88 protein-coding genes and 1 tRNA gene (1 of these 89 only partly in view) are annotated in these 115343 nt (G+C 31.5%); 66 read left to right on the forward strand and 23 right to left on the reverse strand.

All coding sequences use genetic code 11. The annotated features are described in order from the left end of the window. Window positions 1-31: 31 nt before the first annotated feature. The 8 genes from FHG05_RS10330 (at window position 32) to FHG05_RS10365 (ending at window position 9327) form a co-directional block, all read left to right on the forward strand. Window positions 32-214 carry a class I lanthipeptide gene (locus tag FHG05_RS10330; protein ID WP_140997948.1) on the forward strand — a complete coding sequence of 61 codons (183 nt, stop codon included), beginning with the start codon at window positions 32-34 and terminating at the stop codon, window positions 212-214. Window positions 215-261: 47 nt separating this feature from the next. Next, the gene (locus FHG05_RS10335) at window positions 262-447 is read left to right on the forward strand and encodes a class I lanthipeptide (RefSeq protein ID WP_140997949.1); all 186 of its coding nucleotides are present in this window, start codon (window positions 262-264) and stop codon (window positions 445-447) included. A gap of 83 nt (window positions 448-530) precedes the next feature. Beyond that, window positions 531-722 carry a class I lanthipeptide gene (locus FHG05_RS10340; RefSeq protein ID WP_140997950.1) on the forward strand — a complete coding sequence of 64 codons (192 nt, stop codon included), beginning with the start codon at window positions 531-533 and terminating at the stop codon, window positions 720-722. An 86-nt stretch (window positions 723-808) separates the two neighbouring features. After that, complete coding sequence (locus FHG05_RS10345; protein ID WP_140997951.1) at window positions 809-1942, forward strand: lanthionine synthetase LanC family protein; 1134 nt, start codon at window positions 809-811, stop codon at window positions 1940-1942. Continuing rightward, window positions 1939-2883, forward strand: coding sequence for an LLM class flavin-dependent oxidoreductase (locus tag FHG05_RS10350; RefSeq protein ID WP_140997952.1), 945 nt, complete (start codon window positions 1939-1941; stop codon window positions 2881-2883). The genes FHG05_RS10345 and FHG05_RS10350 overlap by 4 nt, the downstream gene beginning before the upstream one ends. Before the next feature lies 1 nt (window position 2884). Continuing rightward, window positions 2885-5959 carry a lantibiotic dehydratase gene (locus tag FHG05_RS10355; protein WP_140997953.1) on the forward strand — a complete coding sequence of 1025 codons (3075 nt, stop codon included), beginning with the start codon at window positions 2885-2887 and terminating at the stop codon, window positions 5957-5959. Next, window positions 5946-8144, forward strand: a complete 2199-nt coding sequence (locus tag FHG05_RS10360; RefSeq protein ID WP_140997954.1) for a peptidase domain-containing ABC transporter — start codon at window positions 5946-5948, stop codon at window positions 8142-8144. Before FHG05_RS10355 ends, FHG05_RS10360 begins: the two co-directional genes overlap by 14 nt. Window position 8145: 1 nt before the next feature. Further along, window positions 8146-9327 carry a lanthionine synthetase LanC family protein gene (locus FHG05_RS10365; RefSeq protein ID WP_140997955.1) on the forward strand — a complete coding sequence of 394 codons (1182 nt, stop codon included), beginning with the start codon at window positions 8146-8148 and terminating at the stop codon, window positions 9325-9327. Window positions 9328-9373: 46 nt separating this feature from the next. On the opposite strand, the gene FHG05_RS10370 is transcribed toward FHG05_RS10365, so the two are convergent. Continuing rightward, the gene (locus FHG05_RS10370) at window positions 9374-10819 is read right to left on the reverse strand and encodes a hypothetical protein (RefSeq protein WP_140997956.1); all 1446 of its coding nucleotides are present in this window, start codon (window positions 10817-10819) and stop codon (window positions 9374-9376) included. Window positions 10820-10821: 2 nt separating this feature from the next. Further along, window positions 10822-12885, reverse strand: a complete 2064-nt coding sequence (metG, locus tag FHG05_RS10375; RefSeq protein WP_140997957.1) for a methionine--tRNA ligase — start codon at window positions 12883-12885, stop codon at window positions 10822-10824. A gap of 187 nt (window positions 12886-13072) precedes the next feature. On the opposite strand from metG, the gene FHG05_RS10380 reads away from it, so the two are divergent. The 22 genes from FHG05_RS10380 to FHG05_RS10485 all read left to right on the forward strand — a co-directional run bounded on the left by FHG05_RS10380 (window position 13073) and on the right by FHG05_RS10485 (window position 36486). Next, window positions 13073-13969 (forward strand): S66 peptidase family protein, encoded by an 897-nt coding sequence (locus FHG05_RS10380; RefSeq protein ID WP_232338080.1) that lies wholly within the window; start codon window positions 13073-13075, stop codon window positions 13967-13969. A gap of 41 nt (window positions 13970-14010) precedes the next feature. Then, complete coding sequence (locus FHG05_RS10385; RefSeq protein WP_140997959.1) at window positions 14011-14370, forward strand: YraN family protein; 360 nt, start codon at window positions 14011-14013, stop codon at window positions 14368-14370. 57 nt (window positions 14371-14427) lie between these two features. Then, complete coding sequence (locus FHG05_RS10390; RefSeq protein ID WP_140997960.1) at window positions 14428-15093, forward strand: aspartate kinase; 666 nt, start codon at window positions 14428-14430, stop codon at window positions 15091-15093. Between the two features lie 108 nt (window positions 15094-15201). Then, on the forward strand, window positions 15202-17802 hold the full coding sequence (gene porW / locus FHG05_RS10395) for a type IX secretion system periplasmic lipoprotein PorW/SprE (protein WP_140997961.1): 2601 nt from the start codon (window positions 15202-15204) through the stop codon (window positions 17800-17802). A gap of 37 nt (window positions 17803-17839) precedes the next feature. After that, on the forward strand, window positions 17840-18235 hold the full coding sequence (locus FHG05_RS10400) for a bactofilin family protein (protein ID WP_140997962.1): 396 nt from the start codon (window positions 17840-17842) through the stop codon (window positions 18233-18235). 310 nt (window positions 18236-18545) lie between these two features. Continuing rightward, entirely contained in the window at window positions 18546-21398 is a 2853-nt protein-coding gene (locus tag FHG05_RS10405; protein ID WP_181369168.1) for a TonB-dependent receptor, read from the forward strand. A gap of 68 nt (window positions 21399-21466) precedes the next feature. Beyond that, entirely contained in the window at window positions 21467-21676 is a 210-nt protein-coding gene (locus tag FHG05_RS10410; RefSeq protein WP_140997964.1) for an AtpZ/AtpI family protein, read from the forward strand. Between the two features lie 29 nt (window positions 21677-21705). Next, entirely contained in the window at window positions 21706-22101 is a 396-nt protein-coding gene (locus FHG05_RS10415) for a hypothetical protein (protein ID WP_140997965.1), read from the forward strand. A 114-nt stretch (window positions 22102-22215) separates the two neighbouring features. Next, a complete protein-coding gene (gene atpB / locus FHG05_RS10420) occupies window positions 22216-23400 on the forward strand; it encodes a F0F1 ATP synthase subunit A (RefSeq protein WP_140998060.1) in 1185 nt (394 codons plus the stop codon). Window positions 23401-23439: 39 nt separating this feature from the next. Then, window positions 23440-23631 (forward strand): ATP synthase F0 subunit C, encoded by a 192-nt coding sequence (atpE, locus tag FHG05_RS10425; RefSeq protein WP_140997966.1) that lies wholly within the window; start codon window positions 23440-23442, stop codon window positions 23629-23631. 87 nt (window positions 23632-23718) lie between these two features. Beyond that, window positions 23719-24219 (forward strand): F0F1 ATP synthase subunit B, encoded by a 501-nt coding sequence (locus FHG05_RS10430; protein ID WP_140997967.1) that lies wholly within the window; start codon window positions 23719-23721, stop codon window positions 24217-24219. A 2-nt stretch (window positions 24220-24221) separates the two neighbouring features. Beyond that, window positions 24222-24755: an ATP synthase F1 subunit delta gene (gene atpH / locus FHG05_RS10435; protein ID WP_140997968.1), complete on the forward strand. Its 534-nt coding sequence runs from the start codon at window positions 24222-24224 to the stop codon at window positions 24753-24755. A gap of 44 nt (window positions 24756-24799) precedes the next feature. Continuing rightward, complete coding sequence (gene atpA / locus FHG05_RS10440; RefSeq protein WP_140997969.1) at window positions 24800-26374, forward strand: F0F1 ATP synthase subunit alpha; 1575 nt, start codon at window positions 24800-24802, stop codon at window positions 26372-26374. Window positions 26375-26448: 74 nt separating this feature from the next. Then, window positions 26449-27306: an ATP synthase F1 subunit gamma gene (gene atpG / locus FHG05_RS10445; protein ID WP_140997970.1), complete on the forward strand. Its 858-nt coding sequence runs from the start codon at window positions 26449-26451 to the stop codon at window positions 27304-27306. Window positions 27307-27377: 71 nt separating this feature from the next. After that, the gene (locus FHG05_RS10450) at window positions 27378-28487 is read left to right on the forward strand and encodes a tetratricopeptide repeat protein (protein WP_140997971.1); all 1110 of its coding nucleotides are present in this window, start codon (window positions 27378-27380) and stop codon (window positions 28485-28487) included. Window positions 28488-28612: 125 nt separating this feature from the next. Beyond that, window positions 28613-29299, forward strand: a complete 687-nt coding sequence (locus tag FHG05_RS10455; RefSeq protein WP_140997972.1) for an OmpH family outer membrane protein — start codon at window positions 28613-28615, stop codon at window positions 29297-29299. A gap of 5 nt (window positions 29300-29304) precedes the next feature. After that, complete coding sequence (locus tag FHG05_RS10460; protein WP_140997973.1) at window positions 29305-30426, forward strand: hypothetical protein; 1122 nt, start codon at window positions 29305-29307, stop codon at window positions 30424-30426. Window positions 30427-30453: 27 nt separating this feature from the next. Beyond that, window positions 30454-32268: an OmpA family protein gene (locus tag FHG05_RS10465; protein WP_140997974.1), complete on the forward strand. Its 1815-nt coding sequence runs from the start codon at window positions 30454-30456 to the stop codon at window positions 32266-32268. 52 nt (window positions 32269-32320) lie between these two features. Further along, a complete protein-coding gene (locus FHG05_RS10470; protein ID WP_130733159.1) occupies window positions 32321-33091 on the forward strand; it encodes an ABC transporter permease in 771 nt (256 codons plus the stop codon). A 4-nt stretch (window positions 33092-33095) separates the two neighbouring features. Then, window positions 33096-33926: an ATP-binding cassette domain-containing protein gene (locus FHG05_RS10475; RefSeq protein ID WP_140997975.1), complete on the forward strand. Its 831-nt coding sequence runs from the start codon at window positions 33096-33098 to the stop codon at window positions 33924-33926. 4 nt (window positions 33927-33930) lie between these two features. After that, complete coding sequence (locus FHG05_RS10480; RefSeq protein ID WP_140997976.1) at window positions 33931-35337, forward strand: AAA family ATPase; 1407 nt, start codon at window positions 33931-33933, stop codon at window positions 35335-35337. 75 nt (window positions 35338-35412) lie between these two features. Then, entirely contained in the window at window positions 35413-36486 is a 1074-nt protein-coding gene (locus tag FHG05_RS10485) for a porin (protein ID WP_140997977.1), read from the forward strand. A gap of 43 nt (window positions 36487-36529) precedes the next feature. Here FHG05_RS10485 and FHG05_RS10490 read toward each other — a convergent pair whose 3' ends face one another. Beyond that, window positions 36530-38617: a prolyl oligopeptidase family serine peptidase gene (locus FHG05_RS10490; RefSeq protein ID WP_140997978.1), complete on the reverse strand. Its 2088-nt coding sequence runs from the start codon at window positions 38615-38617 to the stop codon at window positions 36530-36532. A 104-nt stretch (window positions 38618-38721) separates the two neighbouring features. Here FHG05_RS10490 and FHG05_RS10495 point away from each other — a divergent pair, with 104 nt between their 5' ends. Beyond that, a complete protein-coding gene (locus tag FHG05_RS10495) occupies window positions 38722-41067 on the forward strand; it encodes a S9 family peptidase (RefSeq protein ID WP_140997979.1) in 2346 nt (781 codons plus the stop codon). Between the two features lie 70 nt (window positions 41068-41137). Here FHG05_RS10495 and FHG05_RS10500 read toward each other — a convergent pair whose 3' ends face one another. Beyond that, complete coding sequence (locus FHG05_RS10500; protein ID WP_140997980.1) at window positions 41138-41815, reverse strand: hypothetical protein; 678 nt, start codon at window positions 41813-41815, stop codon at window positions 41138-41140. A 233-nt stretch (window positions 41816-42048) separates the two neighbouring features. Between FHG05_RS10500 and FHG05_RS10505 the strand changes: the two genes are divergently transcribed. Then, window positions 42049-42555: a hypothetical protein gene (locus tag FHG05_RS10505; protein ID WP_140997981.1), complete on the forward strand. Its 507-nt coding sequence runs from the start codon at window positions 42049-42051 to the stop codon at window positions 42553-42555. A 44-nt stretch (window positions 42556-42599) separates the two neighbouring features. Further along, complete coding sequence (locus FHG05_RS10510; RefSeq protein ID WP_140997982.1) at window positions 42600-44069, forward strand: lipopolysaccharide biosynthesis protein; 1470 nt, start codon at window positions 42600-42602, stop codon at window positions 44067-44069. A 38-nt stretch (window positions 44070-44107) separates the two neighbouring features. On the opposite strand, the gene FHG05_RS10515 is transcribed toward FHG05_RS10510, so the two are convergent. From FHG05_RS10515 to FHG05_RS10535, 5 genes are all read right to left on the reverse strand, one after another. After that, entirely contained in the window at window positions 44108-48916 is a 4809-nt protein-coding gene (locus FHG05_RS10515; protein ID WP_140997983.1) for a DNA repair ATPase, read from the reverse strand. A gap of 128 nt (window positions 48917-49044) precedes the next feature. Then, window positions 49045-51057: a flotillin family protein gene (locus tag FHG05_RS10520; RefSeq protein WP_140997984.1), complete on the reverse strand. Its 2013-nt coding sequence runs from the start codon at window positions 51055-51057 to the stop codon at window positions 49045-49047. A 37-nt stretch (window positions 51058-51094) separates the two neighbouring features. After that, on the reverse strand, window positions 51095-51763 hold the full coding sequence (locus tag FHG05_RS10525) for a hypothetical protein (RefSeq protein ID WP_140997985.1): 669 nt from the start codon (window positions 51761-51763) through the stop codon (window positions 51095-51097). Then, window positions 51760-52467 (reverse strand): PspA/IM30 family protein, encoded by a 708-nt coding sequence (locus tag FHG05_RS10530; RefSeq protein WP_140997986.1) that lies wholly within the window; start codon window positions 52465-52467, stop codon window positions 51760-51762. The genes FHG05_RS10525 and FHG05_RS10530 overlap by 4 nt, the downstream gene beginning before the upstream one ends. 138 nt (window positions 52468-52605) lie before the next feature. Next, window positions 52606-53004, reverse strand: coding sequence for a type III secretion system chaperone family protein (locus FHG05_RS10535; protein WP_140997987.1), 399 nt, complete (start codon window positions 53002-53004; stop codon window positions 52606-52608). A 115-nt stretch (window positions 53005-53119) separates the two neighbouring features. Here FHG05_RS10535 and FHG05_RS10540 point away from each other — a divergent pair, with 115 nt between their 5' ends. The 7 genes from FHG05_RS10540 (at window position 53120) to FHG05_RS10570 (ending at window position 59631) form a co-directional block, all read left to right on the forward strand. Continuing rightward, window positions 53120-53731 carry a helix-turn-helix domain-containing protein gene (locus FHG05_RS10540; RefSeq protein WP_140997988.1) on the forward strand — a complete coding sequence of 204 codons (612 nt, stop codon included), beginning with the start codon at window positions 53120-53122 and terminating at the stop codon, window positions 53729-53731. Window positions 53732-53833: 102 nt separating this feature from the next. Next, a complete protein-coding gene (gene dut, locus FHG05_RS10545) occupies window positions 53834-54268 on the forward strand; it encodes a dUTP diphosphatase (protein ID WP_140997989.1) in 435 nt (144 codons plus the stop codon). An 18-nt stretch (window positions 54269-54286) separates the two neighbouring features. After that, window positions 54287-55225 (forward strand): tetratricopeptide repeat protein, encoded by a 939-nt coding sequence (locus tag FHG05_RS10550; protein WP_140997990.1) that lies wholly within the window; start codon window positions 54287-54289, stop codon window positions 55223-55225. Next, entirely contained in the window at window positions 55222-56232 is a 1011-nt protein-coding gene (locus FHG05_RS10555) for a sugar phosphate nucleotidyltransferase (protein ID WP_140997991.1), read from the forward strand. The genes FHG05_RS10550 and FHG05_RS10555 overlap by 4 nt, the downstream gene beginning before the upstream one ends. A gap of 29 nt (window positions 56233-56261) precedes the next feature. Continuing rightward, the gene (locus tag FHG05_RS10560; protein WP_140997992.1) at window positions 56262-57590 is read left to right on the forward strand and encodes a tetratricopeptide repeat protein; all 1329 of its coding nucleotides are present in this window, start codon (window positions 56262-56264) and stop codon (window positions 57588-57590) included. Window positions 57591-57592: 2 nt separating this feature from the next. Next, on the forward strand, window positions 57593-58357 hold the full coding sequence (locus tag FHG05_RS10565; RefSeq protein ID WP_140997993.1) for a DUF4292 domain-containing protein: 765 nt from the start codon (window positions 57593-57595) through the stop codon (window positions 58355-58357). A 47-nt stretch (window positions 58358-58404) separates the two neighbouring features. Beyond that, window positions 58405-59631, forward strand: coding sequence for a murein hydrolase activator EnvC family protein (locus FHG05_RS10570; RefSeq protein ID WP_140997994.1), 1227 nt, complete (start codon window positions 58405-58407; stop codon window positions 59629-59631). A 1168-nt stretch (window positions 59632-60799) separates the two neighbouring features. Here the strand turns inward: FHG05_RS10570 and mfd are convergent. Further along, window positions 60800-64111: a transcription-repair coupling factor gene (gene mfd / locus FHG05_RS10575; RefSeq protein ID WP_394344900.1), complete on the reverse strand. Its 3312-nt coding sequence runs from the start codon at window positions 64109-64111 to the stop codon at window positions 60800-60802. A gap of 75 nt (window positions 64112-64186) precedes the next feature. Then, window positions 64187-64810: a hypothetical protein gene (locus FHG05_RS10580; protein WP_140997996.1), complete on the reverse strand. Its 624-nt coding sequence runs from the start codon at window positions 64808-64810 to the stop codon at window positions 64187-64189. A gap of 153 nt (window positions 64811-64963) precedes the next feature. Between FHG05_RS10580 and FHG05_RS10585 the strand changes: the two genes are divergently transcribed. Continuing rightward, on the forward strand, window positions 64964-65914 hold the full coding sequence (locus FHG05_RS10585; protein ID WP_140997997.1) for an L-threonine 3-dehydrogenase: 951 nt from the start codon (window positions 64964-64966) through the stop codon (window positions 65912-65914). A 92-nt stretch (window positions 65915-66006) separates the two neighbouring features. Beyond that, entirely contained in the window at window positions 66007-67422 is a 1416-nt protein-coding gene (locus FHG05_RS10590; RefSeq protein ID WP_232338081.1) for a glycosyl hydrolase family 8, read from the forward strand. Window positions 67423-67490: 68 nt separating this feature from the next. On the opposite strand, the gene FHG05_RS10595 is transcribed toward FHG05_RS10590, so the two are convergent. From FHG05_RS10595 to FHG05_RS10605, 3 genes are all read right to left on the reverse strand, one after another. Then, entirely contained in the window at window positions 67491-67982 is a 492-nt protein-coding gene (locus tag FHG05_RS10595; RefSeq protein WP_140997998.1) for a nuclear transport factor 2 family protein, read from the reverse strand. 181 nt (window positions 67983-68163) lie between these two features. Further along, window positions 68164-69501, reverse strand: a complete 1338-nt coding sequence (locus FHG05_RS10600) for an ammonium transporter (RefSeq protein ID WP_140997999.1) — start codon at window positions 69499-69501, stop codon at window positions 68164-68166. A 459-nt stretch (window positions 69502-69960) separates the two neighbouring features. Further along, the gene (locus FHG05_RS10605; RefSeq protein WP_140998000.1) at window positions 69961-71193 is read right to left on the reverse strand and encodes a glycosyl hydrolase family 18 protein; all 1233 of its coding nucleotides are present in this window, start codon (window positions 71191-71193) and stop codon (window positions 69961-69963) included. A gap of 518 nt (window positions 71194-71711) precedes the next feature. Here FHG05_RS10605 and FHG05_RS10610 point away from each other — a divergent pair. The 3 genes from FHG05_RS10610 to FHG05_RS10620 all read left to right on the forward strand — a co-directional run bounded on the left by FHG05_RS10610 (window position 71712) and on the right by FHG05_RS10620 (window position 74015). Beyond that, entirely contained in the window at window positions 71712-72059 is a 348-nt protein-coding gene (locus FHG05_RS10610; protein ID WP_140998001.1) for a hypothetical protein, read from the forward strand. A gap of 139 nt (window positions 72060-72198) precedes the next feature. Beyond that, window positions 72199-73191, forward strand: coding sequence for an HNH endonuclease (locus tag FHG05_RS10615; protein WP_140998002.1), 993 nt, complete (start codon window positions 72199-72201; stop codon window positions 73189-73191). Next, a complete protein-coding gene (locus FHG05_RS10620; protein WP_140998003.1) occupies window positions 73188-74015 on the forward strand; it encodes a DUF6602 domain-containing protein in 828 nt (275 codons plus the stop codon). The genes FHG05_RS10615 and FHG05_RS10620 overlap by 4 nt, the downstream gene beginning before the upstream one ends. A gap of 4 nt (window positions 74016-74019) precedes the next feature. Here FHG05_RS10620 and FHG05_RS10625 read toward each other — a convergent pair whose 3' ends face one another. The 3 genes from FHG05_RS10625 to FHG05_RS10635 are packed head-to-tail and all read right to left on the reverse strand — an operon-like array spanning window position 74020 to window position 79697. Continuing rightward, complete coding sequence (locus FHG05_RS10625; RefSeq protein ID WP_140998004.1) at window positions 74020-75747, reverse strand: response regulator receiver domain; 1728 nt, start codon at window positions 75745-75747, stop codon at window positions 74020-74022. After that, window positions 75740-78643, reverse strand: a complete 2904-nt coding sequence (locus tag FHG05_RS10630) for an ATP-binding protein (protein WP_140998005.1) — start codon at window positions 78641-78643, stop codon at window positions 75740-75742. The genes FHG05_RS10625 and FHG05_RS10630 overlap by 8 nt, the downstream gene beginning before the upstream one ends. Next, window positions 78633-79697 (reverse strand): DNA cytosine methyltransferase, encoded by a 1065-nt coding sequence (locus tag FHG05_RS10635; RefSeq protein ID WP_140998006.1) that lies wholly within the window; start codon window positions 79695-79697, stop codon window positions 78633-78635. Before FHG05_RS10635 ends, FHG05_RS10630 begins: the two co-directional genes overlap by 11 nt. 309 nt (window positions 79698-80006) lie before the next feature. On the opposite strand from FHG05_RS10635, the gene FHG05_RS10640 reads away from it, so the two are divergent. The 17 genes from FHG05_RS10640 (at window position 80007) to FHG05_RS10715 (ending at window position 103764) form a co-directional block, all read left to right on the forward strand. Next, window positions 80007-80534, forward strand: a complete 528-nt coding sequence (locus FHG05_RS10640; protein WP_140998007.1) for a hypothetical protein — start codon at window positions 80007-80009, stop codon at window positions 80532-80534. 218 nt (window positions 80535-80752) lie between these two features. Next, window positions 80753-81412, forward strand: coding sequence for a Pvc16 family protein (locus FHG05_RS10645; protein ID WP_140998008.1), 660 nt, complete (start codon window positions 80753-80755; stop codon window positions 81410-81412). 34 nt (window positions 81413-81446) lie between these two features. Continuing rightward, window positions 81447-83363 (forward strand): phage tail sheath C-terminal domain-containing protein, encoded by a 1917-nt coding sequence (locus FHG05_RS10650; protein WP_198172267.1) that lies wholly within the window; start codon window positions 81447-81449, stop codon window positions 83361-83363. A gap of 31 nt (window positions 83364-83394) precedes the next feature. Next, complete coding sequence (locus FHG05_RS10655; protein WP_140998009.1) at window positions 83395-83835, forward strand: phage tail protein; 441 nt, start codon at window positions 83395-83397, stop codon at window positions 83833-83835. A 5-nt stretch (window positions 83836-83840) separates the two neighbouring features. Then, window positions 83841-84299, forward strand: a complete 459-nt coding sequence (locus FHG05_RS10660; RefSeq protein ID WP_140998010.1) for a phage tail protein — start codon at window positions 83841-83843, stop codon at window positions 84297-84299. Between the two features lie 10 nt (window positions 84300-84309). Continuing rightward, window positions 84310-84486: a DUF5908 family protein gene (locus FHG05_RS18415; RefSeq protein ID WP_157504235.1), complete on the forward strand. Its 177-nt coding sequence runs from the start codon at window positions 84310-84312 to the stop codon at window positions 84484-84486. Further along, window positions 84483-85253, forward strand: coding sequence for a CIS tube protein (locus tag FHG05_RS10665; protein ID WP_140998011.1), 771 nt, complete (start codon window positions 84483-84485; stop codon window positions 85251-85253). Before FHG05_RS18415 ends, FHG05_RS10665 begins: the two co-directional genes overlap by 4 nt. Before the next feature lie 9 nt (window positions 85254-85262). Then, on the forward strand, window positions 85263-86939 hold the full coding sequence (locus FHG05_RS10670) for a phage baseplate assembly protein V (RefSeq protein WP_140998012.1): 1677 nt from the start codon (window positions 85263-85265) through the stop codon (window positions 86937-86939). A 2-nt stretch (window positions 86940-86941) separates the two neighbouring features. Next, on the forward strand, window positions 86942-87232 hold the full coding sequence (locus FHG05_RS10675) for a PAAR domain-containing protein (protein ID WP_140998013.1): 291 nt from the start codon (window positions 86942-86944) through the stop codon (window positions 87230-87232). A gap of 45 nt (window positions 87233-87277) precedes the next feature. Further along, window positions 87278-87691 carry a GPW/gp25 family protein gene (locus FHG05_RS10680; RefSeq protein ID WP_140998014.1) on the forward strand — a complete coding sequence of 138 codons (414 nt, stop codon included), beginning with the start codon at window positions 87278-87280 and terminating at the stop codon, window positions 87689-87691. 63 nt (window positions 87692-87754) lie between these two features. Beyond that, on the forward strand, window positions 87755-90931 hold the full coding sequence (locus tag FHG05_RS10685) for a baseplate J/gp47 family protein (protein ID WP_140998015.1): 3177 nt from the start codon (window positions 87755-87757) through the stop codon (window positions 90929-90931). A 6-nt stretch (window positions 90932-90937) separates the two neighbouring features. Further along, window positions 90938-93964 carry a hypothetical protein gene (locus FHG05_RS10690; RefSeq protein ID WP_140998016.1) on the forward strand — a complete coding sequence of 1009 codons (3027 nt, stop codon included), beginning with the start codon at window positions 90938-90940 and terminating at the stop codon, window positions 93962-93964. Window positions 93965-93974: 10 nt separating this feature from the next. Continuing rightward, window positions 93975-96488: a hypothetical protein gene (locus FHG05_RS10695; RefSeq protein WP_140998017.1), complete on the forward strand. Its 2514-nt coding sequence runs from the start codon at window positions 93975-93977 to the stop codon at window positions 96486-96488. Window positions 96489-96511: 23 nt separating this feature from the next. Beyond that, a complete protein-coding gene (locus FHG05_RS10700; protein WP_140998018.1) occupies window positions 96512-97201 on the forward strand; it encodes a hypothetical protein in 690 nt (229 codons plus the stop codon). Window positions 97202-97207: 6 nt separating this feature from the next. After that, complete coding sequence (locus FHG05_RS10705; protein WP_140998019.1) at window positions 97208-98701, forward strand: contractile injection system tape measure protein; 1494 nt, start codon at window positions 97208-97210, stop codon at window positions 98699-98701. Between the two features lie 21 nt (window positions 98702-98722). Beyond that, window positions 98723-102475 (forward strand): hypothetical protein, encoded by a 3753-nt coding sequence (locus FHG05_RS10710; protein ID WP_140998020.1) that lies wholly within the window; start codon window positions 98723-98725, stop codon window positions 102473-102475. Between the two features lie 5 nt (window positions 102476-102480). Beyond that, entirely contained in the window at window positions 102481-103764 is a 1284-nt protein-coding gene (locus FHG05_RS10715; RefSeq protein ID WP_140998021.1) for an ATP-binding protein, read from the forward strand. Window positions 103765-103861: 97 nt separating this feature from the next. Here the strand turns inward: FHG05_RS10715 and FHG05_RS10720 are convergent, their stop codons facing one another. The 6 genes from FHG05_RS10720 to FHG05_RS10745 all read right to left on the reverse strand — a co-directional run bounded on the left by FHG05_RS10720 (window position 103862) and on the right by FHG05_RS10745 (window position 109508). Further along, entirely contained in the window at window positions 103862-104149 is a 288-nt protein-coding gene (locus FHG05_RS10720) for a GIY-YIG nuclease family protein (protein WP_140998022.1), read from the reverse strand. A 52-nt stretch (window positions 104150-104201) separates the two neighbouring features. After that, a tRNA-Asn gene (locus tag FHG05_RS10725) sits at window positions 104202-104275 on the reverse strand. Between the two features lie 74 nt (window positions 104276-104349). Continuing rightward, a complete protein-coding gene (locus FHG05_RS10730) occupies window positions 104350-105936 on the reverse strand; it encodes a M50 family metallopeptidase (protein ID WP_140998023.1) in 1587 nt (528 codons plus the stop codon). 77 nt (window positions 105937-106013) lie between these two features. Further along, a complete protein-coding gene (locus tag FHG05_RS10735; RefSeq protein WP_140998024.1) occupies window positions 106014-107927 on the reverse strand; it encodes a M1 family aminopeptidase in 1914 nt (637 codons plus the stop codon). Window positions 107928-107983: 56 nt separating this feature from the next. Next, complete coding sequence (locus tag FHG05_RS10740) at window positions 107984-108547, reverse strand: 5-formyltetrahydrofolate cyclo-ligase (protein WP_140998025.1); 564 nt, start codon at window positions 108545-108547, stop codon at window positions 107984-107986. Further along, window positions 108540-109508: a succinylglutamate desuccinylase/aspartoacylase family protein gene (locus FHG05_RS10745; RefSeq protein ID WP_140998026.1), complete on the reverse strand. Its 969-nt coding sequence runs from the start codon at window positions 109506-109508 to the stop codon at window positions 108540-108542. Before FHG05_RS10745 ends, FHG05_RS10740 begins: the two co-directional genes overlap by 8 nt. Before the next feature lie 134 nt (window positions 109509-109642). Between FHG05_RS10745 and uvrC the strand changes: the two genes are divergently transcribed. The 4 genes from uvrC to FHG05_RS10765 all read left to right on the forward strand — a co-directional run. Continuing rightward, window positions 109643-111442, forward strand: coding sequence for an excinuclease ABC subunit UvrC (uvrC, locus tag FHG05_RS10750; protein WP_157504237.1), 1800 nt, complete (start codon window positions 109643-109645; stop codon window positions 111440-111442). A 46-nt stretch (window positions 111443-111488) separates the two neighbouring features. Further along, the gene (locus tag FHG05_RS10755; protein WP_235889683.1) at window positions 111489-113720 is read left to right on the forward strand and encodes a patatin-like phospholipase family protein; all 2232 of its coding nucleotides are present in this window, start codon (window positions 111489-111491) and stop codon (window positions 113718-113720) included. A gap of 172 nt (window positions 113721-113892) precedes the next feature. Continuing rightward, window positions 113893-115050: a homogentisate 1,2-dioxygenase gene (locus tag FHG05_RS10760; RefSeq protein ID WP_140998028.1), complete on the forward strand. Its 1158-nt coding sequence runs from the start codon at window positions 113893-113895 to the stop codon at window positions 115048-115050. 3 nt (window positions 115051-115053) lie between these two features. After that, on the forward strand, window positions 115054-115343 hold the 5' portion of the coding sequence (locus tag FHG05_RS10765) for a CCC motif membrane protein (RefSeq protein ID WP_140998029.1). 151 nt of this gene lie beyond the right edge of the window; only the first 290 of its 441 coding nucleotides appear in the window; it begins with the start codon at window positions 115054-115056; its stop codon lies beyond the right edge, outside the window.

A 115343-nucleotide genomic window follows, 5' to 3' on the forward strand; every position in this document is an offset into this window, starting at 1 on the left:
AACAAATATTAATTTTTAAAATAAAACAAAAATGAAAAAAATTCAATTAAACAAAGGATTAAGCTTAAACAAAGAAGCAATTACAAAATTACAAGAAGATCAATTATCTAATGTAAAAGGAGGAGTTAAAGGATTTACTTGTGCGAATGCTTCCTGTGCAGCATCATGTAACCAAAATTCATGTAACGCTCAAGCAGATCAAATTGCACAATAATTTTTAAAGTAATTAAAACAAATATTAATTTTTAAAATAAAACAAAAATGAAAAAAATTCAATTAAACAAAGGATTAAGCTTAAACAAAGAAGCAATTACAAAATTACAAGAAGATCAATTATCTAACGTAAAAGGTGGTGTTAGAGGTGTTACTTGTGCTAATGCATCATGTGCTAACTCTTGTAACCAAAACTCTTGTAATGCTCAAGCAGATCAAGTTTTAGAGCGTTAATCATTCAACAAAACATAAAGGGATTTTTGTTTCCTAATCTAAAAATCCCTTATGTTTTTTAACCAATTTCAAAAACAAAAGAAATGAAAAAAATTCAATTAAACAAAGGATTAAGTTTGAATAAAGAAGCCATCACTAGACTTCAAGACGTTCAAATGTCAAATTTAAGAGGTGGAGTAAAAAGTATTTCATGTTTACAATTAACATGTAATTCTTCTTGTAACAATGGAACTTGTAATGGTTCTGCAGATCAACAAGTAAATTTTACCCGCTAAGTTTTGCAACAAATCACAACTATCCTTCTCTCTTAAAAAGATAAAGGATTTACTATTCCTGGGTTCTCTTATTAAAATCAAAAATCATGAAAATAGCGTATCAATTAATTGAAAAAATAGATTCTTTAAATACTGAAGAATTAATAAACGATGGTTTATTATCAGGTAAATTGGGACTTGTATACTATTATTTATCACTTTATAAACACTTTAAAGAAGATAAATATTTGCAAAAAATCCAGGCTACTCTTGAAACTATTTTTTCAAATATTGAAAACGAACAATCTCACTTAGTGTTGTCTTCTTCATTAGAAGATGGATTGAGTGGTTTAGGATACATATTAAGCTTGCTCATCGAAGAACACATCTTAGATCAGCAAGATTATACAGAAGAAATAGAGCAAATCAATACGATGGCTTTTCAGGAAGCCATGCAATTATTAGAGGCTCAAAATTATGATTTTATAAGAGGACCATTTGGAATATTATATTATTTAAATCACGTAAAAGCAACCGTTTATGTAGATGAAATTCTACAAAAGATACAAGAAAAATGTGATGAAGATGCCTCTTTTTTATTCTATAATAATGACACCTACATAGAAGGAATTCATATTGGATATGCTCATGGTTTATGTGCTATCGTAAAAGTTTTAAATGATATTGAGAATGAAAAGGCTACTAGTATTACCACAAAAATATTAAATAAATTAGTTGATTATATCAATGAAAATGAGGTTTTTATAAACCAAAAAAGATATTTCTTACCGAGAAGCATTCATAATTCAACTGAATTTCCAAATGGGTTAAATTTTAGAGCCGTATTAGCCTGGTCGAACAGCGATGTGAATTTTTCAACACTTATTTATTCGCTTAAAAAGGAATTGGTTAACCCAAAATTACTAAAAATGGCAGATGAAATTGCCCTAACAAGCCTAGACAGAATCGATGCCAGTTCAACTCGAGTATGGGATCATCGATTTTATTATGGCAGCTCTGGAGTATTAAAAAGCTATAACTACTTATATACAAAAACAGGAAACCCAAAATTTAAAGAAGCTTCCGAATTTTGGTATCAGCAAACGCTACATTATTTAGAAAACAATACCATAACAGAACATCCTTTAGATTTTATAAATAATCTTCCAGCTACTACGCTAACGCTTTTGGAGTTTGAAGAACAAAAAAATACGAACTGGTCAAATATTGTATTATTATGAGAAATGAAGAAATTAAAATTGGACTTTTAGAGTTTGGGATAAGCGATCAAAAAAACTCTATTCATGGATTAGAAGACATCTTTTCCTATGCAAGTACAGCTGATGAAATTGGATATTCAAGATTTTGGATTTCTGAACACCATCGATCGAATCCACTCCACCCTTACAATAATCCTGAAATTTTAATTTCTTTAATTGCAGGAATGACAAATACAATACGAGTGGGATCAGCAGGGTCATTAATAGGATATTATTCTCCTTATTCTTTGGTCCAAAACTATAAATTATTAAATAATATTTATAACGATAGAATCGACTTTGGTTTGTCTAAAGGAAGACCGGAACATTCTCATTTGCATAATTATTTCAATTTGGATAATCCAACTTTCGAAAACAGAAATTACATGAGTAATCTGGAAAGTATTTGTGATTTACTTCAAAATGAAGAAGAAAATTTTGAAAAGAAAAATATTGTAATTCCACCTTTTAAAGGAGTATCACCTTCTCTTTGGTATTTATCTAACAGTTATAGAATGCGAGATATGGCGGTTCAAAAGAAACTAAACATCTGTAGGTCTTTACTACATGGATTAGACGTTTTTGATTTTGATCCTGATATCGAAGGACTTACAAAATATAGAGAAGATTTTTACGCAACACATCATGAATATCCTGAAGTAGCACTAGCGATTGCTGTTTCTTTTACAGATTCTCCTGAAAAACTACTGGAAAAAGAAAAAGAAATAACCAACATCAAAGAAGGAATAAAAGTACTTTCAGTTACAGAGGATAATTTCCTGGAAACCCTAGAAAACCTTCAGCAAAAATACCAAGTAGATGAATTTATTATTTATGATACAGAGTATAATTTGGAGAAAAAGATAAAGCACCTAAAAATCATGAAAGAAGCGGTTTCTTCTAAACTTTTAAAAATCTATTAAAATGAAAAACATTAGCATATTTCCCAATAAAATAGTTCGAATACCTTTCTTTTCATTAAATGAATATAAAGCGATTCCAACAGAAGTAAAGGAGTTAAATGCCTTTATCGATGCCCTGTTTTATCATGAAAAATTTTCAGAAGCGGTGTATTTGGCATCACCTGTTTTACATGAAGAGTGGGAAAAAATAGTTGAATCAGACAAAGAAAGAGGTAAAATCAATGAATCCATTCTAAAATATTACTTAAGAGCAATTTCGAATACGGTTCCTTTTGGATTGTTTACTTCTTATTCAATATTGGAAGACGAACCTAAAGAATCAAATATAAAAGAATATGAAAGGTTTTCTAATCTTGATATGGAATACTTATTGAAATTGTTACATTTTCTGAATCAAGATTCGATCATAAAAAACGCTGTCACTTACAGAAAGAATAATTCTATTTACAAAGTAGGTGAAAAATATAGATACATTGAACCCAAATACGCCAACGATAAAATCAGCTATACTTTAGCTTCTATTGATAGTGATGAATTAATGGATTATTTATTGCAAGACGATAGAGAAGAAATTTCACTAGCAGCACTTAAAGATGAAATTTTAAATCTTGTGGAAGGTGTAACTGAAGATGAGGTGACAGCTTACTTAGATGAATTAATTCAATCTGGAATTTATCTTTCTTCTCTAGAAGTATGTTTAAACCAACCTCAATTTATTCAGCAAATAGTTGGTTTTTACGAAAAAAATAAAGCTCAAATTGACACGAAAGATTCGTTAAAAAATATTTTTGAAGCCTTACGAAATGTAGATACAGCTTTAAATCAATTAGATAATAATGTTTTTAATTCTAAAGCCATTTATGATACTGTTTTTTCTGAATTGAATAAGATTGGTATTCCTTACGAACAAAAATATGTAATTAATTCCAACCTAAAACGCAATAATGTTGTGCCAAATGAAAAGGATATTAATCAAAGATTGCAACAATTTTTAAGCAAATTATCTAAAATTTCTCATAGTAAAATTAAGCGTTTGAATAATTTGGAAATTTTCAAACAAAATTTTTACAATCGATATGAAGATCAAGAGGTAAAACTTATGGATGCTTTAGATAATGAGTTAGGAATAGGATACTTATCGCAATATAATGAAGACGTTTTATTCTCTGATCTTTTAGACGATATTACTATTGCTCCACAGAAAAAAGGAGTTACTGATAGAAAAATTGAACCTCAAATTAATAATTTTTGGTTGAATTTAATCATGGAAAATGCTGATAAAAGAGCAATTGATTTGGATAAAGTATCTCTAGATGTATATCAAAATGAAAAACCAATAAAAAATGGTGCTTTTTCAATCGCGTATACTTATGCAAATGATAAAATCTATTTAAAATATGCTTCAGGTGCAACCGCAACCAACCTAATTGGTCGTTTTGGAAATAATGACTCACAAATGCAAAAAGTAATTGATGAAATTACCACTTTTGAGCAAACCGTAAATAAAGATAGAATCACCGCAGAAATCATCCATTTGCCTTCGAATCGAACAGGAAATGTATTAATTAGAAATGTAGATAGAGAAGCAGAAATTAGTTTAATTTCTAAACCCTCTGGAAAGCGAAAAGTAATAGATATTAATGATTTATACCTTAGCATAAAAAACAATAGAATTGTCTTACGTTCTGGAAAATATAAAAAAGAAGTAATTCCCTATTTAAGTTCGGCTCAAAATTTTCATTTCAACTCATTACCAGCCTATCATTTATTATGTGATTTACAAATTCAAGATCGATACATCGATTACTCCATTAATTTTGGAGGTTTTAATATTGATGATTTAGATTATTGTCCGCGATTGGTTTTTGGAGATAAATTGGTAGTTAGAAATGCACAATGGCGTTTGAAAAAAGAAAACTACAAGTCGATAGAAGGTTTGCAAAATCATTTAGAAACGTTACAAGTACCTCAATTTGTTTATATCGTTGAAAGTACGGAAGAAAAAATGATTATCGACACAAAAAACCCAGTAACTCTTGCTGTTTTATGGAATGAAATAAAAAAGAACGGTTTTGTACAAATTTCAGAATGTGTGTATGATTTAAATAAAGAGAATGAAGTGGCTAATGAAAACATTGCTTTTGTAAAATCACAAAGAAGTGCCAATGTTTTAGATACAATTTGGAATTTTTCTGATAAAGAGAATCAAAATGTAGAAAGAGCTTTTATCTATGGCGATGAATGGATGTACTTTAAACTCTATACGGGTCGCGTAATTTCAGATGTTATTTTAACGGAAAACATACAGAAAATTGTGACGACTTTGACCGAACAAAAAATCATAGACAAATGGTTTTTTATCCGATACACTGACCCTGATTTTCACCTAAGAGTGCGGTTGCATTTAACGGACAGTAAAAACTATGATATGGTAACCAAAGTAATCCATCAAGAGTTAAAAACATTAGTAAATGAAGGAAAAGTTTGGAAGTTAGATGTTTCCACCTATAAAAGGGAAATTGAAAGATATCATTGGAAAAATATCGACAATTCGGAAAATATTTTTTCAATTGATTCCGATTTTACACTGAAATTAATGCGATACCTCAAAGAAGCAAATGAAAACCGTACGTGGTTGTTTATTTTGAAATCGATAGACGATTTTTTCAATGCATTCCAAATTTCTCTTGAAGAAAGACATCAAATCATAGAAAAAATGTATCACAGCTTTTGGGTAGAACATGGTGAAGTAAAATCGGTAAGAAAAGACATTAATGCAAAATTTAGAAAACATACAGAAGAACTTACTCATTTATTCCATGAAACACCTGCCGATTTGCAAGAACTGTATCAAGAGCGATTGTCACAATTAACTAAAATTCAGTTTGTAGATGAGGTAACTACTAATATGACAGATTTACTATGGAGTTATATTCATATGCATGTCAATCGATTTATTCCTGCGCATCCAAGATCACATGAGTTAATTATGTATGGAATTTTAGAGCGTTTTTACAGCAAAGAAATTGGAATGAAAAAGTATAACCAAAAACTAGTTACAGATGAAGCTTATTAGACAATATGATAAAATGGATTGTGGACCTTCTTGTTTAGGAATGGTTGCCAATTCTTACGGAAAAGAAATTTCATTAAATTATTTAAGAGAAAAATGTCATATTACCAAAGAAGGAGTCTCTTTGCTAGGAATTGATGAAGCAGCTACCGAACTTGGTTTTGAAACCTTCTCTGCAAGCTTAGATATAGAGGAATTAAAAAAAGTAGAAGACTATAATTTTCCTTGTATTCTTCATTGGAACAACAACCATTTTGTAGTCCTCAAAGGATATGGAAGGAAAGGCTTTTTTAGCAGACAAAAGAAATGGCAAATTGCCGATCCAGGACACGGATTTATCGATTTAAACGACCAAAAATTTAAAAAATCATGGTTAGGTGAAAATGAAACCGGAATTGCCTTTTTTCTAAAACCAAAAGAGAAATTCTTTAAAACCGAATTCAAGCAACCTGAAAAAATATCATTAAACTTCTTTTTGAAATACTTTGTTTCGCATAAAAAGAAGCTGGGACTTGTTTTTATTTTGATGTTATTAGGAAGTTTAATCAACATGATTTTTCCTTTCCTTACGCAGTTTTTAATTGATAAAGGAATATCGAACAAAGATATCAATTACATTCAATTGATTCTTTTTTCACAATTGAGTTTGTATCTAGGAGCCATAATTATAGAAATTTTCCGAAACTGGTCGCTTCTAATTGTGGGTACCAAAATCAGTATCAAAATTATATCGGAGTTTTTAACCAAAATTTTGGAGTTGCCGTTACGTTTTTTTGATTCCAAATTAATTGGTGATTTTCAGCAAAGAATACAAGATAATGATAGAATTGAATATTTTTTAACCTCTCAATCTATTGCTACGTTCTTTTCAACCATTACCTTTTCGGTGTTTTTTATTGTATTAGCATACTATAATCCTAAAGTACTTTTAATCTATGTTTCATTAACGGTTTTATCTCTTTTGTGGTCCAACTATTTTTTGAAGAAAAGAAAGATACTAGATTATCATCGTTTTGTAGAAAACAGCAACAATCAAGAAACGATTTATGAAATTTTAAATGGCGTTTCTGAAATGAAACTGAATAATTTCGAAGAACACAAATGCAATCAATGGAAAGAAGTACAAAATAGATTGTTTAAAATTAATCTTAAAATCCTGAAATTAGACCAAATTCAAAGTTCTGGATTCAATTTTATCAATCACATTAAAAATATCTGTGTTTCTTTTTATACAGCTGTTTTAGTTGTGCAAGGAGATATGTCACTAGGTGTTTTATTGAGTGTTTCTTATATTATTGGAATGATGAATTCACCAGTAGATCAATTGGTTTCTTTCTTAAAATCTTTGCAGGATGCTAAATTGAGTTTAGCACGATTGAATGAAGTTCAAACCGAACAAGCAGAAGAAAAGGAAAACTATGCCAATTTAGAATTAAAAAGTGCACTTCATTCAGGAGTTAAATTAAGTAATGTTTCTTTTCAATATGAAGGACCAAGATCACCTTTTGTATTAAAAAATATCGACATGTATATTCCAGATGGGAAAATTACTGCGATAGTAGGTGCTTCCGGTAGCGGAAAAACCACTTTAATGAAAATGTTACTGCGCTTTTATGATTCCATAACAGGACATATTAGTTTTAATGGTCAGAATATTTTAAATCTATCACCAAAAGATTTACGAAAAAATTGTGGGGTTGTAATGCAAGACGGTTTCATTTTTTCAGATTCCATTAAAAGGAATATTGCTACAGCAGATGAAGAAATAGATTATGACAGGTTAAAAAAAGCCGCTCAAATTGCCAATATTGAAGAGTATATCGAATCGTTACCATTGAAATATGACACCAAAATTGGTGCTTCGGGCAGTGGTCTTTCTGGAGGTCAAAAGCAAAGAATCTTAATCGCAAGAGCCGTTTACAAAAATCCACATTATGTTTTCTTTGACGAAGCTACTTCAGCTTTAGATGCAGAAAATGAGAAGATAATTCACGACAATTTATTCGATTTTTTCAAAGGAAAAACAGTGGTAATCATTGCCCACAGATTAAGTACCGTAAAACATGCCGATCAAATTGTAGTTCTGAAAAAAGGAGAAATTAGCGAAGTGGGAAGTCATGCACAATTAGTAGAAAGAAAAGGAGATTATTTTAGTTTAGTAAAAAACCAATTAGAATTAGGAAGTTAACATGAAAACAAATAACATTATCACAGAAAGTAGTATCGTAAGAGAAATAGAAGAAGCTATTCAAGACAACCATCATATTTTTACGTCCATGGGTGTCGTAAATGGTTTAGCAGGGGTTTCTTTATTTTATTATTATTTAGGAGATACCGATTTAAGTATCTCTTTTCTAGAAAAAGCCATTGAGGGCTTAAACGACTCTTATGAAGGGCCTAATATTGTGGAAGACATTATTAGTATTGGTAAACTATTAACTTTTTATGTAGACAATGGATTGCTGCAGCAAGAAGACATAGAAATGTATTTTGAAAGTTATGATCCTATATTAGAAGAATTATTTGTTGATAGTTTAAAAGAAGACAATTTGAGTCCGGTAACAGGAATCTTAAAGTATGTCAATTATTTTGTACAACGCACGAAGTATGGCAAGAAAGATTATACTTTGTTTTTCTCAGACGTGGTCGACAAAATAGAGAAATTAGCGCAGACTGACGCTGAAACTGGTGGTATTTATTGGATTTCAAATGTGGATCGTCAAGGTAAGAAGCTAATCGAATTAGGAGTAAAACATGGCGTGATGGGAATCGTTGATAGTTTGATTAATTTGCACCAAATTAATTTTCAAAAAGAAAGAGTACAAAAACTTATAGAAAAAGCCTTGCTTTACACCACAGCACATCAGTTTGAAAATAAAAAAGTCATTTTCCCTTTTTGTACCGATGATGTTTCAGAAGCAAAATCCTTCTCTTTTGGGTTAATGTATGGTGATTTAGGAATAGCCTATGTATTGCATCGAGCAGCTGATGTTTTTGGTTGGAAAGAGTATGCAGCATTGGCTTTAAAAACTTTAACAAGAGCTAGCGAAATTAGAGATGATAAAAAGGAAATTATTAAAGATGCTAATTTATTTTATGGAAGTTTAGGAGTGGCCTCTTTTTTCAAATTGATGAAAGAAAAAACCCAAAGTAATTTTTTAGAAGAAGCTATTCAATATTGGTATACCAAAACAGAAGATTATAAAATACAGGAAAGTCAATGGGCTGGTTTTGATACTACTTTCAATAAATTTGATGTAAATGCACAGTTGTCTTTTTCCCACGGAATTGTTGGAATTGGAACTGCATTATTACATTTTGAGAAAAATTTAGATTTTGGCTTTCTATCATTTATAGATTATGAAAAGTAATTTTTAAATACAAGAAAGGAATACAATTTTGTATTCCTTTCTTATTTTACTTTATTAAATCATCGAATTTTTTAAGACAATATTGATTTTGTTTGTCTTGGTAAAACCCTAAATAATAGACGTCTTTAACTTTAAAGAGCGTTTTAAGTTTCAAATTTTTATTGCCATCTAAGTAACTTCTTACTTGATCAAAAGCAAAGAGAGGTACATCTCCCTCTAAGTGGTTTAAACTTTTATCAAAAAGACAATTTGTATAAACGACTTTTTGATTTGCATAAGAATTAAAACTATCTAAAGCAGGACTTAAAGCAGCTCCAATTAGGGCACCAGTTGCACCAAACATTGAACCTCCAACAAAAACACCAGTTGTCATTTTGCCAGTTGTAGATAGACCTCCGATTGTTATAAGATAGTTATTATTAAAATTATGTACAGTTAAGCCACAATTTAGACTGTTTATTTTTCTAATAAATTTAGAACTTTTATCAAATTCTCTTTTACCACCAAAATCTCCATTTTCTTGAAAAACTGGAGAATTTTTAAAATAAAGAGAATCCGATTTTTTTAGATGATGTGTTTTTAGCAAATTATCATCCCTATCTTTTAAAGTTAAATAAAATTCTTCTTCCGTTGTTTTGATTTGAAAAATCTGATTATTAAAAATATAAGAATTGGAATTGAAAAATAAATCATCTCCTTGAACACTCGGCTTTTTAAAGTATTTAAGCGTATAGTCAAAAGAGTTAAGATTTATAAAAATACATTGGGTTACATCTAAATGATTGTCAAAAGTAAAAATCATTTCATTATCGCTTACATATAGTTTCCTTTTAGCACTAGTAGATTTTAATGAAACTAAATTATTTTTTGTGATAACTTGAATTTCTGAATAAATGTTTTCTGGATAAACAATTTCAGTAAAAAGATCATAAATATGAGTTCTTCTTTTTGAAGAGTTATAAAAAGTTTCCTCCTTTAAATTTATTTTTTTTATGTCTAATTTACCATCTTTAATAATATAAAGGTTAATCGTTAAATCAATTTTATTACAAGTCATCAAATAAAAACAATCATTAATTGAGACAGAAGGTAATATAGTTTGTTTTTTCAATTCCAAAGAAAATTTTTTTTGAACAATCTTTTTATCTGAAAAATCAAAACCCTGTTCTATAATTTCAGTTTTATTTGATTTTGCCCAAATAAGCCCAATTTGATTTCCGTTTCTATTATAACCTAGAATCTCTTCATATTTCGATTCTGGTCTATCAGCTGATAAGGTATCAATAATTTGAAACTCATGATTTAAACGAATCGCAGTTACTTTTTCTTTATCACTAAAAAACATAGTAACAGTATTGGTAATAGAATCAACTACTTGGAAAACATCTCTATTGCCTTTTAACTTTAAATCAAACGCATGATTAAATTCTTGACCATAAACAAACATGTTGAAGAGAAACAACAGGTTTACAATAACTAATTTATTTCTCATTGTTAACTAATTAATGCTCCATTTAGAACACCTTCAGTATCAGGATTTACAAAAACTAATTTTCCTTCTGCTGTATTAGTCATTAAAATCATTCCAGCACTTTCAACTCCACGTAACGCTCTTGGTGCTAAATTCGCTAAAACAGTCACTCTTTTACCCACAACTTCTTCTGGAGAAAAGTGTTCTGCAATTCCAGACACAATCGTTCTAACATCAATACCTGTATCTACTTTTAAAACTAATAGTTTATTTGCTTTAGGCATTTTTTCAGCTTCTAAAATAGTACCCACACGTAAGTCTAATTTGGTAAAATCATCAAATGTAGCCACTTCTTTTTGAGGTTCTGCTTTAGCATTCGCTATTTGGTTCGCTTTTTTAGAAGCTTCTAGTTTGTCCAATTGTTTTTGTATTTCGGCATCTTCAATTTGTGCAAATAAGATTTGTGCTTCTCCTATTTTGTGTCCAGCAGGAAGCAAATCTGTTTTTTTACTAATGCTATTCCAATTTACATCTAACACACTTGTATTTAGAATTGTTTTTAATTTTTCGGATGTAAAAGGTAAGAAAGGCTCGCATAAAGTTTGTAAAGCAGCAGCAATTTGCAACGCTACATACATTTGTGTTTTTACTCTTTCAGGATTTTCTTTTACCATTTTCCAAGGTTCTTCATCGGCCAAATACTTGTTTCCTAAACGCGCTACATTCATCACTTCACTTAAGGCTTCTCTAAAACGATAACGTTCAACAGAACTTGAGATTACAGAAGGATACGCTTTTAATTCGGTTAAAGTTTGTTCGTCTACTTCAGTAAATTCATTTGGAGTTGGTATAATTCCATCATAATATTTATTGGTTAACACGACCACACGATTAATGAAGTTACCAAAAATAGCCGCTAATTCATTATTGTTTCTCGCTTGAAAATCTTTCCAAGTAAAATCATTGTCTTTTGTTTCAGGAGCATTAGCTGTTAACGCATAACGTAACACATCTTGTTTATCTGGAAAATCTTGTAAATATTCATGCAACCAAACCGCCCAGTTTTTTGAAGTTGACAATTTGTTTCCTTCTAAATTCAAAAATTCATTAGCCGGAACATTATCGGGTAAAATATAGCTACCTTCCGCTTTTAACATTACCGGGAAAATAATACAATGGAAAACGATGTTGTCTTTTCCTATAAAGTGTACCAATTTGGTTTCCTCATTTTTCCAATACGGTTCCCAATCTTTACCTTCTCTTGCAGCCCATTCTTTGGTTGCAGAAATATAACCAATAGGCGCATCAAACCAAACATATAATTTTTTTCCTTCAGCTCCTTCTACTGGAACATCGATTCCCCAATCTAAATCTCGAGTTACGGCTCTAGGCTCTAAACCACCATCAACCCATGATTTTACTTGACCGTATACATTTGGTTTCCAATCGTTTTTATGACCTTCTAAAACCCATTCTCTTAAAAAAGCATCGTATTCATTTAATGGTAAAAACCAATGTTTTGTAGATTTTAAAACGGGAGTTTCACCTGTAATAGTTGATTTAGGATTAATTAAATCAGTAGCATTTAGTGAAGAACCACAACGTTCGCATTGGTCTCCATACGCTTCTGGGTTTTCACATTTCGGACAAGTCCCTGTTACGAAACGATCGGCTAAAAACTGATCCGCTTTAGCATCATATAATTGTTCGGTAGTTTGTTCAATAAACTTCCCTTCTTGATATAATTTTTTAAAGAAATCCTGTGCTGTATGATGATGAATTGGTGCGGAAGTTCTGGAATAATTGTCAAAAGTAATTCCGAAATCGATAAACGACTGACGAATAATACCATCATATTTATCAATTACTTCTTGTGGTGTGATTCCTTCTTTCTTTGCTTTCATTGAAATGGCCACACCATGTTCATCACTTCCACAAACAAAAACAACATCTTTACCTTGTAAACGTAAATATCTAGCATAAATATCACTGGGTACATACACACCAGCTAAGTGACCAATATGTATTGGGCCATTAGTATAAGGTAATGCAGCAGTTATCGTATATCTTTTTGGATTTTCTAACATAAATAGATTGAATTTTAAATTCTGAAAAACACTCAGAAAAACATGCAAAAATAATTCTTTAGGAATGAATTGACGAATTTTTGTCTTTTATTTTATGTATTTTTGAAGTAAACTTTTACAATTTATGAAGTTTGTTTATTTTGGAATACTATTTTATTTATCATTATACGCACATTCTCAACAAAAAATGAAACTACCACCTTATTTAAAAAAAGGCGACACCGTTGCCATTGTATGTACTGCTAGAAAATTTATGCCAGAAGAGGCGAAACCAGCAATTGAACTTTTAGAATCTTGGGGTTTAAAAGCAAAATTAGGAAGAACGATTGGTTTAGATAGCTGTCAGTTAGGCGGGACAGATGTGGAGCGTGCTGCCGATTTGCAACAAATGATGGACGATGACAACGTAAAAGCAATCTGGTGTGCAAGAGGAGGTTATGGTACGGTTCGAATTATCGATTTGTTAGATTTTACTAAATTTTCCAAAAAACCAAAATGGGTTATGGGTTTTAGCGATGTTACCGTCTTGCATAGTCATTTAAATACATTAGGAATTGCCACCTTACATTCTATTATGCCTTTTACCGTTCCAAATGCTCCTGAAAAAGTAAAACAAACTTTGAAAGATGCTTTATTTGGGACTAAATTAAATTATACACTCCCTTCTAAATCGTATGATGTAAAAGGGAAAGCAGAAGGAGAATTAGTCGGAGGGAATATTTCCATCTTGTATAGTTTATTAGGCTCATCTTCTTCAATTTCTACTCAGGGCAAAATTCTTTTCATTGAAGATTTGGATGAATATTTATATCATGTGGATCGAATGATGTACAATTTGAAACGTAATGGTTATTTTGAAAATGCTAAAGGAATCATTGTGGGTAGTATGAGAGACATGCACGATAACGAAATTCCTTTTGGACAAAATGAAGTGCAAATTATTACAGCGATTGCGAAAGAATATAATATTCCAATTGCTTTTGAATTTTGTGCAGGTCATCAAAAAGACAATCGTACTTTAGTTTTTGGAAGTCATGTTTCGTTTGAAGTGAACGATAAAGAGATTCAACTACAATTTAAATAGAGAACTTGTGTATTTAAAATTTTTGATGAAAACATTTAGAAATGGCGGAACACAATGAATTAGGAAGAATTGGTGAAGAAAAAGCAGTATTATATTTAGAAGCTAATGGGTATGAACTATTGGAAACTAATTGGAGATATGATAAAGCCGAAATTGATATCATTGCAAAAAAAGAGAACATTTTAGCTGTAATTGAAGTAAAAACGAGATCTAGTTTGGATTTTGGTTTACCTCAAGACTTTGTAAAACCAAAAAAGATTCAATTATTAGTAAAAGCTATAAATGAATATGTAATTTCTCATGATATGGATGTTAGTATTCGTTTTGATATTATTGCTATTCACAAAGAAAATTCAGATTTTGTTATAGAACATATAGAAGAAGCTTTTTATTATTTTTAAGTTATAAATATAACATTTTGTGTTTTTTAATTATATTTGTAAAAAAATCAAATACTTATGAAAACAATATCTTCTGTTGTAGAACAATATATTAAGTCAAAACCCTTTTTGTTGAATTCACTATCTCAAGGCATAATTAACTTAACCTCTTTGTCCAGAGTAATGATGCCTTATTTAGAAAAAGAATTAGGAAAAGATGTGAAACAAGGTGCAATTGTTATGTCTTTAAAAAGATTATCAGAAGAATTGGATTTTAAAATCAATCATAAAATTTCTAGAGTTTTAAAGAATACAGGTGAAATTACGGTTCGTTCTTCTTTAACAGATTATGCATTTACAATTTCGGAAACTTTATTAGACAATCAAGCAAAGTTATTATCAGAAATTAATAAAGAATCAGATGTTTTTTATACTTCTTCAAGAGGTGTAAATGAGTCCAATATAATTATCAGTACTTCAGCTGCTTATTTAGTAGCAGATTTATTAAAAACAGAGAAGATCACCCATAAAATAGAAAATCTATCTTCAATTACTGTAAAATTACCTCAAGAAAATGTTTCAGTCCCTGGTGTTTATTACTATATTTTTCAACGTTTGGCTTGGGAAGGAATTATTATTCATGAAGTAATTTCAACGACGAATGAGTTTACAATAATTGTAAGTGACAATCAAATTGATATTGCATTCAAAGCAATTAAAGATTTAAAAAGCATTCAAGACTAAAAGAGAAAAATATACTTGTTTTTTTTTACATCAAAAAAAGAAGTGTATTTTTACCATTCTTTATACTAAAAAGAGAAAATTGTAGTTAAAGAATTAAAGCGTTTCATCTTGAAAAACAATATACTTAAATATTCATTTATTATTGGTTTTCTTTTCTTTTTAATTGCTTGTTCAGTTAAAAAAGATAAGTTTATCAATAGAAATTTTCATGCTATAACTACAGAATATAATATTCTGTACAATGGTAATTTGGCATTAGAAGCTGGGAAAGCTGAATTAGTACTGACTTACAAAGATAATTTTTGGGAAATATTACCTGTTGAACGAATGGGTATAAAAGAAGAGGATTTAATGCCTGGTGATAAAAAAAATCCAAATTTTGAAAGAGCAGAAGAAAAAGCGGTAAAAGCGATTCAAAAACATTCTATGAATATAAAAGGTAAGGAAAAAAATCCGCAAATGGATGAAGCTTATCTTTTGCTTGGAAAAGCAAGATATTATGACAATCGCTATTTACCTTCTTTGGAAGCACTCAACTACATTTTATATAAATACCCTACAAGTGATAAGATTTATCATGCAAAAGTATGGAGAGAAAAGGTTAATATTCGTTTAGATAATGACGAAACTGCCATTGAAAATCTTAAAAAGCTTTTAGAAGATGATAAAATAGAAGGGCAAGACTTAGCAGATGCGAATGCCATGTTAACAGAAGCCTATATGAAAACAGGCTCAAATGATAGTGCAGTTGCGACCTTAAAAATAGCAAAAGAAAATACGAAGAATAAAGAACAAAAAGCTAGATATGCATTTATTTTAGGTCAGTTATATGAGTCTTTAACTTACAAGGATAGTGCTTTTGCAAGTTTTCAGGAAGTAATTGATATGAATAGAAAGTCTCCAAGGAGATATGTCATACAAGCACATGCAAGACAAGCAGCTCAGTTTGATTACAAAAATGGTGACACATTACTTTTTACTGAAAAATTTAACAAACTTATAGAAGATAGAGAAAACAGACCTTATTTAGATGTTTTATACCATCAAATGGGTCTTTTTTATGACCAATTAGAAATCGATTCTACCGCTCAAAAATGGTACAATAAGTCTTTGCGAACAGTCTCTCAAGACCGTTATTTAAATGCTTCTAATTATAGAAATATTGGAGAAATGTACTTCAAAGAAGCGCAATATAAATTAGCGGGACAATATTATGATAGTACTCTAATTCATTTGGATAATAGAACAAAAGAATATCGAAAGTTTAAAAAGAAAAGAGATAATTTAGAAGACGTTATCAAATACGAAACCATAGCACACGATAACGATAGTATTTTAGCTATAGTTGCCATGGGAGAATTAGAAAGAAAAAATTATTTTGAAGCTCATATTCAAAAAATAAAAATTGCAGATTCTCTTCAAGCTAAAATTGAAGCAGAAAAAGCTGAGAAAGAAGCTATAAAACAAGAAAACCAAGCCTTGGCAAATACGGCTGCTCTTAAACCAAATGGGAATATGCCTCCAGGGAATTTTCCTCCTATGGGAATAGAAGATCAAAGTACATTCTATTTTTATAACCCAGTGACAGTTGCCTATGGGAAAAAAGACTTCCAGAATAAATGGGGAAAGAAAAAATGGAAAGAAAATTGGAAATTAGAGGACAATAAAACCAATGCTTCTTTAAATGATGTTGAAAATGGAGCTGGTGAAAATGAAGTAACAACTAAAGATTCTTCATTAGTAATTGCAATTACTAAACCAGAATATGAAGTAACCTACTATTTAAATAAGTTGCCTAAAAGACAAACACTCATAGATAGTTTGGCAAAAGACAGAAATTTTGCCTATTTTCAGCTAGGTACGATATACAAAGAAAAATTTAAAGAATATCAATTGGCTGCTAATCGATTAGAACAATTACTTAAAAATAATCCAGAAGAGCGATTAATTTTACCTGCAAAATATAATTTGTTCAAAATATATGAAATTATAAACCCAGCAAAAGCGGCTACCTATAAAGAACAAATTATTGCAGAATATCCTGATACACGCTATGCTCAAATTTTAAAAGACCCTTCTTTATCTATTGAAGATGATACCCGACCCGAAATAGTTTTCAATAAATTGTATAAAAAATATACTGAAAACCAACTTAGAGAGGTTTATGAAGAAGTACAACAAAGAATTGAACAATATATTGGTGAAGAATCGTTACCTAAATTTGAAATGTTGAAGGCCAATGTTGTTGGAAGATTGAAAGGAGTTGAGGAATATAAAAAAGCCCTAAATGATGTAGCGCTAACTTATCCTAATACTGATGAAGGCAAAGAAGCAGAGGATTTATTACGAAATCATATTCCTAAGTTAGAAGCTTTGCAATTTGATACTTCACCAACCAGTACATGGAAATTAGTTTTTCCTAAAAATACTAACGGTGAGGAAGAAAGTACAAATAAGTTGATTGAAAAAATAGATAAATATTTAGCAGCCAGAAGAAATGATGATCTAAAACGCTCAGTAGATATTTATACCTTAGAAGAAAATTTTGTTGTAATACATGGTTTAATTACAGAAGAAGTAGCTCGTGCTACTTTAAGTGTATTGCAGGAATATAAAGATTACAAAATTAAAGATCAAGTTTATGTAATTTCTTCAGACGATTATAAAATTATTCAAGTAAAGAAGAAGCTTCAAGAATGGATTAAATAAAAAACAACATAAATAAACCCCCAAAACGCAACAAGCTATGTTTGATAAAAATAAAGCACCAGAAAGTAACCCATTAGGAAAAACAAACAGAATAGTCCAAGGAACAGTCATTAGAGGAGATATTGAAACCAAAGAAGACTTTAGACTAGATGGAACATTAATTGGAAACTATACTTCCGGAGGAAAATTAGTTATCGGAACATCAGGAGAAGTTCAAGGTGATATTAAATGTAAAAACGTAGATGTAGAAGGTAAGTATACTGGTAAATTAGAGGTAGACGAACTTTTAACAGTTAAATCTACTGCACATATAAAAGGTGATGTAGTAGTTAGTAGACTTTCAGTGGAATCTGGAGCTGTTTTTGAAGCAACTTGCTCTATGAAATCGACACAAAAGCCATTAGTTGATACTCCAAAAGGAGATAAAAAATAGAAAAATTAACACTTTTTAACAACAAAAAGCCTTCAAATTGAAGGCTTTTTGTTGTTTTTAGACTATTTTAAAAAAAATTAAGCCCTATTTCTACTTTTGTATTCTTATTAAAAAAATGGCATAAAAAATTGATATTTCATTTTTTGATAAAATGATTTCTTTTGTAAGAATAAAAAATTAACACAAAAAAAGCATTTTAATTGTCAATAAATAAAAAAATCACAAGACAATGTTATTTTGTTAAATAATCCAATTTTTTTTTAAATTTTTTTTAAGACAAACTTTGCACTCGTTTTAAAAAATGAGTTTTATGAAAAAAATTATTGGCTATTTACTATTATTACTATTAGTTTCCTTTCAAGGGTTCTCTCAAACAAAATTTAAAGGAGTGGTGAAAGATGACAAAGAAAAACTTTCTTTGTTTGGCGCATTAGTAACTATTAGTGCAGATGGAACTACTGCTGTTGATCAAGCTACGGTAGATTTTGACGGTACATTTTCTTTGACTACTACTAAAACCTATGGTACAGTAGAAGTTTCTATGAATGGATTTATTTCTAAATCTTTTCCATTTTATGGTAAAGGAGATGAGTCTACAATTGATTTAGGAATTATTTACTTGGAAGAAAATACAGTTACCGAAAGAGACATTATCGTAACAACCTCAAGTATCGACGTTATCAAAGATAGAAAAACACCTATCTCTTCCTCTACGATGAGAAATTACGAAATGCGTGAAAAAGTTTCTAATAAAGACTTTATTGAATTAACGAGCCATATGCCTGGAGTATATACTTCAAGAGTTGGAGGCGGTTACGGCGATACTAGAATGAATGTTAGAGGTTTTGAACAAAATAATATTTCTCCAATGATCGATGGTATCCCTGTTTATGACTTAGAAGCAGGTATTGTGGATTGGGCTAATATTGCTTCTATGAATGATGTGGCTTCTTCGATTCAGTTGCAAAGAGGTTTAGGAGCTTCTAAATTAGTAAACTCTTCTGTTGCAGGTACTTTTAATATGATTTTGAGAGATGCTAATTATGATAAAGGAGGATTTTTATACAACGCTACTGGAAATAATGGGTATAGAAAATTTGTAGGATCGTATGCAACAGGATTATTAAAAAGTGGATTTTCTGCAAATGTTTTACTAAGTGCTACTTCTGGAGATGGATATGTAGCGGCTACCAACTTTGAAGCGTATTCCTACTATTTAGCTTTAGGATATAAAAAAGGGAAACACGATTTTCAATTTAAAGTGTTTGGTTCGCCACAATGGCACAATCAAAGAATGTCTGATATTTCATTAGCTACTTACATTGAAAGAGGAAATGGTGTAGACGATCCAAATTATAAATACAATAGTGATTGGGGTTATTTGGATAACGAACAATATGCTACTAAAGTAAATTTTGGACACAAACCATTGGGAATTTTTCAATGGGATATCAACTTTACAGATAAAACGCAGTTATCTGCAAAATTATACGGTTCTAAAGGAACCAGTGGAAGCACCAATTTTTCAGGAAGAATTTTAGGGGCTTCTGGAAATCAATTAACAAATGAAGTGGGTCAAATCGATTTAGATTTTATCAATCAATATAATTCAGGTGAAGTTGCGGAATATTTTGGATCTTATTACCAAAGAGACCCAAACTATGCTGATGTAGATGGCAATTTGTATTATATTAACTCGGTTTGGAGTGGAGCAAATACAACAAATGGTATTTCATTATTGTCAGAAATTACCAACCAAACTTTTTATGGTGGAATTTTAAATTTAAGTACACAATTGACAAAAAATTTAAAATTAAACTATGGTTTAGATGCGCGTAAAACAGTGTACAATAAAACAAGAATTGTAAATGATTTATTTGGAGCAGACGGTTACGATCCAGATTATTTTACGACTCCAAGTTATTCACTATATACTAATAACACAGCATTACCAGAACCTATTTTAGATTTTACTAAGAAAAACTTAGGAGCAACACCAGTTGATTATAAATACGACGCTAAAATTGCTTATTTAGGTTCGTTTGCTCAAATAGAATGGGATATTTGGAGATTTAACTTCTTGGCACAAGGTGGATTTAATAGACAATTTATTCAAAGAGTTGCTTATACTTTAGGAGAATATGAAGAATCTGTTCCTGGATCTGACAACTATGATATTGATAACAACTACAGCGTTGCTACAAGCGAATTACCAATTGATGGTTACAATGCAAAATTTGGCGTGAATTTTAATATAACTTCAAAGCATAACATTTGGGCAAATACAGGTTTTGTATCTAGACCACCTGTATTCGTAACCGTTTATAGTGGGTTAAATAATGATATTAATCCGAATTACAGAAATGAAAAATTCAAATCTATTGAGGTAGGATACGGTTTTAGATCAAGAAGTGTGAGCTTAAATATTAGTGCATATTCATCGGATCATAAAGATTCTGAAACGCCTTATTATACTCCAGAATTAGGAAACTTTGGTACCACTTCTGGTATTAATAGAGTAAATAGAGGAATTGAACTAGATGTTACTGCTGCACCAATTAGAAAATTAATCTTAAACGGAACATTATCTGTTGGTGAATGGAAATATAGCTCAAATGCAATTTTCCAAGATTTAAGACCTGATACAAGTGGTAATTTATTAGAACCTTCAATTCTTTTGATTGATGGACAAAAAATAGGTGGTGCTCCACAATTAATGGCTTCTTTAGGAGCAGAATATGAATTCTTTAAGAATTTCAGATTAGGTTCAAATATTAAGTATTCAGACCGAATGTATTCTTCTCCAGCTTTAGAAAGATATGATCCTGTTTTTTATGGTGATGTATTCGCTTTTAAAGCTCCTGTAAGATTACCAAGTTTTGCGGTTACAGATGCTTTTGCTTCTTACAGATTTAGAGTAAATGTTACCAATTTTATAGACTTACGTTTAAATGTAGATAATATTTTAAATAGAAAATATATTTCTGAATCAAACACAAGTTATCAAGCGGATAGTGTTGATCCAAGTACATATGACCCATCAGCTCCTTCTAATGCTACTTTTAGAGATAATGGTAATTTGTATAATGGTTTAGCTACAAGAAACAATGCGTTCTTTGGTTTAGGAAGAACTTGGAACTTTACCGTTCGTTACGAATTTTAAATAAAAAGATGAATTAGTTTTAAAAGAGGTTGTATTTTGCAACCTCTTTTTTATTTTATATTTGTGAGATGAAAAATAATAAGTACAATAAATGGTTGGCATTACTTACGATTCCTTTTCAAATGGGAGTTGTGATTTTTGGCTTTAATTATTTAGGTGTTTTTTTAGATGAAAAATACCAAACTCATTACATTCAAAAGTTAAGTATTTTATTGGGTGTCTTTGTAGCTTTGTATTTCGTTATTAAGCAAGTCAATCAAATTAATAAAGGAGAGTAATAGTAACAATTCAATCAATAGAATCATAAATGAAATTCAATAAAGCATTATACTTACAATATATCTTATTTCTTATTATTATTTATTTAGCCAATAGATTAGTAATTGCAGTTTTCCAATGGGAGCCTGATTTTGAAAAAACACAGTATAGTCTCCATCAAATTTTTGCTTTTTTAAGCATTAGTAGTGCCATTTTATTATTGGTTCATGATTTTGTCAAAAATAAAAATGAAGCTATCTTAGGCTATGTTTTTTTGGTTACGTTAACGATTAAAGTGATTGCGTGTTATGTTTTTATAGCACCCGTATTGCAAAACGAACCCGTAAATACTTTTGAGAAAGGTTATTTTTTTATTTTGTTTGTCCTTTTTTTATGCATAGATGTCTATTTTACAGCGAGATTGTTAAACAAAAACAACTATTAGATAAAAAAAATGATAAATTCTCAAAAAAAAGTATTTTAGAAACTTGAAATATTAATTAAAATTGTACTTTTGCAAAAATTTTTAACGACCGTAAAAAGAACATTTTATAACGTTATGGTGATTTCAAAAAGACCACTTCATTTATTTGTAGCTTTCGCAGTAGCGATACTACCATTTTTTAGTTCTGCTAATACCATTTCAGATTCTACTCATGTAGCTACTGAAACATCACATGAATCTCATGTTGCACACGCTGAATCACATGAAGAAGCAGAGCCAACTGATAAAAAATCTAAAATAAAAGCTTTCATCGATCATCACTTACAAGATTCTCATGATTTTACTTTTTTCTCTGATGAGGAAACAGGAAAACATTATGGATTTCCTTTACCAGTCATCTTGATTGATAATGGTTTAAAATTGTTTTCTTCTTCGAAATTTCATCATGGTGAAGAAATTGCTGAAGTAGATGGGAATTACTATGCCTTACATCATGGTAAAATTTACAAAACAAATGCGGAAGGACAATTGAATTATGATGAGCACCATCATCCAACAAATGAAAAACCATTGGATTTCTCAATAACTAAAAATGTAGTAGCGATGCTAGTAACTGCAATTTTAATGTTTTTCATATTTGTAGGTTTAGCTAAATCTTACAGAAAAGGACCTCTTCCAGCTGGTTTTGGAAAAGTGCTTGAGCCATTGGTGATTTTTATTCGTGATGAAGTTGCTTTACCAAATATTGGTGAGAAAAAATATAGAAAATTTATGGGTTATTTATTAACTGTATTTTTCTTTATTTTAATTCTAAACTTATTTGGATTAACACCTCTAGGAATTAATGTAACTGGGAATATAGCAATAACTGCTTGTTTGGCTTTGTTTACTTATGTTGTAACACAATTTAGTGCTAACAAAGATTATTGGAAACATATTTTTTGGATGCCAGATGTTCCTGTTTTAATGAAAATTGCATTAATCCCTATTGAAATATTAGGGACGTTAACAAAACCTTTTGCACTTATGATACGTCTTTATGCAAATATTTCTGCAGGACACATAGTAGTAATGAGTTTAATTGGTTTAATTTTTATTTTCAAAAACTGGGTGGCTGGGCCTTCATTTTTTGGATTAACCTTATTTATTTCAATTATCGAAATATTAGTAGCGTTTTTACAAGCGTTTGTATTTACAATGTTATCGGCTTTATTTATCGGTATGGCAGTTCAAGATCATCATCATGATGAACACCATAGTGAAGATATGTTAGGAGAGCATGATAATGCAATTATTTAAAATAGAATTTAGTTTAATTAATATATAAATCAAATAGTTATGACAATTCCAGGAATTATTGGTGCAGGTTTAGTAGTAATCGGTGCTGGATTAGGTTTAGGAAGAATTGGTGGATCAGCAATGGATGCTATTGCACGTCAACCAGAAGCTGCTGGTAAAATTCAAACTGCGATGATTATTATCGCGGCTTTATTAGAAGGGGTTGCTTTCGCAGCACTTTTCGCAGCTTAATTAAAACAAAGAAACAAAGATCTGTAACGGTTGGTTGCAGGTCTTGTTTTTAAAAAGAGATTAAACGAATAAATATAATTTTCAACAATGGATAAGTTAATTAATGATTTTTCATTTGGATTGTTTTTTTGGCAAGCATTAATTTTAGTAATATTATTAATTTTATTAGCTAAATTTGCATGGAAACCAATTATGAACTCAATCACAGAACGTGAAGAAGGAATTAAAAATGCTTTGTTAGCAGCTGAAAACGCTAAAAAAGACATGCAAAATTTAAAAGCTGATAATGAGAAATTATTAGCAGAAGCTCGTGCGGAGAGAGATACCATGATTAAAGAAGCGCGTGAAATTAAAGAAAAAATGATTGCAGACGCTAAAGAAGAAGCACAAGCACAAGGTGAAAAAATGATTGCTCAAGCAAAAGCAACTATTGAAGGTGAGAAAAATGCAGCTATGGCTGAAATTAAATCTCAGGTTTCTACTTTGTCTTTAGAAATTGCAGAAAAAATATTAAAAGGAGAATTAGCTAACAATGACGCTCAAGCTAAATTAGTTGAGAAAATGTTAGATGATGCTAAATTAAGTTAATTATGGCAACCAGTAGAGCAGCTATCCGATATGCTAAGGCTATTCTAGATATTGCACAAGCAAACAATACAACAGCACAAGTAAATAACGATATGTTACAAATTGTTGCTGCTGTAAAAGAAAGCAAAGAATTGAAAGATTTTTTGAAAAGTCCTGTTGTAAAAGGGCCTACTAAGTTTGCTGCTATATCTGAAGTATTTGCTTCAGCACAAGGAGAAACTAAAGAATTATTTCGTTTGCTACAAGAAAATAGCAGATTCGAAATTTTAGCAACAATTGCTTCACAGTACAATACTTTATTTGATGAATTGAATAATATGGAAACTGCAGTGGTTACTACCGCATTTCCAATTACAAAAGATTTAGAAGAAAAAGTATTAGCTAAGATTGCTAGTTTTTCAAATAAAAAAATAACACTTAAGAATATTGTAGATCCATCTATTATTGGTGGGTTTGTATTACGAATAGGTGACAAACAATATAATGCTTCTGTTGTAAATAGTTTACAACAATTAAAAAGAGAGTTTAGTAATTAATAATAGTGATCGCACTTCTTTAAGTGTTAAAATTATAAATTAAAATGGCTGAAATTAAACCTGCTGAGATATCAGCAATATTAAAAAAGCAATTATCAGGTTTTCAATCTGGTACTTCATTAGAAGAAGTTGGAACAGTACTTCAAGTAGGTGACGGTATTGCACGTGTGTATGGATTGTCTAATGCTCAATACGGTGAGTTAGTTCAATTCGATAATGGATTGGAAGGAATTGTATTGAACTTAGAAGAAGACAATGTTGGTGTGGTATTATTAGGACCATCTACTGGTGTAAGAGAAGGTTCAAATGTAAAAAGAACACAACGTATTGCATCTCTTAAAGTAGGTGAAGAAATCGTAGGTCGTGTTGTAGATACTTTAGGTAACCCAATCGATGGTAAAGGTGCAATTGGTGGTGAGTTATATGAGATGCCTTTAGAAAGAAAAGCTCCTGGAGTTATCTTCCGTCAACCCGTAACAGAACCATTACAAACAGGTATCAAAGCAATTGATGCTATGATTCCAGTGGGTAGAGGACAACGTGAGTTAGTTATTGGTGACCGTCAAACAGGTAAAACAACAGTTTGTATTGACACCATCTTAAATCAAAAAGAATTTTATGATGCTGGGAAACCAGTATATTGTATATATGTAGCTGTAGGTCAAAAAGCCTCTACAGTTGCTGCAATTGCAAAAACATTAGAGGAAAAAGGCGCTATGGCTTATACAGTAATTGTTGCTGCTAATGCTTCTGACCCTGCTGCTATGCAAGTTTATGCTCCATTCGCTGGTGCATCAATTGGAGAATATTTCCGTGATACAGGTCGTCCTGCATTAATCATTTATGATGATTTATCAAAACAAGCGGTAGCTTACCGTGAGGTGTCTTTATTATTAAGAAGACCACCAGGACGTGAGGCTTATCCTGGAGACGTATTCTACTTACACTCAAGATTATTAGAGCGTGCTGCTAAAGTCATTGCCGATGATGATATTGCTAAAAACATGAACGATTTACCAGAATCGTTAAAACCAATCGTTAAAGGTGGTGGTTCATTAACAGCTTTACCAATCATTGAAACACAAGCGGGTGACGTTTCTGCATATATCCCAACAAACGTTATCTCTATTACTGACGGACAGATTTTCTTAGATGGAGATTTATTCAACTCTGGGGTTCGTCCTGCAATTAACGTAGGTATTTCTGTATCTCGTGTAGGAGGTAATGCTCAAATTAAATCAATGAAAAAAGTAGCAGGTACTTTAAAATTAGACCAAGCACAATACCGTGAGTTAGAAGCTTTCGCTAAATTTGGTTCTGATTTAGATGCCGTTACTTTAAATGTAATTGAAAAAGGAAAACGTAACGTAGAAATCTTAAAACAAGCAGTAAATGATCCATTTACAGTTGAAGACCAAGTTGCAATTATTTATGCTGGTTCTAAAAACTTATTAAAAGATGTTCCAGTTGAAAAAGTAAAAGAATTTGAAAAAGATTTCTTAGCATATTTAAATGCAAAACACAGAGATACTTTAGATGCATTAAAAGCAGGTAAATTTGATGATAATATTACTGATGTTTTAGCTAAAGTAGCAAAAGAAATTTCTGCAAAATATTAATTAATTTTCAATTAGTCAATGTGTCGATTAATCAATTGACACATTGATAATTGTCAAATTGACAAATTAAAAAAATGGCAAACTTAAAGGAAATTAGAAATAGAATTAGTTCCGTTTCATCTACGATGCAGATTACGTCTGCGATGAAAATGGTTTCTGCTGCTAAGCTTAAAAAAGCACAAGATGCTATTACAGCTATGCGTCCTTATGCAGAAAAATTAACGGAATTATTACAAAACTTAAGTGCTACTCTAGATGGAAACACTGGAGGAGCTTTTGCTGAACAAAGAGAGGTAAATAAAGTTCTTATCGTTGCCGTAACATCTAACAGAGGTTTATGTGGTGCTTTTAACTCAAATGTTATTAAAGAAGTTAAAAGTCGTACTGAATTTTATAAAGGAAAAACAGTTGATGTTTTTGCAATTGGAAAAAAAGGAAATGATGTTTTAAAGAAAACCAATAAAGTTGTTGAGAATCAAAGTGCCATTTTTGATCAATTAACTTTTGAAAATGTAGCTGATGTAGCTCAGGTTTTAATGGACAAATTTGTAGCTGGTGAGTACGATAAAATTGAATTGGTTTACAATCATTTTAAAAATGCTGCCACTCAAGTTGTTAAAACAGAACAATTTTTACCACTTGCACCAATTTCAGGCGGTGAAGAAATTTCATCTGATTATATTTTTGAACCTTCGAAAGAAGAAATTGTATTAACTTTAATTCCAAAATCGTTAAAAACGCAATTATATAAAGCTGTTCGTGATTCTTTTGCATCGGAACACGGAGCTAGGATGACAGCAATGCATAAAGCTACCGATAATGCAACAGCATTAAGAAATCAATTAAAATTAACTTATAATAAAGCGCGTCAAGCGGCTATTACTGGAGAAATTCTTGAAATTGTTGGTGGTGCTGAAGCTTTAAATAGTTAATAAATAACAATTTATAAATACAACTCTTATTGTCTTAAATTAAGATAATAAGAGTTTTTTGATTATATAATATGAATAAAAAACTTACTTTTTTAATTGCATGTTTAACAGCAACTGTATTTGCTCAAAAAGCTCCTAAAGTGGATTTAGATCGTTTTTCAGTTTTTGCTGAATACCAACAATTGCCAATATATAATATCCCTTTAGAAGATAGAGTTTATAATGTTTACACTGAGATAGCGGATAATATTAGTTATAGACCAGATGCACAAAGCATAACTAATGAAATTATCATTCATGGATGGAAATTTTCTGATGACAGACCCACAGTAACTGTAAACATTAGAATGGAAGATTTCATTGAGAAAAACGTTTCCATATCAAATCGATTGGTTGAAGAAAAAAATAAAGAAGGTAAAGTTATAAAAAGCTATAAACTTTATAAAGCAATAAGTAGTTATACTGGAAAATCTAACGTAAATGTTGCTACTACATTTACTGTTACTCAAGAAACAAAACCAGATCAAAAGGGAAATAATAATAGATTTTTGTCTTCTTCTTCAACAAAAACAGCTAATGGTGAAGCTTCATTTAGTGTTTCTCAAAGCGTTAGCATAGAAAGTAAAGAATTTACTACTTCTTACGAGGCTGAGAAAGATTATAAATTAAATAGATATAATAATTATAAGTTGCAGCTCAATTCTTATATAAATTATTTGAAAAGCAATGTAAATAAGCACTTAAATGCTAAATTTGGTTTTCAACCTCAAGAAGAACGCTTTATTCTTTGGATCTTAGATTCAAAAGAGGAAGAAGGACAAATTCAAAAAGATGCGATTGAAGCCGTAAAAACTATCTTCAGCGAAATGAAAGCGACTACACCTATTTCGGAAACTGAAGAAAAGTTACAACCGCTTATAGCTTATTTTGAATCTTTAAAGAACAAGTATCCAAATGATGATAAAGGCAGTAAAAAAATTAGATATTCTGCCTATTTTAATTTAGGTAAAATTTATTACTTTTTAGATCAGCCTGAAAAAGCAATTAAAGAAGGTCAAGGACTTATTGAAAATGGTTATGACAAGAAGGATGGAGAAGAAATTGTAAAAGATTCTGAAAAATTAATGGAAGAATTTAAAGAAAAAGGGTTCACATCAAGACATAATGCATCATTAAACTAAAATAGAAAGCCAATTTAATTGGCTTTTTTTATTTTTTATTTTTTAATAGTAAATGAATATTTTATTAAAATTGTAACTTTAACAAAGTTTTTGCGTATAATTAAGAACAATATAACAAGTAATCCATGTCAAAAGAAGGTTTTAATTGGAAGAGTTTATTTATAAACGAATCTGAAAATACTACAAAAAAAGAGGAATCATCAAAATCAAATTCATCACAACAAACGACAAATTCTGGTACACAAACGAATAAATTTCCAGAAGCAAAAATAGCACAAGTATCTCAGGATAATTTTGCCAATCCTTTTGTAAATGAAATTCTAGACGTATATGAAAAAGGATTTGAATCATTAAATTTAGATGATTTCGATTTTTTTGAAATGTATAAATCTGTGGTAGCTGTAGGAATTACAAACCCACAAAGTTATCAAATGGCTTTTATGATGGGTAAATCTATAAAACCTGATTTAACGAAAGAATATTTATTAGAAAAATCAAAGTTTTATATTGAAGAAATTAACAAGGTACATACTAAATATGATGCTACTGGCAATGCAAAAAAACAAGATTTAAGCAATTTGGTTCAAAAAGAGAAAGCATCATTAACAGCTTCTATTTCTGATTTGGAAGCCAAAATTCTTCAAATGCAGCAAGAATTACAGGAAAAGAAATCTTTATTAGCAAATATCGATAGTAAAAACGAACAAGAACTTAGAGAACTTCAATTAAAAATAGAAGCCAATAATTTTGCCAAGCAAAAAATTGTCGATTCAATCAATTTAGTCATAAGTGGAATCAATCAATACTTATAAAATCAATGAATAAATACGAACAAGAAAAAAGTACTTTATTAGAATTACCAATTTTAAAGCACTTTGATGAATCTAAAGGTGAAATCGCATTAAAAGCAAATTCATTAAAAAAAGGAGAAAAAGGGCTTTTTTGGGTAATCGCTCTTGGGTTATTAGGAATTGGAGGTTATTTAACCTGGACCTATATTATACCTCCTTTATTTACCATGTTAGGTCAAGTAATTGCATTATCTGCCACTGCTATTTTCTTGATTTTCTTAGTAATTATGTTCCCTGTCATTATGAAAGCGTTACGTTTTACGGCTAAAAATATTCATAAAGCCTTAATTCAAAGTAATCCTTTCAATGAATTAGAGGAACAAAAACAAAAAATGATTAAAAACCGTGAAGTTTTTAAGAATACCAAAGCAAAACTAAAAGGGCTTAAAAATGAAATGGAAATGGAAGCTTCAAAATCTGAAAAGGAAGCCAAAGATTACCAAGAACAATTGTTAAGCTTGCAACGACAATCTGAAAAGTTAAAATCAGCGATGGATGAAATGGTTAGACAACACGGTGCAGGAGCAAAAGATACCGATGAATATGTAGCCTTGCAAAGTGAATTGGCTAAGAAATTAAGTAATTCGCAACGTATTTCAAATCAATATGAACAAAGTAAAAGTTTTATTCAAAAATATGGTGTGCGAGCTAATGTCTTAGGTAAAATGGATCGAAAATTAACTTTAGCCGGAACAGCTATAGATATTAAGATTGCCGATTTTGATGCCACAATTACAATGCTTAGAAAAGAGTATGAATTTGCTAAAAATGCAAAGGCAGCTACAGAAAGTGCTAAAAATGCCATGATGTTTACCAAAGACTGGGAATTAGAGTATGCATTAGAAGTAGTAACTTCAACCATTGCTCAAGATATTGCAAGAACATCTGAAAATTTATTAGATATAGACACTTTAACGTCTCAATATTCAGTGGATAATGATGAATTATACTCTCGTTTAGATTCTTTAGCAGATAAAATTAAAACGGGAGACAATACCATCCCAGATTCAACTAAATATTCGAATCCAAATTACAAAATGTCCAAAGAAGATAAGCAAAATGCTGGTGGCTTTGGCGATATATTTTAACAACCAAAACTAAATCTTTTATATATAATGGGAAAAATTCTTAGAACAAATAAACTAACGACGTTATCAGAATTACTTATTGTTATTCTTGGTATTGGTGGGATATTAGGAGCAATCTATTTTTTATCTCCAGGACTTAGAACTGAAGTTTCAAAGAAATTAGATGGAATTACTTTAGACAAAGTGGAAGTAAACAATGTAGTAAATGCAGATAAAATTGAATTGCCTACAAAAGATATTTCAAACGAAGTAAGCAATAAACCTTTAGTAAGAATTGCGGGTTATGCTTGGAATGCACAATCTGGAATTATTGTTTCTAATGGTGGACCAAAAACAACAAAAGGGTCCTTAATGGAAAAAAATGGTGTAAACTTAGAAATCATTCGTCAAGATTGGTTGTCTGAATTACGCAATATGCAAATGAAATTTATTGAAGAATTTGATCAAGGTGCTAAATTTCCAACATCAGATAAAAGTGCATTTGCTGTAATGATCATGGGTGACGGAGCTCCTTTTTATATCAGTTCGGTGCAAAAATCATTAGACGAAAAATACGGCAAAGACAAATACCATTTACAAGTAATGGGTGCTGTAGGGATGAGTTATGGTGAAGATAAGTTAATCGGACCACCAAGCTGGAAATCAGATCCACAGACTATGAAAGGTGCTGTTATTTCTGCGGTTTTAGGTGATGGTGACTGGGTTACTACAGTTAACTATTGTTTCGCTAACGGTTTAAAAGTAAACCCAGATCCAGCAACTTATGATGCAGATGCAGTTAATATTTATCCTTCAGAAAATGATGATTATATCAAATCAGCTGAAGAATTAATTAAATCACAAACTACAGGTTGGACCGTTTCTTTAAAAGAGGTTTCAAATGGGAAATTAACTGGAAAATCAGTTAATAGAAAGATTGATGGTTGTGCTACTTGGACACCTGGTGATAAATTGGTTTTTGATAAATTATCTGGTTTTGTAGATATTGTTTCGACCAAAGAATTTAACAATCAAATGCCAACCGTTTTAATCGGTTTAAAAGAATGGGCAAGTCAAAATCCTGAGATTGTTTCTAATATTTTAAAATCAGCTTTAACAGCTTCTAATCAAATGAAAAATTATGACGATTGGAGAGTAAGAGCTTCTGAAGCGGTTACGGATACATACCAAATGGAAAGCCCTAAATATTGGTATGATATGTTCAAAGGCCAACAAGGAACTAAAAACGGATTAACCTATAATATGGGTGGTTCTAAAGTATTCAATTACTTGGATGCGATGCAATATTTTGGTTTGTCTGATGGCGTAAATAGATATAAATCGGTTTATAACCAAGTTGGGACTTATTTAACGGAGTTGAATCCATTTGGATTTAATGAAAACGTAGGTAAAGTATCCGCTTATGAAGATGCTGTAAATTTATTTTACCTTAAAAATATTAACGATATCCAATCTACTGCTCCTGAAAAAGCAGATTATACAGAACAAGCAACGGAAGTAATGGCTTCAGGGGAATGGAGAATCAACTTTAATACGGGTAGTGCCCAAATTTCAACAAGTTCTTCTAGCGAATTGGAAAAAATTTACAACCTATTAATTCAGGCTGAAAATACGAAATTAACGATTGTTGGGCATACTGATAATGTGGGTAATCCAGATTCAAACATTAAATTATCAAAAGACAGAGCAGAAGCAGTTGTTGATTATTTAAGAAAGAAAGGTATTCCATTGAATCGTTTCCAAATGATTGATGGTAAAGGAGCTAATGAACCAACTGCAGATAACAGTACTGCTGAAGGAAAAGCTAAAAACAGAAGAGTAGTGATTACTTTATTGAAATAAATAAACTAAAAGTAAGAGCTATCAATATTTTGGTAGCTCTTTTTATTATAACATGATGCAATTAATTACCCCTTTTCAGACGATTTCAAAATCAAAGAAAACGATAATTTTAGTAGCTTGGATTGTCCTTTTACTAGTGTTATGGTTTGTAGGAACATCAGGAGAAAAACATTTGTTTCCTAATCCTCAGCAAGTTTTTAAAGGTTTTTCGGAACTCTATAATGAAGGACTAGTCGTGCATATTTTCAATTCATTGAAATTGTGTTTTCTATCCATATTTTTAGCTACCACTATTGCGCTACTTTTTGCGTATAGTTGGCCCATTCCGCTATTAAAACCAGTTTCAGAATTCGTTACTAAATTTCGTTTTTTACCCTTTACTGGTTTGTCGTTCTATGTAGCTATGGTCATTCACGATGCTAGAAACATGCAAATCTGGATTATGGTCATTTTCTTAACGACTTTCTTAACAACCTCTTTAATTGCGGTTGTAAAAGATATTCCTCAGGAAGAATTTGATCATGCTAAAACGTTAAAATGCAATCGTTTTGAAGTGCTTTGGCAAGTTATTGTATTAGGAAGACTAGATTATGTAATTGATGTGATTCGTCAAAATCTAGCGATTACTTGGATGATGCTTGTAACGGTTGAATCAATAGTAGTAGCTTCGGGCGGACTTGGATTTTTAATTAAAAATTCGGATAAGTTCATGAATCATGGAAGAATCATCGCATTACAAATTATTATTTTATTAATTGGGTTGTCCTTAGATTGGTTTATTAACTTTTTAAGAAGAGCACTTTTTAGATACTCTAAAATATAAACTTATGGATTTCGAATACAAAGAAACGCTTTTATATGTGGAAAATCTTAGTGTTGCTTATGGTGACACCGTTATTATAAAAGATATTAATCTTGTTGAAAAAGATGTGGTTAGGGAAGGACATAACAGTACGTCTCAAGTGATTGCTGTAGTAGGTCGTTCTGGAAGAGGAAAATCTACTTTTTTTAAAGCATTGACAGGTTTGGTGGATCCCAAAACAGGAAAAATTTTAATTAAAGATTTTACCAGCAATGAAGAAGGTGCTGCCAAAGAAATTAAAGAAGGAGATATTGGTTTTGTGGACCAAAAATATACACTGTTTAGACATAAAACAGTACATCAGACGTTAAAATTCGCGTTGCGAAAAACGAGTTTAACGGATGCTGAAAAGGAAGAAAAAATAATCGAATATTTGCACAAATGGGGTTTAGATAATTTTGCGGATAAATATCCTAATGAATTGTCAGGAGGACAAAGACAACGTACAGCAATTATTGAACAGCTTTTTTCTTCAGATCAGTTTATTGTTATGGACGAACCCTTTTCAGGACTCGATGTAGGAAATATTATTGAAGTAAAAAAATCATTCGATTTACTAAATTCTACTTCAGAATACAATACCATTATTTTCTCTACACACGATATTGAATTAGCAGTAGAACTGGCTCAAGTAATCTATGTTATTGGTTACCCAACGGTAAACGGTGAAAAACAAAAATACGGTTCGATAGTGGCAAAATTCGATTTACGAGAATTGGGCTTGGCTTGGAAAGAATTTGGAGAAGAACATTTACACTTAACCAAACAAATTATCAACCAAATGATGCTTTCGTAGTTTTATGACAATAACAATAGATTATATTCACCAACTCAAAAAAGCAACTTCAGAGGCATTAGCAGTTTGTGATGCTATAAATAACGAAACTCAAACCATTTCGGAAATAAATACATTGTTGCCTCAAAAAGGCGATCACAAACTTTTATTAAAAACGGAGAAAGTATTTCTTTCAGATTTGATTTATGTTTTTAGCAAAGTGAAAAATCTTTCTGAAAAAGCGCAATTTGGATTGGCGTATTATTATGATGCTATCCGAAATCAACATTTTGCAGACGAAAAGGAATTGGAAAGCTTAAATAAATTGGTAGCAACCAATGCTTTTAAAAGTCATTTTAACAAAATTCTACAAGAAAATATTTTGTTCGATTTAAACCAAAGCAAAACGTATTTGTTGCAATATCTAAAACAAAAAAAGCATCCCAAATGGAAAGAAATGCATCAAACTTTGGCTACTTTTTTAGCTTTAGTTTGTGACTTTGATATCCATAAAAGCCAAAATGCAACTGCAATTTTAGGAGTCAATTTTAATTTGCATCAAGGGTTTGAAGTGGAAAACGATTCCTTAGAAAAAGTCTTAGAGGAATTGCATGAATTAATCGGTTTGGAAAATGTAAAAAAAGACGTTTCGGAATTGGTTAACCTTTTAAAAGTGCAACAGAAAAGAACGTCTCAAGGATTAAAAAATATTGAAATTACCTTGCATACTGTTTTTCTTGGTCCTCCTGGAACCGGTAAAACAACGGTAGCTCGTTTACTGGGAAGAATTTTCAAACAATTGGATTTTTTATCTCAAGGACAAATGATTGAAACCGATCGGGAAGGTATGGTGGCAGGTTATGTGGGTCAAACAGCTACCAAAGTGGATGCGATAGTCACTGAAGCCAAAGGAGGTGTTTTATTTATTGACGAAGCCTATGCTTTAAGTCAGAATGTAGGGAATGATTACGGTGCGGAAGCCGTTAATACCTTGTTGAAACGAATGGAAGATTTCCGAGATGATTTTGCAGTTGTGGTAGCAGGATATGACCAACCGATGCAAGTATTCATAGATTCCAATCCAGGATTGCGTTCTCGTTTTAATCGGTATTTTCATTTTGATCATTTTTCACCTGATGAATTATTTGCCATTTTTGAAATCTATTGTAAAAAATCGGATTTTATCCTAACAGAAGAAGCCAAAGAAAAACTAAAAGACACGTTTGAACTGTTATTTGAAAAACGAGACGATAGTTTTGGAAATGCCAGAGTTATTCGAAATGTTTTTGAAAAAGTGATTCAAAAACAAGCCAATAGAATTGTGACGGTAAAAAGAATTTCTAAAAAAGCATTGCGTACCATTACAGAAGAAGACATTCCAGAACCTATGGAAACAGTAGCGCAAGTCTTTTATAAAAAACAAGAAGAATAAAATAAAAAAGCCATTTTTTAACCCACTTGAATTGGATAAACCCATCCAATTTTCTATCTAAATTAATTGTATACAATGAATAAGAATTTTTTAAAAGCCCTATTTTTAGTTATTACAACGGGTGTTTTCGCTCAAGAAACAAATCCAGAAGAAAGTAAAGTAAAAATTGATGTTTCTGGATATTTGGAAGCGTTTTATGGCTACGATTTCAATCAACCTACGACACCTACTCGTTTAGGATGGATTTACAATCACAGTAGACATAATGAATTTAATATTAATATGGGAATGTTACGTTCTACAATTAGTTATGAAAATGTGTATGCTAATATTGCCATTCAAGCAGGTACTTATGTAGACGATAATTATACCGCTGAAAGTTTAAAATTATTTCATGAAGCCTATTTAGGGGTTTATTTAGATTCAGATAAAAAACAGGTAGTCGAAGCCGGTATTATGCCTTCTTATATTGGTTTTGAATCCGCATCTACCTTCTCTAATCTTACCTTAACACGTTCGATTATGGCTGAAAGTTCTCCTTTTTATTTCACAGGTGTAAAATATAAGTATACGCCTAATGATTCTTGGAGTTTAGCTTTTATTACTACCAATGGTTGGCAACGTATTGAAAAACCAAATAATAAAGCTTTGCCTACTTTTGGAACCCAAGTAGTGTATACTCCAAACGATAAAACAACGATTAACTGGAGTACTTTTATAGGAGACGAACCAGTTGCAGTAGATGTTTTAAGAACAAGATATTTCAACGATTTGTATGTGGACTATGCTTGGAATGACAAATGGAAAACAATTGCTGGTTTCGATATGGGTTACCAAAGAAACGTAGCAGGAGATGATTTCCAAGATTGGAAAACGATTACTTTAATAACACAATATGCGATTTCTCAAAAATGGAATGTAGCTGCTAGAGCAGAATATTTTGAAGATCAAGAGAACGTGATTGTAGATGTAGGTGCTCCTTTTGAAGTATTTGGCGCTTCTTTTAATATAGATTTTATCCCGAATTCTAAATTAAAATTAAGAACGGAAGCAAAATGGTTTGATTCAGATGAGCCTATTTTTACAAAAGATACAGGCACAACGACAACCAACTTTTTTGTAGCCACTTCCTTGGCTTTTGAGTTTTAAAAGAATAAAATAAAAAAAAGAGCCAATTTATTTTGGCTCTTTTTTATTCATTCAAATGTTCCCAAATAAAGCTATAAAATTCGGCCTCTTTTTCTACATAATTTTTATAATTCGAAACCTTACCATAATGTCCAGCTTTGTCATTTATCTGTAAATAAATCGGATTTTTTTGTGCAGTTCTATTTTGTAGTTTTGCTACAAATTTATACGAATGAATTGGAGGAACTCGATCATCATTTTCAGAAGTGATGATTAAAGAAGTAGGATAATTGACCTCTTCTTTTATGTTATGGTAAGGAGAAAAACTTAATAAAGTCTTATATTCTTCTATATTTTCTGGATTGCCAAATTCGTCTAAATGATATTTTCCAGTGGTATATTTGTAAAATTGAATCATATCAAAAACCCCAACTTTTGGTACAACTACTTTAAATAAATCGGGTCTTTGAGTCATGGCTACTCCCACAACTAAACCTCCATTGGAAGCACCCGAAATGGCTAATTTATTAGGAGATGTGTATTTTTCCCGAATTAGAAACTCTGCAGCATCAATAAAGTCATTAAAAGTATTAGGTTTGTTTAAACCTTTTCCATCTCTATGCCATTTTCTGCCTTTTTCACCACCACCTCTAATTTGTGCAAAAGCATAAACGCCTCCTTTTTCAAGAAAATGCAATAATCCCACATCATATTTAGGATCATTTATAACTCCAAAACCACCATATGCTTCTAATAAAGTAGGGTTATTACCATTCAATTCTATTCCTTTTTTATGAACGATGGTAATTGGAACATCCTTATTATCTCTACTTTTATAGTTAATCGTTTTTGTTTCAAAATAATCAAAAGGGAAAAGGGTCGGTTTGGGTTTTAGGAAAGCATCATAGTATATATTTGTATCTCCAGTTGAAATGTTTAGTTTATAGTTCAAATAGGAAATAGTGTACGAATAAAATGTTACGTATAACTCATTAGTTTTATTATCATGGAAGCGAAAGCTTAAATCCATTTCCATTGGAGCTTCAAATTTTCTAACAAAACTTCCATCATAATTATAAATGGTAATATAATTTCTACCTAAATTTCGATATTTACAAACGATATAATTTTCTAAGAAATAAGAATCAATTAATAAATGGGAATAAATCTGTGGAATTACTGAGACTTTTTCGTTTTTATTATTCAAATCAAAAAACCGAATATCGCCCCAATCATATTTGTTATCAGTAAAATAGACTTTATTATTTTTATACTTTAAAAAAGTAAAATCAGAAGATGCCTTATCAATAAATTTAGTAAGAGTAAACTCTTCATCTTCAAGATTAATATAATAATAACTTTTAGCAGTTTCTTCTTTATTTATTTCTACAATAAATAGTTTATTTTCACTTACAAAAAAATTAAAATTACTTTCTTCCTTTGTAGTGTCAAAAATTAATTTGTCTTTTTCTTGAATGTCTCTTAGATTATGATAATATAATTGGTAAGTAGAATCTTTAGCAAAAAAATTTTGATTCGAATTTTTTTTATAAAAAATACCTTGGTCTCCTTTCCAAGAAACATTAGAAAACTTTATGTCTTTTAATACATCCTCTAAGGGATTTTGAGAGATAATATCTACAAATCGTATTTCATGTCTATCACTACCGTCTGGGCTAATTTTATAAGCTAAATATTTAGAATTTTTAGAAGGATAATAACCATTTAATAATACATTTTCATCTTTATATATTTTATAAGGATTAACCAATTCTAAAGGCATATCATTTAAATTCTTTCGATAATGTAAAACAGAAGGTTTATTCTTATCTAGTCTGTAACTTGTATAAAAGTAGCGTCCTTTTTTAACGGGTAATGAATAGGTTGATAAAGAATGATAATCTTTAATTTTAAACAAGAAATTAGTTGCTTTTACAACATCTTCAAGATGCTTTTTGGAATACGCATTTTGTTCGGTTACCCAATTTGAAACTTCATCTGAAGAAGTGTTTTCTAGCCAAGCATAATCATCAGAAATGGCAATTTCATGTTTGGTAAAAGAAGAAGTGACTTTCTTGGTAGTTGGATTTTTTTGACAATAAATATTCAATAGAATGAAATAACAAACTAAAAAACAGACCTTTTTTTGCATGTGGAAGAAATTAAAAATCAAAAATATTCCTTTTTGAATAAGTTGACAATAAATAAGTATTTTTCTTTCAATTTAATATATTTGTTTACATCAAAAACAATAGCATGAAAAAGTACTTTTTCTCTCTTTTTATTTTCTCCACAGTATTTGTACAAGCACAAACCCTTCTCTTAGAAGAAATTATGAAAGGAGATGCTTTTATTGGTCATCAACCCTATAATCAACGTTGGTCTGCCGATGGAAATACACTTTATTTTGAATGGAATCCCAAAAATGAAATTTCAGGAAGCACGTATTATTGGCAATCTGGAATGCAAGAGCCAAAAGTAGTAGATGAAAATGCGTTTGATTATTCTACTGTAAATATAGAATCTCAAAGAGAATTTGAAGAAGTATTTTATACAAAAAGAGGCAACTTATATTGTTATGATAAAAAGACTAAAAAAATCAAACCTGTTTATCTTTCAAACGAACGCATTTATGCAGTGGAAAGAGCGGTTGATCCAGCGATTGTTTTCTTTCAAATGAACCGAAATGTATATCAATTGAATACCAAAGAATTCTCCTTTAAACAAATAACTAATTTTAGAACGGGTTCCGAAAGTCCCAAAAAAGAAAAGGAGCCTACTTATTTAGAAAAACAACAAGAAGAGTTGTTTCAATATATAAAAGATACTAAATCAAAAAATGATTGGTTTGCCGAAAAATCTAAAAAGAATCCTTCTGATTTACCCAAATCCATCTTTTATGGAAGTGCTTCTTTAGAACAATTAAAACCTTCTCCTGATGGAAAGTTTGTCACCTTTCGATTATCCGATTATCCAAATTCCAAAGAAACGAATGTGGAACATTTTATTACGGAAAATGGCTATACAAAAAGTGAATCGGCTCGTTCAAAAGTTTCAGTCTCTAACCTAAGTTCTCATAGAATGGGAATTTTTGATATCGAAAAAGATACGGTTTATTATGTGTCATTTGCGCATTTATCAGGGATTAAAAAACATCCTGAATACTATCAAGAATATCCAGAATTAAAAGAAAAAGAAGAGTCCGAAAAGCCAATCGTTATGGTTGCACCTATATATAATAAAAAAGGAACGAAAGCAGTTTTTGAAGCTAGAAGTCAAGATAATAAAGACAGGTGGATTATGACTTTAGACTTAGCAACAGGAAAAATTACGGAAGTAGACCACCAGCATGATGAAGCTTGGATAGGTGGACCTGGAATACCCAACTATTCTTTTGGAGGTGGTGTTTTAGGTTTTTTAAAAGATGGGGAAACGGTTTATTTTCAATCGGAAGCTTCAGGTTTCTCTCATTTGTATACCGTCAATTTGAAAACAAAGAAGAAAAACCAACTTACAACTGGGAATTGGGAAGTTAGAGAAGCGTCGCTTTCGCTTGACGGAAAAAGCTTTTATTTAACAACAAATACGAATCATCCTGGAAATAGAGAATTTTACAAATTAGAGGTTGCTTCTAAAAAAATGACTCCTATTTTAAATGCAGATGGAGCACATGAAGCAGTACTTTCTCCAGATGAGAAAAAAATAGCGGTACGTTATTCTTATAAAAATAAACCATGGGAAATATATGTGGCTGATACGAAAGAAAAAGCAAACTTAAAACAAATTACGCATTCCACTACTAAAGCTTTTGAAGCGTATTCTTGGAAAGCTCCTCAAGTGATAACTTTTAAAGCGAAAGACGGAACTTCAGTAAATGCAAGATTGTACCAACCCCAAGAAGAAAATAAGAATAATGCAGCTGTGATTTTTGTTCATGGAGCTGGTTATTTGCAAAATGCACACAATTATTGGAGTTCGTATCACAGAGAATACATGTTTCATAATTTATTATCCGATTTAGGATATACCGTTTTAGATATCGATTATAGAGGAAGTGACGGTTATGGTAGAGCTGTACGAACTGGAATTTACAGGCATATGGGTGGTTTAGATCTATCTGATCAATTAGATGGAAAAGAGTATCTAGTTAATACTTTAGGAATAGACGCCAATAAAGTGGGTATTTACGGAGGATCTTATGGTGGTTTTATTACGCTAATGGCTTTATTAACCCAGCCGAATACATTTAAAGCTGGTGCTGCTTTGCGTTCGGTTACCGATTGGGCGCATTATAATCAAGGATATACCGCAAACATTTTGAATTTTCCAGAAACGGATAGTATCGCTTATAGAAGAAGCTCTCCAATTTATTTTGCTGAAAATTTACAAGATCGATTACTAATGCTGCACGGAATGGTTGATGATAATGTGCAATTCCAAGATGTTGTACGTTTATCGCAACGATTTATAGAATTAAAAAAGAAGAATTGGGATTTAGCTATTTTTCCTGTGGAAGAACACGGTTTTCAAGAAACCTACTCTTGGATAGATGAATACAGCAGAATATTGAAGATATTTAATGAGAATTTATTAGAAAAATAAGTTTAAAATAAGAAAAAGGGTTATTTCCAAATTGAAACAACCCTTTTCTACAAACTAACTAACCTATTTTTTAACCTAAACCCCATTCATCTCTATCAAGATTTTCAATTTTCTTCGCGTTCTTTTTCATTCGTGTGTCAAATTTTGGTTTTCTTAAGGCATAAGCAAACACTGAACCTGCACTTACTTCTAGCGTTAAAGAACCAGTATGACCAGCACTTCCTGCAAGATTTATTGAAAACTTATCATTTAAAACAGAGACATCTGCCGAACCACTTGCAGATATAGAAGCATTTTGAATTAAATTGGATTCTACAATTACAAAAATTTGATCGGCAATTCTTCCGTTTTTAACATCTTTTAATTTGTTAAAACAATTTCTGTCATCATTGGCTAACTTTCTTAATGTTGACTCGCTAGTAATATCAATTTTTATAAGAGATAAATTTCTTAGTTCGTCTTTTGTCCAGTTAACTTTTACACCACCTTTTCCATTTACTTTTGCAGTTGTGAAAGTACCTCCTACGCTAAATGCATTGTTATCTGTTTTTGCATTTTGTAATTTAATCTCAGTAACTGGTTTTACAGGAAATTTTCCTTTTACAGTATCATCATGTATTAAACCATTAGAAACAAAAACATTTTTATCTTTATTTCCATAACTTCCCAAATTCAGCGATTCAGCCGCTTTTCTAAAATATTTTACACCATTGTATATAAAATGGTTCTTTTTAATTGTAACTTCCATAATTAATTTATTTAAAGAATTATATATTTATATCTAAAAAATCAATAAAGGCCTTTGAATTAATTTTTTGTAAAAATAGAATCAACTGGAATTCTAAAAGCAAGGTGTTAACTCCTTTTTAAACAGTAAATTCCCCCTTTTTTTGACAGGAAAATTAAAAATTGAACCATTCCACTAAACTTTGGCTTTCATTTTGTAACTAGTTATTTGTACCTTTAAATAAAATTTGAATTATGTTTTACAAAATAATAGTAGTCCTTTTTAGCTTAACTATAACCTCTTGCAAATGCCAAGAGCAAACTAAGAACACTCCAAACGGAAAAGAAAATAAAATGGTTCAAGAAGAAAACATACAATTTGAAGAAGTCTATTATCAAAAATGGGTTGCGGGTATTAAAGGAGGAGGAAGTGGTATCAATTTTTATATCGTTTTGAAAGCCCCTTTAGAAAAAGGAATAGTTTTAGAAAAAGTACAGTTTGAATCTTACGAAGGTTTGTTCATAAAACAATCTGATACAGTATATGTAGCTAATATTAAGACTAATCTAAATGACTTAGTACTAGATGAAGATCCTAAGAATGAATATGGTAATAAACCTCCAGCAATAAAATTGAAATCCAAAGAAGCTAATTTGTATTATCAAGTCAATGGAAAAGAAGTCATCCACAATTTCAAAAACGTAAAAGAAAAAGAAATGTTGGCCTACCCTTCTATGAAACCACAAAACAATGAGGAATAAGAAAAGAATTAATTACTTTTGCTTCTAAATCAAACCACAATACCTTGAGTATTTATAAAAGTCTATTTAAACAAACTGCAATTTATGGCTTGGCAACTGTTTTGCCTAGAATGTTTAGTTTTATATTAGTACCTTTATATACTGATCCAAAGGTTTTAAATGTTAAAGAATATGGAGAAGTTTCCATTATTTTTTCATGGTTGGTTTTCTTTAATGTTATCCTTTCCTACGGAATGGAAACCAGTTTTTTTAGATTCTTTTCCAAAGAAGATAATAAAAATGTCGTCAGTACTTCTACAATTTCTCTTTTTTGGTCATCAATAGCCTTTTTAATAATTGCCTTATTAGGAAGAAATTATTTAGCAAAAGTCAGTAATATTGATGTTGAGTATATTGTTTACGCCATTTGGATTTTAGTTTTAGATGCTTTAGTAATCATTCCTTTTTCAAAATTAAGAGCAGAAAAAAGACCAATATTTTATGCTCTAATTAAAATAGGAAATGTAGCTCTAAATTTATTCTTAAATTTATTCTTCTTACTTTGGTTACCAAAAATAGTAGCTAATGTACCAACAAGCTTTATCAGTGCGATTTATTTTGAGAATTTTCAAATAGGATATATTTTCGTAGCCAATATTATTGCAAGTTTAGCCACTTTTTTAGTACTTTCTCCAAGTTATTTTAAAATGAATTGGCATTTTGACAAAGTACTATGGAAAAAAATGATGCAATATAGTTTACCAGTTATGGTTGCTGGAATAGCTTTTGCCATCAACGAAACCTTCGATAGAATTTTATTAGATTATATTTTACCAGAAAGTATTGCGAAAACTGAAATTGGGGCGTATTCAGCCTGTTATAAATTAGCTTTATTTATGACACTTTTCGCTACTGCTTTTCGTTTGGGTATTGAACCTTTCTTTTTTAGTCATTCTTCCCATCAAAATGCCACCAAAACATATGCAGATATTACAAAATACTTTGTTGTTTTTGGTTCTATTATTTTATTAGTTGTAGTTGTTTTTGCCGATGTCTTAAAGCTCTTCATTATTCGTGATGCTTCGTATTGGGAAGCCATGAAAGTAGTTCCTTTAATCATTTTAGCAAATTTCTTTTTAGGCATTTACAACAATCTTTCGGTTTGGTATAAACTTACCGATAAAACAAAGATGGGAATGTACATTTCTATTATAGGAGCAATAGTTACTTTAGTCATAAACTTTTTATTAATTCCGATGTGGAGCTATATGGGAAGTGCCATTGCTACCATTTCAGCATACGGGACGATGATGCTTATTTCTTATTATTTAGGGAATAAGTATTATCCCATTCCTTATGACATGAAGAAAATAATGAGTTATTTAATTCTTTCAATTGGACTATCAGGACTATCTTTTTACATTAAAATATTGAGAGAAACTTATGTTTTTGGTATACTAGCAGTTTTATTTTACGCTTATTTTGTTTATAGAAACGAAAAAGAATTGGTAGCCAAATTAATAAAAAGAAAATAAAGACTTCTCTATAACCTATAAGAGAAGTCCTTACTGTTTTATTTTTTTAAGACATCTTTAATTCCATTTAATCCATCCGAAAACTCTGAAAGTAGCGCTACAATTTGAGCCATTCTATCTTCACCGCCCACTCCTTTTATAAGTTTGTTTTTAATAAAAGTAGTTTTAATTTCTTCCCAACGTTTTTGTTCTGCTTCGGTTTGAATTTGCATTATTTCTTTTAATTTTAACAAATTGGACTCTGCACCTGTAGTTAGGGTTTGTGACTCATTTTGGTAATGATTTAATACAATAGCTTCTACTTCTTTTTCGGTTAAAATAGGCTGAATTTTAGCTACTAATTTATTCATGTCTCGGTAAGAACCTTGTAATTTAAAAGTTGGTTCATTTCTATATTCATCAGACATAGCAGCTGATTTTATATAAAGCGCATTGGTTTTTAGAACTGTATTTCTTACTTGAATAATTTTTTGTAATACTTGTTTAAAATCTTCTATTTCTTGTGAAGAAAAATTACCTTCCAAATCAAAGTTGCTATTGTTTTCCTGAATTGCTTCATACAAGTTGTATAAGTTTTGATAGGCAGGTTGTGTCAAACGCATCATATATTCGTTAGACATTAAGGCATTTTCAATTAAACTTAATTCGAACAAATCGCTTTTTGAACCTGAAATATCTCCTAAATTATAGGTGTCTGCTCTATTGGCTAACATATCTGGAATTTGAAATTTATCACCACTTTCAGTATAAGGATTTCCAGCCATAACCAAACAAAATCGTTTTGAACGTAAATCATACGTTTTGGCTTCTCCATTATAAATTCCTTCAATTTTTCTTTGTCCGTCTGCTAGAGAAATAAACTTTTGCAAAAATTCTGGATTACAATGTTGAATATCATCTAAATACAGCATCACATTGTCACCCATTTCAAAGGCTAAATTTAATTTCTCTAATTCTTGACGAGCACCAGCATTTTTAGCTTCACTTGGATCAGTTGAAGTAATGTCGTGACCAATAGAAGGACCATTTATCTTCATGAAAACCAACCCCATTCGATCCGCTAAATATTCCATTAAAGTTGTTTTTCCATAACCAGGAGGAGAAATTAATAACAGCATACCCATTCTATCTGTTCTTTTATTATTTCCAATTGCTCCTAATTGCTTTGTTAAATTGGCTCCAATTAATGGGAAATATACATCATTAATTAATTTATTTCGTACAAAAGAGGTTAAAACCTGACTCGTAAAAGTGTGTAGTTTTATTTCTTTTTTCTTTGTCTCTACCCATTGCTTTTTTAATTGTTGTAAGGCTAAAAACAAAGGCTTTAATTTAGTATGGAAATAATCTAATCTGGAAGAAAATTCATAATAGTCTAAAGTGTAAGAAAGATTGTTTTCTAAGGATTTTAAACCAGTTATCTCAACTGATGAAGTCACGTTGATAATTTGATTTTTATGATAATTTTGAGTGATGATAAAAGCAGCTACTTCTTCAATACATTCTTTTGGGTATACAATATTTTCATTTAAGAAAAATGTTTTTAACGCATTTTCAACGATATCATAACAGGCAGACGGATAAATATATAATTCCTTTACTTGATTGATAAATGCAATGTCTTTTCCTTTTTCTTTTAAACCTTTTAAGAAACTCTCATAAGCATCTGCAGCTGTTTTTGAAATAGCAAAAGCATTTCTATTTTCTTTTTTTAAGTAAATGGCAGCTCTGAAAGAAGATACCAAATCAAAGCCATCGAAAGTACTGTTAAATTCTTCGATTTTTTCGGAAAGACGTTTACTTAAATATTTGAATTGTTCGGTATTTGAAAAAGTTTCTTTCAGTAGACTTACTGCATTAAATTGTTTTTCATAAAATTCTTTGTCTTCTTGATTTAGAAAGAACCAAAATAATTGCGCTAAAGCACGCTCAGATGGAGTGTATTTTAAAACACCTAATTCATTATTTATTTGTTGTAAATGCTGTAATATTTTTAAGGCGTCTACATCATGTACACCCTTTACTAAACCTTCGCCAAAATGAGCCGTTAAGAATTCTTGAGCGCGCTGTGAGTTTGTGGTATCTGGAACAATATTTTCTTCAAGTAAAAATAATTCCCAAGCCATGTATTCAAAACGCTTTACATTTTGATTTTCGGATATAAATTCTTGATTCCAAACTTCTTTATATTCTTCTAGAGTTTCAAAAGCAACTTTCTCATAGAAATTGGTTCCCGTTAAATGATAGAAATAAGAATCATCTTTTAATACTAATGTTAAATCTAATTTTTGTTTGTTTACGGCAAATTTATAATCACCAAAAGCAATTACACTGTCACCATCTTCATAAATTTCATTTTTATCTTTTAACTTTCTAACCGATTCTTGTTGAGCTGTTTTAAGCAATGTAGTAACTTCTTCTGCTTTGTTAGAATCATTTAAATCTCTAAGTTGATTGACAATATCCCGAATTTTTTCAATCATTAAATCGGAAGCAAAGTAACCGTTAATTTCATTCACTGTTTCAAAAGAAGCCGCTTTGTTTTTTACTCCTTTTAAAATACGTTCAGCCGACTGCAATAGCAGGGTTGTTCTTCTATTTCGAGCTTCGGTTAATTGAACACTTTTATTTTGAAAATGATTATAAACTTCTTCTCTTTTATTGTTAATTTCTTGAATGAAGGCATCAAAATCAACAAATTTTGCTTCCATTTCTTCTAATTGAATGGAAAGTTTATTAAGAAAGTCTTCGCATTTTTCAGCTGTATTTGCAAGCTCTAAAAAGTTAATTACGGCTTGATCAAAAAGAGTTATTTGTGCTTTAAAATCTGCAGACAGCTCTTTTCCAGAGATTTCTCTTTTCTTATTGTTAAGCTCAATACGTTGCTGATTGATTTGTGCAAAAATTAACGAAATACTTTCTATAATTTGAGTAGAATGAGAAGCGTCTTCTATTTTTAAATTGTTAACAATATCAACTAATAATTCTAATTGTAAGGCAAGTTCATCAATGCTTTTTTCAAGAGATTTTGCATCAATCGTCTTTTTAAGATTGCTTATTTCTTCATTAATTTCAGCAACTTTGTTTTGATAGGGAAGTAAAGCATCGTCTTGCAAAAGAAAGGAAACACAGGCATTAGATAATTCGTCTGCTCTTTCTTGAAGTTGTTTTTCAAGAGTTTCAATAACTAAGTTGTCTGCGTATTTTAAATCTTTGGCACTAATAAGTTCTCCTCGTAAAACTCTAATTTCGGCTAAAACTGTAATGAATTGATCTAAAGCTTGATAGTCAATAATGCTAGTTTCAGATAGGATATGTTCACATTTTTCTTTCAATACAGCAATTGTTTGCGCTGTTTTATTTTTGATTTCTTGTGCCTTTTCAAACTCATTGATAGCTGCATGTGCAATTTTTCGAATTTCAAGTAAAGGCTGATTTAGTTCATGAATTTCTTTTTCACCTAAAAAGTAGTAACTGTCTAAAATGATGGTTGCTTGTTTAACAATATCATTGTACAAGCCAGAATAGGAATCTTTTTTAGATAATAAAATATTAAGTTCTTGACATTCGGCCATAACACGAACCAAATCTTTGTTCCCTATCTTATATAATAAGTTATTTTTCAGTGATTCATCAATAATAACTTCTTTGGTAAAAGGAGTTTGCCAAATTTGGATAAGATGATGTTTGGTTTCTTCATTCGATTTAAAATAAGCTAATTTTCCACTGTCAAACAAAGTGAAACCATTGCAACTTATTGGTGTTTCAATGGTTTGTTTAATGATGTTGTATGGAATTAGTAGATAATCATGTCCTTCTTCATCATAGAAAACAAACATGTAATTTTCTCCATTTACACCAATAATTCTGCGATTAAAATAAACAGGTTTGTCTTCTGTGGCAATTACTTTTATTTCTCCAGTTTGTAGTGCATAACCATTAGGATAAATAACACCTTGGTTTTCTGGTAAAAGAATGATACAGTATTGTAACGAATCTACACGGGCAACTTTTTTCTCTTTATGATTGTAAATAAAGAACCGTTCCGATTCTTGATATGGTTTGATTTTAAAAATAACGAGGTTATTATAATCAAAGAAATGAATTTCTGCATCATCTAATGTTTGATCTTTATGAATAACATCTTCGCTGTAAATTCCTTTACCTGTGCTTGTGTTGTCTTCAATTTTGATAGTTATATCGCCACCAATAGCTTCTACAAAAACTTTGTCTGCTAAAGAAACATGCGGATGACTTCCTTTGCGCTGCATGTCTCGAGTCGCTTTTGTCCATTTAAACTCTTGTTGGTTTGGATATTTTACTTCTGAAGCACTTCTTGCATCAATAAAAGTTAAGGTGTTGTCTTTAATTAACCATTTAAAAGCTTTAATATCTGAAGGACTATTCGATAATTGAAATACAAAATATAAATAGTTTTGCGTTACATGAAAGCGAACAAAAATAGTGTTTCTATAATATTTGTAAAGATTTTTAAATTCTTCAATAAAAATTTGATCTTCAATAAATTGAATTGATTGTGGTTCAAAACGATTTTCTTTTAACAAATAAGCGGAAAAAACATCATTAAGATTTACTTCTGAGCGAAGGCCAAGATGAGTATTATGTCCCACTAAGCATAATTTTCCTAAAGAAAAAATATCTTTAATTGTACAGTTTTGATCCGTAGAAATACGTTCATTAGCAATGAGTGAGAAGTCTACACCACCAAAGACTTTTTTTCGATCCTCATTTAAAGATTGAATGCGTTGAATTAAATCTTCTTTTTGTTCATTCAGTCGACTTTGAATTATTTCGTATGTCCCAGTATTTAATTTTTCGTTGCTCATTAATTTTTTTAGTAGAAGTTATAAATGCCATCATTTATATTGAAATCAGCATAATAAAGAACACTACAATAAGAAGCAATGCTACTATTTGAATTTGTTTCTTATTATAGGTTCTTTAAAAAGGGCTATTATTTTATCGGTTTATTGTCTATACCTAAATGTTTAGCCATGTTCATTGCTTGTGCTAAGATTCCTTGTTCATTTTCATTGGCTACTTTTTTCAATTGGAAAATTAAAGAAGCGACACTTAAATTTTTGATGTCTTCAGATGAAATTTTATATTTTTCAACCATATTCATCACTTTGCCAATAATGTTTTCATTATCGTCATTATTCAGTAAAGCTTCTTTTACCAGTTGTGCATTTTCACTATGTTGAATGAATTTATCAATTCCTTTTCCTGCTGAAATTTGTCTGACTACATTGTCAAAGAATGAATTGTCACCACCTACAATATCAATATTTGCTGTTTTAAATGCTTCCGCTAATACTTGTGCTTGTGCTTGTGCAATATCTTTTTGAATTGAAATTTGTGCTAATTCTACTTCTTTTTCTTTGGCAAGAGTAAGTCTGAATTCTTCATGTTCTTTACCAGCATCGTTTAATTTCTTCATAGCTTCAGCTTTTTCAGTAATACCTGCTGCTTCAGCATACGCTTTTTCTTTGATTACCTCTGCTTGTGCAAGACCTTCTTGTTTGTTTGCAGTTGCTTTTTTCTCAATAATATTAGCTTCTATAAACCCTTGTTTTTCCATTGCGTCTGCTTTAGCATGCATTACTTGCGCTTCAGACAAACCTACAGTAGCTTCTTCTTTTGCTTTTGCTTCAGCTATTATTTTACGTGCATCTGCTTCTTTTTCAGCAGCATCTCTTTTTGCTTGTGCTTCAATAACATATTTTTGAGCATCTTTTTCAGCAGCTAATTTACGAGCTTCTGCAGCGCGCGTTTGAGCGATTAAGTTTTCTTCTGCTTCTCTTGCGGCAATAATTAATTGGACTTGTTTTTCTCTTTCAGCACCTTTTAACGCTTCTACATCGTAAATGTTTTGTTGTTCTTCAACCACTGTTTTTTCTTTTACCAATCTTTCTCGAATAACATCCTGAATGTTTTTCTTTTCTACTTCCACAGCTTTATCTTTTTCAATATCAGCTAATGCAACCACGCGCTCTCTTTCTGTCGCTTCTAATAAGCGGTCTTTTTGAACTCTTTCAGTTTCCACTAATTCTGCTCTTTCTTTATTTTTAGCAGCGATAACAACTTGTCTTAATTTATTCTCTTCAGCAACTTGTAATTTTTCTTCAGTAGCAATACGAACAGATTCAGACTTTAAACGTTCTTCTTCTGCTACTTTTAAAATTTCAGCATTTTCTCTAGCTTGAATATTTGCAATTTCTCTTCGTTGTTGCTCCTCTTTTTCTGCTAATTGTTTTTCAAGTTCCAAAATAGTTTCTCTAGCTTCAACATCTTGCTTTTTAATCGTTTTTTCTTCTTCTCTTCGAACTAAATTTGCTTTAATGTTTTGAGAAGCTGTTAATTCGGTAATTTTTTTAATTCCTTCAGAATCTAGAATGTTGTCTTTGTTTAAATGCTGTAATGATGTTTGTTCTAAATAATCAATAGCACAATCATCTAAAACATAACCATTTAAATCGGTTCCAATAATGTTTAATATCTCTTGACGAAACTCGCTTCTGGCTTCATATAATTCGATGAAATCAAATTTTTTACCGACTGTTTTTAAGGCTTCAGAGAATTTGGCTTCAAATAACTCTCTTAAGGTTCCAATGTCTGATGCTCTTTGGCAACCAATAGTTTGTCCAACATTTATAATGTCGTCTACCGACTTGTTTACTCTTACGAAAAAAGCAACTTGTATATCAGCACGCATATTGTCTTTACAAATCAACCCATCTTTTCCTTCTCTGGATATTTCTAGTTTTTTTACTGAAATATCCATATATTCTAAACGGTGAATAACAGGAATTACAATACCAGCATTAAAGAATACTTTAGCACCACCATAACCTGTTCTCAAAAGGACAACTCCTTGAACTGTCTTTTTGTACATGGATAAAATCCAAAAAATTAACCCCAAAAAAGCAATAAGAATTACTGCAATTGTAATGTAAAATGTAGTCATAAAGTAAATTTTAATTTATTTTTTAAAGTAGTAAGGTTTATATTTCATATGATTTTTCAACCCAATAAAATTTTTTATCAGGATTTTCGTCTACAATGCAAACATTTTCTCCTTCTTTTAAAAGAGAGCCATCTTTGCTTTTTACCAATAATTTGATTGGATCTTTATTAATAATTATTTCAATCATTCCTATTCTATCCTTATCAATAGTCGATTTTAGTCTTCCTATTCTGCCTAAATAATCATAAGCTTCTTCTCCTTTGTGGTTGATTTCTTTAAATATCGGTTTTAAAGGTAAGCTTATATATTTTGTTAGGAACAAACTGACTATAAAGGCGGGTAAAATAGTTATAAAATACATCCAATAGGGTAAAGGGATTAAGTAACTTATGTTTACATTAATAAGCCAAGTAAAAAGTAATACAAGAGTTAAAAAAAAAGTGATAGGAATAATATCTAAATTTAAAAATTTTAGAAACTGAATAAATGAAGAAGGATCATGAGGAACTTCTACCATGCCATCTGGTGTATCAATGTCTGCATCTACATCAATATCTGCATTAAAATCAGTATCAAAATCAACATCAAAATCTCCTACACCTGAGATTATAGTAAAAACCCAATACAGCACACTTAATATTAATAATATTGAAAGTATGCTGTTAGCTGGATTAAATGAAACTTTTATTAACTCTTCAAAACTCATTGGCTATTATTATTGAATTGTTCTTTTAGTTTTAATAATTCGTTTTCAGCTCTTGACTCAGAAGTATTGACCGCATCGTTAATTTCTTGATCAATACTTTTGGATGCATTTGCAATATGACCATAGGCATCTGCTAATGCCTCTTGTTGAATTACTTTATCTTTCATTTTTTCTAACATTGAAATTGTACTATCAGAATCAATTTGCGTCATTTTTTTATTTATATCTTGAGTAGCTTGACTCACTTGAACGCGTGCTTTGAGTGTTTTTAATTCGCCTTCCCATTTTGAAATAGTAGATTTTAATGAGTTGATGTTAACTTGCATTTTATCCACATCGCTTTCCAGTTTTTGACGTTCATTGTCTGCTATTTGTGCATCTTGTAAAGATTGTTCTTTCTTTTTTAAGGCTTCTTTAGCTAAGCGATCGGCTTCTTCAATTGGCATTTCCTCTTTAATTCCTTTTTGAACCAAAAGCATGGCTTTATTTTGATAATCTTCAGATTGATTTATTAAAGCTTCTTTTTCATTTTTTCTACGAATAGAAAGTGCCTTTACTTGTGCTAAGGCATGTATACTTTGATCTAATTGTTCTTTCATTTCACGAATACCTTGTTCCGTCATTTTTATAGGGTTTTCAAGGCTATCTATAGCCGAATGTGCTTCCGCTTTACCTATTCTAAAAAGTCTTTTAATTATGTTCATGATAGAATCTTAATTATAATGTTAATACTACGGTTTTTTTTTGGAATTATCTAAATAGTAAATAGATTATTTTTGTTAAAAAGCAGGCTATTTTAATAAGTAAACATACCATCTGTTCTTTATTTGTTTGTTATTTTATTATTTGCTAAAAGCAATCATTTCAGTAGAATATTCACTTATTAATAGACTCAATGAATTCAGAGTGGCAATCAATTCATTCTGATCTAAATTCTCGGCTTGAAGAGTGTCTCTAAAAATTACTTTTTCTCCAGTTTCATCTATTACAAAAGCACCATGTACAATATCTCTATTTTTAATTAATAATTGTTTGTAAGCGTTTTGTTGATTGTTTTTGCAACGGAATAAAAATTGTTCAATGATTAAAATCTGTGGTGCAATTACAATCATCATATTTTTTATTCCTTCGCTTTCTTTTTCGATAATAAATGTTTGATGTTCGTCGCTTTCAAAGCTAATGTTGTATTCTAATTCTAGTAACCAACTTTTAATTTTTGAAAATAGTTTCGATTGTTTCATATAAAAAGAATTAGGTTGATTAGTTAAACAAATTTAGACAAAAAAAATCATTTTGCAAATATTTTTAGCAAAAAAATCTATAATTGTTTGTATATTTGCAAAAAAGAATAGCGAAATGACATATTTTGGAACCAATTTAAAAAAAATAAGACAGATAAAAGGGCTGAGCCAACAAGCCTTTGCTGAGCTTATTGATTTGAATAGAGGGGTGATTAGTTCTTATGAAGAAGGAAGAGCGGAACCCAAAATAGAAACCTTGCTAAGAATTGCTAATTATTTTGGAATATCTACAGATGATATTATTTCAAAACCTTTAACCGTTAACCAGTTGGCCAATTTTACCTTAATTGAAGATAGTATACCCCCTTTTGAGAATGATTCAGAAGTTGAAATTCAAGAACTTACCGAAAAAGGAGATGTAAAAAATATAGAGTTGCAAAAAATATTTGCAAATTTTGATTTTGTATTCTTTGTAAATGAAGATGTAGCCTCTAAAAGCAATTATTTAAAAGGCACTGTTTTATTTTTAAAAGAAGCGATTCAACCCGATGAATCGCATAATGGCTTTTTACTATTTCCTAAAGGAAAAGCTGTATTTTCAACTGTATTTATCCCTGCTGAGAAAAACTATGCAATAATAGGTGTTTTGGGAAGTACTTTTTTGACAGAACAAAAATCATTAGTAAGTCGAATTGAATTATTAGAAAAAAAAGTGTTTGGTAATTAAAACGCTACATTCTATTTTTTTAAGTACGTTAACAAAAATCAAAAAAGAGACTTATATCTGTAGATTTTTTTAACTTTGAAAACTTATTCTTAAAGTACCAAAATGAATATTAAAATTATTAACCGCTCTCAACACGATTTGCCTTCTTACGAAACTATCGCATCTGCTGGAATGGACTTAAGAGCTAATTTATCAGAATCAATAGTCTTAAAACCTTTAGAAAGAGTTATTGTTAAAACGGGTTTGTTCATTGAATTGCCCATAGGTTACGAAGCACAAGTGCGTCCTAGAAGTGGTTTAGCTGCTAAAAAAGGAATTACAGTTTTAAATTCTCCTGGAACAGTAGATGCTGATTATAGAGGTGAAATAGGGGTTATACTCGTAAATCTTTCAAATGAAGCGTTTATCATAGAAAATGGAGAAAGAATTGCTCAGTTAGTGATTGCTAAACATGAAAGAGCTGAATGGATAACGGTTGAAACCTTATCTGAAACTTCTAGAGGCGAAGGAGGTTTTGGAAGTACTGGCATAAAATAAAATTATAACAAAATACAGATGAAAATAAATTTAATATTCTTATTGCTACTATCAAATGCTATTTTTTCACAAGACAAAGTAATAAAACAAGAAATATTAGATGAATCTTGTAATTGCATCAGAAAAATAAATATTGATTTATCGGAAGAGGTTAAAAATGATTCTATAAAATCATGTATTGTCAGTAGCATAGTTAAAGATCAAGCAAATGAATTAGTTCAAGAATTAAAAAAATCGTTAGATACACTCTCTTTAACAGCAAAGGATACTGTTATAAATCAAAAATCTAGTTTCAAAATTGAAATAGACAAAGATTATCAAGAGATTCAAAGCGCTTTGATGAAAGAATGTGAGTATTTAAAATTAGTTTTAAATGTTAATAATGAACAGCATAAAAATTCATATTCCGACAATAAAAAAGCAATGGAATATTACAAGGAAGGTGAAAAATATTTCAATAAGCAACAATATGATTTAGCATTAGTTGAGTATAACAAAGCCATAAAAAAAGATGATAAATTTGCGTTTGCATGGGACAATTTGGGAATTTGTTACAGAAAACTTGAAAGATATAAAGAAGCCATAAAATGTTATAAAAAGTCACTTGAACTAGACCCAAAAGGCAAAGTTCCTTTAATGAATATGGCTGTCGCATACAACTTATTAGGTGATACTAAAAATGCAATAAAAACATATGAACGTTTCATTGAAGTTCATCCAAAAGATCCAGAAGGCTATTATGGCATTTCAAGATTACAGAACTTTGCAGGTGAATATGCAGACGCTTTAGAAAATGCTTTAAAAGCTTTTGTGCTTTATGATAATTCATCTTCTCCATATAAAGAAGATGCTTTAAATGTTATAAGAGAAATTGTAGTAAATCTAAAGAAAGAAAATAAGATACAAATATTTAACGACTTTGCTGAGAAGCACGGTATTGAAAAAATAAAAGAATGAAAATAATAGTACCAATGGCAGGTCGTGGTTCACGTCTTCGACCACATACATTAACGGTTCCTAAACCTTTAATTCCAATTGCAGGAAAACCTATTGTACATCGATTAGTAGAGGATATTGCTGGAGTTTTAAATCAAGCAATTGAGGAAGTAGCTTTTATTATTCATAAAAGTTTTGGTTCTCAAGTTGAAAAGGAATTAATCGAAATTGCACACAAATTAGGAGCAAAAGGAACCATATATTATCAAAATGAAGCCTTAGGAACGGGTCATGCGATTATGTGTGCCAAAGATTCGCTAAGTGGACCAGCCGTTATCGCATATGCCGATACCTTAATCAGAGCCGACTTTGATTTAGACACTACAGCGGATAGTGTCATTTGGGTAAAACAAGTAGAAAAACCAGAGGCTTTTGGTGTGGTAAACTTAAATGAAAAAGGAGAAATCATCGAGCTAGTTGAAAAACCGAAAGAATTTGTTTCTGATTTAGCGGTTATCGGAATCTATTACTTTAAAGATATCGGTATTCTGAAAAACGAACTCCAATCGGTGCTTGATAATAACATTATTCATGGTGGAGAATATCAAATTAACGATGGAATTAAACAAATGATGCAAAAAGGCATGAAATTTGTACCAGGAAAAGTGAATGAATGGATGGATTGCGGCAATAAAGAGGTAACGGTTGAAACCAATGGCAGAATGTTGCGTTTTTTACACCAAGATGGCGAAAATTTGGTTTCCCAAAATGTAACATTAGAAAACGCAACAATTATTCCTCCTTGTTATATCGGTGAGGATGTTGTATTAAAAAATGCAACTATTGGTCCGAATGTATCTATTGGTAAAGGGTGTAAAATTACAAATGCTGAAATTTCAAACAGTCTTATTCAAACGCATTCACAAGTTCAAAACGCGAAGCTAGACAATGCTATGATTGGGAATTATGCAAGTTTTGACGGTAATTTTAAAAGTATCAGTATAGGAGATTATTCCGTTTTAGAATAAAGTAAACAATGAGTAAATTAAAAATAAGAATGAGGTATACAATCTGGTTGTTTTTTTGCAGCCAAGTCTTATTATTTGCTCAAGAAAATCCTGAAGACATTGCTCTAGCGGAAGACAAAACTGAAAATAATTTTTATGAAAGTGTAAAACAACGCGCCATTGAAAATTATGATAAAGCTATTGTCGCTATTGAAAAATGTATTCAAATAGATAATGCTAATCCCGTTTTTTTTCATGAATTAGGAAAAAATTATCTAGACTTAAAACAATATCCTCAAGCCGAACAAGCGTTCCAAAAAGCAGTGGATTTAAATCCTAAAGAAAGATGGTATTGGAATGGTTTATATGATGTATACTATCAAACGAAAGACTATAAAAAAGCAATTCCTGTTGTTCAAAAACTAATTGAGTTTGATCCCAATCTTAAAGAAGATTTAATTTCTTTGTATATGTATACCAATCAAAGAGATAAAGCATTGGATTTGTTAAAGCAAATGGAAAAAGAGATGGTTTTAAGTAAAACTATGGAATTCTATAAGCTTAAAATTCAAGAATCAAATGCTTTCGCTAAACCAGAAAAAAATGAACTAGAAAAAGCCATAAAAGAGAATCCCAAAGAAGAACAAAATTATATCGATTTAATACTTCTATACTCGGAAAGTAATCAAGAAGAGAAAGCTTTTGAAGTGGCGAAAAAATTGGCTGAAGCTATACCCAATTCAGAATGGGCAAAAATAAGCTTATTCAAATTCTATCTTTTGGAAAATAATGGTGCCGAAGCATCACAAACCTTATTGACGGTTTTAAAGAATAATAAGGTAGATATGAAAATAAAACAGCGTATGTTGAACGAATTTCTATTGTTTGTGGTTAAAACCAATACCTACGAGCCTGAGCTCTTGCAAGCTGTTGATTATGTTTCTTCCGATACCAATGTGAATTCACCATTAGAAATAGGTAAATTCTATTTCAACAAACAACTCTTTGATAAAGCGAGTGTTTATTTAGAAAAAGGATTAAAAAAAGAGCCAGAAAACTTTAATACGGTTTTATTGCTTATCCAATGTTATGATAAAACTCAAAATTTTGAAGCCATAGTTAGACTTACAGAAGATTATATCGATTTATTCCCTTCTCAAGCTATCTTATATTATTATGCGGGTTATGCTAATAATAAGGTAGGGAATTTCAAAAAAGGGAAAGGATATTTGGAAGACGGATTAGAGTTTTTAGTAGAAGATGTTGCTCTAGAAAAGGAGTTTTACAAACTTCTAGCAGTTGTTTATAAAAACTTAGGGGATCCAAAAAAAGAAAGCAGCTACTTAGAAAAAGCTAAAGAATTAGAAAAAAGAAAATAATAATGAGAAAAATTTTTCCATTAGTACTAATCGTAGTATTGATCTCTTGTAAGAGTAAAAAAGGGATTACAAACGGAATAGCTGTAAAAGAAATTACGACTTCAAAAATTATTCAAGGACATTATAAAAATAAGCAAGATTTTGAAACAGTTGCTATACGTGCCAATGCAAAATATAAGGATGAAGGACAATCCCATTCCGTAAATGCAGATATTCGTATCCAAAAAGACAAAATGATTTGGATCAATGTTAAGATGCTTGGATTTCCTCTTGCAAAAGTTTTAATCACGCCCGAAAAAGTAAGTTATTATGAAAAAATCAACAACACTTATTTTGAAGGTGATTTTAGTGTTTTAAGTAATTGGTTAGGTACCGATTTGGATTTTACCAAAGTGCAAAACTTATTACTAGGAAATGCGGTTGACAATTTGAATGCCGGAAAATATGACAATTCAATTGAAGATAATTTATACAAATTAGTTGAAAAAGGAGTAAATGAAACTCAAAAAGAGTTTTATTTTGAGTCCGCACATTTTTTATTGAAGAAAGAGCTTATAAGCCAGCCCAAAGAAGATAGAAAAGTAGAAGTTCAATATCCTACACACCAAGAACAAAAATCTATTTTTCTACCCAATGAAATTCAAATTAAAGCTATTCATAAGGAAGAAATTAACATCTCTTTATTCTATAAAAGCATCAGTTTTAATGAAGAACTGAATTTCTCTTTTGAGATACCTGATGGGTACGAAAGAGTGGATGTTAATTAAACGTCTTTTTAAATTAAAAACCAAGTATCTTTGTAAAAACAAATATAATGAACCGTTTACGTCAAGTCTTATTTTTTTTCTTTCTCTCTTTAGGAGCTTTTGCGCAATTGTCGGAACAAGAGAAGTTAGAACAACGAAAGGAAGAAATTAATAAAGAAATAGCTGCTTTTAAAGCTTTATTAAAAGTAGAAAACACGAAAGAGAAATCGGTTCTGAATCAAATTGCGGAACAACGCGCTAGAATTCGTCTAAGCGAACAATTAATTAGCACTACTTCAAGACAAATGCGATTGCTTGATGATGATATTTATTTGAAGCAATTGGAAATTAACAAACTGAATCGCGAACTCAAGATTCTGAAAGAAGATTATGCTAAAATGATTGTAAAATCCTATAAAAGCAGAAATGATCAAAGCAGAATCATGTTTGTTTTGTCTTCTCAAAATTTTTTACAAGCCTATAAACGCATTCAATATATGAAACAATATGCTAGTTTTAGAAAAATGCAAGGAGAAGAAATAGTTGAAAAGCAAGAAAAGTTAATTGAGACGAAAAAGAAACAAGAAGCAAGTAAAAAAGAAAAACAAAAAGCATTAGCGGAAAATTTAGCTGAGAAAAAAGAGCTCGAAACACAGAAACAAGAACAAGAAAAATTAGCAAAAGAACTTCAAAAGAATAAAAAGAAGTACACCGCAGAAATTGATAAGAAAGAAAGAGAGCGAAAAGAAATTGACCGAAAAATTAAAAAGTTAATTGCAGATGCCATTGCTGCTGCCAATAAGAAAAATGAAAAGAAAACGGGTGTAAAATCTTCGGGGTCATCTTCTAAATTTGATTTAACTCCAGAAGGAAAAATCGTTTCTGATAATTTTAAATCTAATAAAGGAAAATTACCTTGGCCTGTAGATAAAGGATATGTACAGCTAAAATATGGTAATTATCAAGATCCAATTCATAAAAATGTAACCCATTTAAATAGTGGAATTGAAATTGCAGCTTTACCAGGTACTTCTGCAAGAGCAGTTTTTGATGGAGAAGTGTTACAGGTGCAAAAAATCAATGGAGATAAAAAAGCAGTATTCGTTAGACATGGTGACTTTATCACGGTTTATCTCAATCTTGAAACGGTAAGTGTATCTGTAGGTGATAAAATTTCAGTAAAACAAAATCTAGGCAAAATTATTACTGATTCCTCAGGAAAAGCCATTTTGAAATTTATGGTATACCAAAATGCAAATACGTTAAATCCAGAACAGTGGTTGTCTAATAAATAATAAAACTTTAACAAAAACGGCAAAAAAAATGTATCCAAGTTAACAAATTGTAGCCGTATGTTTGTAATGGTTAATAGCAGTAATTTTTTCTACTCGAGAAAAAGTTTAAACCCGAAGGTTCACTTCGGGTTTTTTTATGCTTATAAGTTAAGTGTTTGATGATTTTGAAACTTTAACAAAAATGGCAAAAAAAATGTATCCAAGTTAACAAATTGTGGTTGTATGTTTGTAATGGTTAATAGCAGTAATTTTTTCTACTCGAGAAAAAGTTTAAACCCGAAGGTTCACTTCGGGTTTTTTTATGTTTAAACGTTATTTGTTTTAAGGCTTTGAAATTTTAACAAAAACGGCAAAAATACTATATCCAAGTTAACAAATTGTGGTTGTATGTTTGTAATGGTTAATAGCAGTAATTTTTTCTACTCGAGAAAAAGTTTAAACCCGAAGGTTTACTTCGGGTTTTTTTATGTTTAAAAGTTATTTATTTTAAGGCTTTGAAATTTTAACAAAAACGGCAAAAATACTATATCCAAGTTAACAAATTGTAGTCGTATGTTTGTAATGGTTAATAGCAGTAATTTTTTCTACTCGAGAAAAGTTTAAACCCGAAGGTTCACTTCGGGTTTTTTTATGTTTAAAAGTTTGTATTTGCTTATTTGTAAATTTTAACAAGAAAGGCAGAAATCTTATATCCAAGTTAACAAAATTCAAGCGTATATTTGAAATAGTTAATAGCAGTAAATTTTTCCAAATTAAGGAAAGGGTAAAAATTTTAAAGGCCGAATTTCTCATTTTTTCGGCCTTTTTTTATGCGCAAGAATGAAGCATAAACTTTAACAAGAAAGGCAAAATTATTGTATCCTACTTAACAAGATTCAAACGTATATTTGGTGTTAGTTAATAGCAGTAAATTTCCAAATTAAGGAAAAAGGGTAAAATTAAAAGGTCGGTTCTATCTCATTCCGACCTTTTTTATGCTAAAAATGTAAATTTTAACAAATTCGGCAAAAAAGTTGTAACCATATTAACAAATCATAGTTGTATATTTGTAATGGTTAATAGCAGTAATTTTTTCTACTCGAGAAAAAGTTTGAAAAGCCGGAGCTCATAGACTTCGGCTTTTTGCATTTTATAAAGTGGCTATTCATATAGAAAGCAACGATACACACTAAGAGATTCCATTCAGTAGTTCTAACGCACGTGTAATGGTTTTTACATTTTCAAAAGTCAATAATAATCGTAAACCACTTTTGGTTTGTTTCTCTTTCATTTTGCAAATATTTCCATTTTGTTGTACATATTGTAGTACTTTCATAAAACGATTACTTTGATAAAAATTACTTTGTTGGTCACCAATAAAATAACCAATCATCTTTCCTTGTTTTATCACTACTTTTTCAATTCCCATAGCAGTAGCTTTCCATTTTAAACGCACACTGTTTAATAAAGCTACAGCCGGTTTCGGTAAAGGACCAAAACGATCTATTAACTTTTGTTCGAACAAAACTAAATTTGCCTCGTCTTTTATGAGGTTTAATTCATTATACAAATTCAAACGTTCTGTAATGTTGTTGATATACTCATCTGGAAAAAGAATCTCAAAATCAGTATCAATTTGAATGTCTTTTACATATTCTTTCGTTTCTACATCATTATCTTCTGGATATAACTCCGCAAATTCATTCTCCTTTAACTCTTCTATGGCTTCGTTCATGATTTTCTGATAGGTGTCAAATCCAATTTCATTGATAAAACCACTTTGCTCACCGCCTAATAAATCACCAGCACCTCTAATTTCCAAATCTTTCATGGCAATATTAAAACCGCTTCCTAACTCACTGAACTGTTCTAAAGCTTGGATTCGTTTTCTAGCATCATCTGTCATGGCAGTATAAGGTGGTGTAATGAAATAACAAAACGCTTTTTTATTACTTCTTCCTACACGACCTCTCATTTGGTGTAAGTCCGATAAACCAAAATTATTGGCATTATTAATGAAAATAGTATTCGCATTGGGAACATCTAAACCGCTTTCAATAATAGTGGTAGCAACTAAAACATCAAATTCACCTTCCATAAAGGAAAGCATTAACTCTTCCAGTTTTTTACCATCCATTTGACCATGACCAATACCTACTTTGGCTCCTGGAACCAAACGTTGAATCATTCCAGCCACTTCTTTGATGTTTTCTATCCGATTATTGATGAAAAACACTTGTCCGCCTCGCTCAATTTCATAAGAAATCCCATCGCGAATTACTTCTTCGTTAAAAGAAATAACCTGTGTTTCAATTGGATATCGATTGGGTGGCGGCGTGGTAATAACTGATAAATCACGAGCAGCCATCAAAGAAAACTGCAAAGTTCTTGGTATAGGCGTTGCTGTTAAGGTTAACGTATCTACTGTTTCTGAAATAGTCTTTAATTTGTCTTTTACGTTTACACCAAATTTTTGTTCTTCATCTATAATGAGTAAGCCTAAATCTTTAAATTTTACATTTTTATTGACCAATTGATGCGTACCAATAAGAATATCTAAAGTACCTTCTTCTAATTCTTTTAAGGTTTCTGCCTTTTGTTTGGCGGTTCTGAAACGGTTAAGATACCCTACTTTTACGGGTAAATCTTTTAAACGTTCTGAAAAAGTACGGTAATGTTGGTACGCTAAAATAGTAGTAGGAACAAGGACAGCAACTTGCTTGCTGTTGTCTACTGCTTTAAAAGCGGCTCTAATGGCCACTTCTGTTTTACCAAAACCTACATCACCACAAACCAAACGATCCATAGGTTTGTCGCTTTCCATGTCCATTTTTACATCATTGGTAGCGGTTACCTGATCGGGTGTATCTTCATATATAAAAGAGCTTTCTAACTCTTTTTGTAAATAACTATCCGGTGCAAAAGCATAGCCTTTTTCTAATTTTCTTTTGGCATATAACTGAATCAAATTAAAGGCAATATGTTTGACTCTTGCTTTTGTTTTTTGTTTTAAAGCTTTCCAAGCATTGCTTCCTAATTTGTAAATTTTAGGTGGTGCACCATCTTTACCATTGTATTTTGAAATTTTATGCAAGGAGTGAATGCTCACATAAACAATATCATTATCAGCATACACTAATTTTATCGCTTCTTGTTTTTTACCTTCTACATCAATTTTTTGTAAGCCACCAAATTTTCCAATTCCATGATCAATATGTGTTACATAATCACCTACTGATAATGAGGTTAATTCTTTAAGTGTAATGGTTTGCTTTTTTGAATAACCATTTTTGATGTTGAACTTATGGTAACGTTCAAAAATTTGATGATCGGTATAACAAGCAATCTGTAACTCTTCATCAATAAATCCTTGGTATAAAGGGAAAACAACTGTTTTATATTGCTTTCGAGTTGCTTCATGATGCTCAGAATCAATGTCTTCAAAAATATCGTGAAAACGATTGGCCTGATTTTCATTGGCACAAAATAAATAGTTGGCAATATGATGCGCGTGATTATCACTTAGATTGTTTAATAATAAATCAAACTGCTTGTTAAATGAGGGTTGGGGTTGTATATAAAACTCGAATGTCTTCGAGGTTTTAAACATGGGTTTTGTATGGAGTTCTACTATAGAGAAGTCCAATGCCTTATGTAAAAACTGTTTTTCATTTAAGAATAATTCTTCAGGAGTAGCGTGTTTAATATCGCTAGATAATTTATGAAAAGCTTCACTCGCTTTGTCAAACATTTTATTCAATTGTTGTCCTAACAGTTCGGTATTTTGTATAAATAAAACGGTTTTTTCATTGATGTATTCTAGAAAACTTTCTCTGCTTTCTTGCAATAGTTTGTTTTCTACATTGGGAATAATACTAATCTTTTTTAGCTTTTCTACAGATAATTGCGTTTCTACATCAAAACTACGAATGCTGTCTACTTCATTGCCAAAAAACTCAATACGATACGGATGATCGTTAGAGAATGAAAAGACATCGACAATTCCTCCGCGAACTGAAAACTCTCCTGGTTCGGTTACAAAATCTACGCGTTTAAAATTATATTCAAAAAGGGTTTCATTGATGAAATCGATAGAAACTTTATCGGAAACACTTAATTTTAAAGTGTTTTTTTCAAGTTCTCTTCGGGTAACTACTTTTTCAAAAATAGCATCTACATAAGAAACAATAAGGGCTGGTTTTTTGCGAGAGTTAATTCGATTGAGAACTTCAGCTCGTAATAGAATGTTGGCGTTATCGGTTTCTTCAATTTGATAAGGCCTTCTATAAGAACCTGGATAGAATAAGACATCTTGGTCGTTAATTAAATGCTCTAAGTCATTTAAATAATACGCAGCTTCTTCTTTATCATTAAATAAGAGTAAAAAGGGCACTTCTGATTTTTGAAACAAGGCGTGAATTACAAAAGAAAAGGAAGAGCCTATAAGTCCGGTAACATGTATCTTATTAGAATGGGTAATCGATTCAGAAATTTGAGAAATCTTAGGTAGTTTCTCATATTTTTGGATTATTTCAGAAGCTTTCAAGATGAATCAGTTTGTTTTTAAATTAAAAGATTATTTCTTTTTTATCGTATCTGTTGCTTTATTTTTGTCGTTTTCAATAATTTCTTCTTGAAATTTCTTATTGGCTAAACGGGTCGTATCCAAAGCACGAATCATGTCGTCTTCTCCTACTTCCTTAGGAATTGCTTTTTTAATAAAGACTTCGTCCCATTGGGTGTAAACTCCTTTTATTTCTTCATTAATTTCACCAATTAAAGCGACTACTTTTTTTTCAGGAATTTCTTCAAGATGTATATAGGTGTCTAATGATTTAATCTTAGTGTTTAAAGTAACCAAACGGCTTTTTACTTGAGGAATATTAAATGTCTCTGGAACTCTCAAACTTAAACTATCGGCTCTTTTGGAAACATTTTTAATCTTCAATTGAAACGCTAATAACGATGTTTTAGGTTTTTCTTGAAGTTCTCTTTTAAACTGTTCCCAATGTTTCCATCCTTCAATGGTTTTGTTTACTTCTGGTCTAGCTTCAGGAAAAACAAATTGCCATTTTTTTGAAATCGTTTCAAAGACAACTTGTTTTTTTTCTGCTAATTTTAAAGATTCTTCGTTTTGTTTTGAAAAATCATCACAGGAAAGTAAACTTAGAGATACTATAAATGCAACTAGGTATTTCATTTTCATTTGTAATTAAAGCAAAAATACTAATGTTTGTTCAAACTTAGATTTATTTAGGTATTTTCTTAACATTTCACAACTAAATAATTTCTCAAAAATGAATACGTCGTCCTTACGAAAACCTTATATTTGTTCTCAAATTTCATTTAAAGCATGGATACAAAAATTTTAATCATTGGTGCTTGTGGACAAATTGGCACAGAACTTACTGCAAAATTAAGAGCTACTTACGGGGTGGACAATGTTGTTGCATCAGATATTCGAAAATTAGAGAATGATGTGGTGAACAATGGTTTGTTTGAAGTAGTAAATGCTTTAGATTACAATCAAATTGAACATTTAATTGAGAAATACAAGATAACCGATGTGTATTTAATGGCAGCATTACTTTCTGCAACTGCCGAGAAGAACCCTGCCTTTGCTTGGGACTTAAATATGAATTCGTTGTTTCATGTGCTCAACTTAGCAAAGGCAGGAAAAATCAAAAAGATATTTTGGCCTTCTAGTATTGCCGTTTTTGGTCCTACAACTCCTGCTAAAAACACACCGCAATACACTATTATGGAACCTACAACAGTGTATGGTATTTCAAAACAAACAGGGGAAAGATGGTGTGAATACTATCATAACCAATATGGTGTAGATGTAAGAAGTATTCGTTATCCAGGTTTAATTAGTTGGAGTACAGAACCGGGTGGAGGAACCACCGATTATGCGGTTGATATTTACCACAAAGCCATTACAGAAGGAAAATTTACCAGTTTCCTTTCCGAAAATACAGGCTTGCCAATGATGTACATGGACGATGCTATTAAGGCAACCATCAGTATTATGCAGGCACCAAGCGAACAAATAAAAATTCGTTCTTCTTACAACTTAGCTGCCATGAGCTTTACTCCTAAAGAAATTGCAGCGGAAATCAAAAAACATTATCCAAATTTCACCATCGATTATGCTCCCGATTTTAGACAGAAAATCGCGGATAGCTGGCCAGAAAGTATTGATGACACTAGAGCTAGAGAAGATTGGGGATGGAAGAATGATTACGACATGGAGAACATGACGGTGGAAATGTTAGAAATGCTTACAAAAAATGTTTATTAGTTAAATTATTGTTTTTTTGGATGTTGTGTATACTAAACGGCTACTTTTATAGTTTAGCTATCAGAAAACAAACAAACAAAAAAACAAACAACATGAAACTACCTTTACTATGGAAGCGCTTCTTTGCGTTTGCAATGCTTCTTTCTATGTATTGGGTTACAGCCCAAACCCAACCTTTTCCTGCTAATCTCACTTTTTCTAATGGTTTAATGCCAACCAATAAAAATGATGCGGATGCAAGCAGTAGTTATACGACTTGGAAAACCAACTTTATCGAGGCTTGTTCCAATGGACGTTACAGGGTGCGATTTGATAATCCGAATGAAACGGTTTCGGAAGGAATAGGCTACGGCATGTTACTAACAGCTTATAAAGCCGATCAAGCTACTTTTGATGGGTTGTGGAAGTATTACAAAGACAATAGGAATTCGAATGGCGTTATGAATTGGAAGATTCAAGGTTGCTCGGTGTCTACTTTAGGGCAAAATGGTGCAACCGATGCGGAATTGGATGCGGCCATGGCACTTATTGTTGCCGATTACCAATGGGGAAGTCTTGGAACAATTAATTATCGAAGCGATGCGGAAACTTTAATTGCAGCCATAAAAGCACATGAAATTGAAGCCAATACCTATGTTTTGAAACCAGGGGACATGTTTGGTGGGAGTTCGCTTACCAATCCTTCTTATTTCGCACCGGCTTATTACAAAGCTTTTGGTGCGTTTACCAATGATACTGCTTTTTGGAATGCAGTGGTAACCAATGCGTATGCCGTTATCAATGCGAATTTAACTCAAAATAATGCAGTTGGAGGTTTGGTTTCCGACTGGTGTGCCGCTTCTGGAGCTTATTCTGCTCAAAGTAATGGCTATCATGCACAAGGGCATACCTATTATTATGATGCTGCAAGAACGCCTTGGCGTATTGCGGTGGATTATTTATGGTATGGTGATACTTCGGGGAAAGTATATGCTAAAAAATGTTCCGATTTTGTACGCGTAACTTTAGGTGGTACGGCTAATATCAAAGACGGTTACAATCAAAATGGAACGGTTACGGGACAATATCACAATGCAACTTTTGTAGGTGCTTTTGCTTGTGCTGCTATGGCTGGAGAAGACCAAGCGCACTTAGATGCTTCGTATACCGATTTGAAGAATTTAAATGAACCCAATGCATATTTCAATCAAACCTTAAAGACCATGTACCAATTCCTGCTAACGGGTAACTTTTATTTGCCTGCTAATGCGACACTTTCAAATACTACTTTTACTACGAACGCGAATGAGGTCGTGATATATCCAAATCCTTCGCATGGAATTTTTACTGTAGTTGCTACAGAAGCGACTCAAGTAACCGTTACCAATATGCAAGGAAAAATTGTTTTAGAAACACCAATCCAAGTAGGCAACAATCTCGTAGATATGAGTCAGCAAGCGCAAGGCGTTTATTGTATGAAAATAACACAGCAAGGACAAGCAATCTTTAAAAAGATGGTCCTGCATTAAAAATACATCCTTATTTACAAAGGACACTCGAGCAGGAAGAGGGACCTGTTATAATCCTCATCTCAAAATTACTTAGTATAACCGTCTATTAAAGCATCCTCTATGGGTGCTTTAATTTTTATAGCAGCATCCACTTGGTCATTTGGAACAGTCATAGACAACACATAATGTTTGATTTTCCACGCTTTACCTTCTTTAACCAAAACACCACTTCCTCTACAAATTTTCATTTGGGTATTTAATAATTCGTCAAACCAAGCCGTTTTACCATCTTTCGAAACAAAAATATGTCTTTCCAATGGTGTAAAACTCCAGGCTTTCCCTTTGTCAAAATAAGGTTTTGCAAAAGCGATAAATTCTTTTTTGTCCCAATTTTCGGTAGCATCGGTTCCAATGAAAATCGATTCATCAGCCATTGCGTTGAAATAGTCATCAAATTGCGCTTTTGCTGCAGCTTGATGCCAAGCATCTAATAAAGCATGTATCGTTGCTTTTTCTTTATCTTTGTTTTGAGCCACTACAAAAGAGGTAAAGCAAAGAAGTAGGAGTATTTTTTTCATGAGTATCTAAGGTTTTGTGCTATAAAAATAGTAAAAAGATTACACTAATTGATTTCCTATTTTACAAGTACCTTTCCTTCTAAAAATCCTTCCCTATGCTGTACTCGACTTTAATATGGCTTTGGTATGGCTTTGATACGGCTTAGTAGCTTTTTATAAACCAATCTTTTTCCGCTGTTCCTTAGAATTTTTCACCATGTTGGGATTGGTCTAAACCAATTTCTTCGGATTCTTCTGTAACTCTTAAAGGAATAATCGCATTGGTAAACTTAAACAACAAATACGCACCTCCAAAAGTAAAAATAGAAACCAAAAGTAAAGCAGTCATATGATGCGCAAAAACACCCCAACCGCCATGTAGTAAACTCGCATCTTCGCCATGCGCAAAAATAGCGGTTAAAATCATTCCCATAATACCACCTACACCATGACAAGCAAATACATCTAGAGTATCGTCAATTTCTTTTAGACGTTTCCAATACACCATTTTATTCGATACAATAGCGCCTATAAAACCAAAGAAAATACTTTCCGGAATGGTCACAAAACCAGCAGCGGGTGTGATGACTACTAAACCTACCACAGCTCCAATACAAGCTCCTAATGCAGATACTTTTCTTCCGTTGATGCGATCAAAAAAGATCCAAGTAATCATGGCTGAGGCTGAAGCAATGGTAGTAGTTGCAAATGCCATGGCAGCTGTACCATTGGCAGCTAAAGCCGAACCCGCGTTAAAACCAAACCAACCAAACCAAAGCAATCCGGTACCTAAAACTACAAAAGGAATGTTGGTAGGAATATGTTCGTTGTTTTTGCGTTTTCCTAAAACAATTACTCCCGCTAAAGCTGCAAAACCAGCACTCATGTGTACCACCGTTCCACCAGCAAAATCTTTAACACCAAAAAAGTTTCCTAATAAACCATTCGGATGCCAAATCATATGACATAGTGGAGCATAGATGATTAAAGTAAACAAACAAATGAATAATAAAAAGGAGATAAAGCGGATGCGTTCTGCTAAAGCACCTGTAATAATTGCAGGTGTAATAACGGCAAACTTCATTTGGAACAAGGCAAATAAAATAAAAGGAATACTCGCTCCTAAACTTGAATGTGGTAGTACTTCCACTTGGTCAAAAAATAAAAAATCCAAGGGATTCCCAATGATACCATAGGTTTGGTCTCCAATTGTAATTCCGATACTATCTCCAAATGACAAACTAAAACCAACAGTTACCCAAAGCAAGCTAATTACGCCTAAACAAATAAAGCTTTTCAACATGGTCGAAATCACATTTTTTCTCCCCACCATACCACCATAAAAAAAAGAAAGTCCCGGTGTCATTAATAGTACCAAACAAGAAGCGGTTAGTAACCAAGCCACGTCGGCAAAATTAATAGCAGTAGTGTCTAAGAATTGATTGGAAACAGCTGCTGGTTGGTGCGACCAAAATAAAGAAGTCAGTGCGATAAGTACAATAATTACAAAAGAGGCAATCCAGCGTTTTTCTAGTGTCATTTTTATGTTATTTGATAGTTAACCCTATTTTTTGAGTAGTAAAAATATAAAAATACTCACTTTAAAGAAACGTTACCCTTTAAAAAAAGACGCCAATTTTAAATAATTATTATTTTAATAAAATAAAGTCTTTATTTTGAGAAATCCTCATTTTGAAAACCTTAATTTCAGTTGAAAAAGTAGTTTTATCAAAATAATTCCCTAAACTTCAATAGGTTATTGTTTTTATTTGTAAGACATTGGTACAAAAAAAACATCCCAAAGCATCGAAGGGATACTAGGGATGTTTTCACAAATTAAAATTTAAAAAATAGGAGTTGTATTGTGGGTTGAAATATTCCTTTTCTCGATACAATTGTATCCCTTAATTTTAGGGATACAATCACTCGAAATGACGGAATTATTTCCGAACTAAAATTGGTACTCTTTTAGGAATGTAAACAACGGTTTCAAAATCCTTTATTGCTTGATTATTTTAACCGTGGTTTGTTGGCCATCAGCTGTAATTTTTGCGAGATACATCCCTTTGGTATAACCTGCTAAATTCAATACCGTCTGACTTTCCTGAGGCACCCGTATTTCTTGTAGTTTTTTGCCTAAAACATCATAGATGGCAACCTGTTCGATTCTTTGAGTAGTTGTCATCGCAATCGTAACATTATCTTGAGTCGGATTTGGATACAACGTATACGCTAAAGACTCAAAAGAAGTGGTTTTTAAAGTCGATACAGTATTCGCAATAGTCGTTAGTAACGAATACTGATTGAACGCATCTTGACCCAGTTCCCAAATCATCATACCGCCCAAGCCTTCGTTATAAGCAAGCGTTACTTTGTCAGCCATCGTAGGACGACCGTTATAATATTCGTTATAGCCATTCGGGTCATTTCCTATTTGATCCACATCGGCATTGGCAGGATTGGCAGCTACAATTTCGCTGTAATTTCTATCCGGTCCTGCCGTAGTGGAATTTATAAAAGAGTGACTGTAAAAAGGCACCCCTAAATTCAGTTTGTCAGCTGTAACATGCGATTTCCAAAAAGTAATCGCACTTTGCGCTTGTGCATACGAACTATGTTGGCCTGGGTTGCTCGGTTGCCACGGGCCCGTATAATCATACGCCATGATGTTGATAAAATCGAAAGCAGCCAAAGCTTGCGGTGTAATTACACTAAATAGCGTGCCACCCGGTAAAGCAGCCGTCATTAATTTGTTTTCAGCATCTAGAGCTGTTTTTAATTCTAATACGAACGGACTGTAATTGTTGTTTGCTGCAAAATCCCATTCCAAATCCACATCGATACCTGCGATATTATTGGTTACCGTATAATTCACCAATTGCGTAATGAAAGCCGCACGCGAACTAGAAGAAGCCAAGACCGCATTCCAGTGGGTCACATTGACCACACCACCACCAATAGACAGTAAGATTTGGATACTAGGATTAGAGGAAGTGATGGCATTTTTTAGAGGTGTAATATCGGTTACCACTAAATTCCCAGAAGCATCTGGATTTCCAAAAGAATAATTCACATGAGTGATTTTCGTAAAATCGATTTGGTTAACCGCATACAAGCGATAATCGGGTACGTAGCCAATCACGCGAGTCGTTTGAGCTGTTAGTAAAGAGCTTCCTAAAAGGAATAGCAAAGCAGTTCTTTTTTTCAAAAAAGTAATTGTAGTTGTCAGCATGTTTGTTTTGTTTGTAAGTAGTAAGCACTACTATGTTTGTTGTTTCAAACATAAACAGAATGTAGGGATTAAAAAAATATTTTAAACGAATGACGTTTTCTGTTAAACGAACAGCAGTTTTTGAAGGGTGAAAGGAAAGATAGGTATTCGTTACTTAATTGAGTTGAAAGTATATTAAGTTTTGTTTTCTACAAATTAAGTTCGGTTTAAACCAAATCAAATTCGGTTTATTATGAATTAAGTTTTGTTTAATGCGAATTAAGTTTGGTTTAATGTGAATCAAGTTTTGTTTAATACAAATTAAGTTTTGTTTAATGTGAATTAAGTTTTGTTTAATACAAATTAAGTTTGGTTTAATGCGAATTAGATTTGGTTTAATATGAATCGAATTGATAATAAGCAAAAAGACAAGTTTTAATTTTAATACATAAATGTTTGTTAAAATGATTTTTTTGGCACAGCAATTGGATTGCGTAAAGTAAGTAAAAAACCAAATGTTGAATTTAAAACTTTAAAAGATGTCACGTAGAAAATTAGCGCGAGTTTTAGACCTTGAGAAGGGAATTACTCGATTATCAGCAGTAAGAAGTATTGATGCTTCTTTAGATTTAGGAAATGGTATTACGGTTCCTAATTATGAAACCGAACTTAATGCGATGTCTAGCAAATTAAGTGCTTACAACACGGCCTTGAGTACCATTGACAATTTGTATAATGATTGTATCGCACAAATTGCAGTATTAAAAGACTGGAACGAACGCATTTTAACAGGAGTAGCCACTAAGTTTGGTAAAAACAGTTCTGAATATGAAATGGCTGGTGGAAAGAGAAAAAGTGAACGCAGAAAACCGACCTCTAAAAAGTAACGCATGAAAAATTGGATTTAAAAACCATCAGGTGTAAGCTTGGTGGTTTTTTGTTTGGGGTTATTTTAAGGTAGAGGAGGTAAAAAGATTTTTTAATTACTTTTCTAAAATTATTAATATCTTCATAAAAAATAAAAATATGGACCATTGGGTTTTAAAATCAGTAGCAGCTGATGATTTATCTTATATAAGTAATGACGGTTATGCAGACGAATTAAAAACTAAATATGTTTATGATAATTTTGTTCCAAATCATTTACAAATTAAAAAAGGAGATATTGCTGTTATTGTAAATAAAGAAAGGGTTCTAGGAATAGTCAAAATATCTAGAATTCTAATTTATAATTCAACAAAAACGAGGAGAAGGTGTCCTGTTTGTAATAATACAAATTATGAAGAAAGAAAAACGAAACTACCTAAATTTCGGTGTAATCAAGGACATGAGTTTGAAGAACCAATTACAGAAACTGTAGCTATAACTCAATATGAAGCTTATTATAGTCAATCCTTTATTGAACCTAAGCAAAAAGTAACTATAAACAAACTTCGACCATATTACAGTAATGGGTATAATCGAAATATGTCGATGCAAAGTTTATCTAAATCTTTTTTTATTGAATATTTTAAGAACGAATACGACCAGTTACTTAAAGAAACTATTTATCCTGAGGCTGAAGATGCAGATAATAATCTTTTAAATGAGATTTTTTCAAATGATTATGTTCCTAACGGAAATGATGAAAGGAGTAAAATTTACCAATCTATTATTCAAAGGAGAGGGCAAAAAAAATTTAGAGAAGCGGTTCGAGATATGTATGGAGATAAATGTGTTATTACTGGGTGTGAAATTTTAGAAATTTTAGAAGCTGCACACATTAATCCGTATAAAGGTGAAAAAGATAACGACCCTTCAAATGGCTTATTAATGAGAGCTGATATTCATACCTTGTTTGATTTGGATTTGATTGGGATTGAACCTAATGAGTTTAAGGTGTATTTGAAAGATACTATTATTATAAGTGAGTATAGAGAACTTGAAGGGAAAAAATTAAATTTAAAAGATAAACAATATCCAAGTAAAGAAGCTTTAAATATTAGGTGGAAAATGTTTTATAAAAAACAAATATTATGAATAACTACTACAGAACGATATTGGATGGTAAAATAAAAAAAGGATTAGCGGATGCAAAATCAGCTATTGAAATGAAGCACCCATATTTAACAGGTAGATTAAGAGAAATTGTTTTACAAGAATTGATACAACCGATGCTTAATAATAATTACTCAATGGGTAATGGTAAAATTATTGACTATAAAGGTGTGTTATCAGGCGAAATCGATATATGTATTTACAGTAAAAATCTGCATCCTCCAATATTTTTTTCTTCAAATGATAAAATAGGATTATTTCCTATCGAATCTGTACTAAATACTATTGAAGTTAAATCGGAATTCAATTTTACCAATGTAAAAGAAGCTTTTAAGAAATTCAATCAATTAGATAAAGAACTTATAATAACAGCTGGATTCCATGATGAAAAAGATGATGTTGTTCCTACCTATTTTATAAAACCTCATTATTCCCTATTTACTTTTGATACTCGCTTAAAAAACTATAGACCCAAAAAAATATTGGAGATTTATAGTAAAATTGATAAAAATTGGGAACATAATCCTCTTATTGCTAATATTTGTATTGCTAATAAAGGATGGTTGTGTAATACATCTAAAGGATGGATACATAAATCATTCGATGAAGTAAATATAATTAATGAAGAAATAATTGGCTTTCTATCTACTTTAGTTAATGACTTGCCTAGAATTGAATTTAGTAGAGGCAATCCAAGAATAGGATATTATTTGTTTGATCCATTAGATTTAGATAAATTGATAAATGGTAAGTTTATTAATAAACCGTGGGGAGATGGTGAATTTATTTTTAAGAATTCATTTTAAGAATTTACATTTTTACAAAATCAACACCGACTCTTGCAGGGTGACCAAAAGCATGATTTGCCATTCTTTGAGTGTAATCATTTCTTAATGTTGTTATATATTCAACATCAAAATAGTTTAAACTTTGTTCAAACTCTTCCTTTGTATATTTATTTGTAATATCCCATATTCTGATTTTATTATCTATTAATTTATTGTTTTGGACGTTATAAACTTTAGGTTTAATGTAAAAAGGGACATATTGTAAACTACCTAATTCAGATTGCTTTGTTGATATTTTATTTATTATTTGAAGTAATGTTTTAATATCGTTTTGTAATTTTTTTATATCGTCCTTAGAATTAGATAATGAAGGTTCTTTAATTCTTTTTAAAATACTTTCATTAAGATTACCCCAATCAATAGCTTTTCCGTTAGGTAAAAAACTAATAAATCCTGTGTCTCCTAATTTTAATGCGAGTTCAATATTCTGAAACTCTTTTCCTTTTACAAAATAAAAATTAAAATCTATTTTTTTGGGTTCATAACAGTCACATAAAGCTGTTATACATAGATAATAATTATTATCATTATCTTTAAATACATCACCAAAATTTAAATTTGGTATACTATCTGGATGTAGACTCTTTACCGATACTGAATTATAAAACACATTTAGTTGAAATAAATCCTCTACAGAAGGTGGATTGTTTTCTAATTCTTTACTTTTAAAATTAAGAAAATCTGTATTTATTAGTTCGAGTTTAGCAGTCCTTAGTTTTAGTGTAGCTTGTTCAATTAAAAGTTTTTTTACAATTGTACCAAAAGTTTTATCATTTTTAATATGATTTCGAAACTGGAAAAGTGCCTCCGTTGATGATTTTAATATAGTCTCGTCAATAAAGCGCTCATTTGAATTGAAAACTGATTGCATTTCTAATCCAAGTAATTGAAAGAAACTTCCTTTATTTTTTATAATTACTTCTGATATACGTTGTAATAGTTTTGTGATGTCTGAATCTTCTGTAAAATCTTTTTTTAATGTTAGTACAAATGTATTATTAATCATAAAAGAATTATCACCAGTATTCAAAACTTCATATTTTCTTATTGTATCATCAGGAAGTATAAACTTGTCAATATTCAGAGATATGTGTATTAAACGAATTAAATAACTTTCCGACTTTGTTTTTAAATGTTCTATCGGAAAATCAGTAAGGTTAATATTTTCTTCTGTAATAAATTTACTAATTGTTTCTTCATCTTTATTTACAATATCATCTAAATCATTAATTTCAAAAAATGAGTATTCATTTTTAATAGATTCAAAATCTTCAGTTTTTAAACCAGAAAAAAAAGCATCTAAGAAAAGTGGAATTTGATTAAAATTAGTTGAACTAGAATAAATACAGCAAAAGTTTATGTAAGGTGCACTTACTGCTTTATTCAATAGTTTTAGTGAATACTCTTGTCCTACGTGTTCTGCTAATTCCCAATCTAATAAAATTAGATCTTTCCCTTTAAATAAATATTCCAAAGTTTTAGGTTCGTCTAAATTTGATTTTTCAAATTTATGAACAGCTAAATTCTTTCCATTTTTTTTAAATGTATCAAATAACTCAAATGATAACTTTTCTTCCGCTATATCAGGATTTATATCTGTTCCAGAATAAAAATCTTTTGCCTTTTCATCAATAAAGATTGCATTATTAATTGATGAATTTAATATATCAAATGCTTTTTGACTATACATTTCTTGCAGTTATTTGATTAATCACGAAGCAAGCTCCGTTTAAGGTGTTATATTTTTTATCATTTGTTGCTTTAATATCTAAATTGGCTTCATTTAAACTTTGTTTTGATAAATAAAGCCCTATTCCTCTACCGTTCGGACGTTGAGAATAGAATAACTCAAAAATTTTATCAAGCCTGTATTCTGGTATTTTTTCTCCAGAATTGGCGATAATAATTTCTTTGGTTTCAGTTATATAATCAAGTTTTATGATGCGTTGTTCTTTATTACGCATCCAATAAATAGCGTTGTTAATAATATTAATAAAAACTGTATGGATTACGGGTTCTTTAATGTTTATAAGATGTTTTCTAAAATCATCTGATACATCAAACACTATATTATATTCACTTATTTGGTTCTCAAAAAATTCGAGTACATAACTATAAATCGTTTGTCCAGAAATGTCTTTAGATAGTGCTCCTGAAATTCTATATAGCGGCGAAAGAAGTGCATATTTATCTTCCAATTGCTTAAAGTTCTTTTCTAAAAATCCAAATTCTTTTATCGAACTAACCGTTTCATTTTTATTCAATTCAATTAATTGTCCGTTAATCTTTGCGTATAATTGATTAAACTCGTGGTCGATTATTTCAACTGCAATTCCTAATTGAGCGGTATCTCTGGTTTGTTCCCATTGATATTTCATTTGGTCATATTGAGCTTTGTAAGCTCCTTGAACTTGTTCTTCGTCAATATCGAAAGACAAACGTTTGATATGGTCAACTAACGGGAACAAAGTATTTCCTGCTTCATCCGAAAGTTTATTATACAATTTTTCAACTTCCTCTGAATATTGACTAATTTGTTCTTTTGTAGAGATGCTGCTAATTAGTTTTTCTTTATTTTCTGACAAAGCATCAACTAATCTTTTTGCTCTTTCTCTATAATTTTTATTAAGGAACGTTGTCTTTTCATCAAGTTGTTGCCTGTATTGATTAAGTGATTTTTCTAAAGAAGAAATGTATGAATTGTACTTTTTGGTAAAATCAATTTTTAAATCACGAATTTCTAATTTGTCTTGTGCTTTTTTGTCTAATGCTTCTTTTCTTGGTGTTACAAGTTCAATATAATTGTTGAGTCTGTTTTCAAATTTATACAACCTTTCCTTTTGTGTTTCAGTTGGTTTATATCGTTTGGGAACTTTGGGGATTAATCCCTTCAGTTCTAAATCCAATTTTTGAAGTTCATCTAAAATACCCTCAACTTCCGAATAAGTTATGTTTATATTCTCAAGCTTTTCATCTAATTCATTTAGAAGTTTTTCATATTTTGTTTGATGTTCTTCTAATTTTTTTGGATAGTCATTTAACGATTTTGTAAAAGCAGTTTTTTCAGCTTTTTCCCTTGCTTTATCTGCTGCTAAAGCTTTATTTTGATCTTGAGTTTCGTTTAGTTTATCTCTAAAAATTGATTGTTTAGGCTCTGTTGCAAAAAAATCTTGTGCTAAAGTAACAAAGAAACTAATAGCATCATTTCTGAAAGCTCTATACTGAGCATTATTAATTAATCCCTCTCTACTTGATTTATCTTTTAAATTAGAATTTCTCTCCCTGGATATATCTAAATAACCAAACATCCTTCTGTAAGAAAAGAAATATGTTCCAGCTCTTTTTGAACGTCTTTCTTCAAAGCCTAAAAAATCATAATCAGATCTACCATAAGGAAGAACCCTAAAATCATCTCTATAAATATAAAAGCCACTATATTCCTCGATTTTAGCCTTTATTTTGTTATAGGCAACTTCATTCAATTTTGATGATTTTTCCTCTCCGTGATTATAGCCTAACCTAATAGGTATTTCACCATAAAAAGATCTGGCATCTTTTTTACGACTACTTACGAAAGTATATGGGACGACTTGATCATAAAACTTAATTAAACCATTAAATTCACCTTTGCCGTCAAAAACACCATCGATAAAAATATCTGCTAAATCAAAATCACTTTCATTAAAAAATTCACCTTTAGACTGTAGTAAATCATAGGGTAAATCTTTGTTGTGAATTATAAAAGAAGTATTAATTTTAATCTTACTTTCTTTAAATGGATTAGTAAAACCAATTAAGTTTGAAATTACAAAATTTCTATCCTCAATATCATCTATATCTTTTTCAGATAAATCAACGATTTGATTTATCGGATTGAAAACTAAAAACATTGTTCCGTGAGCATCATCTGACTCAAAAAACGAAATAATATTGTTTAAAATTGATTCTTCAATTATAGCGTTTTCAGTTTCTGAAATAATATCCGACTTTAATTCAGCTTGCTTTCCTTCCCAAATTGGTTTATTATCTATATCAAATTCTTTTTCAAAATTTGTTAAAAACATTTCCTTCAACTCGAAAAACTCATTACTCAAAGAGTTTACATTTTCAACTGATTTAATTGGAATAGTAATGTCATCTAAAAAAAGATTATAATTTTCCAATAATCGCCAATCAAAAAATACAGTTTGCAAAGGATAACCTATTTTCTTTGTAAGCATCAACATTGGATTACCTAAATAGGCTACAGACAAACGCCCGATACCTTTTTCCCCTGCTTTAATACGAGGTCTTTTCCACAACGTATCTTCGGATTCTTCTTCTAATTCTGCTCTTGATTTTGAGTCTGTACCAAGAACTAGCCATTTATCCAAAACATCAGTTGTAGACATTCCTTTACCGTCATCAGAAATTACAAAATAAGATTTTGAAAGTCCATTATAACCTTGTTTAAATAAATCTGCTTTTAGATTATCGGCATAAGCATCATAACCATTTTTCCACAACTCAGTAATGGCTGTTGGCAAATCGGCAATTTGTCCTTTTCCTAATAAATCAACTGCTCGAGCTTTGGTTCTAAATTGCATTTGTATGGTTCTTAATTATTGCTTTTGCGATTGAGGCAGCATATTTTGGTGGAACAGCATTTCCAATCATTCTAGCTGCATTAGCAATACTGGTTGCTTTAAATTTATAGTTTTTGGGAAAGGTTTGTAAAACCGCTCCTTCACGTATGGATATTGCTCTATTCTCTTCAGGATGCGCAAATCTACCGTTTGAAATACTAAAAAACTTTGTTGTTATAGTAGGGGATGGTCTGTGCCACCACATTCTACCATAAGTATCTTTAAAATTTGTTATATCGTTTTTATGGCAATCAGGTGCTAAATTTTCATCATGTGCATACGACATTCTAGAACCACCGTCTTTTTCAGTAAGGTTTAATCTATCAATGTTTATTTGTTTCAATCCAGCTACTGTATGCATAAAATCGGTTTCGTCTTTATGACCTGCCTCTACTTTTGGAAAACCATTATGTTCCCCTATGGTATCAAAAACTGTTTTAATTTTTCCTTTGTATTTTATAGGTTCGAGTACATTGCTATTAACTCTATTGGCAATTAAAGTTAATCTTCTTCTACTTTGTGGTACACCATATTCCATTACATTATGTATACCATGATGCACTTTGTAACCGTTACTTTCTAACCACAATATGAAATCTTCAAGTCCGCTTTCTTCTTTTTTTCTAATTACACCTGGTACATTTTCAACTACAACATAACCAGGATTAAAATATTCAACAAAACGTCTAAATTCAATTAATAAACTTTTGGATTCGGAAGATTTATTTCTATCCGTGTTTATGATGCTCCAATATTGGCAAGGGCTACAGCCTATAAGAATGAGATTGTCGTCGTTTTTTTGTAAATTTAATTGTTTTTGAAGTTCTTCTTCTTGGTAGTTGAATACATTAGCATGAATGAATTCTGCTCCTTTTATATTGGCTTCGTAAGTATCTTTACAAGTAATATCATAGTCAATACCAGCTAGGATTTTAATACCAGCATTCGCCATACCTGAACTCATACCGCCACCTGAACAGAAAAAATCTACAGCTTTTAATTGTTTGTTTGTCATGTATAATAATGAAGAAAATAATTATGTTCAAAAATAAATAATTTAATTGAATAATAATATTTTCAGCTCTGAATAAGAATATAACTAATTACAAGTTAGTAATTTTATTTATAATTGGTAATAATTTTCAAAAAAAGTATAACTCTCCCACGCAAAACTACCTACACCCACCGTACTAGTACCCCATTTCTTTTTGGGGTAGAGGAGCGTTACTTTTTTTAGAACTGTCCCTTTAGCTTTGTAGTCACATTTAAAAAACTTAGAAGGATACTAAGTGTAAGGAATAATTCAACTAAAACAAATAACATCATGAGTACAACAGATCCAAAAATTATTGAAGAACAATTTGAACAAAGTAAAAAAGACTTTAAAGCCACTTTAGACAGTCAGTTAGCAACCTTAAAAGAAATGGGAATGGCAGTGGCCGAACCTTCACTTGCTTATGACGAAGCGCCTATGATGCGCAGAGCCGCTAGCGGTACTTCCGAACAAATATCGGCTACGGTACATTGGTGGGGCGTGGATATTGTAATGAACAACAAACTGACAGAAGATATCATTTCTGGTATAACAGGAACTGGAGCAGTGGGTGGACTTATTGCGTCTGCTTTAGGTGCAGCGGGTGTAGTTACAGGTGGTATTGCAACGGTAATTGGAGCTGGTATTGCTGCTGTCGTAGCGATAAAAATAGCGCAAATTAAAATAACGAATAATGGAAACGGGGTGCATTGGCCGATTACTTGGGTACAATGGGCAGCTTTATTGGCGGCGGTTCCTGGAGGACCAGCTGCAATTTTAGCGGCAGGTGCTTTGTTTTTACATCCCATACGTAACTAAGCGATGTAATAATTCAATACTAAAAGGAGTGTATCATGCACTCCTTTTGTGTTTCTACTTTTCTACAGGAAAAATCCCCTATTTAAAATAGGAAAAATCCCCTTACAATTCTAGTGTAAGTCCTTGGAAGCGTTTGACTATTTGTTGGTTAATTTGTGTATTCTATTTCAGTACTTGGCGGTTCATAAGAAATAGGATACCAAAAAAACAAAACAAGCATGGACTTAAAAGTTGTAATTGAGCAATTAAGTAAATTAATTGATCCTTCTCAAACCGTTATCGACATTACCAACATTGCCACTTTAAATGATGGTGATGATTTTTTGGAATCGAAGTCTCCCATTGTTTTATCTATCGTGAATATTGAAGAAGATAAAACTCAAAAAAACCAATCGGTTTACCTACGAAATACGGTGGATGAAACTTCCATTTCACGCTATACACAACCTACGCAACATTTGATTATTTCCCTCTTATTCAGTTCCTATAATACAGATTTATCCAAATACTTAGACGGTATTGATAAACTGAAAAATATCATCCATTATTTTCAATTGAATAAATCTTTCTTTTACAAAAACGATCATTCAGAAATGATTGACTATGCGACTTTCTCAGCCAAAACAGACGTGGAAAAGGAAGATTACGAAAAAGTAACCACAGAATTTGTGAGCTTGTCTATGGAACAATTGAACCAAATGTGGTCGTATTTGGGGTCTAAATACATGCCGTCTGCTTTATACAAAATGAGATTGTGTACCATCCAAAATACCCCAACAGTTAGCGAAAAAGTAGTGAAAAAGATTGGTATTGCGCTTTGGGAAAACAATCCGCATAATCCTATAGGACAATTAGAGTCGAACGAATTTGAAAGTTAAAAAAAAGACAATATAAACAATAAATAAAAATGTCATGAATGTAAGTTCTCTTAAAACACCGGGAGTGTATATCAATGAAATTGATGCATTTCCTCCTTCGGTTGCGCAAGTTGCAACTGCTATTCCCGCTTTTGTAGGATATACCGAAAAAGGACCTACGGTTCCTACTCGAATTACTTCCTTTATGGAGTTTGAACAAACTTTTGGTGGAGCTCCTGCTCCTAAAGCCATAACGGTTGAGTTAGACGGTAATTTAATGCCTACTGACAATTGTAGTGTTGAAGAAAGTAAATTTAAATTATACAATAGTTTGCGTTTGTTTTATAGCAATGGTGGAGGCGTTTGCTATATCGTTTCTATTGGCGATTATTCAGCAGCTGTAAACAATGATGCTGATTTTGTAACAGGGTTGAATTTATTGAGAAAGTTTGACGAACCTACGTTATTATTATTTCCAGATGCGATTAACTTAACTGCGGAAAAATTAGGTTTGGTACAACAACAAGCCTTATTACAATGTGCAGATTTAATGGATCGCTTTACCGTGATGGATGTAAAACAAGAAAGTGATTTAGTAACTGATAGTGCCAACTTTAGAGATCGTGTAGGGAACCAAAATCTAAAATATGGTGCTGCGTACTATCCGTATCTAAAAAGCGCTTTCCCGTATACGTATCGTTTTAGTGATATTAATGGTGTTGTAGGAGGTAAAGTGAATTTTAAAGGCATTTTTTCAACCAATACAACTGTTAAAAATAACATTGAAGAGTTTGAAAAAATTGCAACAGATGTGGCTGCCTTACAATCGGCTTGGACACCTACTGAAGTGGCTGTACCAATTGATACCCATGCCAAGTTAAAAACCGCTACAGATGTATGTTGGACGTTATTAAAAACCATTGGTAAACCAATTGCACCTACCTTAACCAGTACAAAATTACCAGCAGTAGCACAAGATTTAGTGACCAATTTCTTAAAGAAATATGCACAAGATTTAGTAGACTTTAAAAAAGCCTATGAAGTATTAAAAAAAGCAGATGGAACTACCGATGTAGATGATTTATCCGCTTTAGATAACGATACGGCTTTTAAAAGCGTTTGGGGAAATATTTCTGCCTATACAGAATCGGCTCCAAACCCGTATACCGATTTAATTAAAGTTGCAGTTCCTGCAGACGGGCCTATTCCTGCTCACGATGAGCCAGATTTTGGAAAAATACAATTGGCTATCCAAAAATTAAACGCGGCTATTATCAATGCAACGAATAATGTGTTGCAAAGTATGGACGATTTCCTACTTTTTGAAGAAAACAATTTGGTTTCTCAAATTCCATTTTATGAGGCTATTGTTGCCAAATTATCACAATCCATGAATACCGTTCCTGCTTCTGGGGCTGTGGTTGGAATTTATGCACAAACCGATAATACAAGAGGTGTTTGGAAATCACCAGCAAATGTGAGTGTTAATGGAATTATTGGTTTAACGGATGATGTAAACGATGCCGAACAACAAGACATGAACATTCATGAAACGGGTAAATCGATTAATGCGATTCGCAAATTCACAGGAAAAGGATTCTTAGTTTGGGGAGGTCGCACTTTGGCTGGTAATTCTAACGATTGGCGTTATGTTAACGTAAGAAGATTGGCAAACATGATTGAAGAATCGGTTAAAAAAGCGTGTATGCAATTTGTTTTTGAACCCAATGTAGCCTTAACCTGGGTAAGTGTTAAAGGGATGATAGATAACTATTTAACCACATTATGGAAAGATGGTGCTTTAGCAGGAGGAAAAGCAGAACATGCCTTTTTTGTAGCTGTTGGGTTAAAGGAAACCATGTCGGCTCAAGATATTTTAGAAGGAAGAATGATTGTAAAAATCGGTTATGCTCCTTCAAGACCAGCAGAATTCATCATACTTGAATTCAAACAAATGCAACAAAAATCATAACGAAATTAGTAACAATTAAAAATATAGCGATATGCCTAATACAGATTTTCCGTTACCAAAGTTTCACTTCAGCGTAGTTTGGGGTGGTAGCAAAATAGCCTTTACAGAAGTTTCAGGCTTGAACAAAGAAATGGATGTTATTGAACACCGAGTGGGATCGAGTCCTAATTTTTTCAAAGAGAAAATGCCAGGTTTACAAAAACTAAGCAACATCACTTTAAAAAGAGGAGTTTTTGTAGGAGACAATGAATTTTATGAGTGGTACAATACGGTGGCTCAAAATACCGTAGAGAAAAGAACGATTACCATTTCTTTATTAGATGAAAATCAGGAACCAAGAGTGGTTTGGACGGTAAAGGATTGCTTTATAGTTTCTTTAAAATGTACCGATTTAAAATCGGATGCCAATGAAGCTGCGATTGATACGGTTGAGGTTGCCAATCATGGATTTACTGTTGAATATAAATCGTAAACAATATGCCAAGTAACGATCCTATAGTAGGTTTTCACTTTTCTGTCATCTTTGAATTAGTACCTCAGTTTTCAATTGATACTAAATTCCAAAGTGTCAATGGATTAAAAGTTACTATGGAAACGGAATCCTATGCGGAAGGAGGTCAAAATAAGTTTAAGCACAACTTTCCCGTTCGTTCAGGATATCAAGATTTGGTATTAAAAAGAGGATTAACGTCTGATTTATCAGGACTATCCATGTGGTGCAATCAAGCCTTAGAAGATTTTATCTTTTACCCAGCCAATTTGGTAGTTTCTCTATTAAACGAGAATGGAAATCCCATTAAAGTTTGGTATGTATCTCATGCAATTCCAGTGAGTTATGAATTTAGCGATTTGAATGCAGAAGAAAATAAAATAGTGATTGAAACGATTACACTGCGCTATAATTTTTATAAAGAATTACCCATCCCTAACTTTTAATTGATACGAAATGGCTATAGAAATCAAAGAGTTACGTATTAAAGTGACCGTTGTAGAAAATGAGGTGCATTCTTTTGCTTCAGAATCCAAGATGAATAGTCAGAAATGGCAAGAAATGAAATCGGCTATTGTGAAAGAATGTACTACTAAAGTATTGGAGAAAATTAAAGAAAGATCAGAAAGATGATACAAGGTATATTAGGGATAATAGATAAAATGCGCATTGAGGTTTATCCGACCAAAGACTATTCGGAACCGGAGAAAACCATTTTTGTGCAGTTGAATCCAGAGAAATATTCCAAACGTCATAAGGTTGATTTTTGTGAAGGACAAGCCATAGGAACTTCTGGAGCGGATTTAAAATTCAATCGAATTGAAGGAGAAGAGGTAAATTTTGAATTCCTTTTTGATAGTTCCGGAATTGTACCACCTGGAAAGATTAAAGATGGCAATGGAGAAGCTTCTCTTTTAGATGCCGTTGGAGACTTTGCCAATGCTTTAAAACCAGCCATAGTAAATCCTTTTGGAGAAGTAGAAACCGTTGAAAAGGAAGTCGAAGGATTTAGAAGCTTACTGATGGATTACAATGGTACAACCCATCAAACGCCTTATTTGAAGTTGCTTTGGGGGAGTTATAGTTTGAATTGTCGAATAAAAAGCATGGACATCGATTATACGCTTTTTAGAAAAGACGGTCGCCCTATTCGTGCCAAAGTAAAATGTGTTTTTAAAGAGACAATTGACTTTAAAAAGATGGTGGAGAAAGAAAAGAAGAGTTCTCCAGACTTAACACATGAACGAATGATGAAGATGAATGATAAACTCACGCTGATGTCTGAAGTTATTTATCAAAATAACACGTATTATATAGATGTAGCTAAGAATAACAAATTGTTGAGTTTCAGACAAGTGCCTGTAGGCCAAAAAATACAATTTCCACCCATTAAGAAATAAATTATAGCAATGCCGAATCCTTTTTTTCCATCAGATACCCTATTAAAGCTTGAATTTTTAATTAATAATAAAGATACAGGTTTGGATAGTCTTATGACTGAAGCTAAGGTACATTTTGAATTGAATAAAATTTCCTTTGCAAAGTTTACATTCATTGGTTCACAAGAAAATTTGGAAGAAAATGAAACGTTGCCTTTAGATGTATTAACTCAAAGCCCAGATAAATCACCTTTAGAAATTGAAGTGAAAGTAAGTTTTGAAAACGAATCTAAAACCTTATTTAAAGGGATTATCAAAGCATTAGATAAGCAGTACGAAAACAATCAAATTGTAGCTAAAATAGAATGTAAAGATATTGCTTTTCGTTTGTCTCAATCCTCTAAAGAGCCAGAAAATAACAATCAAACCTTTGAAGACAAATTAACATTGTTTACCAAAGATTTAACGTTAAGCGATAATTTATTAGGTCAAGGTTGGGGAGAAGAATTCATTACACACAATACGTCAACTACACCTTGGGATTATTTGATTGGGTTTTTAGATTCTATTGGAATGATGATTGCCTTACGCAATGCTACTTTTATGGCCATTGATATTACAAACCCCCCACCTGAGCCTATTTATATGGCTGAAAATGGTATTAATGTATTTGCTTTTACAGGTAGGTTAGATGCTGAAAAGAGAAAGTCGGAAGTGACTATTGAAAGATGGGATGTGGAAAATCAAGAAACGGCTCGTGTAAGCGCTTCTCAAAGTACTTCTGAAAACACACATACCGTTCGTTTAAGTGAGACGGTTTTACAAGAAGGAACCTTACAACGAATTGCAGATACCATTATGGCGAAGAGTAATATTGCTTCCATCATGGGTAAGGTAACGACTTTTGGAAATCTTGTTGCCAAAGCTGGAGATTACATTAGTTTCAATAAGGTAAACCCTGAAATTGATAATAAAGTTTTATTGATTACTCAAGAAGAACATACCATCGAAAATGGGTGTTGGCGAACCGAATATAGTTTTGGGCTAGAAAGTGAAAAAACATTTACACAAAATACCAGTGCTGGAGTAAATAGCACGCATGCAGAAATTGGTCAATCCAATACGATTAATGGTTTACAAATAGGAATCGTTACCAAAATTGTAGAAGATCCAAAAAATCAGTTTCGCATAAAAGTGCGCTTGCCACAAATTTCCGAAAGTGGTGAAGGGGTTTGGGCAAGATTGGCCACCATGAGTGCTTCTGACAACATGGGTAGTTTTTTTATTCCTAGTGTGGATGATGAAGTAATTGTAGGTTGTTTAAACAATAATCCGGATACACCAATTATTCTTGGCAGTTTATACAGTAGTAAGAAACCAATGCCGTTTTCTATTACAGAAGATAATTTTATAAAGGGTTTTGTTACTAAAGAAGAGAATAAAATTGTTTTAGATGATGAAACCCATACAATTGAATTAGTGACTAAAAATGGCAACTCCCTGAAAATTAGTGATGATTTAAAGGGGTTTGTCATTGAAGATGAAAACAAAAATAAAATTACCATGAATGATCAAGGCATTTCAATTGAAAGTTGTAAAGATTTTAATGTAAAAGCTACAGGAAACATCAAAATTGAAGGCGTGAATGTCAATGCAGAAGGAAGTGGTAATATGGTTTTAAAAGGAGCTATGATTAATTTAAATTAACAATGGGAGCAGCAGCAAGAAGTACCGACATGCATACTTGTCCAATGACAACGGGAACCGTACCTCATGTGGGCGGACCTTTATTACCGGGAAGCAATTCTACAGTGCTTATAGGAGGATTACCCGCTTCGGTTGTAGGAGATAGTTGTGTGTGTACAGGGCCACCAGATTCTTTAGTAGCAGGGTCTTCTTCCGTATTTATTGCTGGAAGTCCGGCCGTTAGAATGGGCGATTCAACCGCTCATGGAGGCGTAATTACTGGAGGTTGTCCTCAAGTGATGATTGGTGGATAAAATAATAGTGAAATTACTCAAGGGTAACCTTTAAAAAGAACAACAATGAAAGAAAAATCATTTTTAGGAACAGGATGGAGTTTTCCTCCCACATTTAAAAACCAAACCAGAACTATTGAAATGGTTTCCGATGAGAATGATATTTTTCAAAGTTTACAAATATTACTTTCTACAGAATTGAAAGAACGCATTATGCGCTCCGATTATGGTTGCGATCTGAATGCTTTATTATATGAGAATATTACTGTTACGTTACTCACAAAAATTAAAGGCATTATTGAAAATGCCATTCTAAAGTATGAACCTAGAATCGATTTAATCGAAGTAGATTTTTACACCGAAGATAGTAATAATGGAATCCTAAATATTGCCATTATCTATAGAGTGAGAGCTACCAACTCAAGGAAAAATTTTGTATTCCCGTATTATTTAGAAGAAGGAACATTTGTAAAAAAATAGATGGGTAAACCCAAAAAACAACATAAAAGTTCGCTTTAAACTAACACAAATTAATGGCAAACTATGAAAAATTGTAACTCAATATTATCTATACATGAAGGCATGGGAACGACTCAAAATGACAGAGTCAAACCTGCTTTAGATGTTCATTTTTTTCTTTTAGAAGAAAGAAATGAACAAGATTTTATTTTGTTTGTACAGCGACTTTCTAAATATGTAAAATTTTTTAATGAATTTGATACTCATGAAGGAGATTGGTCTGCTTTTTATCAAAAAGAATCTACAGCCATATTAATTTATTTAGCAAGTTGGAATATCGAAATACTACAGCAAACTTTTGAAATTAAGAAGAATGAAATCTATTTAAATACTGATTTTGCCATCCAAAAAGACATACTGTTAACCTATTTTAATCAAATAGAATCAGAATACAATTCCTTTTTAAAAAGTGCTACACTTTTGGATGATGAGATTATTGAAAAAGAAAATTTAATCGCTTCTTCTTATTTAATTACGAATAAATTAGTAGCCATATACGCTTTAATTGAGGCAACTACTGATATTCCTGCTTTACTCAAAAACTATGTTTTTATTAAAACAACCCAACAACTTTTTGGCTTGTTGTTGTCTTGGAAGAATTTTTCAGAAAAAGCCATTGCCAATCAATTGCAAAATTATTCCAAACACACGCCTCATTTTGCATTGTTTTTAGCTTTTTTGAAATTACTTCAAGTTGTTAAAGATAAAATCAATGAATTTACAAAACAGCAACTCGATTTTTATTATAAAGACGTATTAAAAATTGAAACCAAAGAAGCACAACCCGATTATGTTCACTTAGTAATTGAACCTTTTCAAACAAAACCTTTTTTGATTTCAAAAGACACCCTGTTTTTAGGAGGAAAAAATGCTATCGGTCAAAAAAAATATTATGCAGCGACTCAAGATGTGGTGATCAACCAAATTAAATTAAACTCTTTTTTAAGTTATTCCCGTCAAGCGGATACCTTTTTTAACGCGAATAAATTGTTAGAAGCAAACGGTCAAAATAAAAGCTTTGATGTGTTTACCAACGAGAAATCGGTTTTTAAAGAAGGTTTTATGATTGCCAGTCCGATTTTGTTTTTGCAAAGTGGAGAACGGCATATTTATCTTCGATTCAATGAAACCAATCATACAGCAAGCGATTTTGATTTCTATTTAACAGGCGAAAAAGGAAGCATTGAAGTGACTCAAAAAAGTGATATAAATAACTTTTTTCCCAATAAAAAGTACATTCATTTAGTGATTCCTGCCACTGAAAAAGCCATTTTACCGTTTGACGCAAAACTGCATGAAGGTTTTCAAGTTGCGACCTCATTTCCCGTTTTAAAGATAATTCCTAAAAATAAAAACGTACTCACTTACCTTCAAAGTGTCGCTATTACCATTGCGGTTCGCAATTTTAAATCGTATGTTTTGAATTCCGATTTTGGCAGTATTAATGTTGAAAAAGCCTTTTATCCTTTTGGAGAATTCCCTAAAAATGGGAATGGAATGAACTTGAGTTCGAATGAGTTCTTTATGAAGAAAAATGCCATTGCTTCTTTAAAGGTCGATACTCTTTTAAGTGATAAAAGGGAATTGATAGAAGATTATGTTGAAATATATACGGGTAAAGAGGTAAAAGATTGGATGGAAAATAAAGTCACGCTTTTTCAATTGAACAATGGAAAATGGGAAAAAGAAACCACTTCTAATCTTCAAAAGATAACCAATGAATATCCGCTAGAGGAATACCATTTTGATGCAATTGCAACAGATACGATTGTTTCCAATGGGAAAATTAGAATTCAATTGAATCACTCTGATTTTGATGGAGAAAAGTACATGCAAAGATACATTGCGGCTAGTCAGGATAAAAAAGTATTACCTTATAAGCCTAGAATTGAAGAGTTTGTTTTTAATTATACGGTTTCTGAAAAAATAGATCTTACGATTGATACAAAAACAGCCAATCCTATTGCAATATTTCAAGTGGAACCTTTTGGTTATACACTAAAGAAAAATCAAAAACTTCGTTTTGCTACATTACAGGAAAAACAAGGATATGTGTATTTTGGTTTTGAAAAAGTAGCACCGAATGATGGATTGAATTTTTTAATACAATTAGAAGAAGGAACTGCCAATCCTTTTTTAGAACCGGCTGCACTTTCTTGGCATTATTTATCCAATAATACCTGGCAAGTTTTGGAACAAAATGCAATAGGCGATGAAACCTATTCCTTAACACAATCTGGATTAGTTTCAATTACGGTTCCTCCATTTGAAGCGTCTACCAATACGTCTTTAACACCCGATTTGTTTTGGTTACGCTTGTCCATTTCAAATACACAAGCCATTTGTAAATTTTTAGGTGTTCATGTGCAAGCTTTTAAAGCAGTACTAACCGATTTTGAAAATAGCAATGCGGTTTTCTTAGAGCCTACACCCAAAGAGACCATAACAAAAGCTTATAAAACCCTATCTGGAGTTAAAAAAATAATCCAACCCTATGTTTCCTTTAATGGAGTTGCTGCAGAGCAAGACGAACATCTTTATATGCGTTCCAGCGAGCGTTTGAGACATAAAGATAAAGCGATTACAACATGGGATTATGAAAGAATCATTTTAGAGGCTTTCCCAGAAGTATATCGTATCAAAACCTTAAATCATTATCGCTACGATACTAAAATATCGAATGTAGCGGCTGGTTATGTAACCCTAATTCCTATTGCGAAAACATCGTTATCCGATCAAGTCAATTGGAAGCCCTTGTTGAGTTTGAACAAAATGCAACGTATTAAAGAGTATTTATATACAAAAGCATCTTCACAAGTACGAATCAATGTAAAACCACCACAATTAGAGCGTGTTGAGGTTAGCTTTAAAGTAAAATATCATGTTATAGCGGGCGTTGACACGCGTTTATATACGGCTCAACTTATGGAAACGATAAATGCTTATTTGAGTCCGTGGGCGTATGAAGTTTTCGACGATATTAATTTTGCAGATGAAATTGCTTTTTCATCCTTAATTCAATTGATAGACAACCAAGAGTATGTAGATTATATCACTGATTTTAAGGTGACCCAATATCAATTAGACGAAAATGGGGACATCATAGGAAGTGCTATTCAAAACTTAGCACAAATTGTACCTCAAAGCGATTTTACCTTATTCGCTCCAACAGAAACACATCATATTCAAGAAATTAAATAAAAAGTCATGCTAACAGAATATTATATAGAGAAAGATAGAAAATTACTTCCCTCACAAGACTTTGACTTTTTGTTAAAAGAAGGATTGCGATATATTGAACAGTTTGGATCAAAATTTTGGACCGATTACAACCCGCATGATCCAGGAATCACTATTTTGGATGTTTTATGTTACGCTATTACAGAATTAGGGTATCGCGCTGATTTTGACATTAAAGATTTGCTCACACAAGCCAATGGTAAAATTGAAAATGATACTTTTTTTAGTGCAGCATCTATCTTTACGAATGCGCCAGTTACGGTATTAGACTATAGAAAACTACTTATCGATTGCAACGGAATTTCAAATGCATGGTTATTACCCACTAAAAAGGAAACGGATTCAAACGGGTATTTTATACCTCATGAAAGTGAAACCCTAATGTATGTAAACCCCGTTGAAGACAAATTAAGTCTTAAGAAGGTAGACAAAAACAATACCTTATTAGAAGTCTTAAAAATTAGAGGGTTACACAAAGTAAAAATCGAATTAGATGAAGATCCTGTTTTAGGCGATTTAAATGCTTTAGTTTTAGAATACGCTTTTTGGGAAAATAACCGTTGGGTGAACCTAAAAATTGTACCTCATTTTACAGCGTGGAATGATCCAGAAGCGCAATTGTTTAAAAAAATGAATAAGCCTTCAAAAATTACCATTGATGAAGTGAAGGTTATGAATGACATTGTGTTTCTAAAAGTGAATCGATACACAAAACCAACCGATTCTTTGCGTTTCAGGATTTTTGTAGACGATCCTTCTGAGAAAGAAGAAACGGTTCATTATTTTTCCAAAGAAAAAAATGTGTGTGATGTTATATCGCTATTCGAAAAAAAGAAAGATAAAATTCAAGAAATCTTTTCATCGGTAGCTATAAAACTACATGAAAATAGAAATTTAACAGAAGATTATTTATGTATTGAAACTATTGAGAAAGTTGAAATTGGTATTTGTGCCGATTTTGAATTAGAACTTGGAGCTGATGCTGTAGAAGTAATGACCCAAATTCAATTGGCTATCGATGGCATTATCAATCCAAAAATTAAGTTCTACACCTTATCACAATTAGTACAAGAAGGCATACATTCGGAAGCTATTTTTAACGGACCACGATTAACGCACGGTTTTTTAAAAGAGGAAGAAATTATTCAAGCCTCTTTACCAACTGCCATTTATGCTTCAGATATCATTGCTGCAGTAATGGAAATAAAAGGCGTTAAGTCTGTCAAAAATCTAATGATGACGGCTTATAATGCTTTGGGGAAACCCATCACAGGAGCCACTAATCAAAGTTGGGTATTACCGCTTTCTGGGGAAGTGAAACCCGTATTTACTGCAAATAAGTCCAAATTATTACTTTTTCAAAAAAACATCCCCTTCCTTTTAACGGAAACCCAATCCATGTTAGTGGAACAAAAAGTAATGTTGTATCAATCCCAATTCAATCAAAAGAAATTAGAAAATACAGCCAATGATTTTGAAATAGAGAATGGTACGCATTATGAATTGAATCAGTATTACAGTATACAAGATGATTTTCCGAAAACCTATGGCTTGGGTAAAAATTATGTTTCGGAAAAAGCAACGCCGTTAAGAAAAGCTCAAGCCAAGCAACTCAAAGGGTATTTGTATTTTTATGAGCAAATTTTAGCCGATTTTTTTAGTCAATTGTATCATGCGAAAGACATTTTAAATAGTAAGCCGATTCCACAAACCTATTTTTCAAAATTTTTGAATACAAATGACGCAACTGGCGGAGATTTTTATTCTAAAGAACTGTATACTGCAAGCTTAGAAGCAAAATTAGGTACTGGTGAATCCGACTATGATGTTTCTCTATACGAATCCAAAGCTACTTTTTATGATAGAAGAAACCGCGCTTTAGATCATTTAATGGCCCGTTTTGCTGAGAATTTTAATGAATATGTTTTTATGATGTATGAGTTGTCTCAAAGCACTTCAGGCATGGGGTCACTCACTTTCAATTATGAAAATTTAATAGAAGACAAGCAACGTTTTTTGGCCAACTATCCTAAAATTAGTAGTCGCAGAGGATTAGGTATTGATTATTTACATGCCTCAATAGATACAACCACAAAAGCACTTGACTTTTTACCTTTTTGGAATACCAATCATCGTGGTGGCTATGAAGAACGAGTGGCGCGATTGTTAGGAATTGATGAAATACCGTTGCGCAATATTGTAACAGAAGAAAATCCACAAACACAATGGACTGTGGAAACAGCATCTGGAAATTACGTTTTCAAAATTATCGCACCAGCGGTTAATCTTCAAGAAAAATGGGATTGGGCTCAACTTCATTTTCTAGACCAAAACTTGTATAAAATAAATAAATATGGAGCGTATTTTTATTTGTACTTAGAAGATAATACTCATAAAATAGCCAAAGTAGATAAAAAATTCAATTCTGAAGTGGAAGCTTATGATTATTTGGTAGCCATGATGCATAGTATCAATATCTATTATGAAAACTTCTATTGTTTGGAACATATTTTATTACGCCCTTTTAACACCTCTCATTTTAAAGATGAGGATTTATTAACCGTTTGTTTAAATGACGATTGTAAAGATGAAGCGAACGAAGATCCTTATTCTTTTAAGGCTACCATAGTGTTGCCGGGTTATGTTTCCCGATTTAAAAATATCCTCTTTAGAAAATATGCTGAAAAGATATTTAGACAAGAAGCACCAGCGCATTGTTTGTTAAAAATTTGTTGGGTCAATCCAAGTGATATGTTAGGTTTTCAAAAAACATATAGAAAATGGTTAGAAAATTACAGGCAATTTAGATTGCATTTTTGTGAAAATACACTTACCGAATCAGAAAAAACAAAATATCAAAAAACAGCACAAGAATTAATAGCAGCTTTAAAAGAACTGAATACACTTTACCCAGAAGGCAATTTGTACGATTGTCAATTAAGTGAATCAAATAACCCTATCGTTTTAGGTAATACATCATTAGGAACATTATAAAAAAAATAACATGGAAGCATATAACAACTCAATTTATCCTGTTTTTGAGGCCGATCAAGTGTTGAGTCAGAAAGAACTTAATGCTTTGGTAAGTCATTTAGAAGAACAAGATCGTCTGACTAGAAAAAATCTCATAGGAATAGGAATCGTTTGTGGATTAGATATAACATTCCCAAATACGAAATCTGTAGCGATTGCTTGTGGAACAGCCGTTACTTCTTTAGGTTTTCAAATGGCTTGGAAAGGAGCTACTTTTACCCAATTCAGAGACTATGAAATTCCAGATACTTTTTTAAAACCAGATTATACAAGAGAGCCTTATTTACAGTCTATTTTTGAGCACAGTGCTTCTTATGAAACAATAAAAAAATGTGTTGAATTACTTCCTAATACTGCTACGGGTCCAGATGTTCAAGTAGTGCCTGATGCTTTTTTTGAAGATAAAATTATTTTACTTTTTTTAGAAGTAACACTTATTGATCAAAAGAACTGTGTGACTACCAATTGTGATGATAAGGGTAAAAGAATGGAATTCAATGTAAGACCTTTAGTTATTCCGTTAAATGAAATTACAGAAGAATGGCTCACCAAATATCCTTCCACCAAAACCTATGATGCCTTAACATTTCCTAGATATAATGTTTCAGAACAGTTTAAAAAAATAACTACTGCAGCTGAGGTTTTAGAAGAATTTAAAAAAGTAATTAAAAACAACTATTTAAAAAATGTATCAGATACCATTCAAAATGTATATACTGATTTTCAAAATATAGTCACTAGTTCAGATGGATTATCGGTGTTGGAACAAGCTTTACCCGTTTTAAACCAAACGGTTGCTATCTATCAAGAAGGGCTTTCGGTACAGTATTTATGGGATTGGATTTTTGATATCACAGAGGCCTATAATGAAATTGTTGCTTTTAGTAAATTGAATCCCTCTTTATGTTGTGTAGATGAACAACTATTTCCGTTTCATGTGGTTTTAGGAGGTCTTACATCAGTAGAAGAAGCCTATAGAACCCCTTTTATTCCTACATTAAATTCAAGTTATGAGACCAAGGCTAAACGAAAAGAAATTACCTTTTTATTTCAGAAATTAGCGCTTCTCATTAACAGTTTTGAAATTCCAAAGCAGACCACTATTAAAGTGACTCCTTCTATCCTTGGAAGAGCTACTTTAAGTGAAAAAGCAATCCCTTTTTATTACAATTCAATTGAGGAATTAAATAAAAAATGGAATCCTAAATTAACAGCAGCAAATAAAAACGATACCATTTTGTCGTATCATGCAGATGCATCTAATTATACTGATAAAGATGCTGTAAAACAACCTTTACTATATGATTTAGAACCCTATAATTTTTTTAGAATAGAAGGTCACATTGGTAAAAATTATGAAGAGGCTTTAGTGCAATTAACCGGACTGAAAGACAATTTTAATTTACCTTTTAAAATTATTGCATTAAATGCGCAATCTTTCTTGAATAAAGAAGTAGACATAAAAAAACATCAAGGTGATTGGGGCGATTTGGAATTGGATTATGATATGTCGAGAACCAAAGTCTTTAATATTACACAAGCAGTTGTAAATTGGATTACACTAAATAAACAAAAGATTATTTCCGAATCTTTAATGACTGAAAACACCATTGCATCTCTTAAAAACATTCTTACAGAAGTTAAAACCTTACTTACCGAAGATTTGACCGAATTCCTTTCCAATTACAAAGGATTTTATGAAATCTTCAAAAATTTGAACGTACTGTTTTTATTTCATCGTTTTTGTTTGACCTTAAACCGAACTAGTCTTTCGGTTATTGCAGAAGATTTAATTGATCATTTGGATGAAATTAACGAATTGTTTTTAGAAGATCCTTTTACTGTCATTTATAATGAAGCCCTTAAAAGATGGTCGCAAATTTATAAAGAATTGTTCTTAAGTACCTTCTTAGAAAAACATAAAGGAATGGAACACAAAGCAGGAGTAACCAAAGGAGGTACTTTTATTATGGTGTATTCTGATAGTAGTATTTTCAAAAAACAAGTGATTCCCTCTAATCAACTTACATTACTGACAACGATTACCAATTACAATGCGGCTATCAATTTGGGAGAAAATTCGGATAGTATTAAAGATGAAATTAAAGATAGTGTGGTTTTAACCAAGACCAATTTTAAAGAGGAATTACCCTATAATCCAGATGCTCTAAAAGACTGTAAAGAGCAAACGGAAGTCATCAAACAGAATTTAATCAAATTGGCAAATTATAATTTGTCTACCAATTATCCGAAATACATGCAAGACTTCTTTGTGGGTAATTTAGGTTCCTTACTGCAGTTTGAGCCTAGCGAATCATCCAATCAAAACAACATACAGGAAAAAGTAATCCTTGCCGATTTTTATATTCCTTATCTATGCTGTTCGCAAGGAAACAATATCAATATCGTATTGGGAAATCAAGAACCTACTATTGGCGATTTTGACCCAACAGATTTTAATACTGAAGATTTTCAAACCAACTAAAATAACATAAAAAAAACAATATTATGGCAACTAGAAACTCCGTAGAAACTAAAATAGCAGCAATTAATGATAGAGGAAACAATACTGCTGCTGAAGTTAGAGACGTACTAACTGAAGTATTAAATTATACTGAAAATCAAGCTAGTTTAGAAACATTTCAAGTTGTATCTGCAAGTCCTATTGAAAGTACTACAAACGATAAAAAATTATTTTTCTCCATTAAAGGAATAAAAGGAGAAACTGCTAACATGACTTTGGTGGTGAAGCCCATTCCAAATGCAACTCCTACAGATTCGAATCAAGTAGTTTTTATGGTACCGTTCAATCAAACTACTGGAAGTTTAACAGTTGAAAACTTCAATTTATTAGCAGGAAATGATGCAGAAGGAATTCTTCCATTAATAGATAACCAAAATTTTTTAATATACACAATACCTCTTTATGGAAATGATCCTGCTCAAGGCACTCTTGTTATTGCTTTAGCTAGAAATTATGGAGATTACAATAACATGATGCTATTGTCTATTTCTAACTTCAGAACAGGTGTAATTTCCACCTCTATATCCATGCACGTTCAAAAATTTGAAGAATCGTTAATTGATAATGTAACTAATGGAAACATTAATGTGGCAGTGGGTCCGAGAGCTAAAGCTACAAAGCCAACAGAGAAAGATATTATGGTATTTTTCAACCAATTGTTTAGTAAAAAGTAAAAAGTAATGCACCTTATTCAGCAACATATGATCGAAATTGAATGCGCTTCCCAAAGTTTTGGAAAAGAGCTACAAAATCAATTGAGTATGCTGTTAGAAAAGGAGTTTTATCCAAAACTAGAACTATTGCTTCAAAAATATGATGTAAAAAATCACATTTGGAATATCGATTGTTTGTCTTTGGAATTACCCATTCTTTCTAAAAAATATTGGAAGGAAGAATTTATTGAAAAAAGTTTACTTCAAATCGAAGATTATTTAAAAATGAATCGTGATGCCAAAGATTACGATTCTAGTGATAATCAATGGAAGCATTTAATTACCAAAAATGATTTGGCAAAAGCTTTATTATTTGATTTTCTAAAAACGGGCTTAGTGAAAGAAAATAGTATTTCAAAAAATATAGAATCTATTGTATTAGAAATAACGGTGGACCAATACTTCTTAGAAGAATTACTTTCTCTTTATAAAGAAGATTTAGACAGTTTAATACGTTGGATTTTTTCTATTCCAGCTTCTTTTAAAAGAATTGTAAACAAAAAATTAAAAGATTACTCGAATGAAATCATTTTTGTTTTAACTGCAATTTTTGAGCAAGAAGTAAGTAGTCAAAAAAAGTTAGTTAAAAAGACTTTTGATAAGATTACTCAAAATAAGGTAATTGAGAAGCAATGGTTTGAATGTGTGCAATGGTTTGTTTATCTCAGTAAAAATACTATTGTATTTCAACAACAATTAAAAAGTACGTTTTTTAGAGTAGCCAAAACATTTTGGAATTTAGATTCCAATGAGGTGGTCTCAATTGGTAATTTTATTGTAGAGAAAATGCATACAAATAATAGTATTGCGAAAAATGAAATAACTGTTTTTTTTCAGAATTGTTTGTCCAACAGTGTTACTACTACTCAGAATGAGTTAACAACCGTTAACGAAGTATATCAAAATATAAAAAACGATGTTTCAAACGGAACATTTGAAAACAATAGCACTCAAGAAACAATATATGTAAGTAATGGAGGTTTAGTGCTTTTACATCCTTTTTTGAAAATGCTTTTTGAACAATTAGACTTTTGTACTTCGGAAGGAATTTGGAAAGATAAAATGCAACAACATAAAGCGATTTTGCTAACCCAATTTTTAATAGATGGCTCAGACCGATTCAGAGAATCTGATTTGATTTTGAACAAGATTTTATGTGGTTTTGCAATAGAAGAAATTGTTAATGTGAAAATAAAATTATCAAAAAAGGAAAAACAAAAAGGAATTCGATTATTAGAAGCTGTAAAATCGCATTGGAAAGTAATGAGCACCTCTTCAATCGAAGCCTTACAACAAACATTCTTGCAAAGAGAGGCTAAATTAACGCGTTTACCAAATCAGGAATATGAACTTTGGATCGAAGAAAAAGGAGTTGATATATTATTGGATCAATTGCCTTGGGGACTGGGTACAATTCAAACTCCTTGGATGGAGAATTATCTAAACTGTCATTGGTATTAATGACCTGAAAAACTATTCTTTATGGCAAAAGCGGAACAAATTCTTCAAAATAAACCACCAAAAAAGAAAGCAAAACCTTTTTTTACAACTACTAAAAAAGTAGCGGTAAAACTTAATGAGGTGCCTAAAAAAAAGGAAACTCCAGAAGTTGTTAAAAAAGATGCTACTAAAAAAAAAGCTCCTAAAAAAGAAGTCAAAAAAATACCTAATAAAAAGGTAGCGGCATTGGCTTTAAAGAAACCGGTCAAAGAAATCGAAGCCACTTCTAGTAAATATCAGAAACACAAAGATAAAGAAGTAGTTTCTAAAGAAACAAAAGAAGCTTCTGTTTTGCCTGCAGTGAAGACGAATCGTGTTGTAGCAAATAAACATCAAATCGACTTGATGAATTCACAAACGACGGGTAAAGATCCCGATCCTAAAAAATTTGATGAAATAAAATTTAAAAAGAAAATTAAAGATCAAATTAATGAAACTGCTAAATCTAAAGCTGAAGCAAAGAAAATTAAAAATAATGGGGTTGATGATGCCGTAACGGAAAACATTGGAACATCATTAGAAGAAGAAAAAACTAAAGTAGGTGGAAAAGTAGAGCAAACTACAATTCCAGCAGGAGAGTCTCCAATAACACCAAAAGATGAGGTAGTTAGTAATGAACCAATACCTTTAAAACCGCTTGTTCCACCATCTAAAACGCTTACTGCTCAAAGAAAAACATTAGCACCTAAGGCAAAACCTAAAGAGGAAACAGATTTTACCAAGGAAACAAAAGTATTGGATGATGATTACAAAAAAAATAATATATCTCAAGACAAACTGCAAAACAGTAATGAACCTAGATTTATTGCTGCTGACAATCAAAAACAAAATTCTGAAGCAAAAGCAGCTGAATTAACAGCACAGCAAAGAGCAGCAGAAAAGAAAACGATTGCTAAAACTAGCTTCGCTAATAATAAAGCCATTAACGGAACATACAATGAAATGTTCACGAATAATAAAAATATAAATGCAGATGGTTTTAAAAATCAAAATGAGAAAAGTAAGGAGGAGACAGCCATTAGAAATAAAGTCAGTACTGAACTTGACAGGATTTTTGATAAGACTAACAAAAAAGTAATTAGTTGCTTTAAAGCAATAGATGATTATATAAATAAGGATTTTAGCGAAATGCTAACCAAAGCACTTGACACGTTTTCAGAAAGAGTCGCTCAATTATTAGACGATAATGACGGAATTGAATGGCTTGGTAAAAAATTAACAGGAACAAAAGTTCAAAGTGAGAGTGAAATTTTTGAAATTGCTAGAAAAGAGTTTATTGATGATATGGATCGTCCTATCGATCTATTAGTGAAAGAAGTAGATTCTAAAATGAATGCAGCAATAACTGCAATTTACGACGGAAACAAAGAAAAAGATACTTTTTGGAACAGTCAGGATAAAGAAACACAACAAATCGCAAAAGATATTAAGGATGATAGCGATTCTAAATTTACAGAATTAGAAAGTTCTGTTGAGGCCAAAGAGGGTGCTATTATAGATACAGTATCCGATAAATTTACAGCTGCATTAGATGAACTAGATGAACGCTTTGAAAAAGCCAAACTTGAAAATATGAGTTGGTTAGACAGAGCTATAGCTGCCGTTAAAGCTGTAATTAATACAATTATTGAGCTTAAAAATTCTTTGCAAGCCATGGCCAAAAAAGCGGCAAAATATGCAGCGCGAATTATTGATGCTCCTTTAGAGTTTTTTGGAAATTTAGCTGATGGAGTTGGTCAGGGCTTTAGTAACTTTAAAAAGAATATAGATAAACATCTTGTGAAAGGAGTTTTAGAATGGCTTACGGGTTCTATGGCAGGCTCTGAAATTATTTTACCCAAAGAACTCAACTTAGAGGGAATTACCAGTTTGGTGTTGCAAATTTTAGGAATAACTATAAAAAAGATAAAAGGATTAGTAATAGATATAATAGGGAAAGAGCGTTTCGAATTTATTGAAAAAGGAGTTGATGCAACAATTGCTGCTGGAAATAAAATTCTTAATATTTTTCAAATATTAAATGAAAAAGGACTTTCAGGGCTATGGGAGTTTATCAAAGAAGAATTCAGTGACTTGAAAGAAATGTTAGTTGAAAATGTAAAAACATTCGTGATAGAAACCATAACTAAAAAAGCGTTAGAGTTTTTATTGTCTTTATTGGTTCCTGGTGGCGGATTTATCAGAGCGGCACAAATGATTATAAAATTTGTAGTTACATTATTTCAAAAAGCGGCACAAATTATTAAAATAATTGATGGTATAATTGATAGTTTTGGAGATATTTTAAATAAAAATTTAGCAAAAGCAGCTGAAAAAGTAGAAAATGTATTTAGTGGTTTTTTAAGTTTAGCCATTAGCTTTTTGGCTGCTATTTTGGGTTTAAATGGCATAGTTGCTAAAGTACAAAAATTCATTCAACAAAAAATTAGACCTAAGATTGACAAAGTGTTGAAGGGTATTGCTAAAAAAATAAAAGAGGTTGTTACTAAAATCGGACTTACGAGATTAATTGATAAGTCTATGAAAGCAGTCGAGAAAGGCAAAAATTGGGTAGATGATAAGAAGAAAAAAGCAAAAGATACTGCGAAAAAATATGGTGAAAAGCTATTAAATTGGTTAGGAATCAAGAAAAAATTTAAAGCTGTTGATGGGAATATGCATACCTTATTTTTTGAAGGTTCCAATAAAAAGCCCAAACTTATGATTGCAAGTGATAAAATGACTTTTGACCTTTTCATAAATAAAATAACAGTAGATTCAGAGAAAAAAGAAGCGATTGCAATTAGCGCTAAAATTAATGCCATTTTAAATGATGATGTTTCCAAGATAACAGATGAAAAAACAAGAAATTCAAGAATTAAAGAAAATCAAAATAAAATAAATGCTTATTTAGAAAGAATATCAAAAATAGCGAGTAAATATTTTAAATTTTCACAGCTACCTGTTTCTAAAATACATTTTGATACCATTTCTCTTGGAGGTGGCGTTATGGGTAAAAAAATGCTGGCATTTCCTTTAACAAGTAACCATCCTGAAGGGACAGAATCGACGGAAGACAAATCGAATCCAGCCTATAATAAAATTGATAAAAGAGGTTATAAAAATGGTTCTTTTTACGTAAAAGGACATTTATTGAATAATAATTTAGGCGGTCCAGGTAGTTGGATAAATTATACACCACTACCAGGAGCAACATTTAACACGAATGTTCACTATCTCAAATATGAAAAGCCATTAAAAGGAGCAATAGAAAAGCAAGAGATTTTTTATTATAAAGTGGAAGCTATTTATAAAAGGTCTAGGCCTGCTTCAACAAGCTCTGATACGGCAATAATTTCTGATATAAAAGATGGAGAAATTACAGTTCCTAATGCATTTAATATTGAGATTTTTAAGTATGATTTTAATGCAGATACGCGCTCGTACGAAAAATCGAAATCACAACCTAATTTTGCAGGAAAAAAATCAGAGGACGTTGTAATTAATAATGATGCTTATTATGCTAAAGGAACTTCAACTGGTGTTGCGTCAAAAATTTATTCTCTAAAAGGGAAATCATTAATGCAATTGTATAAAGATGGTGTAGATCTTGATGTGGCCAAAAAGATTATAGAAAGACAAGATAAAAATTTATCCATAACCGATTATTTCAATCAAATTGGGGTTAAGAAAGAGATTTTATTAAATCTGATAAAGAGAAAAGATGAGAGTTATACTGATATATCACAAAACTAAGAAATATGCCTTTTGACACTTTAAGAAAATATATAATAACGCAACTTTCAGAGTTAAACTCTAATGAAGAGATTAATTTTGAGAATTCATTCGTGCAAACTTTACAAAAAGAAACAACACATGAAGAAGCTGTAATTTTGCTTTTAGCATTAGTACCTCATGTAATTCCAAATTTTTTCGACGAAATTATTAAAGAAATATATCCAGAAGGAGGTGATTTTCCTGAGTTTGGAGGCATCCGTTTAGATAATCATAGAGGAATGTTACCCACAGGTGAAACCGTACAATATATTTTAGCGAAAAATGATTTGAATTATCGTTTAGAAATTCAACAAATATTTTCTCAAGAACATTGGTTTTTCAAACAAAATATAGTTTTACTTGAAGAAGTTAAAGATGGAGAGCCTCTGATGAGCGGAAAAATAATATTACCTAAAGAAATGGTTCATTTGTTATGTTATGGAGAAACAATCAAACCTAAATTTGGGACTAATTTTCCAGCCAAAGAGGTCACTACTTTAATGAAGTGGGAAGATTTAATTGTCAATGAAACGGTGCTTTCTCAAATTAAGCAAATTAAACTTTGGATCAAACACCAAAAAACGCTTTTAGAAGAATGGAACATGAAAAAACAAGTACTTCCAGGCTACAGGACGTTGTTTTATGGGCCTTCTGGTACAGGAAAAACGCTTACAGCTACATTATTAGGATTGGAATTTAATAGACCCGTATATCGCATTGATTTATCACAGGTAGTCTCCAAATTTATTGGCGAAACTGAACAAAATCTTGAAAAGATATTCAATCAAGCAGAGCATAAAAATTGGATTTTATTATTTGATGAAGCAGATGCTCTTTTTGGAAAGCGTACGAGTACCAAATCTTCAAATGATAGATATGCCAATCAAGAGGTAAGTTATCTTTTACAAAGGATAGAGAATTTTAATGGTTTGGTTGTTTTAACTTCAAATTTTAAAAATAATATAGATGATGCTTTTTTAAGACGATTTAATTCCATTGTTAAGTTTTCTAAACCAAATACAGAAGAAAGATTGAAATTATGGCAAAACGCTAAACCTAAAGACGTAGTAATTGACAACGAGTTGTTGTACCAATTAGCCTCTAATTATGAGTTAACAGGTGCTCAAATTGTTTCAGCGGTGATGCATGCCTCTTTGCTAGCTATTGAAGATAATCAAAAGTATTTGTCAAAAGAAAATTTACTCATGGGTATTAAAGAGGAATTTAATAAAGAAGAAAAACAGTTTTCGATTTTCAATAAAGTATAAAATAAAAAAGAGCAACAGAAATGTTGCTCTTTTTGCTTCTTCCGATAGCTATCGGAACTTGGGCTCGAACCAACCCCGATAGCTATCGGGGCTCTGATTAACAGTCAGAATATTTTTCTACTAGTTTATCAATAATTTCAGGATATTTTAAAAGATTTTGAATGTATGTTTTGCTTTTCATATTTTTAATATGTTTTTCAATTGAAAGGGCTTGTTTTTTAGTAGTACAATCAATTTTTAGGAATAGAATCCAGTCAGTAGCATTATAGGTAAATTTTCTAGTAGTAGCATTTTTATGAAATTCTAAACGCAAATCAAAATCTGAAGTATAACCGATATAAAATCGATTTAGTTTTTGAGAATAAAGAATATAAACAATACTCATATTATAAAATCATATAATAAAAAAAAGAGTATCAGAAATGATACTCTTTTTGCTCCCCCTCTTGGGCTCGAACCAAGGACCCTCTGATTAACAGTCAGATGCTCTAACCAACTGAGCTAAGGAGGAAGGTGTTACACCGTTTTTGCGAGTGCAAATATAGAACACAATTTTATATTTGCAAACATTTTTTTCATTTTTTTTTAATTTTTATTGAAGAAAATTTCGCTTACCCAAATATAAATATCTTTACCAAAAGTTAAAGCCATCAAAGTCAGCAAGATAATCATTCCAGCGGTCTGAACATAGCCCATTGCTTTATCGCTTAAAGTTTTTCCAGTAATCATTTCTGCAATGGTAAAAAGGGCATGTCCACCATCTAATCCTGGAATGGGTAATAAATTCATAAAGGCTAAACCGATAGAAAATAATGCGGTAAAATTCCAAATAAATTCCCAATTCCAAGAATCTGGTAAACGTCTAGCGATACCAATTGGGCTTTGTACTTGAGTATAGGCTCCTGTTTTAGGTCTAGCAATTAATTTTAAACTTTGAACATTATACTTAAATAAAGACCAAGATTGCTTTACAGCTTCTGGAAATGCAGCAGCAAAGCCTAATTTTTCCACAACTGTGAACTTTTCTTCTTCTTTATCATCCAAACCAATACCTAATTTTCCTGTTTTATCTAATTTAATAGGTAGCGTTACTTCTTCTCCTTTACGTAAAACAGTTAGACTAATTTCTTTTTCTTTATTTTCAGATAAAATTTTATTCAATGCTTTATTCGTTTCTACAGCTGTGTTGTTCACACGAATAACTTTATCATTAAACAGTAAGCCTTGTTTTTCTCCAATTGAATTTTCAGCAAAACCGCTAATGATACTGTTTTTTAAATTATAATTATAGGCTAAGCCATAATTACTGAAATTTGTCAAGCTAGTATCTACGGCTGTTGTAACAAGAACTTCATTGTTGTTTCTGTTCAAAACAAGAGTGATGGAATCTGCTTTTAGATTTTTCATGGTATCTACAAATTCATCTACATATGTAAATCGTTTTTCATTGACACCTACAATTTCATCATATTTTTCGAATGTATTCTTTTTTCCTTTGAATGAATCAATAAAATAGTGGTTCATTTCTGAACGCGCATGAACAAAACCTCTTCCTTCTTTTTTTATAATTTCACCTTTTTGTTCGTCGGTTAATAATAATTCCACTTTTTCTCCTTGACGATCAATTTCAATTTTGTCTCCAAAAAGAACACCCATGGTCATAAACTTGAAATCATCATAAAATTTACCGTCAATAGCAACGATTTTATCACCGTTTTTAAAGCCTACATTTTGTCCAACTTCACCAAAAGATAAACCGTTTTTTTGTAGTTCTTCCGTAGAAATTACTTTTTTACCAACAGTTGTATACATAATAGTAAAAATGAACCAGGCTAATAAAATATTTACAATGATACCACCTAACATTATAATTAATCGTTGCCAAGCTGGTTTAGATCGAAACTCCCACGGTTGCGCTTCCTGTTTCATTTGTTCCGTGTCCATGCTTTCATCAATCATTCCTGATAGCTTAACATAACCACCTAATGGTAACCAACCAATACCCCATTCAGTTTCCCCAATTTTTTTCTTGATTAAAGCAAATCCTGCATCCATAAACAGATAGAATTTTTCTACCTTAACTTTAAACATTTTTGCCGTTATATAATGACCAAATTCATGAAGAATAACTAATACTGAAAGTATAAATAGAATTTGAGCTAATTGAATCATGTGTTTTTTAATTTTTTTTAATGAAAAAGCAAAAGTAAGGTTTTCACCTTACTTTTTATCATTATTTTTTTATGAGATTATTTTTTTATAAAATTTTTATGAATTACACCTTCAGAGGTATTTATTTTTACAAAATGAATACCAGTAGCAAGACCTTCAGTAGAAAATTCTGGAGTATAATTTGTTAAAACCAACTGACCTAAAGCATTGTAACATTCTACTTTTTCAATTGTTATTGAATTTGGGAGTTGAATTTTAATATTATTACTGCTAGGATTAGGATATAAAGTAATGGTTTCTGCTAATTCGAAGTTTTCATTAGCTAGAGTAGCGGTACTGTTTCTAGAAATAATATGTTTATTTGGGTCAAATATAACATCAGTGACTGTAAATGGCACTGAAACAATAAATTCTTCTCCATTCGTTTGATGATTAACCACCACATCATGGGTTTGTCCAGAACCTCCCACTAATCTAATTTCTAGAGGCATTTCAAAATAAGAAACACTAGCGTCTGATTGCGTTTGAGAAACGGTAATTTTAGCTTGTCCAGCACCCCAATTTTGTGCAGAAATAGTATAGGTTGGGTAACCTTGACCGTATAACCAATCGTTAAAAAATTCATCTAAACTACTTCCGTAGAGGGTTTCTAAATGTGATTTTAAATCTGTAGTTATGGCATATTTGTAAGCTAAATTACTATCTGCTAAATAATTTTTAATAGCTTGAAAAAAGGCTGTATCTCCCATTTTCCAACGCAACATATGAACCACCATCGCACCTTTGTTATAGGTTAATCGACCACTAAAAATGCGATTTACATTTAATGCTTCTGTATCTGTTAAATAAACGGCTCCATTAGTAGCTGATGTAATGCTACTTATTTTATTGGTTTTCCATGAAACAAAGGATGCATCACCATCTAAATTTTCAACGACTAATCCCGATAGATATTCTGCAAAACCTTCATTTAACCAAATGTCTTTCCATGTACCGCAAGTAATTTTATCACCAAACCATTGGTGTGCTAATTCATGAGCAATTAAATTTCTGCCAAAACTATTCATGAAAGAAACCGTTGTGTGTTCCATTCCACCTCCCCAACCAAATTGAGCATGTCCGTATTTTTCATTATGAAAAGGATAAGGCTCGAATAAGGTTTCAAAAACGTTCATTACAGGTAGTGTTACTGCTAATTGCGCTTGTGCGGAAGAAAAATTCTCAGGATAAATGTAATTTACAATTGGGAAATCATTTGGAGCTGTTCCAGCAGTTTGTGTGAATATTTGGTAATTCGTCACGGCAATAGCAACTAAATAAGCAGGAATGGGATAGCCATGATGGAAATGAGTGGTTTTGGTTCCATTTCCATTATCTATAGCGCTTTGTTCTAATCCATTTGATACACTCACATATGTATTTGGTGCAGTAAGATAAACATCAATACTTTCGATTTTGTCATTTAAATCTTGTTTGCAAGGCCACCAATCTCTAGCTCCAAAAGGTTCGGAAAGAGTGTAAATTACAGGAGTGCCATTATGAGTCGAAGCAGTAAAAGCTTGTTCTCCAGTAGCAGGAGCACCTGAATAAGTTATTACTACGTTTCCAGTATTTCCAGTGGTTAATGTTGATGGTAAAGAGATGACAACTTCATTGTTTGCATTTTGAACAAAACTCAGAGTTGTGCTATTCATGGTTACACTACTTACTGTTAATTGATTGGTTAAATCAAAAGTTATGGAAGTCATATCTGACAAAGCGGTAAAAGTAGTAGTAACTTGACCTGAAATAAAGTAAACTGCTGGATCTAATGTAAATCGTAATTCTTGGTACGTAACATCGTAGTTTTGAGTATTCGGATTGATTCTAACTTGTTGTAGAGATGCCGCTGATTTCATTTCAGCTTCCACCATTCTATTAAATTCTTCAGTGTCATTTTGAGAATAACTTATCCAAGAAAATACTATAAATAAGTAAGCAATTTTTTTCATGTGATGTAAAACGTTAGTTTAGGTTTGGTTTTTGATGTAAATGTAGAAAATTAATCCTAAAATGAGAAACTTTGTGTGGGTGTAACACAGTGATTTAGCGAAATGTCATTTTCGAAATGATCCTCTATTTTTTCTTCTGGATCAAAAAACGAAACACCTATTTTGATAACCTCATTTTTGCAAGAACTCAAAAAACGATCGTAAAAGCCTTTTCCATAACCTACTCGATTACCTTCTTTATCATAAGCTAACAGAGGAATAAATACCACATCAATTTTTGATACGGGAACTTCTAATCCATCTACTGGTTCAGGAATATTGTATTCATTTTTTTTAATTTTGGTATTGTCAGTAAGTAAATAATGTGTCATAGATACGGTTTCAAAATGAGATTTAGAGAGTACTACTTCTTTGTCTTTTCCTGCTAAAATTTGTAAAATATATTCAGTATTAACTTCTTTTTGTTCTTCAATAGGTAAAAAAAGATGGTAATAAGTATGTTGCCAAATATCTAGTTTTAATAATTGGTTGGCTATAGCTAAACTTTTTTCTTCCAATTCATTTTCAGAAAATTGCTGCCTTAATGCTTTGTATTTTAATCGTAATTCTTTCTTATTCATTTTCTAATTGAGTTGAAATATGGAAAATAGCATCACCTTGATACACAATAGCTCCGTCATTAGCATTAATAATGTAACCACTGTTTGGTGCTTTTACTTTATGCTCTACTTTACCAAAAGGATCTGAAATCGTGGCTAAAACATCTCCTTTAGTTACATAGCTACCTGTTTTGGTTAAACCAATAAATAGACCAGAATATTGGGCTCTTATCCAATTGGACTTTTCTATAAAAAGTGTTGGATCTACTGTAAAATCAGCATCTTTTTTTGGATTAAGCATGTCGAGATGAAATAAGAAACGTTTGGCTCCATCGATTCCTTCTTGTGTAATTTCAGTATTTAAATCTAACGATTTTCCACCTTCGAAAAGAAGCATCTTTACACCTAATTTAGTACAAACGCTTCGAAACGAACCCGATATATTTTTGGAATACAAAGTAAAAGGTGCTTTGAAAACTTTTGCCAGTTCTTTGAGTTCAGTATTGTTTTGTACAATTCTAATTTGTGGTGCATTGAAGCGACTGGCACCTCCAGCATGAAAATCAACTGCATAATCAAGTAAAGGGACTATTTCTTTTACTAGGAAATGCGCAAACCTACTCGCTAAAGAACCTGTTTTACTACCGGGAAAAACGCGATTTAAATCACGTCCGTCTGGAAATTGCCTGCTTTGGTTCACAAACCCAAAAATGTTAATAATTGGAATACAAATGATAGTTCCACATTTTGGTTTATTAATTTTGCGTCGAATAATTTGTCGGACAATTTCGGTACCATTAATTTCATCGCCATGCAATCCTGCACTAAATAAAACTACTGGGCCATCAATTTTTGAACGCTCTATAATAATTGGAACCTTAAGTTTGGTCATCGTGTGTAGTTTGGCAATTTCCACTTCAACTATTTTACTTTCTCCTGGCAAAATGCGTTCTCCTAATAAATAGATAGCTCTGTCTTTCATCGTTTTGTAATAAGGTGCTAAAAGTAAAAAATCTATTTAAAAAATTATAACGCTCTGCAATTAAATAAAATCTGACAATTTTAGTAACTTTGTTTACTGATTTTTTATAACCTCATTTTACTTAAATAGCAATCATGCAATCATCTCTAGAACTTCAAATACAAACACTGCCTGATAATCCTGGAGTGTATCAATATTTTGATAAAGATGATAAGATTTTATATGTTGGTAAAGCGAAAAATTTAAAGAAAAGGGTTTCTAGTTATTTTACAAAAAGCCATGACAATTATAAAACTAGTGTTTTAGTAAAAAAAATTGTTTCGATAAGACATATTGTAGTAGCTTCAGAATCAGATGCGTTGTTACTGGAGAACAATCTCATAAAAAAATTACAACCGAGATATAATATTCTTCTAAAAGATGATAAAAGTTATCCATGGATTTGTATTAAAAATGAACCTTTTTCTAGAATATTCCCCACTAGAAGAATGGTAAAAGATGGCTCAGAATATTATGGGCCGTATACCAATTTTAAAATAGTGAATACCATTTTAGATATGATTAAAGAGTTGTATCCATTGCGAACGTGTACATACGACTTGTCTCCTTCCAACATTCAATCGGGTAAATATAAAGTCTGTCTTGAATATCATATTGGAAATTGTAAAGGGCCTTGTGAAGGATTGGAAACATTAGAAGCCTATCAAAAGCAAGTGGAAGCTATTCGTCAAATTTTAAAAGGTAATTTTAAAGACAGTTTAAGAGATTTTAAAAAACAAATGATGGAATTGGCTGAAGACATGCAGTTTGAAGCCGCTCAAAAAATCAAAGAAAAAATTGAGGTTTTAGAAAGTTATCAAGCAAAATCTACGGTTTTAAACCCAAAACTTTCCAATATAGATGTATTTTCCATTGTTTCTGATGAAACCATGGCCTATGTAAACTTTCTTCAAATTTCTTATGGTGCTATTGTGCGTTCTCATACCATGGAGATCAAAAAGAAATTGGAAGAAACAGATGAAGAATTATTAGAACTAGCGGTTGTTGAACTAAGAGAACGTTTTAAATTAAAATCAAAAGAAATTATTTTGCCATTTCCTTTAGCATTAGGAGAAAATTTAAAAATTACAGTTCCGCAACTGGGTGATAAAAGACAGGTTTTAGATTTGTCGCTACGCAATGCTAAATATTATAGAATGGATCAATTGAAACAAATAAAAATTGTTGATCCTGATAGACATACCAATAGAATTATGGCTCAAATGCAGAAAGATTTGCGTCTTTCTGTTGAACCAAGACATATTGAATGTTTTGATAACTCTAATATTCAAGGAACAAATCCAGTTGCAGCATGTGTTGTTTTTAAAGATGGCAAACCTAGTAAAAAAGAGTATCGTCATTTTAATATAAAAACAGTAGAAGGTCCAGATGATTTTGCATCTATGGAAGAAGTGGTTTATAGAAGGTACAAACGGTTGTTAGATGAAAACGAATCGTTACCACAATTAATTATTATAGATGGAGGGAAAGGCCAATTGTCATCTGCTTTAAAAAGCATAGATGCTTTAGGATTGAGAGGTAAAATAGCCATTATTGGGATTGCCAAAAGATTAGAAGAATTATATTATCCAGGTGATTCTGTCCCCTTGTATTTAGATAAAAAATCCGAAACCTTAAAGGTGATTCAGTATTTAAGAAATGAAGCGCATCGTTTTGGAATTACACATCATCGGGATAAAAGAAGTAAAGCTGCATTAACGAATAGTTTAGAATCCATTCCTGGAATTGGTGAAAAAACGATGATTACGTTATTGAAACATTTCAAAAGTGTTAAAAGATTGCAAAATGCAACAGAAAAGGAAATTTCAGAGGTAGTTGGTGTTTCAAAAGCCAAAAAAATTACCGACTTTTACAAGGAAAATAAACTCAATTAAATTTATTTTGAAGGCGAACCTCCATGAAAATCGAATTTTGAAAATTGTGAATGAAACTTTCACAAAAAACATCGTTTTCTATAGTCTGTTTTCCGTTGTTTATTTTCTTTTTTCTTTTCAAGTTCAAGCACAGGAAGATTTACAAAAGCCAAAAATAGGCTTGGTGCTTAGTGGTGGTGGTGCAAAAGGATTAGCACATATTGGTGTTTTAAAAGTAATTGACTCTCTTGGAATAAAAATTGATTACATTGGAGGAACTAGTATGGGTGCTATTATTGGAGGACTATACGCTTCAGGATATTCAGGAGAAGAATTGGATTCTTTATTTAGAGAAGTAGATACAGATGCTTTGTTACAAGATTATACTCCTAGAGAATCTAAAACTTTTTACGAAAAACGAAATGACGAAATTTACGCTTTTTCATTACCCTTTAATAAATTTAGATTAGAATTACCCAAAGCTTTGTCTAAAGGATTGTATAATTATCATTTAATTTCTAGGTTAACCAAACACGTTTCTTATATCACAGATTTTGATAAACTACCAATTCCCTTTCTGTGTATTGCAACCGATGTTGAAACGGGACAAGAAGTTGTTTTGGAAAAGGGAACTTTGCCCAAAGCTTTATTAGCAAGTGGTGCTATCCCAACCTTATACAATCCTATTCAAATTGATGGGAAAATGTTGATTGATGGCGGTGTTGTCAATAATTATCCAGTTGAAGAATTATTAAAAAGAGGGGCCGATATTATAATAGGTGTAGATGTACAAGATGGTTTAAAAAAATTAATAGATATTAAAGGAGCAACTGGTGTTTTGTCTCAAGTAACCAATTTTTCTATGATTGAAAAAATGGATAAAAAAAGAGAATTAACCACAATATATATAAAGCCAAATATTAAAGGATATACTGTTGTTTCATTTGAAAAAGGTGGTGAAATTGTTGAAAAGGGAGAAAAGGAAGCACGTAATCACTTAAAAGAATTGATTCCATTACAAACTCAGTATAAAAGGCCTGCTATACAAAAAGAAGCTTCTAAATTATTATATATAACCGATTTGGAAATTAATAATTTGGATAAATTTACTAGAGCGTATGTAGTTGGTAAATTGAAATTTAATAGTAACTCAAAAGTGGAATATAAAACGGTTGAAAAAGGAATTAACAACTTAAATGCCACTCAAAACTTTGAATCTATCTTTTATTATTTCAAAAAAAATCATGTTGGAGAAAAACTCGTAATTGACGTTGCAGAAACGAAAAAAAATACGTTTTTAAAATTTGGATTGCATTACGATGGCCTTTTAAAAAGTACTGTATTGTTAAATGTTACACGAAAAAATTTATTAATTAAGAATGATGTTTTTTCTTTAGATGTTGGTCTAGGTGATAACTTTAGATACAACTTGAATTATTATGTGGATAATGGATTTTATTTGAGTTACGGATTTACTTCCAAATATGTAGGTTTAAATCGTAATTTGGAAAATGACTTTTCGGGCAATGATATCTTAAGTAGTTCAGGTTTAAACTCCCTTAATATAGATTTTTCCGATTTTTCGAATCAAGCCTATGTGCAAACTATTTTTGCACAAAAATTTTCATTAGGAGTGGGCGCGGAATTAAAACATTTGAAAATTGAGTCACAAACCGTTATTGAGAATGTGGATCCTGTTATAGATGATAGTGATTATTTTTCTTTATTTGGATTTTTAAAATACGACTCTTTTGATAATAAATATTTTCCTAAAAAAGGATGGTATTTTGTGGGTGACTTAAAGCCTGTTTTGTATTCTTCTGATAGAGCAAATAATTTTGAAAAATTTACCATCGCAAAAGCAGACGGTGCTATTGCTTTTACCTTGCATAAAAAATTCACCTTTAAATTGCAATCAGAAGGAGGGTTTTCAATTGGTGAAAATCGTGTGCCCTATTTGGACTTTGCTTTGGGTGGTTATGGCTTTACGCAGATTAATAACCTAAGACCTTTTTTAGGATATGATTTTGTGGCTTTAAGTGGGAATAGTTATGTAAAAGGGAGTGTGGTTTTGGACTATGAAGTTTTTAAAAAAAATCATCTTAATTTTACTGCAAATTATGCAAATATTGGTAACAATATTTTTGATGATGGAACTTGGATTGAAAAACCAATGTATAGTGGATATGGTTTTGGATATGGTTTGGAAACACTAATTGGGCCAATTGAAATTAAACATTCTTGGTCACCAGAAACAAGAGATCATCATACTTGGTTTAGTATAGGTTTCACGTTTTAAATTTTTTTCCGATATTTGTATATATGAAACAATGGGACAACTTATTAATCCATTTAAAATTCCTCATCAAGAGAAATCCTGAATGAGTTCTATTAATGTGCCAATTGTCAAAGTATCTATTTTTAATAGATGTTGACACGTTAACGAATTGTTGAATTAACACATTAAAAAAATGCCAATATATCATAAACTTGGATCAATTCCTCCAAAAAGACATACACAGTTTCGTAAAGAAAATGGAGATTTATATTACGAACAACTATTTGGTACCATAGGTTTTGACGGAATGTCTACCAATATGTATCATGAACATAGACCTACACAGGTTAAAGAAATTAAACAGCAGTATAGTGTAGCTCCAAAAATTGCCAAAGCAAACAACATTCAATCCTATAGATTAAGAGGATTTCAAGTAACACCGCAAGAGGATTATTTAGAGAGTAGAAAAATCGTTTTAACCAATTCCGATTGCCATATTGTTTTGGCTGCTCCGAAAAAATCAATGACCGATTATTTTTATAAAAACACCGATTCCGATGAAGTGCTTTTTATTCATAGAGGAACGGGTAAGTTAAGAACCATGTTAGGGAATTTAGATTTCAAATATGGAGATTACTTGGTTATTCCTAGAGGGATGATTTATAAAATTGATTTCGATACGGAAGACAATCGTCTTTTTATTGTAGAATCAAGAAGACCAATATATACTCCTAAGCGATATAGAAACTGGTTTGGTCAATTATTAGAACATGCTCCTTTTTGTGAAAGAGACATTCGTAGACCTGAAGAATTAGAAACCCATAATGAAAAAGGAGATTTTGTAATTAAAGTGAAGAAGAAAGACGAAATTTTCGATATGGTGTATGCAACCCATCCCTTTGATGTTGTGGGTTATGATGGTTATAATTATCCTTACGCATTTTCAATTCACGATTTTGAACCCATTACAGGAAGAATTCATCAACCGCCTCCAGTGCATCAAACTTTCGAAACAGATGCTTTTGTAATCTGTTCTTTTGTACCAAGACTTTATGATTATCATCCTTTGGCAATACCAGCACCATACAATCACAGTAATATAGATAGTGATGAGGTGTTGTATTATGTAGATGGGGATTTTATGAGTCGTAATGATATTGAAGCTGGTCATATTTCTTTGCATCCAGCAGGAATTCCACATGGACCACATCCTGGAGCAGTGGAAAGAAGTATAGGGAAAACGGAAACACAAGAATTAGCCGTAATGGTGGATACTTTTAAACCTTTGATGGTTACGGAAGAAGCTATGAAAATAGCTGACGAAAAATACTACCAATCTTGGTTAGAATAAGCTATGAATTATAATAAATTATCTGCTGAACCTATTGCATTAATTTTAGCGATTATATCGTTAGTCCTAGGAGTTTTAGGTTGTTGTTGCTATGGTATACTTGCTTTTATACCCTTAGTATTAAGTATAATTGGATTAGTTCTTGCGAATAATAGTTTAAAAGAATATTATCAAAATCAGGAGGCTTTTTCAATACAAAGTAAGAATAACGTAAATCTAGCTAAAACTTTAAATATTGTTTCAATAGTTATAAATGGAATCATTTTTTTATTTGGAATTATAGTTTTACTTAT

The sequence above is a fragment of the Flavobacterium profundi genome (genome assembly GCF_006491645.1).
Taxonomy (GTDB): Bacteria; Bacteroidota; Bacteroidia; order Flavobacteriales; family Flavobacteriaceae; genus Flavobacterium; species Flavobacterium profundi.

What these genes read in the sequence shown, in the direction of transcription:
- FHG05_RS10405 (WP_181369168.1), top strand. Translation starts at nt 18,546, where the DNA reads ATGAAAAAAATTATTGGCTATTTACTATTATTACTATTAGTTTCCTTT.
- FHG05_RS10455 (WP_140997972.1), top strand. Translation starts at nt 28,613, where the DNA reads ATGTCAAAAGAAGGTTTTAATTGGAAGAGTTTATTTATAAACGAATCT.
- FHG05_RS10720 (WP_140998022.1), bottom strand. Translation starts at nt 104,149, where the DNA reads ATGAGTATTGTTTATATTCTTTATTCTCAAAAACTAAATCGATTTTAT.
- FHG05_RS10495 (WP_140997979.1), top strand. Translation starts at nt 38,722, where the DNA reads ATGAAAAAGTACTTTTTCTCTCTTTTTATTTTCTCCACAGTATTTGTA.
- FHG05_RS10400 (WP_140997962.1), top strand. Translation starts at nt 17,840, where the DNA reads ATGTTTGATAAAAATAAAGCACCAGAAAGTAACCCATTAGGAAAAACA.
- FHG05_RS10345 (WP_140997951.1), top strand. Translation starts at nt 809, where the DNA reads ATGAAAATAGCGTATCAATTAATTGAAAAAATAGATTCTTTAAATACT.
- FHG05_RS10615 (WP_140998002.1), top strand. Translation starts at nt 72,199, where the DNA reads ATGGACCATTGGGTTTTAAAATCAGTAGCAGCTGATGATTTATCTTAT.
- FHG05_RS10595 (WP_140997998.1), bottom strand. Translation starts at nt 67,982, where the DNA reads ATGAAAAAAATACTCCTACTTCTTTGCTTTACCTCTTTTGTAGTGGCT.
- FHG05_RS10430 (WP_140997967.1), top strand. Translation starts at nt 23,719, where the DNA reads ATGGATAAGTTAATTAATGATTTTTCATTTGGATTGTTTTTTTGGCAA.
- FHG05_RS10465 (WP_140997974.1), top strand. Translation starts at nt 30,454, where the DNA reads ATGGGAAAAATTCTTAGAACAAATAAACTAACGACGTTATCAGAATTA.
- FHG05_RS10650 (WP_198172267.1), top strand. Translation starts at nt 81,447, where the DNA reads ATGAATGTAAGTTCTCTTAAAACACCGGGAGTGTATATCAATGAAATT.
- FHG05_RS10490 (WP_140997978.1), bottom strand. Translation starts at nt 38,617, where the DNA reads ATGCAAAAAAAGGTCTGTTTTTTAGTTTGTTATTTCATTCTATTGAAT.
- FHG05_RS10500 (WP_140997980.1), bottom strand. Translation starts at nt 41,815, where the DNA reads ATGGAAGTTACAATTAAAAAGAACCATTTTATATACAATGGTGTAAAA.
- FHG05_RS10625 (WP_140998004.1), bottom strand. Translation starts at nt 75,747, where the DNA reads ATGTATAGTCAAAAAGCATTTGATATATTAAATTCATCAATTAATAAT.
- FHG05_RS10620 (WP_140998003.1), top strand. Translation starts at nt 73,188, where the DNA reads ATGAATAACTACTACAGAACGATATTGGATGGTAAAATAAAAAAAGGA.
- FHG05_RS10555 (WP_140997991.1), top strand. Translation starts at nt 55,222, where the DNA reads ATGAAAATAATAGTACCAATGGCAGGTCGTGGTTCACGTCTTCGACCA.
- FHG05_RS10450 (WP_140997971.1), top strand. Translation starts at nt 27,378, where the DNA reads ATGAATAAAAAACTTACTTTTTTAATTGCATGTTTAACAGCAACTGTA.
- FHG05_RS10335 (WP_140997949.1), top strand. Translation starts at nt 262, where the DNA reads ATGAAAAAAATTCAATTAAACAAAGGATTAAGCTTAAACAAAGAAGCA.
- FHG05_RS10590 (WP_232338081.1), top strand. Translation starts at nt 66,007, where the DNA reads ATGAAACTACCTTTACTATGGAAGCGCTTCTTTGCGTTTGCAATGCTT.
- FHG05_RS10760 (WP_140998028.1), top strand. Translation starts at nt 113,893, where the DNA reads ATGCCAATATATCATAAACTTGGATCAATTCCTCCAAAAAGACATACA.
- atpH (WP_140997968.1), top strand. Translation starts at nt 24,222, where the DNA reads ATGGCAACCAGTAGAGCAGCTATCCGATATGCTAAGGCTATTCTAGAT.
- FHG05_RS10665 (WP_140998011.1), top strand. Translation starts at nt 84,483, where the DNA reads ATGATACAAGGTATATTAGGGATAATAGATAAAATGCGCATTGAGGTT.
- FHG05_RS10585 (WP_140997997.1), top strand. Translation starts at nt 64,964, where the DNA reads ATGGATACAAAAATTTTAATCATTGGTGCTTGTGGACAAATTGGCACA.
- FHG05_RS10565 (WP_140997993.1), top strand. Translation starts at nt 57,593, where the DNA reads ATGAGAAAAATTTTTCCATTAGTACTAATCGTAGTATTGATCTCTTGT.
- FHG05_RS10730 (WP_140998023.1), bottom strand. Translation starts at nt 105,936, where the DNA reads ATGATTCAATTAGCTCAAATTCTATTTATACTTTCAGTATTAGTTATT.
- FHG05_RS10670 (WP_140998012.1), top strand. Translation starts at nt 85,263, where the DNA reads ATGCCGAATCCTTTTTTTCCATCAGATACCCTATTAAAGCTTGAATTT.
- FHG05_RS10735 (WP_140998024.1), bottom strand. Translation starts at nt 107,927, where the DNA reads ATGAAAAAAATTGCTTACTTATTTATAGTATTTTCTTGGATAAGTTAT.
- FHG05_RS10355 (WP_140997953.1), top strand. Translation starts at nt 2,885, where the DNA reads ATGAAAAACATTAGCATATTTCCCAATAAAATAGTTCGAATACCTTTC.
- FHG05_RS10475 (WP_140997975.1), top strand. Translation starts at nt 33,096, where the DNA reads ATGGATTTCGAATACAAAGAAACGCTTTTATATGTGGAAAATCTTAGT.
- FHG05_RS10660 (WP_140998010.1), top strand. Translation starts at nt 83,841, where the DNA reads ATGCCAAGTAACGATCCTATAGTAGGTTTTCACTTTTCTGTCATCTTT.
- FHG05_RS10740 (WP_140998025.1), bottom strand. Translation starts at nt 108,547, where the DNA reads ATGAATAAGAAAGAATTACGATTAAAATACAAAGCATTAAGGCAGCAA.
- FHG05_RS10530 (WP_140997986.1), bottom strand. Translation starts at nt 52,467, where the DNA reads ATGAACATAATTAAAAGACTTTTTAGAATAGGTAAAGCGGAAGCACAT.
- FHG05_RS10525 (WP_140997985.1), bottom strand. Translation starts at nt 51,763, where the DNA reads ATGAGTTTTGAAGAGTTAATAAAAGTTTCATTTAATCCAGCTAACAGC.
- FHG05_RS10570 (WP_140997994.1), top strand. Translation starts at nt 58,405, where the DNA reads ATGAACCGTTTACGTCAAGTCTTATTTTTTTTCTTTCTCTCTTTAGGA.
- FHG05_RS10415 (WP_140997965.1), top strand. Translation starts at nt 21,706, where the DNA reads ATGAAATTCAATAAAGCATTATACTTACAATATATCTTATTTCTTATT.
- FHG05_RS10470 (WP_130733159.1), top strand. Translation starts at nt 32,321, where the DNA reads ATGATGCAATTAATTACCCCTTTTCAGACGATTTCAAAATCAAAGAAA.
- FHG05_RS10610 (WP_140998001.1), top strand. Translation starts at nt 71,712, where the DNA reads ATGTCACGTAGAAAATTAGCGCGAGTTTTAGACCTTGAGAAGGGAATT.
- FHG05_RS10640 (WP_140998007.1), top strand. Translation starts at nt 80,007, where the DNA reads ATGAGTACAACAGATCCAAAAATTATTGAAGAACAATTTGAACAAAGT.
- FHG05_RS10600 (WP_140997999.1), bottom strand. Translation starts at nt 69,501, where the DNA reads ATGACACTAGAAAAACGCTGGATTGCCTCTTTTGTAATTATTGTACTT.
- FHG05_RS10460 (WP_140997973.1), top strand. Translation starts at nt 29,305, where the DNA reads ATGAATAAATACGAACAAGAAAAAAGTACTTTATTAGAATTACCAATT.
- atpE (WP_140997966.1), top strand. Translation starts at nt 23,440, where the DNA reads ATGACAATTCCAGGAATTATTGGTGCAGGTTTAGTAGTAATCGGTGCT.
- uvrC (WP_157504237.1), top strand. Translation starts at nt 109,643, where the DNA reads ATGCAATCATCTCTAGAACTTCAAATACAAACACTGCCTGATAATCCT.
- FHG05_RS10715 (WP_140998021.1), top strand. Translation starts at nt 102,481, where the DNA reads ATGCCTTTTGACACTTTAAGAAAATATATAATAACGCAACTTTCAGAG.
- FHG05_RS10655 (WP_140998009.1), top strand. Translation starts at nt 83,395, where the DNA reads ATGCCTAATACAGATTTTCCGTTACCAAAGTTTCACTTCAGCGTAGTT.
- FHG05_RS10645 (WP_140998008.1), top strand. Translation starts at nt 80,753, where the DNA reads ATGGACTTAAAAGTTGTAATTGAGCAATTAAGTAAATTAATTGATCCT.
- FHG05_RS10535 (WP_140997987.1), bottom strand. Translation starts at nt 53,004, where the DNA reads ATGAAACAATCGAAACTATTTTCAAAAATTAAAAGTTGGTTACTAGAA.
- FHG05_RS10370 (WP_140997956.1), bottom strand. Translation starts at nt 10,819, where the DNA reads ATGAGAAATAAATTAGTTATTGTAAACCTGTTGTTTCTCTTCAACATG.
- FHG05_RS10385 (WP_140997959.1), top strand. Translation starts at nt 14,011, where the DNA reads ATGGCGGAACACAATGAATTAGGAAGAATTGGTGAAGAAAAAGCAGTA.
- FHG05_RS10540 (WP_140997988.1), top strand. Translation starts at nt 53,120, where the DNA reads ATGACATATTTTGGAACCAATTTAAAAAAAATAAGACAGATAAAAGGG.
- FHG05_RS10360 (WP_140997954.1), top strand. Translation starts at nt 5,946, where the DNA reads ATGAAGCTTATTAGACAATATGATAAAATGGATTGTGGACCTTCTTGT.
- FHG05_RS10550 (WP_140997990.1), top strand. Translation starts at nt 54,287, where the DNA reads ATGAAAATAAATTTAATATTCTTATTGCTACTATCAAATGCTATTTTT.
- dut (WP_140997989.1), top strand. Translation starts at nt 53,834, where the DNA reads ATGAATATTAAAATTATTAACCGCTCTCAACACGATTTGCCTTCTTAC.
- FHG05_RS10745 (WP_140998026.1), bottom strand. Translation starts at nt 109,508, where the DNA reads ATGAAAGACAGAGCTATCTATTTATTAGGAGAACGCATTTTGCCAGGA.
- FHG05_RS10330 (WP_140997948.1), top strand. Translation starts at nt 32, where the DNA reads ATGAAAAAAATTCAATTAAACAAAGGATTAAGCTTAAACAAAGAAGCA.
- FHG05_RS10515 (WP_140997983.1), bottom strand. Translation starts at nt 48,916, where the DNA reads ATGAGCAACGAAAAATTAAATACTGGGACATACGAAATAATTCAAAGT.
- atpG (WP_140997970.1), top strand. Translation starts at nt 26,449, where the DNA reads ATGGCAAACTTAAAGGAAATTAGAAATAGAATTAGTTCCGTTTCATCT.
- FHG05_RS10700 (WP_140998018.1), top strand. Translation starts at nt 96,512, where the DNA reads ATGGCAACTAGAAACTCCGTAGAAACTAAAATAGCAGCAATTAATGAT.
- atpA (WP_140997969.1), top strand. Translation starts at nt 24,800, where the DNA reads ATGGCTGAAATTAAACCTGCTGAGATATCAGCAATATTAAAAAAGCAA.
- FHG05_RS10695 (WP_140998017.1), top strand. Translation starts at nt 93,975, where the DNA reads ATGGAAGCATATAACAACTCAATTTATCCTGTTTTTGAGGCCGATCAA.
- FHG05_RS10350 (WP_140997952.1), top strand. Translation starts at nt 1,939, where the DNA reads ATGAGAAATGAAGAAATTAAAATTGGACTTTTAGAGTTTGGGATAAGC.
- FHG05_RS10340 (WP_140997950.1), top strand. Translation starts at nt 531, where the DNA reads ATGAAAAAAATTCAATTAAACAAAGGATTAAGTTTGAATAAAGAAGCC.
- FHG05_RS10690 (WP_140998016.1), top strand. Translation starts at nt 90,938, where the DNA reads ATGCTAACAGAATATTATATAGAGAAAGATAGAAAATTACTTCCCTCA.
- FHG05_RS10675 (WP_140998013.1), top strand. Translation starts at nt 86,942, where the DNA reads ATGGGAGCAGCAGCAAGAAGTACCGACATGCATACTTGTCCAATGACA.
- FHG05_RS10710 (WP_140998020.1), top strand. Translation starts at nt 98,723, where the DNA reads ATGGCAAAAGCGGAACAAATTCTTCAAAATAAACCACCAAAAAAGAAA.
- FHG05_RS10480 (WP_140997976.1), top strand. Translation starts at nt 33,931, where the DNA reads ATGACAATAACAATAGATTATATTCACCAACTCAAAAAAGCAACTTCA.
- FHG05_RS10410 (WP_140997964.1), top strand. Translation starts at nt 21,467, where the DNA reads ATGAAAAATAATAAGTACAATAAATGGTTGGCATTACTTACGATTCCT.
- FHG05_RS10380 (WP_232338080.1), top strand. Translation starts at nt 13,073, where the DNA reads ATGAAACTACCACCTTATTTAAAAAAAGGCGACACCGTTGCCATTGTA.
- FHG05_RS10485 (WP_140997977.1), top strand. Translation starts at nt 35,413, where the DNA reads ATGAATAAGAATTTTTTAAAAGCCCTATTTTTAGTTATTACAACGGGT.
- FHG05_RS10605 (WP_140998000.1), bottom strand. Translation starts at nt 71,193, where the DNA reads ATGCTGACAACTACAATTACTTTTTTGAAAAAAAGAACTGCTTTGCTA.
- FHG05_RS10685 (WP_140998015.1), top strand. Translation starts at nt 87,755, where the DNA reads ATGAAAAATTGTAACTCAATATTATCTATACATGAAGGCATGGGAACG.
- FHG05_RS10505 (WP_140997981.1), top strand. Translation starts at nt 42,049, where the DNA reads ATGTTTTACAAAATAATAGTAGTCCTTTTTAGCTTAACTATAACCTCT.
- FHG05_RS10705 (WP_140998019.1), top strand. Translation starts at nt 97,208, where the DNA reads ATGCACCTTATTCAGCAACATATGATCGAAATTGAATGCGCTTCCCAA.
- FHG05_RS10630 (WP_140998005.1), bottom strand. Translation starts at nt 78,643, where the DNA reads ATGCAATTTAGAACCAAAGCTCGAGCAGTTGATTTATTAGGAAAAGGA.
- FHG05_RS10560 (WP_140997992.1), top strand. Translation starts at nt 56,262, where the DNA reads ATGAGGTATACAATCTGGTTGTTTTTTTGCAGCCAAGTCTTATTATTT.
- FHG05_RS10365 (WP_140997955.1), top strand. Translation starts at nt 8,146, where the DNA reads ATGAAAACAAATAACATTATCACAGAAAGTAGTATCGTAAGAGAAATA.
- metG (WP_140997957.1), bottom strand. Translation starts at nt 12,885, where the DNA reads ATGTTAGAAAATCCAAAAAGATATACGATAACTGCTGCATTACCTTAT.
- FHG05_RS18415 (WP_157504235.1), top strand. Translation starts at nt 84,310, where the DNA reads ATGGCTATAGAAATCAAAGAGTTACGTATTAAAGTGACCGTTGTAGAA.
- FHG05_RS10580 (WP_140997996.1), bottom strand. Translation starts at nt 64,810, where the DNA reads ATGAAATACCTAGTTGCATTTATAGTATCTCTAAGTTTACTTTCCTGT.
- atpB (WP_140998060.1), top strand. Translation starts at nt 22,216, where the DNA reads ATGGTGATTTCAAAAAGACCACTTCATTTATTTGTAGCTTTCGCAGTA.
- FHG05_RS10635 (WP_140998006.1), bottom strand. Translation starts at nt 79,697, where the DNA reads ATGACAAACAAACAATTAAAAGCTGTAGATTTTTTCTGTTCAGGTGGC.
- FHG05_RS10680 (WP_140998014.1), top strand. Translation starts at nt 87,278, where the DNA reads ATGAAAGAAAAATCATTTTTAGGAACAGGATGGAGTTTTCCTCCCACA.
- FHG05_RS10390 (WP_140997960.1), top strand. Translation starts at nt 14,428, where the DNA reads ATGAAAACAATATCTTCTGTTGTAGAACAATATATTAAGTCAAAACCC.
- FHG05_RS10520 (WP_140997984.1), bottom strand. Translation starts at nt 51,057, where the DNA reads ATGACTACATTTTACATTACAATTGCAGTAATTCTTATTGCTTTTTTG.